Origin of the sequence: Chroogloeocystis siderophila 5.2 s.c.1 (genome assembly GCF_001904655.1) — a bacterium.
Taxonomy (GTDB): Bacteria; Cyanobacteriota; Cyanobacteriia; order Cyanobacteriales; family Chroococcidiopsidaceae; genus Chroogloeocystis; species Chroogloeocystis siderophila.
The window spans coordinates 173,015-261,638 of the sequence record NZ_MRCC01000008.1 but is presented as its reverse complement, the minus strand read 5'-3'; the positions used below and the strand labels follow the sequence as shown (position 1 = coordinate 261,638).

General features: G+C 43.1%; 66 protein-coding genes and 9 pseudogenes (1 of these 75 only partly in view). 39 read left to right on the top strand and 36 right to left on the bottom strand.

The window, feature by feature from the left end; all coding sequences use genetic code 11:
- Positions 1–235 precede the first annotated feature (235 nt).
- Both NIES1031_RS11980 and NIES1031_RS11975 read left to right on the top strand, forming a co-directional pair.
- Positions 236–1,009, top strand: a pseudogene (locus NIES1031_RS11980) (IS1 family transposase).
- Between the two features lie 118 nt (positions 1,010–1,127).
- The gene (locus NIES1031_RS11975; RefSeq protein WP_073549588.1) at positions 1,128–2,126 is read left to right on the top strand and encodes a glycosyltransferase family 2 protein; all 999 of its coding nucleotides are present in this window, start codon (positions 1,128–1,130) and stop codon (positions 2,124–2,126) included.
- Positions 2,127–2,641: 515 nt separating this feature from the next.
- Here the strand turns inward: NIES1031_RS11975 and NIES1031_RS24955 are convergent.
- Positions 2,642–2,947, bottom strand: coding sequence for a COG3415 family protein (locus NIES1031_RS24955; protein ID WP_218596779.1), 306 nt, complete (start codon positions 2,945–2,947; stop codon positions 2,642–2,644).
- 797 nt (positions 2,948–3,744) lie between these two features.
- On the opposite strand from NIES1031_RS24955, the gene NIES1031_RS11965 reads away from it, so the two are divergent.
- The 5 genes from NIES1031_RS11965 (at position 3,745) to NIES1031_RS11945 (ending at position 14,886) form a co-directional block, all read left to right on the top strand.
- Entirely contained in the window at positions 3,745–5,586 is a 1,842-nt protein-coding gene (locus NIES1031_RS11965) for a fatty acyl-AMP ligase (protein WP_073549587.1), read from the top strand.
- 233 nt (positions 5,587–5,819) lie between these two features.
- Positions 5,820–6,155: an acyl carrier protein gene (locus NIES1031_RS11960; RefSeq protein WP_084544323.1), complete on the top strand. Its 336-nt coding sequence runs from the start codon at positions 5,820–5,822 to the stop codon at positions 6,153–6,155.
- A 49-nt stretch (positions 6,156–6,204) separates the two neighbouring features.
- A complete protein-coding gene (locus NIES1031_RS11955; protein WP_073549586.1) occupies positions 6,205–7,605 on the top strand; it encodes a hypothetical protein in 1,401 nt (466 codons plus the stop codon).
- A gap of 72 nt (positions 7,606–7,677) precedes the next feature.
- Positions 7,678–13,581 carry a type I polyketide synthase gene (locus NIES1031_RS11950; protein ID WP_073549585.1) on the top strand — a complete coding sequence of 1,968 codons (5,904 nt, stop codon included), beginning with the start codon at positions 7,678–7,680 and terminating at the stop codon, positions 13,579–13,581.
- Between the two features lie 63 nt (positions 13,582–13,644).
- A complete protein-coding gene (locus tag NIES1031_RS11945; protein WP_073549584.1) occupies positions 13,645–14,886 on the top strand; it encodes a glycosyltransferase in 1,242 nt (413 codons plus the stop codon).
- A 30-nt stretch (positions 14,887–14,916) separates the two neighbouring features.
- Here the strand turns inward: NIES1031_RS11945 and NIES1031_RS26370 are convergent.
- From NIES1031_RS26370 to NIES1031_RS25640, 5 genes and pseudogenes are all read right to left on the bottom strand, one after another.
- Positions 14,917–15,161: pseudogene (locus NIES1031_RS26370) on the bottom strand (hypothetical protein); the annotation flags it as partial.
- A gap of 177 nt (positions 15,162–15,338) precedes the next feature.
- Positions 15,339–15,710, bottom strand: coding sequence for a transposase (locus tag NIES1031_RS26235; RefSeq protein WP_178378118.1), 372 nt, complete (start codon positions 15,708–15,710; stop codon positions 15,339–15,341).
- A gap of 340 nt (positions 15,711–16,050) precedes the next feature.
- Positions 16,051–16,926, bottom strand: a pseudogene (locus NIES1031_RS11935) (IS630 family transposase).
- A 189-nt stretch (positions 16,927–17,115) separates the two neighbouring features.
- Positions 17,116–17,664, bottom strand: coding sequence for an IS630 family transposase (locus tag NIES1031_RS25645; protein WP_236738808.1), 549 nt, complete (start codon positions 17,662–17,664; stop codon positions 17,116–17,118).
- Between the two features lie 32 nt (positions 17,665–17,696).
- On the bottom strand, positions 17,697–18,185 hold the full coding sequence (locus NIES1031_RS25640; protein ID WP_073549582.1) for a helix-turn-helix domain-containing protein: 489 nt from the start codon (positions 18,183–18,185) through the stop codon (positions 17,697–17,699).
- Positions 18,186–18,525: 340 nt separating this feature from the next.
- Between NIES1031_RS25640 and NIES1031_RS25635 the strand changes: the two are divergent.
- Positions 18,526–19,036, top strand: a pseudogene (locus NIES1031_RS25635) (IS4 family transposase); the annotation flags it as partial.
- Positions 19,037–19,732: 696 nt separating this feature from the next.
- Here the strand turns inward: NIES1031_RS25635 and NIES1031_RS11910 are convergent.
- Positions 19,733–20,626, bottom strand: coding sequence for a mechanosensitive ion channel family protein (locus NIES1031_RS11910; RefSeq protein ID WP_073549580.1), 894 nt, complete (start codon positions 20,624–20,626; stop codon positions 19,733–19,735).
- Between the two features lie 411 nt (positions 20,627–21,037).
- Here NIES1031_RS11910 and NIES1031_RS11905 point away from each other — a divergent pair, with 411 nt between their 5' ends.
- On the top strand, positions 21,038–22,462 hold the full coding sequence (locus NIES1031_RS11905) for a carotenoid oxygenase family protein (protein WP_073549579.1): 1,425 nt from the start codon (positions 21,038–21,040) through the stop codon (positions 22,460–22,462).
- Positions 22,463–22,752: 290 nt separating this feature from the next.
- On the opposite strand, the gene NIES1031_RS11900 is transcribed toward NIES1031_RS11905, so the two are convergent.
- Complete coding sequence (locus NIES1031_RS11900) at positions 22,753–23,229, bottom strand: hypothetical protein (RefSeq protein WP_073549578.1); 477 nt, start codon at positions 23,227–23,229, stop codon at positions 22,753–22,755.
- A gap of 319 nt (positions 23,230–23,548) precedes the next feature.
- Here NIES1031_RS11900 and hemJ point away from each other — a divergent pair, with 319 nt between their 5' ends.
- The 6 genes from hemJ to NIES1031_RS11870 all read left to right on the top strand — a co-directional run bounded on the left by hemJ (position 23,549) and on the right by NIES1031_RS11870 (position 29,267).
- On the top strand, positions 23,549–24,115 hold the full coding sequence (hemJ, locus tag NIES1031_RS11895; RefSeq protein WP_073549577.1) for a protoporphyrinogen oxidase HemJ: 567 nt from the start codon (positions 23,549–23,551) through the stop codon (positions 24,113–24,115).
- A gap of 39 nt (positions 24,116–24,154) precedes the next feature.
- On the top strand, positions 24,155–25,279 hold the full coding sequence (locus tag NIES1031_RS11890; protein WP_073549576.1) for a THUMP domain-containing class I SAM-dependent RNA methyltransferase: 1,125 nt from the start codon (positions 24,155–24,157) through the stop codon (positions 25,277–25,279).
- Between the two features lie 79 nt (positions 25,280–25,358).
- The gene (gene miaB, locus NIES1031_RS11885; RefSeq protein WP_073549575.1) at positions 25,359–26,720 is read left to right on the top strand and encodes a tRNA (N6-isopentenyl adenosine(37)-C2)-methylthiotransferase MiaB; all 1,362 of its coding nucleotides are present in this window, start codon (positions 25,359–25,361) and stop codon (positions 26,718–26,720) included.
- A 144-nt stretch (positions 26,721–26,864) separates the two neighbouring features.
- A complete protein-coding gene (locus NIES1031_RS24360) occupies positions 26,865–27,167 on the top strand; it encodes a hypothetical protein (RefSeq protein WP_015190211.1) in 303 nt (100 codons plus the stop codon).
- 56 nt (positions 27,168–27,223) lie between these two features.
- Positions 27,224–28,336: a D-alanine--D-alanine ligase family protein gene (locus NIES1031_RS11875; RefSeq protein WP_073549574.1), complete on the top strand. Its 1,113-nt coding sequence runs from the start codon at positions 27,224–27,226 to the stop codon at positions 28,334–28,336.
- Positions 28,337–28,529: 193 nt separating this feature from the next.
- Positions 28,530–29,267, top strand: a complete 738-nt coding sequence (locus tag NIES1031_RS11870; RefSeq protein ID WP_073549573.1) for a hypothetical protein — start codon at positions 28,530–28,532, stop codon at positions 29,265–29,267.
- Positions 29,268–29,305: 38 nt separating this feature from the next.
- On the opposite strand, the gene NIES1031_RS11865 is transcribed toward NIES1031_RS11870, so the two are convergent.
- From NIES1031_RS11865 to NIES1031_RS11850, 4 genes are all read right to left on the bottom strand, one after another.
- The gene (locus tag NIES1031_RS11865; protein ID WP_073549572.1) at positions 29,306–30,745 is read right to left on the bottom strand and encodes a hypothetical protein; all 1,440 of its coding nucleotides are present in this window, start codon (positions 30,743–30,745) and stop codon (positions 29,306–29,308) included.
- 314 nt (positions 30,746–31,059) lie between these two features.
- Positions 31,060–32,640 (bottom strand): hybrid sensor histidine kinase/response regulator, encoded by a 1,581-nt coding sequence (locus NIES1031_RS11860; protein ID WP_073549571.1) that lies wholly within the window; start codon positions 32,638–32,640, stop codon positions 31,060–31,062.
- A 34-nt stretch (positions 32,641–32,674) separates the two neighbouring features.
- Entirely contained in the window at positions 32,675–35,287 is a 2,613-nt protein-coding gene (locus NIES1031_RS11855) for a PAS domain S-box protein (protein WP_073549570.1), read from the bottom strand.
- Positions 35,288–35,798: 511 nt separating this feature from the next.
- On the bottom strand, positions 35,799–36,461 hold the full coding sequence (locus NIES1031_RS11850) for an HAD family hydrolase (RefSeq protein WP_073549569.1): 663 nt from the start codon (positions 36,459–36,461) through the stop codon (positions 35,799–35,801).
- A gap of 193 nt (positions 36,462–36,654) precedes the next feature.
- Here NIES1031_RS11850 and NIES1031_RS11845 point away from each other — a divergent pair, with 193 nt between their 5' ends.
- A complete protein-coding gene (locus tag NIES1031_RS11845) occupies positions 36,655–36,972 on the top strand; it encodes a hypothetical protein (protein WP_015190202.1) in 318 nt (105 codons plus the stop codon).
- 15 nt (positions 36,973–36,987) lie between these two features.
- Here NIES1031_RS11845 and NIES1031_RS11840 read toward each other — a convergent pair whose 3' ends face one another.
- Positions 36,988–37,215, bottom strand: a complete 228-nt coding sequence (locus NIES1031_RS11840) for a DUF5818 domain-containing protein (protein ID WP_073549568.1) — start codon at positions 37,213–37,215, stop codon at positions 36,988–36,990.
- Complete coding sequence (locus NIES1031_RS11835) at positions 37,212–38,978, bottom strand: S8 family peptidase (RefSeq protein ID WP_073549608.1); 1,767 nt, start codon at positions 38,976–38,978, stop codon at positions 37,212–37,214. The genes NIES1031_RS11840 and NIES1031_RS11835 overlap by 4 nt, the downstream gene beginning before the upstream one ends.
- 127 nt (positions 38,979–39,105) lie before the next feature.
- Between NIES1031_RS11835 and NIES1031_RS11830 the strand changes: the two genes are divergently transcribed.
- Positions 39,106–39,534, top strand: coding sequence for a hypothetical protein (locus NIES1031_RS11830; RefSeq protein WP_073549567.1), 429 nt, complete (start codon positions 39,106–39,108; stop codon positions 39,532–39,534).
- 187 nt (positions 39,535–39,721) lie between these two features.
- Positions 39,722–41,323 carry a hypothetical protein gene (locus NIES1031_RS11825; RefSeq protein WP_073549566.1) on the top strand — a complete coding sequence of 534 codons (1,602 nt, stop codon included), beginning with the start codon at positions 39,722–39,724 and terminating at the stop codon, positions 41,321–41,323.
- Here the strand turns inward: NIES1031_RS11825 and NIES1031_RS11820 are convergent.
- From NIES1031_RS11820 to NIES1031_RS11785, 8 genes are all read right to left on the bottom strand, one after another.
- Positions 41,303–43,576 (bottom strand): ATP-binding protein, encoded by a 2,274-nt coding sequence (locus tag NIES1031_RS11820; protein ID WP_073549565.1) that lies wholly within the window; start codon positions 43,574–43,576, stop codon positions 41,303–41,305. The genes NIES1031_RS11825 and NIES1031_RS11820 overlap by 21 nt on opposite strands.
- A gap of 75 nt (positions 43,577–43,651) precedes the next feature.
- Positions 43,652–45,997: a glycoside hydrolase family 31 protein gene (locus NIES1031_RS11815; protein ID WP_073549564.1), complete on the bottom strand. Its 2,346-nt coding sequence runs from the start codon at positions 45,995–45,997 to the stop codon at positions 43,652–43,654.
- Positions 45,998–46,146: 149 nt separating this feature from the next.
- Entirely contained in the window at positions 46,147–47,541 is a 1,395-nt protein-coding gene (locus tag NIES1031_RS11810; protein WP_073549563.1) for a ferredoxin:protochlorophyllide reductase (ATP-dependent) subunit N, read from the bottom strand.
- Between the two features lie 97 nt (positions 47,542–47,638).
- On the bottom strand, positions 47,639–48,184 hold the full coding sequence (locus NIES1031_RS24355; RefSeq protein WP_178378117.1) for a DUF5331 domain-containing protein: 546 nt from the start codon (positions 48,182–48,184) through the stop codon (positions 47,639–47,641).
- A gap of 267 nt (positions 48,185–48,451) precedes the next feature.
- Positions 48,452–49,318 carry a ferredoxin:protochlorophyllide reductase (ATP-dependent) iron-sulfur ATP-binding protein gene (gene bchL, locus NIES1031_RS11800; protein ID WP_073549562.1) on the bottom strand — a complete coding sequence of 289 codons (867 nt, stop codon included), beginning with the start codon at positions 49,316–49,318 and terminating at the stop codon, positions 48,452–48,454.
- 549 nt (positions 49,319–49,867) lie between these two features.
- A complete protein-coding gene (locus NIES1031_RS11795) occupies positions 49,868–50,272 on the bottom strand; it encodes an EAL domain-containing protein (protein ID WP_269086009.1) in 405 nt (134 codons plus the stop codon).
- Complete coding sequence (locus tag NIES1031_RS11790) at positions 50,268–50,609, bottom strand: GAF domain-containing protein (protein WP_084544321.1); 342 nt, start codon at positions 50,607–50,609, stop codon at positions 50,268–50,270. The genes NIES1031_RS11795 and NIES1031_RS11790 overlap by 5 nt, the downstream gene beginning before the upstream one ends.
- A gap of 208 nt (positions 50,610–50,817) precedes the next feature.
- Positions 50,818–51,081 (bottom strand): TIGR02450 family Trp-rich protein, encoded by a 264-nt coding sequence (locus NIES1031_RS11785; RefSeq protein ID WP_073549607.1) that lies wholly within the window; start codon positions 51,079–51,081, stop codon positions 50,818–50,820.
- A gap of 260 nt (positions 51,082–51,341) precedes the next feature.
- Between NIES1031_RS11785 and NIES1031_RS23295 the strand changes: the two are divergent.
- A pseudogene (locus NIES1031_RS23295) lies at positions 51,342–52,388 on the top strand (transposase); the annotation flags it as partial.
- 284 nt (positions 52,389–52,672) lie between these two features.
- Positions 52,673–53,092 (top strand): annotated as a pseudogene (locus NIES1031_RS11770) (Clp protease N-terminal domain-containing protein); the annotation flags it as partial.
- Positions 53,093–53,335: 243 nt separating this feature from the next.
- Here the strand turns inward: NIES1031_RS11770 and NIES1031_RS11765 are convergent.
- On the bottom strand, positions 53,336–54,013 hold the full coding sequence (locus NIES1031_RS11765; RefSeq protein ID WP_073549559.1) for a hypothetical protein: 678 nt from the start codon (positions 54,011–54,013) through the stop codon (positions 53,336–53,338).
- 1,004 nt (positions 54,014–55,017) lie between these two features.
- On the opposite strand from NIES1031_RS11765, the pseudogene NIES1031_RS23290 reads away from it, so the two are divergent.
- A pseudogene (locus tag NIES1031_RS23290) lies at positions 55,018–56,135 on the top strand (IS630 family transposase).
- Positions 56,136–56,532: 397 nt separating this feature from the next.
- Positions 56,533–59,151 carry an ATP-dependent chaperone ClpB gene (gene clpB / locus NIES1031_RS11750; RefSeq protein ID WP_073549557.1) on the top strand — a complete coding sequence of 873 codons (2,619 nt, stop codon included), beginning with the start codon at positions 56,533–56,535 and terminating at the stop codon, positions 59,149–59,151.
- Between the two features lie 160 nt (positions 59,152–59,311).
- On the opposite strand, the gene NIES1031_RS11745 is transcribed toward clpB, so the two are convergent.
- Complete coding sequence (locus NIES1031_RS11745) at positions 59,312–59,860, bottom strand: SRPBCC family protein (protein WP_073549556.1); 549 nt, start codon at positions 59,858–59,860, stop codon at positions 59,312–59,314.
- Positions 59,861–60,234: 374 nt separating this feature from the next.
- On the opposite strand from NIES1031_RS11745, the gene NIES1031_RS11740 reads away from it, so the two are divergent.
- The 3 genes and pseudogenes from NIES1031_RS11740 to NIES1031_RS23285 form a co-directional block, all read left to right on the top strand.
- Complete coding sequence (locus tag NIES1031_RS11740) at positions 60,235–60,420, top strand: hypothetical protein (RefSeq protein WP_073549555.1); 186 nt, start codon at positions 60,235–60,237, stop codon at positions 60,418–60,420.
- A gap of 224 nt (positions 60,421–60,644) precedes the next feature.
- Complete coding sequence (locus tag NIES1031_RS11735; protein ID WP_073549554.1) at positions 60,645–61,436, top strand: ChaB family protein; 792 nt, start codon at positions 60,645–60,647, stop codon at positions 61,434–61,436.
- A 364-nt stretch (positions 61,437–61,800) separates the two neighbouring features.
- Positions 61,801–62,061, top strand: a pseudogene (locus tag NIES1031_RS23285) (transposase); the annotation flags it as partial.
- Between the two features lie 20 nt (positions 62,062–62,081).
- Here the strand turns inward: NIES1031_RS23285 and NIES1031_RS11725 are convergent.
- A pseudogene (locus NIES1031_RS11725) lies at positions 62,082–62,495 on the bottom strand (DUF29 family protein).
- A 186-nt stretch (positions 62,496–62,681) separates the two neighbouring features.
- Here NIES1031_RS11725 and NIES1031_RS11720 point away from each other — a divergent pair.
- Positions 62,682–63,173, top strand: a complete 492-nt coding sequence (locus NIES1031_RS11720; RefSeq protein ID WP_073549552.1) for a DinB family protein — start codon at positions 62,682–62,684, stop codon at positions 63,171–63,173.
- A gap of 209 nt (positions 63,174–63,382) precedes the next feature.
- Here the strand turns inward: NIES1031_RS11720 and NIES1031_RS25625 are convergent, their stop codons facing one another.
- Both NIES1031_RS25625 and NIES1031_RS25620 read right to left on the bottom strand, forming a co-directional pair.
- A complete protein-coding gene (locus NIES1031_RS25625; RefSeq protein WP_236738806.1) occupies positions 63,383–63,667 on the bottom strand; it encodes a hypothetical protein in 285 nt (94 codons plus the stop codon).
- Positions 63,668–63,670: 3 nt separating this feature from the next.
- Positions 63,671–64,246, bottom strand: a complete 576-nt coding sequence (locus NIES1031_RS25620) for an MFS transporter (RefSeq protein WP_236738805.1) — start codon at positions 64,244–64,246, stop codon at positions 63,671–63,673.
- A gap of 196 nt (positions 64,247–64,442) precedes the next feature.
- Between NIES1031_RS25620 and NIES1031_RS11710 the strand changes: the two genes are divergently transcribed.
- Together NIES1031_RS11710 and NIES1031_RS11705 are read left to right on the top strand one after the other, a co-directional pair.
- Positions 64,443–64,838: a MerR family transcriptional regulator gene (locus tag NIES1031_RS11710; protein ID WP_073549551.1), complete on the top strand. Its 396-nt coding sequence runs from the start codon at positions 64,443–64,445 to the stop codon at positions 64,836–64,838.
- Between the two features lie 120 nt (positions 64,839–64,958).
- Positions 64,959–65,939, top strand: coding sequence for an aldo/keto reductase (locus NIES1031_RS11705; protein WP_073549550.1), 981 nt, complete (start codon positions 64,959–64,961; stop codon positions 65,937–65,939).
- Here the strand turns inward: NIES1031_RS11705 and trpA are convergent.
- The 3 genes from trpA to ndhL are packed head-to-tail and all read right to left on the bottom strand — an operon-like array spanning position 65,929 to position 67,351.
- A complete protein-coding gene (trpA, locus tag NIES1031_RS11700) occupies positions 65,929–66,726 on the bottom strand; it encodes a tryptophan synthase subunit alpha (RefSeq protein ID WP_073549549.1) in 798 nt (265 codons plus the stop codon). The genes NIES1031_RS11705 and trpA overlap by 11 nt on opposite strands.
- 43 nt (positions 66,727–66,769) lie before the next feature.
- Positions 66,770–67,096 (bottom strand): DUF3007 family protein, encoded by a 327-nt coding sequence (locus NIES1031_RS11695; protein WP_073549548.1) that lies wholly within the window; start codon positions 67,094–67,096, stop codon positions 66,770–66,772.
- A 3-nt stretch (positions 67,097–67,099) separates the two neighbouring features.
- Positions 67,100–67,351 carry an NAD(P)H-quinone oxidoreductase subunit L gene (gene ndhL, locus NIES1031_RS11690; protein ID WP_178378116.1) on the bottom strand — a complete coding sequence of 84 codons (252 nt, stop codon included), beginning with the start codon at positions 67,349–67,351 and terminating at the stop codon, positions 67,100–67,102.
- A gap of 977 nt (positions 67,352–68,328) precedes the next feature.
- Here ndhL and NIES1031_RS11685 point away from each other — a divergent pair.
- From NIES1031_RS11685 to coaBC, 6 genes are all read left to right on the top strand, one after another.
- Positions 68,329–68,646: a 2Fe-2S iron-sulfur cluster-binding protein gene (locus tag NIES1031_RS11685; protein WP_015190242.1), complete on the top strand. Its 318-nt coding sequence runs from the start codon at positions 68,329–68,331 to the stop codon at positions 68,644–68,646.
- Positions 68,647–69,420: 774 nt separating this feature from the next.
- The gene (locus NIES1031_RS24350) at positions 69,421–69,561 is read left to right on the top strand and encodes a hypothetical protein (protein WP_178378115.1); all 141 of its coding nucleotides are present in this window, start codon (positions 69,421–69,423) and stop codon (positions 69,559–69,561) included.
- A gap of 22 nt (positions 69,562–69,583) precedes the next feature.
- Complete coding sequence (locus NIES1031_RS11680; protein WP_143167760.1) at positions 69,584–69,826, top strand: hypothetical protein; 243 nt, start codon at positions 69,584–69,586, stop codon at positions 69,824–69,826.
- A 192-nt stretch (positions 69,827–70,018) separates the two neighbouring features.
- Positions 70,019–70,636, top strand: coding sequence for an alpha/beta hydrolase (locus tag NIES1031_RS11675; RefSeq protein ID WP_073549546.1), 618 nt, complete (start codon positions 70,019–70,021; stop codon positions 70,634–70,636).
- Between the two features lie 150 nt (positions 70,637–70,786).
- Positions 70,787–70,999: a protein IsiD gene (gene isiD / locus NIES1031_RS11670; RefSeq protein WP_073549604.1), complete on the top strand. Its 213-nt coding sequence runs from the start codon at positions 70,787–70,789 to the stop codon at positions 70,997–70,999.
- A gap of 62 nt (positions 71,000–71,061) precedes the next feature.
- Positions 71,062–72,261, top strand: coding sequence for a bifunctional phosphopantothenoylcysteine decarboxylase/phosphopantothenate--cysteine ligase CoaBC (gene coaBC / locus NIES1031_RS11665; RefSeq protein ID WP_073549545.1), 1,200 nt, complete (start codon positions 71,062–71,064; stop codon positions 72,259–72,261).
- 51 nt (positions 72,262–72,312) lie between these two features.
- On the opposite strand, the gene NIES1031_RS11660 is transcribed toward coaBC, so the two are convergent.
- Complete coding sequence (locus NIES1031_RS11660; RefSeq protein WP_084544319.1) at positions 72,313–74,040, bottom strand: DUF3352 domain-containing protein; 1,728 nt, start codon at positions 74,038–74,040, stop codon at positions 72,313–72,315.
- 267 nt (positions 74,041–74,307) lie between these two features.
- Between NIES1031_RS11660 and NIES1031_RS11655 the strand changes: the two genes are divergently transcribed.
- The 3 genes from NIES1031_RS11655 (at position 74,308) to NIES1031_RS11645 (ending at position 76,685) form a co-directional block, all read left to right on the top strand.
- The gene (locus NIES1031_RS11655) at positions 74,308–74,667 is read left to right on the top strand and encodes a rhodanese-like domain-containing protein (protein ID WP_073549544.1); all 360 of its coding nucleotides are present in this window, start codon (positions 74,308–74,310) and stop codon (positions 74,665–74,667) included.
- A 284-nt stretch (positions 74,668–74,951) separates the two neighbouring features.
- Positions 74,952–76,019, top strand: a complete 1,068-nt coding sequence (gene hrcA, locus NIES1031_RS11650; protein WP_073549543.1) for a heat-inducible transcriptional repressor HrcA — start codon at positions 74,952–74,954, stop codon at positions 76,017–76,019.
- Positions 76,020–76,025: 6 nt separating this feature from the next.
- Positions 76,026–76,685 carry a DUF2834 domain-containing protein gene (locus NIES1031_RS11645; RefSeq protein WP_073549542.1) on the top strand — a complete coding sequence of 220 codons (660 nt, stop codon included), beginning with the start codon at positions 76,026–76,028 and terminating at the stop codon, positions 76,683–76,685.
- On the opposite strand, the gene NIES1031_RS11640 is transcribed toward NIES1031_RS11645, so the two are convergent.
- A complete protein-coding gene (locus NIES1031_RS11640; RefSeq protein WP_073549541.1) occupies positions 76,682–77,608 on the bottom strand; it encodes a cobalamin-binding protein in 927 nt (308 codons plus the stop codon). The two genes, NIES1031_RS11645 and NIES1031_RS11640, sit on opposite strands and share 4 nt — an antisense overlap.
- A gap of 482 nt (positions 77,609–78,090) precedes the next feature.
- Here NIES1031_RS11640 and NIES1031_RS11635 point away from each other — a divergent pair, with 482 nt between their 5' ends.
- Positions 78,091–80,967 (top strand): ATP-binding protein, encoded by a 2,877-nt coding sequence (locus NIES1031_RS11635; RefSeq protein ID WP_084544318.1) that lies wholly within the window; start codon positions 78,091–78,093, stop codon positions 80,965–80,967.
- Between the two features lie 16 nt (positions 80,968–80,983).
- On the opposite strand, the gene NIES1031_RS11630 is transcribed toward NIES1031_RS11635, so the two are convergent.
- The 4 genes from NIES1031_RS11630 to NIES1031_RS24950 all read right to left on the bottom strand — a co-directional run bounded on the left by NIES1031_RS11630 (position 80,984) and on the right by NIES1031_RS24950 (position 87,527).
- The gene (locus NIES1031_RS11630; RefSeq protein ID WP_073549540.1) at positions 80,984–83,440 is read right to left on the bottom strand and encodes a glycosyltransferase family 39 protein; all 2,457 of its coding nucleotides are present in this window, start codon (positions 83,438–83,440) and stop codon (positions 80,984–80,986) included.
- Positions 83,433–83,879: a GNAT family N-acetyltransferase gene (locus NIES1031_RS11625; protein ID WP_073549539.1), complete on the bottom strand. Its 447-nt coding sequence runs from the start codon at positions 83,877–83,879 to the stop codon at positions 83,433–83,435. Before NIES1031_RS11625 ends, NIES1031_RS11630 begins: the two co-directional genes overlap by 8 nt.
- A 201-nt stretch (positions 83,880–84,080) precedes the next feature.
- Entirely contained in the window at positions 84,081–87,056 is a 2,976-nt protein-coding gene (pruA, locus tag NIES1031_RS11620; protein WP_073549602.1) for an L-glutamate gamma-semialdehyde dehydrogenase, read from the bottom strand.
- A 207-nt stretch (positions 87,057–87,263) separates the two neighbouring features.
- Positions 87,264–87,527: a hypothetical protein gene (locus NIES1031_RS24950; RefSeq protein ID WP_218596778.1), complete on the bottom strand. Its 264-nt coding sequence runs from the start codon at positions 87,525–87,527 to the stop codon at positions 87,264–87,266.
- A gap of 673 nt (positions 87,528–88,200) precedes the next feature.
- Here NIES1031_RS24950 and smc point away from each other — a divergent pair.
- On the top strand, positions 88,201–88,624 hold the 5' portion of the coding sequence (gene smc, locus NIES1031_RS11610; protein WP_073549537.1) for a chromosome segregation protein SMC. The gene runs 3,194 nt beyond the window's last position; the window shows 424 of its 3,618 coding nt (coding positions 1–424); the start codon lies at positions 88,201–88,203; its stop codon lies off the right edge, out of view.

Below are 88,624 nucleotides of genomic sequence, written 5' to 3'. Positions count from 1 at the left end.
TTACAACGACTTGCTGAACAACTGAATCAACAGCAGGAAAACGTTTAACAATTTAGGTAGTCCTGAATAGGTAAGGATATAAGGGTGAATCAACAGCAGGAAAACGTTTAACAATTTAGGTAGTCCTGAATAGGTAAGGATATAAGGGTGAATCAACAGCAGGAAAACGTTTAACAATTTAGGTAGTCCTGAATAGGTAAGGATATAAGGGTAGGTAGCTCCAAGCAAAATCATCATGTCGAAAAGTATTATCTCCTGTCCACGCTGTAGCTCTACTCGTGTAGTCAAAAACGGGTTCATCCATAACGGTAACCAGAATTTCAAGTGCAAAAGCTGCTCTAGACAATTTGTTCTAAATCCGAAGAACAAGGTGATTGAACAGGAAACTAAAGAATTAATAGACAAACTATTATTAAAAAAAATCCCTTTAGCTGGCATTGCTAGAGTTACTGGAGTATCAGAACGATGGTGACAAACTTACGTCAATAACTTATATGAAGCAGTGCCAAAAGAAGTAGAGGTCTGGCCGAAAAAGCGGAAACTTGCGTGTGGGGGTTTCCCCCGTTGAGCAAAGTTTTCAAGAAAAAAGGGGCGACTAACCATCCAGTGTGATGAAATGTGGTCTTTTGTACTCCACAAGAAGAACAAGCAGTGGATCTGGTTAGCATTAGATACAACAACACAAGAAGTTGTTGGTGTTTATGTTGGTGTGCGTAGCCGGAAAGGAGCAGCAGGTTTATGGCAATCTTTACCCGCCCTTTACCGACAGTGTGCAGTATCTTACACCGATTTTTGGTCTGCCTATGAGGAAATTTTTCCCAAGTCTAGGCATAGAGTAGTTAGCAAGAAGAGCGGTAAAACTAACTTAGTTGAACGCTTTAATTGTACTTTACGCCAACGAGTATCACGTCTAGTTCGAGAAACCTTATCTTTCTCTAAAAAGCTCGAAAACCATATTGGAGCCGTCTGGTATTTCATCCATCATTACAACGAACTCTTGCGTATTTAGAACTGCCATTTACACCTTTATCCTTACTTGTTCAGGACTACCACAATTTATTTGGAAATGCACTCTTACCCTTTATTTTATCCTACTTTTGTAGTATAACCTTTTGAAGCAAGTAGTAATGATAATAGCAGATTTTTCTCAAGACTCCATAGGATCAGATCCTGACGTATCAGTGATCATTCCCACCTATAATCGGATGGCGATGTTGGAAGAAGCATTAGCAAGTGTGCTTTCTCAACAATTTGATGGCATTATTGAAGTCATTGTCATCGATGATAATTCTCGTGATAGAACTTCAGAAATCATTCGCCAGAAGTATTCCTTTGTCCATCTAATTAGCCTCAAGCAAAATGTAGGAGCAGGCGCTGCGCGGAACCAAGCTTTATTAAAAGCTAGAGGCAAATACATTGCTTTTCTCGATTCTGACGATCTTTGGCAACCGAATCACTTAAAAAGTCAGATTACCGCTATAGAAGCCAATAGTAGATGTTTCGGCATCAGCGATCTGGTGATTTGGGACCTAGAACGAGATTGCAAACACCTTAAGCTGCAGCAACCTGATTTAAAGAAGTATAATTCTCCTATTCATCATTTGTTTGTCTCAACTTTTATTTATACTCTTTCTTCCGTTGTCATACCGCGACAAGCTTTAAATGAAGTAGGCTTGTTCGACGAAACTTTTAAACTAGGAAGTGAAGATTGTGACTTGTATATACGCTGCCTACTTTGTGGTTATAGTCCAGTTTATACAAAACTGATAACTGTAACTAAACGAAAGCATACCCAAGGTCAGATAACTGATACCAAGAATTTTAAACTTAAGAAAAAATATCGGTTCATACGCATTAGTAAGAATTATGCTCTAGCAAAAGAACGCTTTGAGATAGCCCCTATTCGGCAAATTTACGCAGAAGTTCATGCAGTTCTTGCTAGTCAGTACTTCGAAAATAATGATTTTTTTCATTGGTTTATTTCATTCATGGCTACAGTACACTACTCTTCTCTTAAATATGCTCTGCTTAGTACGGTAAGCAACATCAAGCATCGTAAGTATTGCCAGATAGCCACTAACCTAGTTAAGTTACCTAAAAAAAATAACTATAGCAATCCTAAATGATTTCTGAGAAAACACTATAGTGATGGAGTTTAGAAAAGCCAAACTTGTGACAATTGACTGATAACTCAAATAAAGCCTTAACGAACAAAAAAGAATGGCAGAAGAAATAAAATTCTCTAATCAGTCTTTTGGCTTGTAACCAAATATCCTCGACTGGTTTTTGCTGTGGAGCATTTGGGGCAAACTGTTCACAAGTTACTAACCATTTTTCCTGTTCAAGTTCCGCATTTAAAGAGTCTAAATAGTCTTTAATTTGCTGTGACCTGTGGTAACTTATGCCATCCCAAATAATTAAAGTTTTGCTTTTGGACGCTGCAAACGCAGATATTCTAAGAAATTCATTGTGTTTTCAGAATCACCTTTTGTAGCCCTAAAAGTTAGAAATTCCTTAGTTCTGTAGTCAATCCACTGAAGTATGTTTGCTTAAAACGGGTATTTTCAACTGGAATTGTGACTCGCTCACTGGTTTTACCCCACACATATCTACATATATCGCCCAGAGGAGATGACATTCGTCAACCATGAATACGACTAGTTCCCCCAATTCTATCTCGGCTCGTCGCGCTTCCAGCAATAAACAAATTATAGTAGCTTTGTTTGGACTCAAATGTAACCCCACACTTAGATGCAATGTGGTACTCTAGCTCATTAAAAGTCCATTTAGCTTTGGTTTGTAACCATTCAATCAACGACCGATGTTCTGGAACATCTAAAAACCCTCTGCTTCCTTTATGCGCTAACTTTAACCCCTCAACTCCATTTTGAAAGAGTGCTTTTTTCCATGTACTTATAAAGCCTGATAAAACATCCAATATTGGCATTATCTCTTTATGTTTGTATCCACATACCAGCATTTTGACTGCGAGCGCTCACATGATTTCACGTTTATCGTGGCTATTTTTGATAAAATCTTCTAATGATTGAATCCACATCTTTGCACCCTGCACATCTGTATTAAAAAATACTCTACCCTCTTTCAGTATTTTTTCACAAATGATTCCAGATTGCTATAGTTCATAATTAGCAATCTATAAAGTATGATTAATAGTATAGTTAGTAACCTCTATATCTTTAAAAAATAATTTTATTTACTGAACTGGAGTGAATAAAATTTTGAGAAAGAAAATAAGGCAAACTTTTAAGAAGATAATTTAAAAAACTTATCTTATGAGTGAATTTTCATTTTTCCAAAATACAGGGAATGAGATGACGGAAATGCAAAAGTACAAGTTCTATGTATAGGAAGTCACTTTTTTTCAGATTCTGGAACTATGTTCAGAAAAATACTGATTCAAGGGATAGTTGTAGTACTTTTTTGTATCATTTTTTACCAAAATAAAAAAATAAATTGTTGCAATTTTTAGGAAGATGTGAGAAATTGGACTCAACTAAAAAAAGCTGGTTTAAACTGCAAGCTAAATATATGAAAAGATACAAAAGACTATTTCTTGTTTAAAAAAATGTTTTGTCCGTTCGTGGAAATTGACTCAGTATTGGACTGAGAACTTGAAGCAGTTTTTACTTCTACAAAGTAAGTGACAAGGAACAGGTTAATAGGCTGTAATCTTTAAAGTTAAAAATTTTTAGTTTTATTTTTTAGTTGAAGGGTGTTGATAATATGACCGCTGATCACGATTATTCAAGCGAAATTAAAGATAAATTTTTATCCTTAGTGGATCTACTAGAGTATAGGGCGCGAAAGCATCCTGAGCGAAAAGCCTGTACCTTTTTGCAGGATGGGGAAATAGAAGTAGGTAGCCTAACTTACAAAGATTTAGATCAACAAGCACGGGTGATCGCAGCTAAGCTTCAGAATCTGGATACCATAGGCTCCCGTGCCTTGCTTCTCTACCCACCAGGATTGGAGTTCATTACTGCCTTCTTGGGGTGTTTATATGCTGGAATTGTGGCTGTTCCTGCTTATCCACCTCGGCGCAATCAAACTTTATCTAGGTTGCAGGCGATTGTGATGGATGCTCAGGCAACGTTAGCACTTACCAAGACTTCCTTAATCAGCAATATAGAGAGTTCCTTTGTCAAGGAACTGGAATTAACCAAATTGTGCTGGCTAGCCACAGATAGTATTGCTACTTATAACTTAGGCGGGGCGTGGCAGAAGCCGCAACTGACCAACAACACCTTAGCTTTTTTGCAGTACACATCTGGCTCTACGGGTACACCGAAAGGCGTTATGGTGAGCCATGGCAACCTTTTGCACAATTCAGCTCTAATCCATAAATGTTTTGCTCATACGCCCAATAGCAAAGGTGTAATCTGGTTGCCACCCTATCATGACATGGGGTTGATTGGCGGAGTGCTGCAGGCTCTTTTCGGCGGTTGCTCAGTTACACTAATGTCACCCGTAGACTTTCTTCAAAGACCCTATCGTTGGCTACGGGCAATTTCTCGTTACCAAGCTACTACCAGTGGTGGACCTAATTTTGCCTATGATCTGTGTGTGCGCAAGATTAAGCCAGAACAGATGGCTGATCTTGACCTAAGCAGCTGGGACGTAGCTTTCACAGGAGCCGAACCCGTACGTGCAGAAACACTAGAGCAGTTTGCAGCTAAGTTTGCAGCCTGTGGCTTCCGGAGGGAGGCTTTTCTGCCTTGCTACGGGTTAGCTGAAGCGACCTTGATTGTTTCCGGGACTCAGAAAACAGCTTTGCCGATTATCCATCGTGTTAGCGGGACAGAACTTGAGCAAAACCGAGTAGTAGCCTCTGCGGGGAAAGAAGGTACTCGAGCAATTGTCAGCTGTGGTCAGAGTTGGCTAAACCAGGAAATTGCGATCATTGACCCTGATTCATTAACTTTATGTCCTGCTAATACAGTGGGAGAAGTTTGGGTGTCAAGTCCGAGCATAGCTCAAGGCTATTGGAATCGACCGGAAGAAACAAAGCAAACTTTTCATGCATACCTAGCAGATAGATCTGCAGGGCCGTTTCTACGTACCGGAGACTTGGGATTTTTGCACAATGACGAATTATTCATTACTGGACGTATTAAAGACCTAATCATTATTCGGGGGCAAAACCATTATCCTCAAGACATTGAACTGACAGTAGACAAGAGCCATCCGGCTTTACAACCTTGTTGTGGGGCTGCATTCGCAGTGGAAGTAAAGGGTTCGGAGCGCTTAGTTATTGTTCAGGAGGTGAAGCGGAGTTACTTGCGTAAGTTAAATATGAACGAAATTATAGAGAATATCCGTCAAGCCGTAGCGGAGCAACACGGTATCCAGGTTTACGCAGCAGTACTTGTTAAAACTGGGAGCATTCCCAAGACTTCGAGTGGTAAGATTCAGCGCTATGCTTGTCGTTCTAAGTTTCTGACTGGAAATTTGGACGTCGTGGAAGATTGGAGTGAGAATCCTCAAAGCAAAGCAAAGTTTCTGCATCTACACACGGAGGTTGAATCAGTGTTACAGAAAGTACTAACTAGTAAACTGCAAAAGTAGCGGATTAGACTACTACCACTGCAAAATTAGCTTCAGTCATCATTTCCAAGTTTTGGTAGTCGTCAAAGTTTGTGTGACAGATTACCTAATACTTTTCGCCTACAAGAAATCGGCATGGTTAAAGGACGACAAAATTCTGTTACACCATCACTGTAGCCATTTCTCAGTCAGTAAGGACACTTACGTAACTGGGAGCCAAAGAGTATTAATTTAAGCTTTAAAGGATTTAAGCAATGGAAATTCAGAATCTGCAAGCAACAAAAACGCTTACAGTTTCAGACAGTATTCATACTACCAAAGAGAACGTACGTAAAATAGCGCCGACTGCGGCAGAAATTCAAGCATGGATAGTCTCATATCTAGCTGACCTACTTGAAATCAATCCTGATGAGATTGATACCACAATTCCTTTTGATCGTTATGGTTTGGATTCGGCTGTAGTAGTTGGTTTAACTGGCGATCTAGAGGCTTGGCTAGATAGTAAGGTTGATCCCACTCTGATATACGACTATCCTACTATTGAGGATTTGACTCGACATTTAGCTGAAGAGTTGGGCGCCAAAATGTAGGTACCGATGATAGAGCAACACTTGTACTCTTATCCTCCAACAGAAAGTTATGGTAGATACTACTAAACAATCGGCTGTAGCAGAGCAGGCAACTTCATCTGATATCAAGGTAAAGAAGCATATTAAACTGACAGAAATTACCTATCGGCGTAACTGTGATTCGGACTACACTGAGAAAATTGAGGCACTAGACAAGCAGTTTAACTACAGTAATGATAGTGACTATTATTGGAGTGAACCAGAGCTTTCACTCTTTTACGGTACTCCGCTTTACGAAGAAGCCTCCCTCTCGCAGAAGCTGGCTCTCAACCACCTCTATTGGGCAACACAATATAATCAGACTGCTGCTACTGAAGCTAATGCAGTACTTTACAATCAGGTGACAGCTGGCGTTTTTGGCAATATTGGTGGATACGAGACACTTTGCCAAGAGCTAGCTCTGGAAACAGAGCAGGAGCGACACCACATTCATGCGTTCCACATGATTGGTTACAAAACGAAAAGAGCTTTGTTAAGTCAATCCGCATTTAATGCTTCTGCCCAAGGTAAGTCATCTAAAAAAAATGATTTAGCAAGAGGATTGACATCTAAACGGTGCTCTCAAATTTTCACCTTTGACTGGCAAAGTTCTCCATTATCAATGGTTCAGGAGTATATCTTTCGCTTCGCTACTAATCAGGTATTACTAAAAAAACAGGCACACTGCTATTCCCAGTATCTGAAAGAATTGGAAGAGAAAGGTGAATCAATCCCTGCTCAAACAACCGGTTTGTTAGGGCAACTAGCACCTCGACCTTTGCTGCAGTTTTTTACTTTGAACTGTGGAAGTTCGCCTTTTTTAGCTTGCGTGTTCTACACCACCCGCTACATGGCGAATATGCTGATTAAGAACTACGAATACCGCTATTCTCACTACTACAGAGAATTAGAAAAGCAAGGTGAGTTTATTCCAGTTCCAGTAGCTGTCTCCCACTACCACCTCTTGGATGAATCTTTCCACACCACGACTTCCCAGTTAATTGCTCAAGATCTGTATAAAGACTTCCCAAAACCCACAGCCTATGAGCAGTTCCTAGCTAATTTGACAATCTATAGGGCACAAAGTGTAGTTCTGAAGGGTCTTTCTGGTGGGCTACCTGCCATATTCCGAAGTGATGCCTCGTTTATGCTCTCGTTTTACAAGTTGCTACAGTCTCCTGTATTTGATATGTCTGCCGAAGAAGCACTACAGTGGCTGAAACGGTGCTTGTGTCAGGAGCAAGAGGGTTTTCATGTGACTCTGAAGTATCACCATCGTCTCTTGACAGAACTCCGTCGGATGTTTGACCCTATCGATTACCTGTGGCCTGTCAATCGTGAACTGCGCCTAATGGCTGCAGGTGGTTCGATTCATCAGGCTATTCAACAAAATATCAAGGCGTTTGAGCAGTTCTCTAGGTCTGTTGCCTGAAGTTGGTTCTGATTATCACCAAGGTGAGTATCTGGCACCTTAGTAGAAACATCTGTAGTTAGAGGCTTTGAAGTGGAACCTATAGCAATTATCGGCATTGGCTGTCGTCTTCCTGGTGCTAAAAATCCTGAATCCTTCTGGCATCTCTTGCGTTACGGTGTGGATGCTATTACTGAGGTACCAAAGGAGCGGTGGGATGTTGATAAATTCTACAACCCACAACCAGCTACACCAGGAAAAATGAACACCCGCTGGGGTGGTTTTTTGGAGCAGGTGGATCGATTTGATCCAAGCTTTTTCGGGATCTCTCCCCGCGAAGCAGAGCGAATGGATCCTCAGCAAAGGTTGGTCTTAGAAGTAGGCTGGGAAGCTCTAGAAAATGCCGGAATAGCACCGGACAAGCTGAGTGGCAGCCAAACAGGGGTTTTTATAGGTGTTGGCAACTACGACTATGGTCGATTATTAGCTAAGGATTTAGCCCGTGTGAACGCCTATGATGGCAGTGGCAACACCCTTGGTATTATCGCCAATCGTCTCTCTTATATATTGAACCTGCGCGGACCAAGTGTAGCAATCGAAACTGCCTGCTCTTCGTCGTTGGTAGCGTTACATTTTGCCTGTCGGAGTTTACAAAGTACAGAGTCTAACCTGTGCCTGGTGGGTGGGGTCAGCTTGATGTTGTCTCCGGAGCCGACCATCACTTACTCCCACGCTCGAATGATGGCAGCTGATGGTCGCTGTAAGACCTTCGACGCTAGTGCAGATGGTTATGTTCGAGGAGAAGGATGCGGTATAGTCGTGCTCAAGCGTCTCTCGGATGCCCTGAGGGATGGAGACAACACTTTGGCGATTATCAGGGGTACGGCTGTTAACCAAGATGGGCTTAGCAATGGACTCACAGCCCCTAACGGACCTTCCCAACAGGCAGTTATCTACCAAGCTTTGAAAAATGCTGGAGTCTCACCAGCACAGGTTAGCTATGTTGAAGCTCATGGCACTGGCACGTCTTTAGGAGATCCCATCGAAGTTAAGTCTCTAAAAGCTGTGCTGATGCAGAATCGTAAACCAGACCAGCCCTGCTGGATTGCTTCAGTCAAGACTAATATTGGACATCTGGAAGCTGCTTCTGGAATAGCTGGTGTCATTAAGCTGGTGCTTTCGCTGCAACATCAGGAAATCCCACCGCACCTGCATCTAAAACAGCTGAATCCATATATCTCTTTGGCAGGGACAACTTTTTCTATTCCTACTGAGTGTCAACCTTGGTCAGCTGATACAGAGCGGCGCTTAGCTGGGGTAAGCGCATTTGGCTTTGGTGGTACGAATTGCCACGCGATCTTGGAAGAAGCACCTATTCCTTCTAAGGTAGATAATGAGATCGAACGCCCTGTTCACCTTCTTACTCTATCCGCAAAAGGTGAAAAGGCTTTGGGAGAACTAGCACAACGTTATGAAGATTTCTTAGCAACTAATCCTGAGGTGTCTTTAGCAGATCTTTGCTTTACTGCTAATACAGGGCGATCGCATTTTGACTATCGTCTTGCTATCGTAGCTAAATCTACTGTACAGTTGCGCGAGCAATTGGTTGCTTTTAGTTCTGCCCGTCCAACTACCAGACTGATGAGTGGCAAGATAAGTACCAAAAAACGCCCGAAGATAGCATTTTTATTTACGGGTCAAGGTTCTCAGTATGTAGGTATGGGACGTCAACTCTACGAAACTCAACCAAGCTTTCGCCAAACTCTCGACGATTGCGATCAAATTCTGCAGCCCTATTTGGGACAATCCCTACTGTCAGTTCTGTATCCCGCACCAGGGCTAAGCTCTCCCCTAAATGAAACAGTTTATACTCAACCAGCCTTATTTGTGCTGGAATATGCGCTGTTTCAATTATGGCAAGCTTGGGGCATACAACCCAAAGTTGTCATGGGTCATAGTGTGGGGGAGTACGTTGCTGCTTGTGCAGCAGGGGTATTTAGTCTCAAGGATGGTCTGAAATTGATTGCCGAACGCGCGCGTTTAATGCAGGCTCTGCCTCAAGATGGTGAAATGGTAGCTGTGTTTGCCAGCGAGGCACAAGTAGCCGCAGCCATTCAACCCTACGCCCAAGCTGTCGCGATTGCTGCCATTAATGGTCCACAGAGTATTGTTATTTCCGGACAGTGTCAGGCAGTTCAGGCAGTAGTAGCTAGCTTACAAGCTGCAGGCGTCAAGACGAAAAAGTTGCAAGTTTCTCATGCTTTTCATTCCCCCTTAATGGAGCCAATGTTGGCAGCTTTTGAGCGGGTTGCCGCAGATGTAACATACTCATCGCCAAACATAGAATTAATTTCTAACGTTACTGGGAAAATTGCGACAGAGGAACTCGCGACTCCAGAGTATTGGTGTCGTCATGTGCGGCAGCCAGTCAGATTTGCGGCAAGCATAGAGACTTTGTATCAGCAAGGATATAAAGTGTTTGTGGAAGTCGGACCAAAGCCGACCTTATTAGGGATGGCTCAATATTGTCTACCAGAAGAATTAGGGGATTGGCTTCCTAGCCTGTATCCAGGGCGAGAGGATTGGCAACAGATCCTCCAGGGTTTGGGGACACTACATGTACGTGGTGTGCCAGTAGACTGGGCTGGCTTTGACCAAGATTATTCCCGCCACCGTCTCCAACTACCAACGTATCCATTTCAACGACAGCGTTATTGGGCAGAAATTGCTGAAAATGAATACCCGAAAGGAGACATAGCCCAAGAACAAATCCAGAACTCGATTGTTAGCCTTCTAAACCAGGGGAATACTCAGCAGCTAATCGAACATTTAGAAACATCTGAAAAACTCTCAGAAGATGAGTTACAATTACTGCCCAAGCTGCTAGATGTATTAGGCAAGTATCACCAACAACAGCTAACACCAGCATCAATCAAGGATTGGATTTATGAGGTAGAATGGCAGGCTCAGCCAAGGCGATTGACGACAAGCCAAGAGAACGAGTTGCAAAAACCTGGTAGTTGGATAATCTTGGCTGATATGGGGGGTGTAGGACAAACCCTAGCCGAACTCTTGCATACACGTGGCTACAGATGTATTCTGGTTTATCCAGGAAGTGGATATCAGATTAAAGAAACCGGAACATGGATGATCAACCCTTCCAACCCAGCAGATTTTACACGCCTGTACCAAGAGGCTTCATCTACTCTTGACTTACCTTTACAGGGAGTTGTTCACCTGTGGAGTTTAGAAGCGGGAGTAACAGACGGATTGACCATTCCTGCTCTAGAACAAGCTCAGGCTTTAGGTGTTGGCAGCATCCTGTATTTACTGCAAGTTCTCGTCAAGCAAAATCAGTTAGTCTCGCCTCGCTTTTGGTTGGTGACTCGAGGTGCAGTGCCAGTTCAACCCTTGCCGCCCGCCGTAGCACAAGCTCCTTTGTGGGGATTGGGTAAAGTGATGGCGCTAGAACACCCAGAATATTTTGGCGGTCTACTCGATTTAGCACCGTTTGGAGAAATGCATGGTTTAGTCCCCGACTCGATTACGGCGGAATCAACAAAGCTACTAGCAGAAATTGAAGATTCACAAGGGGAAGATCATTTAGCCTTTCGAGATGAACAGCGTTATGTTGCTCGCCTGGTGCGGAAGCAATTACCATCTCAAAAAGTTTCGCTGCAGTCGAACAGCACCTACTTAATTACTGGCGGTCTGGGAGCCTTGGGGCTGAAAGTTGCTCAGTGGATGGTAGAACGGGGAGTTCGACAATTAGTACTAGCTGGGCGTAGTGAGGTTTCAAGTCGGGTCAAGGGAACTTTAGCTCAACTGGAACGGGCAGGAGCCAAGATTTTAGTTGTTCAAGCAGATGTCTCTGATGAGAAAGATGTCGCCAGAATGCTTGAAGTAATTCAAGCATCAATGCCACCTCTACAAGGCGTTGTTCACGCTGCTGGTGTTCTTGACGATGGAGTTCTGATCAAACAAGACTGGGAGCGCTTCACGCGAGTGATGAACCCAAAAGTTAAAGGGGCTTGGAATCTACATATATTGACTCAGAAGTTGCCGCTAGATTTCTTTGTTTTATTTTCCTCAGCCTCCTCGTTGCTAGGCTCACCTGGTCAAGGGAATTATGCAGCAGCCAATGCTTTTATGGATGTCCTAGCTCATTATCGCCTTTCACTAGGACTACCAGGATTAAGCATCAACTGGGGACCTTGGAACAGTACCGGAATGGCGGCTGGTCTGAGTAGCAGCCTGCTGGCTCGCTTGGCTAGCCAGGGAATAAGTACTCTTGCTCCAGAGCAAGGATTGCAGGTGCTAGAGCAAGTACTAGGACAGAACTTAGTGCAAATTGGTGTCTTGCCCTTCAAATGGTCGGTGTTTGCGCAGCAGTTAAGTTCAGGTAAACAACAGCCATTGCTCTCGGAATTAGTTGGCAAAACAGAGCCACAGGAAGTAGCCGAACGAGTGCCGGCACAACACGAGCTTTTACAAAGATTGCACGACGCCCCTGCAAGTAATTGCCAAGAGCTTGTGATTGCTTACCTTCAAAGTAAAGTTGTTCAGGTGCTAGGGCTTCCTATCTCTCAGCTAGATATACAGCAGTCTCTCCATGACTTGGGACTCGACTCATTAATGACTGTTGAACTGATCGGCTTGATTCGGGCTGAACTACACGTAGATTTGCCAGTGAGAGCGTTGATAGAAGATAGTAGTATTGCCAACATCGCAGCCCAATTGATTAACCAACTAATTACAGGAAGTTCTCAGGTAGATGTTGCTGTGAATGCTGTGGATCTAGATGCTGAAGCTGTCCTAGACTCAGCGATCTACCCTAACACTACATGCAATGAGTTAGTTATCGAACCATCTGTTATTCTTTTGACTGGTGCAACTGGTTTTCTAGGAGCCTTTTTACTTCAAGAACTCCTTGAGCAGACTCAAGCTGAGATATATTGTTTGGTTCGCTCACCCGATATTCAGTCAGCAAAGATCAGGCTGCAACAGAACCTGGAATCATATGGTCTCTGGAACGAGCATTTCAGATCCAGAATTATTCCAATCTTAGGTGATTTGTCTCAACCCCAATTGGGTCTTACTAATGAACAGTTTCAAAAGATAGCCAGCGAAGTTGATACTATTTATCACAATGGAGCTTTGCTGAATTATGTTTATCCTTACTCCAAATTTAAGTCTATTAATGTTTTAGGAACTCAAGAAATCCTAAGATTAGCAACTTTAGTCAAAGTTAAGCCAGTCCATCATATATCTAGTGTTGCTGTTTTTGAATCATCTGCATATCACGGAAAACTACTAACAGAATCAGATCCGATTGATCAAAGTGAGGGAATCTATCTAGGCTACTCTCAGAGTAAATGGGTATCTGAGAGGTTAGTTCTAATTGCGCGCGACCGAGGGCTTCCGGTTTGTGTATATAGGCTACCGTTAGTGTCTGGTCATAGCCAAACTGGTGTTTGGAACACAAATGGTTTTCTCTGTCGAATGATTAAAGGCTGTATCCAGATGGGGAGTATTATGACAGATCTAGACCTTATGTTAGATCTCTCTACTGTTGACTACAATAGCCGAGCAATTGTCCACTTATCAAGGCAAAAAGAGTCGCTAGGAAAAGCTTTTCACCTCCAAAATCCCCATCCTTTGCATTGGAGCAAGCTCGTTGATATTATCTGCGCTTGGGGCTATCCAATTGACCCAATTTCTTATGAGGCTTGGCAAGTAAAGCTAAGTAATGATAGGAAAAATCCTCTTTACCCTCTCCTGCCGTTCTTTTGTCAAAAATGGTCAAAAGAGCAGCGAACTTACATCGAGTTGAATCAGCAAGATAGAAGACCCCGCATTAGCTGCCAAGAGACACTCTCTGCACTTACAGGTACTTCCATTGTTTGTCATCCTCTAGATTCTAAATTGCTGGATACTTATTTTTCGTACTTTATTCGTAGTGGTTTTCTGAATGTTCCGCAGTTAAAGACATGGTAACCTGTCTAATCGCCAACTCTTGTTTACCTTAATTACTTAACATATTTATCAAGGCTAAAATTAATGAGTTCTGATAAAATCCATACCCTCGCTTTTCTTGTTACAGCCTTTCCTCCAGAAATTAGTGGTACTTCTCACTCAAACTGGGAGCGTGTCCAATGGTTGGCAAAGCAAGGGATGTATCGTGTGATTGTATTTGCACCCGATTGGCAACATAAAGAACTAAATTCCTCACTGGCACTATCGGATTTAGATGAGAAATTGATTATTGAACGTTATCCCTCAAAGCCTTGGCCTCCTTATCACCTAACTCATGTACCCAGGTTTCCGGTTGCGCGTCAAATCAACGAAAAGCTTGCCTTTTATAAGCCTAACCTGATTACTATGACGGACGTAGAACGCTTTTTCTTGTTAAGCACTTGGCAACTACCTGGCAGGCACTACGCCAAACAGCATCAGATTCCTTACCTCGCCGAATACCATACGGATGTTTACAATTTTTCAGCTGCTTATCCTGGCTGGCAGTGGTTGCGAGGTTTTGTTCGTACTTCCAACTTAACAAAGCACTTGTATCGCCCCTTTGACACAACAATATGCTTTAGTCAAGCCGCTAGCAAAAGCTGTCAAGATATGGGAATTTCTAATGTCCATACAATGCCGTATGCTATTGATATTTCCGCCTATAGTCCCAATCGTCGCAACCGCCAATGGTTAACACCTTGGCTTAGCGAGCACGAACAGGATCACAAGGTTTTACTCTTCTTAGGGCGTCTTGGCTTTGAAAAACGTGTTGATTTGCTCATTGAAGCATTTGCTAAATTAAAGTCCCAGCAACCCAATTGTTCTTTGATCATTGCTGGAGATGGTCCACTCAATGTTGTTAACCAATTGCAACGTCTTGCTGCACCAGTTCCTGATATCCATTTCACTGGTTTTCTTCTAGGAAAAACCAAGGCTAATTTACTGGCTTCTTGTGATGTCTTTTGCAGCCCTTCTCCTTATGAAACTTTCGGGCGGACTATCGTAGAAGCTATGGCTTCTGGAATTCCAGTCGTTACTGTCAATAGCGGTGCTGTCTCTGAATACTTACTTGATGGGATCAATGGCTATCTTGTTCCACCTGATGATGTTGAAGGATTAGCCCATGGGATTTACCAAGCACTATCAACTAATAATCTAGAGATTATTCACCGTGCTTTGCAAGATGTCCAGCAGTTCTCATTTGAGCAAGCTTGTCAAAATCTTCATCATTACTATCAGCAACTATTAACTATAAACAATAATTTGGTGGTCATGAGCAAGTAAGGATAGAGTAACGAATGATAGCTTTAAATACGCGCATAGTTCATTGTAATGATGGATAAAATACCAGGTAGCGCCAATGTGGTTTTTTAACTTTTTAGAGAAAGACAGAGTTTTTCTAGCCAGGGGTGAAACTCTTTGACGTATAATGTAACTGAAACGTCGCGTCCTCTCCTGTTTTTAAAAAGCAGGAGATTGTCGGCTAGTTCAATTAAGTTAGTTTTAGCGATTTTTTTACCAACTGCTCTATGTCTTAAGTTGGGAAAAATCTCATCATAATTTTTCGGGTTTAGAACAAATCGTGAGACAGGATGAGCATATGGTCGGTACCCCTGAGAGAGAACACCTGAAGGTTATGTTCTAGACTTGTGGAGCAAGTTTAGATGTCTAAACCAAATTCATAGCGATTGATGAATAGACCAAAGACCACATCATGTAACCAAATATAGCGTTTCTTAGTGTAGTGAGGTACAATAGCAGAAATAAGTAAACCAACCTCGGAGATCTTCTAGCGACACATTGTTAAAAGCTACTTCAATAGCTTTTGCTAAATTCGAATAGGTTCTAGCGCCAAGAAGACGCAGTATGTTTTTGATCTTCGACCAACAGCTCTCAATTGGAGAAAAGTCAGGCGAGTAGGGCGGTAAATAAATTAATCTGGCACCAGCAGCTGTGATTAGAGTCTCAATCTCTTCACCTAGATGGATAGAACAGTTATCCATAATTACACAGGCTCCTTGCCAAAGTTGAGAAACTAACTTTTGAGCAATAAAAGCTTCAAAGACGAGACCGTCGGTTGCCTCCAATAAGGCGATCTGTGTAATCACACCATCAAGCCCGATCGCCCCGATTCAAGAAACATTCTGTCCCCGTTGAGTGGGTCGTTTGTCGTGGGTTCATTCTCCCTTTGGGGTTCTGGCAAACAGACGAGTCATAGCCAAGTTAATCCCAGATTCATCGATAAAAATCATGTCCTTAGCCAGGATGCCTTGAATCATTTGCCAATACTCTGCGCGCTGTCTTTGGACGGGTTCGGTTTCCTTTTTGTTTGGTCTAAAGCATGAGTAGTTACAGCAATTGATTGCTAAAGTACAAGAGCTATACAATCAAAAACAAGCTGCGGCTGAAATCAAAAAAACTAGAATCATGTAGCTATGGACAGGACTATTAGGACACAGCATCTTTCAGAACTGATTCCATTGCTTGGCGTAAAGACTCAAAGTTGGATAAAATCTTGCGAATACGACTTTTCAGCCAAGCCCAACACTTTTCAATCCGATTGAAATCTGGCGAATAAGCAGGTAGATACAACAACCGACACCCGGCAGCCTCAACCAGTTGCGCAATCGGTCCCCCATGATGAAACGTGGCGTTATCCAAAATCAACACCTTGCCCGGCTGTAGTGTGGGCAGTAAACAATTTTCTAGCCAGGTTTCAAATACGACTCGATGACAAGAGCCGTCCACGGTAAAGGCAGCATTCAACTGGTGTTCACAGTCAGCAGCGATCATGTTGACTCGTCCCCGACGTCGCCCCGACTTGAGCGCTTCAAATCGCACTCCCGGTTCACACCAGCCGTATCCGTAATCTTCCCGTTCATCCATTCCTGATTCATCGATGTAGACCCGATCTGAGAAGCGAATCTTGGCTAGTTGTTCGAGGAACGCCGCTCGTTTGTGCTCATCCCGTTCTCGATAGCCATACGTCTTTTTTTCGACTCCAACCCAGCTTCTGTAACGCCCTGGAAATCGTGCGAACACTAATCTACTCTTCCCACAACTGCGCCATTTGCTCTTGGGTTTTGCCCCCATGCTGCTTGGCCAAGGAGGCAAACTTGTCCCAATCGGTGATTTTGCGGTTCGTTTGATGCGGACGAGTCGTCTTTGCGTGATCATCTCCAGTTTCTTCCTGTCGCTTCAGCCACAGATTGATCGTGTTGCGACTCAGTTGACACACTTGGGCGGCTCGCTCTTCTTCATGCCGTCTAATTGGATGGCGTTGAGCACCTTTTGTCGCAAGTCATAACTGTAGGCTCTTGCCATAAACGCACTCAGGTTTCTAGAGTGGTGGATACCTCTGAGTCTATGTCCTAATTGTCTTGGCGACTGCTATAATTGACGTTGCCTAGTGTCTTTCATTTAGGTGTCTATTGCTTTGGGTAAATCTTTTTCCCTCAACCAGGTGAGCCAGTCAAGTTAATTGTCGTCACTCGGTCTATTAATACCAATTCTCTAAATTCCGGCGACAGATAAAGCATCCAAGATGGAGTGGCGTGCGGTAATCGATGCAACGACTTGAGGAGTAAGTGCTTCCAGTCGTTCTCTCAACTGCTGACGCAACTCGTCAAGTGTGGTGGGTAAGCTCCAACGCAATCGCCGCTTGAGATATTGCCACACTTGCTCAATCGGGTTTAGCTCAGGACAATGAGGCGGTTGAAATAGCAGAATGATATTGCTTGGAACCTGTAAGCGCTTGGCTTTGTGAAAACTACCATTGTCCAACTGGATGATCAACAACTCATCCTTGAACTGCTGGGACACTAGATTCAGAAACGCTTGAAAGCAACTGGTATTTAAGTGAGAAAACTCAAAGAAGAAGTGCTCTCCTGTTTTGGGTTCAACAATACCGTAGAGATAGGTTGCCTGGAATTGCCATTGCACCTCTTTCATGGGCTTGACTCGTTTGGCTGTAATTTTACGTCCTCCCAGCGTTTTCAACCGCAGTCGAGTTTCATCACCACAGAAGAATCGTACCTTGCCACTCCAACTCAAAACACTCACTGCTACCTATACCAGCATGGTTAAGTTCGCACTCAAGTTTTTTTATATGCTTCCTTCTGCTGAAGAGACTGCTTTCCACTTACAGGTCGTGGCACTTTAGGCGATGCCTGCAATCGGTAATGCACCAGTTTGTGCACGGTTTTGTACTTCGCTGCGAGCCCCAAAGCGTTCTCCAACCAATCACAAATCGCTTTGTACCCATCAAATCCTTGCCGTTGCTGTAATCGTTTGAGCAAAGAGTCCTCTGCCCAGTCAGGAATCGCACGGGGACGACCCGAACGCGCTTTGCGTTTAAGCAACCCGTCGATGCCGCCTTCCCGGTAAGAGCGCAACCATTCTTGCAAGGTCCCCCGGTGCCGTCCTAGAAGAAGAGCAGCAGCTTGCACCGTCTCGGCTTGCTTGGTTTTGAGCAGGTACAACAGTTGAATTCGCTCTTTAGCCGATGCTGTTTTTTGCCCTCTCAGCAGTTGTTTGAAGTCTTCCTCGCTCTCTTCAATCTCTAGTTTGTACACCCCTGCCATATCCTACCCTTGAACACGCTACAAATCTTATCTCATCTGTCGCCTTACTTTGGAGAATTGGTATTATTTGTCGTTCAACACCCACCTGAACTAACAGTGTCTCCACGACGGCAATCAGATGGGGTGTGTCGAGGAGCATGACCAGTGACGTCAGCCGTTAGGCTTCTCGTAGGCGAGATTGAGACAGGTCAAAGCCATTAGCCACAAATTCAAGTTAAGGTTGCCAAACAATTATTAAAAGTCAGGATTGGTTAATGTAAAACTCATAGCAGTTAAGCTATAGAGGGATGACGTCGTGAGCCGGAGCAACCGTGACTATGCCAAAAAGAAACATCGCCCAGTGGTAGAAGATGAAGCAATTGCCTCGCAACTGGAAGCTATATTTACACCAGCGCTCACAAGACAAAAATACTATCGGCAACTGGGGTGAAGAGACAGAATTCTCAACCTACCGTTGATGGTAGCTGCGGTGCTACCTTGCTGTGGCAGGAGTGACGGAATGAACAAGGATGTTGGCCAGGGAAGGTTTTTTGCGGTGTAGTCCGTGGAGTGCTAGTCAACTAGAAATGTCTCAACGGTTGCTAACATTTTCTGCCGAATTATTTGAGAAAGTCTTTAAGAATTTGGCACTACATTTAAAAGCAGCTTGGTATTACAGAAATAGTCGAACTATACCTGAAAGTATTCAATTTGCTAGATCAAAGTTTGAGAAGATTTGGATAGCAGAGTGTTCGGTTTTAGGAGCAGTGTTTTGCAAGCTTGATAGCTTCGAAGAGGTTGCTCAAGCACAATTAGCAGGAAAGAGGGGAACTGTCATAGATTTAGTCACCCAATTACCTGTAGAGATTTGGTGCCATGAAAATTCTAATCTTTTACTAGATAGAGGATTTTATCACTTTAGCTTTTGGCTACAATCAGAAAGAATTTGGTTAACACTCTCAACATTCCACTGTGCGCCAGAGATTAAAAAGCTATTCAAGAGCCGAAATTGAGTTTAGTTTAAATAGTGTAGGATTTAAAATAGTTGGTGTTTACAATCAAGAAGGCGATTTTGTAAATCCAGAATACAATCGTCTTGTTTATTTTCTTTGCTGTAAATAAAAAGATTTTAACGTATTTGGTCTAGTAATGAGAGGCTTTGACGATCTTAGCCTGGCTTTAAACGCCGAATTTCTATGTATTTTTGTGCTTTTAGCGCTATTTTCTCTACTTCTCGGCACACAGTAGCTCTATCAATCGCCCAGCTATGGTGTTCCTCAAATCTCTTAGCTGCTTGTCCTAAGGATTCTTCTGCACCCAAATGTGTCAAAGCTCATTGCACTGCAACAGAGCGATCGCCATGTTCAATCCCTAGTTGCTCCTTAGCTGAAGCTGAACGCACACCTGTTCAGGTGTTTTTATTCCACAAGTAAGGAGATACCATATTGATAAACTACAAACGTTAGAAAAATATCTTATTTTAGCTAGATAGACGAAATCCTTCTGCATATTTTCAGAGTACCGCGTAGCGTCTGGACGCTTTGCTCTATAACGCTGCTGAAATAACACTAATCGATATGAGAATCAGCGCGATCTTCAACCGGATAGTGGTCATTAAATTGCTCTTGGTTGTAATAGTAAAGCATCCGAATTGGATAAGGAATATTAATTCCTGCTTGATCGCACGCTTGCTTTAGCGCAATAATCACCCGCGTTCTCGTTTGGCGTACTTGAATTTTTTGCGGCGCACTCCAGTAACGCACTACTAACTCAATCGCACTATCACCAAAGGCAACTGCATCAACTTCAGGTGATGGACTTGGCAAAACACCTTTGACTTGTTTAACAGTTTCAAGCAACAAATCAATCGCACTTGCTAAATCAGTGTTATAGTCAACACCTAACTCTAAATCAGTGCGACGATGTGGCATTGCCGTAAGTACCTGCACCGAACTTGTAAACACGATCGCATTGGGAATAAGTACGCGTTCTCCTTGATAAGTTCTAATTTGAGTCGAGCGAATCGTAATATCTTCTACGGTTCCTTCTGAACCATTAACTATTATTTGATCGCCTAATCTAAAAGGCTCATTTAAGAGTAGCAATACCCCTGCCAGAAAATTTTTGAAGATGTCTTGAAAAGCAAAACCAAATGCGACTGAACCTAAACCAAGTAAACCAATAATGTCTCCCAAGCGCAAATCGGGAAACGCAATGACACACGCAAGGAGAACACCCGCTACCCAAGTTGCAACATGAGTAATTTGTACAAGAAGCGATCGCAGCGATTGACTTTTAACTACTCGCTTTGTCGCTACATGAGTCATTCTCCGTGTGACATTGGCTGCATAACGCGTCAGGAAAAGGATAATAATTGCTGCTGCAAATGCTGGAATTGCTTCAATCGTATTCCCTAATAATTGTAATAAACTTGATTTGACTTCTTGGATCAAAGCATTCATAAACTAAATCTTAATTGGCAATTTTTATTGTTTAACATTTTTCAAATTACTTCCAATATTAACCGCAATTTCTTACTTACATAATTAAGCTTTCTTCTACTTCTCTATTTTTAGAATTCATAGTTATATTAAATTTGGTTGATTAGTGATGATCAAAATGGTGAAGGGTGACTAGTAACTAGTAACTAATCACAACGAAAGGTTACTTAACCGGAAATGATATTACTATATTGTTTTAGACTATCTAAATTAATAAATATAGCCTGGAAACATGATGTCAAATCTTCATAATTTATATCTGAGAGGAGAAGGTATGCAAAATTTATACAGGTAATTCTCAAGTAGCCACGAGCGAAAGAGCATTCTTGCTACCCTAGGGAAAGTCACCGCAGTATGCACACAAGCTAAAGAATGCACACAACAAGTAAACCAGCAACGCAAACTTGGGCAAAAGCGATCGCGCAACCTGCCGAAGAATTTTCGCTGACGACTTTACCCGTCCTCGCAGGCAAAATTCCTGCGAATTTACGTGGTACGCTGTATCGCAACGGTCCTGCACGACTCGAACGCGGTACAACGCACGTGGGACACTGGTTTGATGGCGATGGTGCGATTCTCGCAGTCGATTTTACTGACACTGAAGCTACAGCCTTATATCGCTATGTACAAACACAAGGTTATCAGGAGGAAGCCGCAGCAGGACAATTCCTCTATGGTAACTATGGCATGACGGCACCAGGACCAATCTGGAATCAATGGTTCAAACCAATCAAAAATGCCGCAAATACATCTGTTTTGGCACTTCCTGATAAACTGTTGGCGCTATGGGAAGGTGGTAATCCTTATGCGCTTGATTTGAAAACACTACAAACCTGGGGATGCGACGATTTAGGAAAATTAGAAAATAACTTACCCTATTCTGCTCACCCCAAAATTGATGCTCAAACAGGAGAGATCTTTAACTTTGGTGTTACTCCTGGCTTAAATGCAACGCTGAACCTTTATAAAAGCGATGCTACAGGCAGGATTTTGAAACACGCAACATTTGCCCTTAAAGGCGTTTCCCTCGTGCATGATTTCGTCTTAGCAGGTGAGTATCTTGTGTTTTTTATCCCGCCGGTGCGCCTCAATCCCTTACCGATTCTCATCGGATTGAATAACTTTAGTGATTCGCTAGAATGGCAACCGCAACTTGGTACAGAGTTTTTAGTATTTGATCGCAATCTCGCGCTTGTTTGTCGCGGTGAAACTAAAGCTTGGTATCAATGGCATTTTGCTAATGGTTACGTAGATGATCGCGGTCATATTATCGTTGATGTTGTCCGCTATGAAGATTTTCAAACAAATCAATATCTCAAAGAAGTCGCCACAGGAGAAACGCATACTGTTGCGAAAAGTGCGCTGTGGAAAATATGTCTCGATCCGCAACTTGGCAAAGTGAGAACAATGGAAAACATCTTAGATCGGCATTGTGAATTTCCGGTCATTCCTCCCCACGCCGTCGGAAAAGAACCACAGCAAATTTATCTTTCGGTACATCGCCCAGGTATTGATCCTCGAAAAGAAATGTTTGGGGCGATCGCGCGTTTTGACTATCAAACTCAAACATTAGCGATCGCCGATTGTGGTGAAAACCGCTACCCCACCGAACCAATTTATGCTCCGAATCCTGAAAATCCAAATCGAGGTTGGATCGTTACAATTGTCTACGATGGTAATACTGATAGTAGTGAAGTTTGGATATTGAGCGATCGCCTCACTGAACCTCCAATTTGTCGCCTAAGATTACCTAGCGTAGTTCCGATGGGGTTTCATGGTACGTGGAAACCGGCGTAAAATTGAATAAACCTCCTACGTGAAGAGAATCGCGAATAAATTAGCCAGCTGAATACAAAAAAGTCCACCGAAGTGGAATTAGCCATAAAAATCTTGTTTTAGTGCCCGAAGGGACACTTTGCTTAGATAGTCCTGACTTTAGTCGGAGGGCGTCTGTGATTCATGCAGGAGGTCTATTAGTTAGAAAGAGTCTCTATTATCCATTACCTGACAAATGTTACGTGTGACATTTAATTATGCCCACCTACTTAGTAAAATTAATGTTGTCATGAAACTCTACGTCGATGCAGTTACGACTTGATGGCGGCGGGAACTATACTATCAAGAAATGCTCTCCAGTTCTGTGGTTGCATGAAGTTTAAGTATTCTAACGCGAGGTCTGGCGGCAGAAATTCTAACATTAGTTTGTTTTCTACCCAGAACTCAATCACATGAAATGGACCGCGATTGTTCTGTCTAACTAACCAACCTTCGCGTGCGCCAATGTCTTCAATTTTTTCACGACTAACCGGAACTGAAATTGCTGCATGAACGGCGGTAAAGGGGCTAGATGAACTATTGTGTGAAAATGCTGCTTCTTGAACTCCAGGAATTAGTTCAGTTCCTGTAGGAAACAGTTCAATTGCTGTACCATACTCATCATCAGCAAGTACAATATAACTCCCTGGATGTGGTGGAAAAGGAAGTGACTGTCCGTTACAAACTTGCGCTAAGACGTCAGCAACATGAAGTGGATGATCAACTGCAATTGAAATATGATGAAGCATAAAAAAACAATCTCTAATAAAAATGTTGTAATTTTTAACTAATGAAGGATTGTGAAAGGGAGTGCGATCGCTGGCGTAAAATGCAGACTTTATCACTGACTGGTGTTATTTGTTCTACAAGTAGCAATACGTAGTTTACAGAAAATTACTGAAGTTTTTATTTTTCTTAACAAGATCTCTAAAGAATAATTGTTAATAGGATTTGAGTTGAGTGAGATTAAGAGTTTCAAAGAAAACTAAAATTTAGGGAGTTATCAGGTTTAAAGTTTGTGTTTGTACCCGAATCAAAAAGACCACATTTTAGCAAAGATTTAGGAATATGGCTTATTACTGGTTTAAAGCATTTCATCTTGTCGGTATTGTTGTTTGGTTTGCCGGATTGTTCTACTTAGTGCGCCTATTTATCTATCACGTTGAGGCGAATGAACAACCAGAACCCGCACAAACAATTCTGAAAAATCAGTACCAGTTGATGGAAAAACGGTTATATAACATCATAACTACACCAGGAATGCTGGTAACGGTAGCAATGGCGATCGGGTTAATCAGCACGGAACCGGAAGTTCTCAAACAAGGTTGGCTACATATTAAACTGCTATTTGTCGTTCTATTGATTGGCTACCATCACTATTGCAGTCGCTTAATGAAGCAATTAGCAAAAAATGAGTGTCGTTGGAGTAGTCAACAGCTACGTGCTTTGAATGAAGCACCTACAGTGTTTCTTGTCGCAATTGTGTTACTGGCGGTATTCAAAAACAATTTACCTACAGATATTACAGCGTGGGGTATTTTAGCGATGATTGTTGCAATGGCAGTCACGATTCAACTTTACGCCAGAAAGCGCAGACTTGATAAAGAAAAGCTCATGACACAACTGCAGGAGTAGCTGCTAAGATGGGCAAAAGCCCATCTTAGTTTCAAGAATGTGAATAGCTATTTTGCAACCGTGCAACGCGGACTAGAACCCGTTGCCGCCTCTGAGTTAGAACGTTTAGGGGCGAAAGAGATACGTCCTGACTTTACTGGGGTGCATTTTGTTGGCGATCGCGCACTGCTATACCGCGTGAATCTTTGGGCAAGAACAATTTTTAGAGTCCTCGTACCTATTCGCGAATTTGACTGCCCTAACTCAGATATTCTCTATCAAGAAATACAAAAAATTACTTGGGATGAGTACCTCAAGCCTGACAATACATTAGCAGTCACCTGCACAGGCGGCAATCAAAAACTCAACCACACGCACTTCACCGCATTACAGGTCAAAAATGCCATCGTAGACCAGCAGCGCCGCAAATCAGGTCAAAGATCGAGCGTTGATATTCAAAATCCTGACGTAGCGATTAACGTTCATATTCGTCAAAATCGCTGTACTGTCAGTTTAGATAGTTCCGGTACGAGTTTACATCGACGCGGCTATCGCCAAGCAATGGGTGCAGCACCCCTTAAGGAAACGCTTGCAGCGGCGCTTTTAGATATCGTTGAGTGGAATACCAATCTACCGTTTTTAGATCCGTTGTGCGGTTCAGGAACCTTACCCATCGAAGCGGCGTTAAAAGCTTTGAATATTGCGCCAGGTTTGTTTCGTCAAAAATTCAGTTTTCAAAACTTTCCTGATTTTGACTTTCAGTTATGGCAACAGCTACTCGCAGAAGCGCAAAAGAGTAAATTAGCAAAATTGCCTGCACCGATTTGGGGAAGCGATCGCGATCCGAATGTCCTCACGCAAGCACATAGCAATGCCCAACGCTGCGGTCTTGAACATCAAATTCTGTTTGCTCAAACAGAATTGTCTCACCTCGAAGCGCCAGCCGATTGCGGAGTTCTTATGTGTAACCCTCCTTATGGGGAACGTTTAGGAGATGTTCAAGAACTAGGTATACTTTATAAACTGCTTGGCGATGTGTTTAAACAACGCTTCAAAGGTTGGACAGCGTTTGTTCTGACAGGTAACAAAGAGTTAGCAAAAAAAGTTGGACTACGAGCATCGCGGCGCATTCCCATCTATAACGGTGCTTTAGCGTGTACGCTACTTAAGTATGAACTGTATTAAGATGAGTGTCGCCAAACATTACCAACAAAAAATCTATAATTGAAAGTTGGATGCTGTCTTCTATTTTGACTAGATCGCAATGACCACTTTTAACCGTCGCTACCACATCACTACTTTTGGTTGCCAGATGAACAAAGCCGACTCGGAACGGATGGCTGGCATTTTAGAAGACATGGGCTTTGAGTGGTCAGAAGATCCCAATCAGGCAGACTTGGTTCTTTACAACACTTGTACAATTCGAGATAACGCTGAGCAGAAGGTTTATTCTTACCTTGGTAGACAAGCAAAGCGCAAACACGAACACCCCGAATTAACTTTAGTCGTTGCTGGATGTGTTGCACAACAAGAAGGCGAGTCGCTACTGCGAAGAGTACCCGAACTCGATCTTGTCATGGGACCGCAACACGCTAATCGCTTACAAGACTTACTCGAACAAGTTTTTGCAGGGAATCAGATAGTCGCCACAGAACCGATTCACATTGTTGAAGATATTACAAAGCCGCGCCGTGACAGCACGGTGACTGCTTGGGTTAATGTTATTTATGGTTGTAATGAACGTTGTACCTATTGTGTAGTTCCAAATGTACGCGGCGTGGAACAATCGCGGACGCCCGAAGCAATTCGCGCAGAAATGGTAGAACTAGGAAGACAAGGTTTCAAAGAAGTCACGTTGCTAGGGCAAAATATTGATGCTTACGGACGCGATTTACCAGGTACGACACCAGAAGGACGCCATTTGCATACGTTAACCGACTTGTTGTATGACGTGCATGATGTACCAGGAATTGAACGTTTGCGGTTTGCGACGAGTCACCCACGTTATTTTACGGAACGTTTGATTCGTGCGTGTGCAGAATTACCCAAGGTGTGCGAACACTTCCACATTCCTTTTCAATCAGGCGATAACGAAGTTCTCAAACAAATGTCGCGGGGCTACACGCAAGAAAAATATCGGCGAATTATTGATACAATTCGGCGGTATATGCCTGATGCGTCGATTAGTGCAGATGCGATTGTGGGTTTCCCTGGAGAAACCGAAGCCCAGTTTGAAAATACGCTCAAACTTGTTGATGATATTGGTTTTGACCACTTGAATACCGCTGCGTATTCGCCGCGCCCAGGTACGCCAGCCGCTGTGTGGGAAAATCAACTGAGTGAAGAAGTGAAAAGCGATCGCCTACAACGGCTCAATCATCTTGTTGCAATTAAAGCATCCGAGCGTTCGCAGCGCTACCTCGGTCGAACTGAAGAAGTGCTAGTCGAAGATCAAAACCCCAAAGATCCTGCGCAAGTTATGGGGCGCACGCGTGGTAATCGCTTAACGTTCTTCCCTGGAAATATTGCGGAACTTAAAGGTAAGCTAGTACAGGTAAAAATTACCGAAATCCGCGCCTTTAGCTTAACGGGTGAAGTTGTTGTCCGCCAACCGGTCACAATTTAACCACAATAGCAATCATTTAGTTCAGGTCACGGGGAATGGGTAATCGGTAATTGTTGATGCTTACTTTCCAATGACCAATTACCAGTTACCAATGACCAACCTTAAAGCGATCGCACGTTGAAGTAAAGCGTAAGAGGTCATAGCATGAAAATTCGTTTTCACCAAGAACCTACACGAGGACGGCAAAATAAATGCTTAGTTTGTGGTTGTCTTTACCATCTCAAAACAGCAAGAGCATCAATATATAGCAACCAAGGCATTGAATACGGTGATATTTGCCCTGATTGTTTAGCATTAGGCGCGCAAGGCATTAAGTCGCGGCTACAAACGAATATTCAACGATTACGCGAATTTGCTGATGAACTAGAATCCTTATCGTGCGAGCCTGTACATTTACCTGGACTAGAAGCTGAATTTAGCGTCTATCGCAATCGCATGACATCTTGAGCCTTCCCTATGGTACGCTATTGCCCAATGAGGAGCGCCTAAAAGGGAATTAGCCGATGAATAAATTGCGAGTAGGATTGCTGTTTGGCGGTCGTTCGGGAGAACATGAAGTTTCAATTAGTTCCGCACGCGCGATCGCACAAGCACTCCTATCAGGTTCAAATCAACAAAAATACGAACTTTTGCCGTTTTATATTCAAAAGGATGGGCGCTGGCTTCCTGGAGACATCGCGCAACAAGTTCTCGCGTCTGGTACTCCCCTCCAACTTGATGAATCAAATGCGCAGCTACCGAGTGACAACTCAACATCGCTACCAATTCCCACCTCTTTCTGTCTACCCGTTTCCTCAGCTTCGTCGCCGTCGCAAGTTGCCGATGTCGATGTCTGGTTTCCGATACTGCACGGTCCAAATGGTGAAGACGGTACAGTCCAAGGTTTGTTGCAATTAATGCAGGTACCCTACGTAGGTTCTGGGGTATTAGGTTCCGCAATGGGCATGGATAAAATCGCGATGAAAATGGCATTTGCCCAAGCTGGATTACCGCAAGTCAAATACATGGCAATTAACCGCGCGCAAGTGTGGTCAAATCCTTGCGTGTTTCCTAAATTATGCGACCAGATCGAAGCAACGCTTGGTTATCCATGCTTTGTGAAACCCGCGAATTTAGGGTCTTCGGTCGGTATTGCCAAGGTGCGTTCGCGCAGTGAATTAGAAGCAGCGCTTGATAATGCCGCTAGCTACGATCGGCGGTTAATTGTTGAAGCAGGCGTTGTTGCTCGCGAACTAGAGTGTGCGGTTTTGGGCAACGATAACCCCAAAGCTTCGGTCGTCGGAGAAATTACCTTTGAGAGCGATTTCTACGACTATGAAACAAAGTATACTGCGGGTCGAGCAGCGTTGTCAATTCCTGCATCTGTACCAGAATCAGTCGCTGCGGCGATTCAAGAGATGTCGTTGCAAGCTTTTGCGGCTGTTGACGCGGCGGGTTTAGCACGAGTCGATTTCTTCTACGTTGAAGCCACAGGAGAAATTCTGATTAACGAAATCAATACATTACCAGGCTTTACAGCAACAAGTATGTATCCGCAAATGTGGGAAAAAAGTGGCGTTCCCTTCACAGAATTAGTCGATCACCTCATTCAATTGGCATTAGAAAGACATCGTTAGAGATTATGGCCTAGTAATTAATAAGAGTGGTAAGCGTAAGTCCTGTGCAACAAATCTCTTCCCTGCACCTTAAGCATCCTTGCTTTATAAAAACCTGACCTCTAACCTGTAGGTCTGCAAAGCGCGCCCTCTGATGTACAGATCTATTAGATAATGAAAAACAAAACAGGGTGTATGCCGCTGAGATTTAGCTATGGACGACAATCAGAGTACACAGCAGTCATCACAACAACGTAGTAATTTACAGTTGGCTCGTGCCAGACGCCGAGGATCAGCAAAATCATCTACCTTATTGAATTCGGTACTTGCCGTACTGTGTTCACCTTGGCTGCTTTGGCCTTTGCTGTGGTTAATTCTACTACTAGTTGCTACACTTTCGATTTTTAGTTTAACTTTTGCTGGTTTTGTCGATCGTCCAGAATCAGCACCGCTTGTTGTTCAAGTACCTGATGCGGTCATTACTGGTAGCGATCGCCTTGTCATCTGGGTAGTTGGTGCAATTGTTATCTGTGCAGCTGGCTACTGGGTTGTTTTCCGACAATTAAAAGGTTCATCACAGCCAAAAAGAAAGCATCAACGCCGTCAGCGAAGATCGCGTAACCGCAAGCAGCAACTACAAATGCTGCTTGCGCAACAGCCTTCTGCGGTTCCTCGTGTAAAACCACCTATTGTAATTGAACCAGAAATATCCCCAACACCTAAACCGCCTGTTGTCGAAGTCGCAGAACCTCACAGCTTTGAACCAACCGTTGTAGAGGTTTTAGATAGTAATGGTAGTCGTGAAGACCCAGTCATTACAATTTTGCCTCCAGAAGATGCTCAACAAGTCGATGTCGAAAAAGTCGCACTCGCAGAAATGATGGACATTCGTAAACGCCGTTCGCTATCTTCAATTTTGGGCAAAACTTACGATGAGGAAACAGAAGAGTGAATAGCTAATGTTAGCCTCAATGCTCATCTTACTACTCACTAACGACTCACCCTGCTGTCTTCTATAAGAAGGAGCGATCGCCAGTCGGTGATGGCTTTTTGATGCCATAGCCAATGACTCTCTAACTGCTGTAGTTGAAAGTTAATAGGATCTTCTGCTAAAACTTTTTCACGGAGCTTTACTGCTTCATTGATGAGTTTTGCTTGTTCGTTAGGCGGTCGATTTGGCACTGACTGCTGCAATACTAATGCAAGTCCAGCATAGGTTGTGAGGAGTTCGCTGTTATCTTGCGTAACTGACGGTTGATTAGCTAAATATAGTGCCTCAAACCACGCTTCATTAGCTTGACTCCAGTTGTCTTGTGCATAGTAGGCGAAGCCTAAAGCGTTGTAGTATTTTGTGTCAGGCTTTTGTTTGACCGCAGCTTCCCAATAACGACGTGCTTGCTCTATTTGTGAAGATTGCCATGCCAAGCGTCCACGCAGAAATAAAATTGTATCAGTATTAGCAGACGGCGGAACAACCTTCAGCGCCGTTTCAGCATTTTGTAACGCGTTGCGGTTGAGTAGTTCTTCCACTAGGGGTTGTGCAGCGATCACTTCTTTTCGATGCAACTGGGCTGTCGCGATCGCCGTTATTTCTTGTGTAGTCGCGGCTTGCCAATTACGCTTATTTAACCGATTCCACGCTGAGGATGTTAAAGAACTAGCAATTTGATTTGGTTGCTGATACTCCCACCATACGCTGGCGATCGCAACGATTGCCACCATGAAACTACCAATGACAAATGTCCTCCAGACACTTTCTGATTTGCCGCGCGGTGGTGGCGTAGTTTGAGTAGAAGCTGTAGATATGGAAGCTTGTTCTTCGTTTGGAGTTGTCGGCGGCGATGCTGCAAGTTGGCTCAATATATTCGCAACAACAGCTGAATCTTCGGCATACGCGGGATCGCTATCATCAATTTCGAGAAACGTATCATTCCATTCTTCCGCAAGCGATTCTTGCTGCATATCCTCGACGAGGAAAGCCAAATCGAGTTGTTCTAGATTTTCGGCTGCGTGTCTCCGGCTAATCTTCACAGCAATTCGCGGATTGGTAACTAAAAAGCGATCTGCTGTATAGAGAAGTTCCCACGGTAAATCTACTAAGCAACTCGCAGCAATTTCTATATGTAATGACAGTAGTGCTTGTTTTTGCTGAGCTAAATTTTGTGCTATGTTCCAACTTCCTGCAATTTTCCCTGTAAACAATGCAGCATAAAGTTGTTTTCCTAAAATAGCTAAGGTTGCATTTAAGTTATGGCGATCGCCTAGATATACAGCAGCTTCTTCAATCTGCGCTGCATAACTTAACCAACTCTCTACATCCCACGCTCTAACTTCCTTGGCAATTGGCACTGTAGGCGGTACTTGTTCAGTATGTACTCGGTAAAGATGATGTCCAACAGCAGTTACGCAGAGGTGGAATTCTAGCGTCACAGTGGCTCCTACTGCACGAAAAAAGGAAAAAAGTTCGCAACACAGGAAAATTTTGACTGTTTAATGATGGAACAGATGTTTTCTACCGCCCAATTAAGATTGCTAATTGTATGTTCCTGATTCTTTTTCACCTATTCCACAGATTTACTTTCTCAACGCAACTCTCTACTATTTGAGCTTAACTAACTTAGATGCATTTTTATCAACAAAGTTTCTCTGGCTATCTAAGTTGTCATAAATCCGCAACTTACGTTATAATATCTAGCCTATCGATTGACTTTCCCTAACATTAACAACGCATAACAAATTAAAAATTAATCTATTCTTAAGATTTCATGATTTCCAACTAAATTAGTCAACGTGACAGTAAATGTTGTCCAACCTTGATCGCTGGTTACATCAATCGTTCCCTGCAAGTGTTCAACAAGTTTTTGCACCAAAGCAAGCCCTAAACCTGTACCACCTTGTTGCCAGCGATCGCTTTGGGGAACGCGATAAAATTTTTCAAAGATTCGCGGTAATTGCTCTTGAGGAATTTCGGCTTGATTTTTAACACTGAAAATCGTTTTTACTCTAGATAAATCTGTGTTCCTTGCCGCATCTTCGGGCGATCGTGCATCATCTTGGCTGACACTTAAGATTATCTTCCCACCTGCTGGAGTATACTTACACGCATTATTTAATAGTTCTGCTAAAATTCGCTCGATGCTAGCCCGACCAGAAACCAATGGTATTAAATTAGGGCTAATAATATTCATTTGCAGGATTTGTTGACGTTGTTCGCTACGATGCACAAATGGCTCAATTATTTTTGCCAACCAATCGCTCAAATGAATTGCTTCAGCAAGTAGCGTTGGATAAGTTGCTAATTCGAGGCGTTGTAAATCAAGCAAATCATTAATTAGCTCAGTTTCCCGCGTGCACTCTGCTTGCAAAATTTCCAAGTACCGCCGGCTTTTTTCTATATTAGGTGCAAGAGATAGCATTTGAATTGCCATTTTCATATTAGCGATCGGAGTTCGTAATTCGTGCGAAACTGTACTTAAAAAATCATCTTTTAGCTGATTAAGTTTTTCTAGTTGAGCAACTAGCCTTTCTTGTTCGATTTGCTTTTGACGAGCTTCTTTTGCTTGCTTACGTTCTGTAATATCGCGAAATACTAATACTGCACCAGTGATATTTCCTTTATCATCGCGGATTGGTGCTGCACTATCATCAATGGGAATTTCTATTCCATTTTTGGTAATCAAAAGTGTTTCTTCGGCGATTCCAACTGTAATTCCTTGTTTTAAAGCTTGCACAATTGGACTGTCTACTTTTTGACCAGATATGCTATGCGTAATATTAAATATTTCTGTTGCATCTCTACCGTAGGCTTCCTCTTGCGTCCAACCTGTCAGCGATTCAGCTACAGGATTCATAAAAGTCACTATTCCGCAAGCATCGCTAGTAATCACAGCATCGCCAATACTTTTGAGAACTGTGGCTAACCACTGTTCGCTTTGTCGCAGCTTTTTTTCAATTTGATGCTTCGTTAGTGTAATTTCAATTGTTGTTTTTAATTCTTTCTCTTTAAAAGGTTTTAAAATATAACCAAACGGCTCTGTTGCCTTGGCGCGTTCTAATGTATTGTCATCAGCATTAGCGGTTAGGTAAACTATCGGAATATTCAAATCATCATAAATTACCTGCGCTACTTCAATTCCGTCAAGGTCTCCTTTCAAATGAATATCCATTAAAATGAGGTCAGGATTTTTTTCTATCGCTTTATTGATTGCGTCTTTTCCCGAAGAGACGACACCAACAACGGCGTATCCAAACTTAGTTAGCCGATTTTGTATATCTTTGGCAACAAGAAGCTCATCTTCTACAATCAGGATACTTGCCTTACTCATTAGGACTACTTATGAACTTTAATAACTTTGACGATCAAAACTTAATTTTAAACTCTGTACCATTATGACTCTGAATATCTAAACTACCTTCTAATTGTTGAGTTAAAGCAGCGACAATTTGTAAGCCCAAAGATTCTGTATTGTTTGGATCTATGTTTTTTGGTAATCCTACACCATCATCTCTAATACTAAGGTGATATCGATCATCTATTGCAGACAGCTTAATGTATATATTACCTTTTTTATTATTTGGGAAGGCGTGTTTTAAAGAATTAGAGATCAATTCATTAATAATTAAACCACACGGAATAGCAAGATCTAAACTCAAAAGAATGCGTTCAATATTAGAATGTAAAATAATTTGTTCGGAAGAAACATCATAAGAGCTAAACAAATTAGCTACTAAATTTTGAATATAATCTGCAAAATCAATCTTTGCTAAGTCTTGTGATTGATACAATTGTTCGTGAATTAGTGCCATTGAAGCTATACGATTTTCACCCGCTTTTAAAATTTCTAGCGTTTGTTGATCTTCAATGTATCCCGACTGTAGGCTGAGAAGGCTAGAAATGATCTGCAAATTATTTTTGACACGGTGATGAATTTCTTTGAGTAAAACTTCTTTTTCAACAAGCGAAGCTTGTATTTGGTCGGCAATTTGCTTTTGCTTTGTAATATCGCGGAGAATTCCACTAACGCGGATGACTTTACCCGCGATGTCATAACTCACTTTTCCTTGATTAGCCATCCAGTGAATCGAACCATCAGGATGAACTAAGCGAAATTCTGTGCTGTAGAGATTTCTATTCGCTGAAGTACATTGAAACCGAAGTTCTTGCAGCACGCGATCGCGATCTTCAGAATAGATTAAATTAAAAAACTCAGTCGCCGTATTTATTTTTGTTTTTGACGGCAATCTGATCGCGCTATGTGCATTGTTGGAGTAACTAATTTCATCGGTTAAAGTGTTCCAATCCCACGCTACCATATCAGCCGCACTCAGCGCAAAGCGCAAGCGCTCCTCACTCTGTCGTAGTGATTCTTCAACGCGTCGGCGCTCGTAAATTTCTGTTTTTAACTCTTCGTTTGCTTTTGCAAGTTGTGCCGTTCGATTTCTTACTCTCAGTTCTAATTCATCGTGCGCTTGTTGTAAAGCAAGTTCGGCGCGATCGCGTTCTTGTTGCGTTTGAGCATTCTTGATGATGATCGAAAGATACTGCGTGATAACAATCAACGTACCAATTTCATGATTACTCCACTTTCGCGGCTGCGCCGAATCAAAGCACAACAAACCGATTAATTGTTTCGAGTATTGCAATGGAACGTCAACAAACGCTTGAATACCATAGGTACGAAACAAAGCACAATTTTGCGTAGAAAAGCGCAGATCCTGCGCGATATCTTCTACCACAATCGGCACATTCATTTGTATCGCTTGGAGATAGTCTGGCATTGTCTGCAAATCAAACGTGACTCCCTGAAGTGATGGTATTCCTTCGGGTTCTAGCGAATGAATGACTGTCAAGGTGCCATTTTGATCAATTATCGAGTAAGCGACGCGTAGCGAAGGAAAACATTCGCTGATTTGTCTGACGGTACGTTTAATAATCTGTTCTACCGACATACCTAGCATCATCGCAGTTGAGATGCTATTAATCAGTTGCAGTCGAGTTTGACTATCTAATAAAGCTTCTTCAATTTGCTGGCGTTCAATAATTTCGCTGCACAGTTGCTCATTAGCGTTTTGTAACTCAAAGGTGCGGCTTTGGACTCTGAGTTCTAATTCTTCGTTAGCTTTTTGCAGAACCACTTCTACTTGATGGTGTTCGGTAAAATCGTGAATAACTTTGGCAAAACCACGCAAGCAACCATTATTATCGCGTAACGCGGTAATTACGCAATTTGCCCAAAACCACGTACCGTTACTCCGCAGGTGCCACGTTTGCGCTTCCGCACGTCCTTGCGCGATCGCTTGTTCGATCTCCTGTTGTGGTTTCCCACTCCTAATATCGTCAAGCGTGAATAAGGAAGAAAAATGTTTTCCTGAAATTTCTGCTTCTTTATACCCAAATAAGTTTTCTGCTCCCACATTCCAGCTAACGATGTTAGCATCGGCATCGAGCATAAATATTGCATATTCGCCGACACTTTCAACGAATAAACGAAAGCGTTCTTCGCTTTGTTGTAAAGTCTCTTGGTAGTGTAAAGCTTCTAACCTTCTCGTTTCGGCTTGTTGTTTGGCAGTATTTAATTCAGCAACGACATATGTTATTGCAGTTCCTTCAAAGATGAATAAGCCTAGACGAACACAAAAGCCTACAGTATCAACTAAGAAAGAATGAAACGGTGGGATGAGAAAATAATCGGCGCATAAAGCCGCTAAAACTGTCGCAAGTATTCCTGTGGACCTGCCGCCATACCAAGTACTAACAACGATCGCAAAGAAAAATAATAAGAAGGGACTTTCATTGTCAATGACTGGTGCAAGCAACAGTTTGACCAGTAGCGTGATGACTACAGTCGCCACCGCTACACTATAGCGACTCCATAGGAAATGCTTTCTTCTCCAACCATAAACAGCCATATAACTAGCTTTAGTCGCACGACTAACAATTCTTGTTAGCAGCAATTCGGTGCAGATATGCATCAACAGTCTGCTTGAGAATTGCTCCTAAGTTTTGTTTTATAAGTCTGATTTGCTGTGTATACTTATTCAGCCTATGATTGTTAATTAATAATAGTTTCCTCTTAATAATTATTTCATATTGTTTTATTAAGCATATCTACACAGTTTAATTATTTTGAGCGTAAATCTTCTGAAGTTATTTTGTTAGCTGCAATAATCTTATTTAAGATTTCAGTACGTTTTCGCTTGCCAAGAGAATATTTTTATGTTAGCTACTGTTTAAGGAATTCACGTCTTGTTGATAATGCGAATTCTTACGCACGATGATTAAGGTTGAATCAGCGATCACAACTGCGTTGCTCCACAAAGTATTGATTAAAGTTAGGCAACTTTTTATGTATTCAAGGCAATAGGTATTAATACATTGCGAGTACTTGCGCAGATCAAAACTTAGCCAACAGTAATAGATGACTACGCATCAGAGTAGATAATTAGCAATGACGAATGACCTATTACCCGTAATACTACTAGACTAGTGTTTACTCAAAAGCGACTCATCGTAGTGCGCAAGCAAATCCGCAGGGTGATCGTAAATCGCTTTAGCACCTTCGAGTTGCGGGTCTTCAAAACCTCCGCAACGCAGTGCGATCACGCTCACACCAGCTGCACTTGCTGCTTGAATGTCGTAGGGTGTATCTCCCAGCATCAATATAGCATCAGGTTGCATCTCTAACTTCCTTAAAGCAGCTTCGACAATATCCGGTTCTGGTTTAGAAGCTTCAGCATCACTCGATGTCGTTGCTTCATCAAGCAAGTCATCTACCTTTGCAGCTTTGAGTAACACTTCTAACTCTTGACTTGTTGCTGAACTCGCAATAATCAACTTTATCCCTTGCTGCTTCATCCGCTGAACTAATTCTCGCGCTCCTGGAGCAGCTTCTAGCTTGGGTCCATACTTTTCGATAATCAGTTCTTTACGCCGTTCAGAAATCTTTTTACCGTCGCCTTCTTCTTTATTCAACCCTGGGACCATTCTCGGTATGACTTGATCGCCACCCATTCCAATGAGCGGTCGGACTTGTTCAAATGATATGTGATATCCGTATTCTGTAAACGCATCAACCCACGATTGTGCATGAGCATCATTACTTAGCACCAGTGTGCCATCAACATCTAAAATTACTGCTTGCACCACGTAAAACTCTCCTCTTAGCAGTAGATAAGCATTATTTTTTAACTTACCTATTTCCTTAACGCGGTTGCATACCCTATTGTGGAGAATTGAGCAGTGCGCAATCTGCTACTTCAGACGTATACAATAAACAACTTAATTGCATTCTGTGCGACGTCTTTAACTAATAATTTCTGATCAACGAGGATAGATGATAATGGAGCGAGCAGTTATTAAATTTTCATCAGAAGATTGCGGAATTTGCCATAAAATGTCGTTTTACGATCAAAAAGTTAGTGAGGAATTAGGATTACAGTTTATTGATGTTAAGATGCAGGACACTGCGACGTATCGCAAGTATCGTAAGATTCTGTTAACGCAGTATCCCGACAAAGCAGAAATGGGATGGCCTACCTATCTTATCTGTGATTCCCCCGAAGGCGAATTTAAGATTTTAGGCGAAGTCAAAGGCGGTCATCCCAAGGGAGAATTTAGAAGTAAGTTGCAAGCCGTGTTAGATGCTACAACAGTTTAGCTAAAGTGCTAATTGCTAATCGCTAACAGGTTCAAACGATCGCACTTCAAGGACAGGTCCAATCATGGCAATTGTCATCACATCTTCGCGGATCTGTCCTGTAACTTTGACTTTTTTGCCTGGTTGCAGCAATTCTTTCGGGGCGTTATGAACTTCATAAGTTGTGCCGTCGTCTGCTGTTAGCGCCCACGCCCCAGCACCCATATCACTGCGTTGAATTGTTCCTGTAACAGTCGTACTCATGTCGATCGCTCCACTTTGACGGCTAATAGCGCGAGGCTGTAACACATTAAAGCATTAATGAACAGAAATACACGGGCGATCGCACCGCTACCCATGCCCCAAACCGCAGGTGAGACAACGGCATTCACACCTAGACACGCCGCAACACCTAACGCCGTACCAATCGCAAACCACTTCCAAACGGGTTTATTCAAGAGGAGGGCGACTAAGATAAACGGAATCAGGACGCTAGCGAATAAGGGATTTAAAATATTGTTACCCGCGATCATATTCCCCATTTCGGGAATTGAACTGCCCATAATGCGGAAGGGAACTTGCGGAAAATCAAAGATGTAGAATCCGCGTAAGAAGAATAACCCTGAACTTCCGGCAACTAAACCACCCAATAATGACCAACTCCAAGTAAACGGGAAGTATACGCGTAAAAACCAGGCGAGGAGATAAGAACCCAAAACCATCGCTAGTTTCGGCAGGAACGCCACCGCGCCGCCATCAATCCAAAAGCGCGGATTGAGATAGCCACTGTCACGCAACCACCGGAAGAAATCGCGAAAACTGATTTGTCCGCGTACCGCAAGTTTAACCGCCGCTGCCGCATCAAGTTGTCCCGCACCATAATGATTTAAAGTATCATTTTTGACGCGCATCGCGGATTTTTTCAAGACACTTCGCACTTGATCTGGTTCTTTGACGCCAGTTGCTTTGATCAAAGCCACAACACCAGCAACGTGAGGGGCTGCCATACTTGTTCCTTGAAAAGAAACAAACATTGCTTGTCCCTTAGAATTAATTGTTTCTTGCACAATCCCTCCTGCACCCGTACCCACACCACCAGGCGCAGAAATATCAACACCTGCACCAAAGTTAGAATACGGCGCTTTTTCACCCGCTGAATCGAGCGCGGCAACACCAATCACGTGAGGATAACGCGCCGGATACGAAGCTGAATTTTTGTTGGCATTACCCGCAGCCGCGACAACGACGACACCTTTACGATGCGCATAAGCGATCGCCTCTTTGAGTAAGTGACTGTCACCACCACCACCCAAACTCATATTAATGACATCTGCATTGTGGTCAGCCGCAAATTTAATCGCTTCGGCAATATCCGCAACAGTTCCACCGCCAAAAGCACTCAATACTTTTAATGGCATAATATTTGCTTCATAAGCAATCCCTGCAACGCCATAATTGTTATTCGTCGATTGGGCAATTGTCCCCGCGACGTGCGTTCCATGTCCGCTGTCATCTATCGCCGTTTCGCGGTTGTTCACGAAGTCATACCCGCGCACAAATTTGGTTTGCTTTAAGTCGGGAACTCGAGAAACACCCGTGTCAATGACCGCAACCGTCACACCATTACCTTTCGTTTCATCCCACGCTGACTCGACTTTAATAGAGCGTAAATTCCACTGTTTGTTATAGTCTGGATCGTTGGGAACTTCTAAAGCGTTGTAAATGTAGTTCGGTTCAATATATTCAGTTGACTTGGCAACAAAAGACCTGCGCAGTGCTTTGAGTGTTGCGCGATCTCCCTTGACAATGTACACATTATCTGGTTTAGAAAAGATACTATTTAATTGAGGGGCAAGGTTAAATTGTTGAGCGATCACCCTGAGTTGATTGTCAATTTGGGCTATCGGAATATCTTCCCGAAAGTCCAGCACAATTTCCTCAAATTCACCCTGACTTGCTAAGCCCTTGAAATTGAACAAGCCAAAGCATAGTCCAAGTAAAACCAAGCCTACTAGTAATTTTTTCATATCTTGCTTCGGCACTAGTTTTACGATCAACATAACGTATGTATCGGCGCTCTTGCCCTGATGTTGCAAGATAGTTACAGTGTGAGAGTCAATACGCTCATTAAGTATAAATACGAACACTTGAATTATGGAACGCGGAATTTTGTGGTTAGCACTGCTAGCTGTCTTTATTTGGTTAGCGTGGCAAGGGAAAAAAGAATATCAAAAAGTAGAAAACTATCGCGTGTGGGCTGAACAATTTGAACGGGCTAAGTACGATATCTATGCAGTTTTGGGTCAAAAAGGAACAAATATAACCTGGGGAAAACCAACTCAAAAAGGGCTTGTTGAACTTGAAACTTTTTCATTAAAAGACGTTCAATTAATTCAACTATTAGTTGATAGCCAAGCTGTCGATGTCAATAACTTACCTCGTAAAGGTCGCGACGTTGTTTTAGAATTTCTCCTACCATCTACACGAGTACGTATTCCCTTTACAGAAATTCCCCTAGCCGCGGAGTGGGGCAAATTTTTACAACAAGAATTACAACGCTTGCAATTGGAGCCAGGCGACTAAAAAACTTGTCAATGTATTAAGTAAAGAGGTCAGAGGTCAGGCTCATTGTACAAACCGAGAATTTGAAAAAAGCACTTCTCTGCTACCTCATGATAATAACTTAAATTAAAACCGTACTAGTCCACGCAGGTGGAGTTTGTTCATTTAGCGTTGACTTTAGTCGCCAGCGCTTTGGAAATTTAATGCTATGAAGAAATTTGTCACCTTATTAAGTGTCGTCTGGCTATTAAATGCTTGTACGTCGCTTTCACAATCAGCTAATAATACTAACTCCTGTCCACAATCTAAAGCAGCGGTTCAAGTAGAGCCAAACCCACAAACAGGCTACTTTGAATATTCCAATTATCAGATTCGGAACATTGTTAAAGATAATAATACAATAAACTTTCAAACAACAAAATATGATTTTGTATTTTGTCGCAGCAACAACAGTTGGACTGTGAAAGCAGGGACTTTACCGAATGAATTTCAACCGCCATCAAAGTACTCAGAAGCTGTAAAAGAAATCATTAATCCATCATTCAAATCTATTACAGTTGATGGCAGAACCTATCAATATCGCGTACGACTAGAACCAAATTACTCTTTGAGTGAAGGCGATCGCTTATCGCGCCCAGAGGTATCACCAGAAAACGACAAAGTTGTATTTGAATTAATAACTCCTGACAGTCCGCAACCGCAGCAAAAAGTCCTATATACCCTCAAAGATTTACAAGTGTCTGCTGTACAAAACGGATTTTCCAGTGTTGGTACACAACTGGGTATTCCTCGAATAACGGCGGCGGTAACTGATGGACAACATATTTGGTGGGCGATCGCATTTGAGCAAGGCGAAGGGAACAATGGTATGGCTACAATTGTCAGCTACCAACCGCAAACTAATCAATTTACGTTATTTCAGCCCCAGGAAATTGCCTCACAACAAATTACCGATCTCGTCGTGACAGGCGATGAAAATGCGCCTATATTATGGCTAGGAACCAAGATCAGTGGAGAAGGAAATCCGAATATTCCAGCCTATGGGCTAGTTGCTTATCGCCCAAATTTAGCAAATCCTCGTTCAGGGAATCTCAACGCCTACACTGTCCACAATAGCCCGCTTGTGGGAGCAATTCCGACGCAACTTGAAGTCGAAGGCGACACGCTGTGGGTATACACAGGAAACGGTGTTTGTCAAGTGCAATGGCAAGCTGCTGAGAATCGCGATCGCTGGTCGTGTTGGCGATTTGCGTTGATGGCGAAGCTTCCTTCAGAAGTCCCAATTTATCGCGGCTTGCTCGAAAAAACTCCGGCGGCGACGCTATCAAATACTCAAGGTGAAATTGAAGTTTTGTGGTCGCATCCCCTCGATTATCAAACGCGTCAAAGTCGCTATGAAGTTCGCTATCAGCCAGGGTTCACGGTGACGCTAAATGAAGGGGCAAAACCTGCACAATTTCCCCAGTGGATTCCACCAGGAAAACCGGCGATTGATTGGGTTGGTTCTGAATGGCATTGGCAAGGCGATCGCTTTGTCCGCGCCTGGGATGAAGTGGCGCAAAATGAATTTGGCGGTGGTCCTAGTGGAATTGCATCTAATACGAATGTAGAACCAAATCGTCCTAGCAATTTTAACGCTATACGCGGCGATCTAGAACTACTCGCAATTTCTGAAAATACGACGACACTAAAGCATTACTCTGGTTGGGTAGAAACAGACGTACTCAACCCTTATTTAACCGTTGTGCCGCAAGCAACAGGGCAAACACAACTCCATCCTTTGACCAAATTAAGCACTTCTGCCAACTAATTTGGCAACCGAAGCAACGAGTTGTCCTGGTTCAATCGGTTTTGTGGCATGAAGTTGAAATCCTGCGGCTAAAGCGCGTTGCCGATCTTCGTCTCTAGCGTAGGCAGTTAATGCGATCGCCGGTATGTTTTTGCCGCACTCTGGTGCTAATGCCCTAACTTTTTGAATCAGACTATAGCCGTCTTCTTGCGGCATTCCAATATCGCTCACAAGGACATCTGGCGGTGATTGTTTGATCGCATCGAGTGCTGCGTCTACTGAAGCAACTTCTTGCACACGTGCACCATATTCTTCTAATACAGTTGTCACATAATCGCGAATATCCGCTTCATCATCAACAACAAGAACGCGCAATCCTGCAAGTGGGTTTGCCGTATCTATCAGCGAAGATGATTTATGATTAATGTTGTCATTGACTAATTCTTGATTCTGGATACACCGCGGCAATTCAACGATAAACGTAGCGCCTTTTCCTTCGCCAGGGCTAGCGGCGTAAACATGACCTTGATGCAGTTCGACTAATTGCCGAACGATCGCAAGTCCCAAACCTAAGCCGCCATTACCTCGGCTACTTATGTTATCAGCTTGACGAAATCGATCAAATACAAATGGTAAGAAATCGGCACTGATACCTTTTCCTGTATCGCTCAGTGTGATTTGAACAACTGCACCAACTTGTTGTGCTCGCACAGTAACACGTCCACCATGCGGCGTAAATTTAATCGCGTTCGATAATAGATTCCAAATCACCTGTTGCAACCGCGCAAAATCTCCGGTGACAAAAATAGATAAGGAAGGGATCTCATGAACTAATTCAATTGATTTTGTATCGGCTGCAAGTTGTACCGTCTCGATTGCAGCCGTAATCACCGATAAAATATCAACTGTACAAATATTAAGATGAATTTTGCCGCGAATGATCCGCGACATATCAAGTAAATCTTCGAGTAATTGTAATTGTGCCTGACCGTTGCGTTCGATCGTTTCTAAGGCGCGCTCCATTGTAGTCGCATCAAACTGACGAGTCCGCAGTAATCTTGCCCAGCCTAGCATTGCATTCAGCGGCGATCGCAACTCGTGCGAGACTATTGCTAAAAATTCATCCTTGCTGCGATTCGCACTTTCAGCTTCAGCGCGTGCGGTTTGTTCGCTAGCAAGAAGTTCCGCGCGTTCTTTTTCCGCTTGCTTGCGCAGACTAATATCCCGCACCACAACTTGCGCTGCTGGTTTCCCACGGTAAGTAAAGGGAAAAGCCGCGACTTCGACATCGACGACACTACCATCTAAGCGCACAAACTTTTCCTCAATGAATGGCGCAGACTTCCCCGCCTGAAGATCCTGCATTCGTTCTTGTGCAATCGGTTGACTTTCTGAGTGAATAATATTTAAAACTGGTTGACCAATTAATTGCTCTACGTTCTCAGCACCAAGTAGCTTTACTGCTGCACTGTTAGCAAAGACAAGCTTACCTTCACATTGGACAAACAGTGTATCTGGCATTAATTCCACCAGCTTACGATATTTCTCTTCACTTTCTCGTAAGACTTCTAAATTACGTTGGCGTTCGGCAAGAATTGCTTGATGTTCTGCACGCGTTTGCCGTTCTTGTTTGACTTTAGTGGCATAATTCCGAAAAAACTCGCTTAATCTTGGCTCCTCGGCTATTAAATAACCAAGGTTATCCAAGACGCGTTTATCTGCTTCATACGAAACCTCAGGATTAGCTTCCATCCACACATGACAAGTTTTCACATAGGCAACAAACGCAACTAAGTGTTGATAATTACTTGCTCCCAAAATTTGGCGTAACTGGGCGCGATAGTTTTCTGCGGCTTCGCCTTCTAAAAAGATAAATATGGCACAAACAAGTAAACTTTCTTCTAGTTCTGAATTTGCCGGAGGTAAAATATCTAACTGCGTATGTGCGGCGAGTCGCTTTAAGTGCGATTCAATTTCTTCTACCTTCGGTGGTGGCGTATCCAATAGCTGCAAGACTTCCTCAGCCTTCATCCCCAACGGGCGTAAAGTACAGCTATGACACACCATACAGTAAGGAACGGTACAGAAGCGCGACAGGTAAGCACTCAGCTTTTCCTTAAAGACCGCAGATAAAGGATTATGGATATAAGCAGTAAGGGTTTGCTGCCATAAATTTTCCAACACTTGAGAGTTATGCAGTGCTGGACTAAAGAATGGCGGAAAAAAACCAAATTTATCCTCGATCTCTGCCTTAATTTGCTCGCTCGTGCGCATTCTCGATTTGTTGTACAATTCTTAATTTTAAATAAATTTGTTAATTCGCATCAAAAGTTCTTTTAATGCATATTTCTACTGAGGTGCTAAATTAAAAACCAACTGCCGTGCTGTACCATCATCACTAAATCGTTGTTCGCCAACTCCCACAAGCTCAACAATAACTTCGCGCTTCGGGAATAACCAATTTCCCTCACGCTGATTAATGCTCACAACTACGCGATTTTCTTCAGTATTTACACTGATATTTGTAGTTGCATAGCCATTATCTTGATAAGCAAACGTCTGCCCATCGTCTTCATAAAACGTAAATTCACCGTCACCCTGCCAAATACGTAACGTTAGCGGATCGAGCGATCGCTCATCGACATACTGCATCACAGGTTGCATCGGAATAATCGCACCCGCCTTTACATAAAGCGGCATTTTTTCTAGTGGGGCGTGCGCGAGGATGTGCGTTGATCCAGTATAAGATTCCCCACTCCACCAGTCGTACCATGTGCCTGCGGGTAAGTAAACCGCACGATGCTCAACGCCAGGACGATAAATCGGTGCAGCCATGAGTGAGGAACCGAGTAACACTTGATCGTGCAGCGCATATGTATGCGGATCGTTCGGAAAATCGTACAGTAGGGGACGTAATATCGGTGTGCCTGTCGTTGCTGCTTCCCAAAACAGTGTATAAATGTACGGTAATAATTGGTAACGCAGATTAAGATATTCGCGGCAAATCTTTTCAGTGCGATCGCCAAACGACCAAGGTTCGTGTTGTGCGGTGGTCAGCGCCGAGTGTCCGCGCATAAAAGGATATAGTATTCCTACCTGCATCCACCGCGCAAATAATTCTGCTGTCGCATTACTCGCAAATCCACCGACATCGCACCCGACAAACGCAACCCCCGATAGCCCCATATTGCAAAGCATCGGTAGTGACATTTCAAGATGATCCCACAATGAATGATTATCACCCATCCACACCGACGACCACCGCTGAATTCCTGCATACCCTGATCGCGTCAACACAAACGATCGCTCATTTGATCGCAGTTTCTCCAAACCTTCCGCACAAGAGCGCGCCATCATTAATCCATATAAATTATGCGCCTCCGCGTGCGTCGCGCGATCGTCTCCTTGTGGTGCATCCAACGGAAACCAAATCTTATCACCTTCATCCCCAAACGGGCGATCGCTAATTGCAGGTTCGTTCATATCGTTCCAAATTCCTGCAACGCCAATATCAGTTAAACTTTTGTGTAATTCTCCCCACCACTGGCGCACATCAGCACGCATAAAATCAGGAAATACCGCTTTATCGGGCCATACATAGCCGTGAAATAGCTGTCCATCAGCTTTGCGTACAAAATAATTGCCTGCGACTCCTTGGTCGAAGACGTGATAATCTGCTTCTGGTTCATACTTCACGCCAGGGTCAATAATCGTCACAGTTTTAAAGCCAGCTTCTGCGAGTTCTTGAATTAACTTCGCTGGATGCGGAAATCGCTTAGGACTCCAGGTAAACACGCGATATCCCCGCATATAGTCAATATCAAGATGAATCACATCACATGGAATGCGGCGATCGCGAAATTCTTGGGCAAGTTCGCGGACGATTGTTTCCGATTCGTAACTCCAGCGACATTGATGATAACCCAAAGCCCATTTGGGTGGTAAAGCCATGCGCCCTGTTAGCTGCGTGTAGGTATCGAGAATCTTTGCAGGTGTTGGACCATAAATAATGTAGTAATCTAACTCACCCGCGTGCGTTTCCATGCGCCAGATTCCTGACTGTTCAACACCAATATCAAAGCGACTCCAAAACGTTGTATTAAAAAAGATGCCATAGCCAACTTCCGGACGTAAAGCAATAAAAAACGGAATTGCTTGATACATTTCGTCCGTCAATGAGCCGTAATCCAAAGCGTCTGTTGTCCAATTCGTTTTGACTTCACTGCGTTTATCTAATAAGCCTGTACGTTCGCCAAACCCGTAAAAATGCTCGTCAGCCGCAATTTGCTTCCAAGCCGCCGTTGTTCCCAAGCGCCAACCGATTCCTGGTGCAGCATCAACAGCAAAAGAACGATTCGCCGTATCAAAGCAAGCGATTTGACCGTTTTCTCGTTGGACAACGACGCGCAATTGTTCCGTTTGAATTTCTACGGTAGTATCAGTTTCCTGAATCTCAAATGATGGAACTTGCCATGCCGCATCCTCCTTTGCCACTGCCCACGATCGCCTTGGTGTAAACTTTCCTGTAGGCGTAACCCGCACGCGAATTAAGTTGGGTGCGAGGACATTAACCGTTAAACACGACTCGCCACAATCAAAGCGGACACAATGTTGTTCTTGAGAGATGTTTTGTACTGCGCTGAGTGTTTCCCAAGGCTGTTCATCGATCGGTAGTTGTCCAAAATATTGCGGCATAAAGCATAAGGCGTTTTTTTCATCGGCAGCCAGTGTATGCCACCGAGGCTAAGAATGACAAGCGCATTTAGGTAGAGTCTCTCGTAATTCTTTTCAACTATCAATGAATCAGCCCTGGGGGATGCAAGGGGACTTAATACGCTAACGAGTCAAACCTTCGCTTCTTCCTTCACAAGCTTCTCCCAACCCAAATCTTTCAAATTATTATTACGACGCAGCGGGCGAGTTACCAATTCTAGAATGTCACGCGCGTTAGTAAAGCCGTGAATTTGTGCAAAAGTAAACTCAACTGACCACTTAGTATTAATTCCTCGTGCTTCTAAAGGATTAGCGTGCGCCATCCCAGTAATGACTAAATCAGGATGAAGTTCTTTAATGCGTTGAATTTGATTGTAGTTATCTGGCTTTTCGACAATTCTAGGTAACGCTACGCCCATTTCTTGGCAAGTCTTCTCTAAGAAAGCCAATTCCGCAGCTTGGTAGCGCTTATCCATGTAAGGAATACCAATTTCTGGCACTGTCATTCCACAGCGAATTAAAAAGCGCGCTAGCGAAATTTCCAGCAAATTATCGCCCATAAAGAACACCGACTTGCCACGAATTAATTGAAGATAGTCTTCCAAGCTTGCCCAAATTTGAGCTTCGCGTTCTTCTAATCCTTGCGGCGTGACACCAAATACTGAGCAAATCTTTTCAATCCAAGCACGGCTACCATCAGGACCAATTGGAAAAGGCGCACCAATCAGTTTACACTTGCGTCGCCGCATCAGTGTTGTGGCTGTTCGACTCAAAAAGGGATTAACACCCGCAACGTAGTAACCTTCTTCTAAAACAGGTAATTCCGTATAGCGTTTTGCAGGTAGCCACCCAGAAACTCTTATTCCCTGCTTTTTGAGTTCCAACGTTAATTGCGTAACAACCGGATCGGGAAGCGAACCAAATAAAACGAGTGGTGGATGATTGACGTACTCAGCTTCTTCTTGCGCAACGTCTTCTTTTTTCTTGCCAAAGTTGAGTAGTTTTTGAATCGCGTTGCGATCGCTTTTCTCCGCTTCCGGTGCTTTATCTGGACAGCGTACCGCCATTGCGGCGAGTACTGTATCTTCTCCTTGGGTAAACGCATAATCTAAACCATTCGCCCGCGCTACCACAATTGGAATTCCTATTTCAGATTCCAGCTTTGGCGCTAAACCTTCCAAGTCCATTTTGATGATTTCGGTGGTGCAAGTACCAATCCAGACAATCACACTAGGATTGCGATCGCGCTTAATTTGCTCACACAACCGCTTTAATTCGTCATAGTCATTCAACTGCGCTGAAATATCACCTTCTTCTAACTCCGCCATCGCATAACGGGGTTCGGCAAAAATCATCACCCCCATCGCATTTTGTAAAAAGTAGCCGCAGGTTTTTGTCCCAATCACCAAAAAGAAACTATCTTCGATCTTCTGGTACAACCACGCCACACAGCTAATCGGACAAAAAGTATGATAATTTCCAGTTTCACACTCAAAATTTAAAGCTTCAGTTTGAGCAACGCTCATAAACTCTCCTCTTATTTTTCTAATATCGGCGCGCGAAAACAATGTGCTATTAGCAATCAGCTATTAACCATTGACTATTAACAATGTCGTCAAATTATTAAAAGTTAGGAAATAAACGCGAAATTACATCACCATTACTACGCTGATTACTTTCAGGCATTTCTTCTGGGCTAGATTCTTCATAATAAGGACTGATCGTCTCCTCATATGGCATATCGCTTAACTGTGTCAGCGTTTGAATAACTGTGACACTCTCTGTAACACCTGCATTTTGCGGTGGTATCATCTTCGCGATTTCTGCATCCGACAAAGGTACTTCTTGACTTGGTTCAGCTGCGGGCTGTTCGGTAACTGGTATTGGGTTATTTTCTAGCGCTAAATTAGGGTCAAAATTTAACTCTAAAACCTCAATTAAGCTATCCACGTCTGGATTCAGCTTAGAAAACGGCAGCATTAACTGCGCTATCTGCGGTTCTAGCGCATTAACAACACCTAGGATGAGGTAAGATGCTGGTCGTTTGCCACCATCAGGAGTTGCGATAGACGCCGCATCCATGTACAAGTTAAGCCAAGAACGATTTGCCTGAAAGAAACGTAACCACTTTTGTCTTAAAGATATTTTCAAATCTTCAAAAAAAGCCATGATCTCTTTTCCTCATCCTGAGAACTAGCTTGATGATAGCGACTAGAAAGTAACAGTTAGCTGCTTACGATACCACTTCACTAATAAATAATGTAAATTACCAACCGCACCACCCTCTGTCTACGTCAGTTCCTACAACGAAAATCCCAAGCACACAGTTGCTTCTACTAGGTAGTTCCAAAGTCCCCCACGGGGGAGCCACTGCGCCCTTGGAGGTGTCCTCCGTTGAAGCAAGTGGCGTGGATTTAGGGGGCTATCTCCAGAATCTTAAACCATCATTAAATCTAGTTCCTCTTCTTGACTCGTCACCGGTGGTTTCACGGGATTGAGATAGAAGTCAGAAAGCAACGAGAACAACTCGCGATCTGGTGCATCATTCGGAACAACTCCCTCTGGACGGGCCAAGATCTGATCCGCAATATTTAAGTAGTAGTCACAAACATACTCCAGCGACGAATCAAATTCTGCCATCTCAAACAAAGTTTTGCCCTTGACGCGCGAAACGCGAATATCTTCAATTAAAGGTAGAACTTCCAATACCGGCATTGGTACTGATTCTACGTATTTATCAATCAAATCGCGCTTTGCTGTGCGGTTGCCAATCAAACCAGCTAAACGCAGGGGGTGCGTGCGGGCTTTTTCGCGAACCGAAGCCGCAATTCGGTTAGCTGCAAATAAAGCGTCAAAGCCATTATCGGTAACAATCATGCAGTAATCCGCATAGTTGAGTGGTGCAGCAAATCCACCACAAACCACGTCGCCTAAAACGTCGAATAAAATCACATCGTACTCATCAAATGCGTTGAGTTCCTTGAGTAGCTTGACGGTTTCACCAACGACATAACCACCACAGCCTGCACCTGCGGGAGGTCCTCCCGCTTCTACACAGTCTACACCACCGTAGCCTTTGTAAATCACATCTTCAGGCCAAACATCCTCGTAATGGTAGTCTTTTTCCTGAAGTGTATCGATAATTGTGGGAATCAAAAACCCTGTAAGCGTAAAAGTACTGTCGTGCTTCGGATCGCAGCCGATTTGCAAAACCTTTTTGCCGCGTTTAGCCAGCGCGACCGATATATTACAGCTTGTTGTGGATTTACCGATGCCACCTTTTCCGTAGACCGCAAGTTTCACGTTGAGTTGGCTCCTATCGTTGTGTCAATTCTGTGAGCTAGAGAAGAAAATTTAACTAGCTTGTTTGATCGCATTATTGTCCAACTTACACGCAAAAGAAAGAGGTCTTAAGAGTAAATATAGATTTAATTCAGCTTAATGACAATTATTTGACATCTTATGGCTAAAGATGCCAAATAATGCTTGCTCAGCTTTTAAAAGTTTTATTGAATCAATTTTGAGTATTGATTTTTATAAAAAGAGTTACAAAATACAAATTAAGTATTTCTTACCATATATTAGAAGCCATCAGACGCATCATAAAAAAAGCATGTGTCAGCAAACGGACAGTTTAAGGTGACACTGAAGCGTGCAATCATTGCCAGGAGGCGCTACAGGTTCAAAATGCTATAGTGTGTTATGACTATCTAAACCAGGAAACTGCGTACTTCTGTTGAGAAAACCAGGCGCGAATATCAGTAAAAGGCGATCGCCCAAGCCTTAAGTTAAAAATAATAAATTTTTAGTCAAAAGCCAAAAATCAACCTTAATTACCGATTACCAAACGATTTAGTTTTGCAGATCGCGACACTGAGTTGCTGTAAACTCCAATTTCTGCGCAAAGATATTATAGTGTTGCTGACAAAATTGAACTACAGCATCCGCAGCTAAAGGTTTACTGAACAAGTAACCTTGCATTCCGTCGCATTTAACTGCATGTAAAAACTTCAACTGTTCGTGGGTTTCGACACCTTCCGCAATGACATTTAACTCCAACCCATGTCCGAGCGCGACGATTGATTTAATAATCGCTGCATCTTTTTGATCCGTTGTGATATCGTTAACAAACTCGCGCGCCACCTTGAGCGTATGTAGCGGAAAACGCCGAAGTGTCGCCAGCGACGAGTAACCAGTTCCAAAGTCATCCATCGCAATCGAAACGCCCATATTCTGTAACTCTTGAAGGACGCTAATTGTGAATTTGACATCGGGCTATCACATCTACAATGACACGTTGACGGGTTTTTACAAACATCTCGCGTGCTTGAGGTGGTATATCATCCGCAGGGAAATGTAGCCCTAGTAGCGAAGGAAGCCGCCTACCATGAATTGATTCTGCAATAACTTCACCACTGCCATCAGGATGAAATCGATAGATTTTAACTCGTTCTGTATTGAGAAACGCACGTACTTCCTCAACCGTCGTTGTCAAAATCTCTTGCAATTCTAAAGATTTGCGAATACGACTGGTAATGCGATTTAGTACTCCTTCGTGAGTGCAAACACGATGTTTGCGTTGCGATCGCTTCATAGATACAGCACCCTCTCTGTTAGGATAAACTCTTACCCTATTTTTAAGAAAAATTAAGTTTTACTTTATACAATATCAGTAGGCGACAAATAAAAGCAATCTGAAGCTTCTATCTGAGAGACATATATTAAAAATGTCAATATCCTAGTAATATTTTGTAACTTACAAAACTAACAATTCAAAACCGCAATATTACGTAGGTCATTACTCAATACTCTCCCGTCGCAAGTTCGTTAAGTTCAGCAAGATCTTTTAAGGATTGCCAGCCAGCTTGCCACTGCGAGCGGTCTTTGAGTAATTTAGCATTCAGCCAAAATCGTACATTAGGGTCACACGCTGCAACCATCTCCGCGAATAGCCACTTACCCTCATTTTTGCGATTAACTACCACAAAATGACGCCAGCCATCGACTTTTTGCTGTGCAGTCCACTTTGAGCCAACTAAATAAGGAAACTTCTGCTTTTTAGCCACTAGAGGAGGGGTGAGGGGTGAGGGGTGAGGAAAAAATAGTCGAAACCTTTCTTTTATTCTGATTCTGCACCATGTAGAAAATAGACTATTGCAACCAGAAATTCTAGGATACCTTATTGAACGGGAATACCCACGCCCAAATGCGTAAACACCGATCCCAGCACAAGTTGGGTTCTTCTCAGAACTTGCACCAAGTCTCAAAAGATGGGAGAAAAGGGCGTGAAACAGATTAAACGCAAGAACGATGTCAACCATCAAGAGCCCACGCCCAAGGGTTAGTTTACACTCTGCTGGGTTTGATGCCGAGTCACTACCAACGAGATAGCCTGCAAGCAATATTGGGTTTATTTCTACAAGCGCAGGGGCATCCTCTGCCGCAGCAGTGTCAAGCGAAATCTGCCAGCGCCTTGAGTCGGTTTCTCAACGTCTATCCTTGGTCAACTCGTGGTTTGATTCGGGAAAGTCGCCGAATTGTCATCCAGCAAAGCTTATCCCAGCCAAGAGTAGGGCGCAGACCGACACTACAGGTAATTATCGCTCTCACCACAATCGAAAAACGCGGTAAGTTTAGCGGACTCAATGGACTGGTACGAGTGTATCATGGCAAGCGCGGATTACACTTAGTGGTAGCGTATTTAGTCGTGGGGCAGTGGCGTGTTCCTTGGAGTTTTCGCGTCTACCGCGGCAAAAACACACCTTCACCTGCACAATTAGGATTAAAGCTAGTGCGCGGCTTACCCAAAGTACTCACTAAACACTTTCAAGTTTTAATTCTCGTTGATACTGCTTTTGGCAGCATCGAGTTTTTAACGGCAATTCGCAAACTAAAATTTCCTGCCATTGCTGGAGTCCGGTATGACCGTCAGCTACAAGATGGGCGCAGCTTGAGACAATTACACAAACGAGGACAATAGGTGCGACTAGTGGGGTTAAAGTTTCCCGTAACAATCTCTTGGTACTATCTCAAACGCGATCATGGCAAGCTAGAAAAACGATTTGTTTTGTCTACCAAGGCACTTAAGAGTCATACCATTACTTGGTGGGGGAAGCGTAGGTGGCAGATAGAAGGTTGGTTCAAGAGTGCCAAACATCGTTTTGGGTTACATCGTTTTGGTCAGGCAACTTTAAAAGGTATTTATCGTTGGTTAGTACTATCGCTGATTGCTTATTTGTTGGCACACTGGGCGTACTTGTCTACTGCTTCACCAGATTTACCGGATTGGGGAGCGGCAGCAAAACTAGCACTTGAGGTTTTCCTACCACAATTGGTTGTACTACTTCTGCTGCTAGAAGTCCAACGCTTACAACCATTAGCAAAATTACAGGGTTTTGAAATTCAAGTCATCAGGTGCAAGATCTGAAGTTCTTTCTACAATGACTTGTAGGGATAGCAGTTAGCCTTTTTTACAATTTACCACTCTGTGCTCTCTGCGTCTCTGTGATTGAGAACTCACACTAGTACTCAGAGGGAATTCAGAATATGCAACCAACAAATCCAAATCAGTTTACCGAAAAAGCCTGGGAAGCGATCGCCCACACGCCAGATATCGTTAAGGAAGACTTCTGTTTTTTAGATGATAGTGAATAAGCTATGTATGAACGTTTTACGGAAGAAGCTTGTAGGGTGATTATGCTAGCTGAGGAAGAGGCACGCCGTTTAGGGCGGACTTGGATTGGAACTGAGCACATACTCCTAGCCCTGATTGGACAGGGAAGTGGCACTACTACCGAAGTATTAAACCAACTAGGTGTAAACCTTACCGAAACTCGGATAGAGGTTGAAAAGATTACTGGCTTTAGTCCTGGAGTTACAATCGATGAAATTTTTGAATTTACACCAAAAGTCATGCGTGTTCTAGAGCTATCTGCTAAAGAAGCTTTGCAACTTGGATGCAACTTCATTAGTACTGAGCACCTGTTGCTAGCTCTCATCCAAGAAAAAGAAAGCGTAGCAGTTAGAGTACTTAAAAGCTTAGGAATAGAGCTTTCGCAAGTCCGAGATCAAGTCCTTCACAAAGTGAAAGGATAATTCTCTATAGATAAGATAGACGCATGAGCAATGGTTAGGGTTTTGTTACAAGAACTTGTAGTAAAGCAATAGGGTTATTTGTTTTAAATAGTGATAGCCAGAACTACCCGTTTATAAACTAAGTACTAGAAATACGTCCAAATAGCTTTCATTCAACCATTTGGACGTTATTACGTTGCAATTGAGAGGATGATATCGCTTACCTGACGCCAATATCCCAAGAAACTACTTGTCTGATATGATGCTACCATATGGTAATTTCTTGGCAGGCGGATTCGACAGTGCTGGCACCGCTTCTGGCATACCTGGCTCTGGCTTAATGAGCTTTGGCTCATCCGGCAAGCTTGAGTCATTAAGAACTTTGCGGAAGTATCCTCCTGTCAATGCTGTTGTTGTGAGAGTTGGTCTCCCAGCACGCAGATCAAAGACATAAGCAATATACTTAGCTTTAATCCGCTCCTTCAAAGTAGGCTGACTTTCATTAGAGAAAGAAGGCACAAAGTCGGTAGTGTCGAAGTCCCCTTTAACTACTACGAGCATCATTGGTGGTTCTTCACCAATAAAGTTAACCTCACCAAGACCTATAGAAGGAAACTCAGCAAATGTGATCGGACGGGTAAAAACGGTTTTAATTGCTCCACTTCGGACAGTGAATTCGGAGGAGTTGGCAAGAGTATAGTTTATTGCAGCTTGCTGAACCTCTTGTGGCGAAGCATTCGTTAATGAGCGTGCCTGAAACAGAGAACTGAATCTTTTAATCTTCTCAAGACGCTCTGGAGAAAAAGAATTGTTGGGTTGATCGGGTTGAGACTGAGTCAAAGCACGCTCCAAGAAAAGTGAGCCAGCTACTACTACACTAAGACCTGTTGATAGTAATGCAAAGATTGCTAAAAGCCTTTTCATGATTTTATTTAGCTAATTAACTTAAAGTAATATATTAGGGACCTGTGACAAACCACTCGTAGTACGGAGCACCTAAAGCTGGGCTAATAGTTACACTTGTATTATTCCTAATTCTCCGAGTGTAGGTGTAGCCTCGTATAGAGCTAGTACCTCCTAAGCGGTACTCATTTATACTTGCACTTGAGAGTCTTCCCACGTTGGTTCCAGTGTAATTAGCTTCACCACCTGCAGCCACAGTAGTCATTGGACGACTTAGCGAAAGAAATTTATTATAAATAGTATAAATTCCGCTAGTTAGCCTTATTTGAGCCGCCCAAGAGCCTGAGCCAGAATTAATTGAAAAGACTATCAGGTCTGAGATTGATACTGGTATCTATAAATCTTGAACTTCCAGTTGAAGTTCTCCAATTTGCGCTTGGATGCCAAGTACAAAATCGCCCAGAAAAGCAATCTTGAATCGGACCAACAGTCATATAAACACCCGTTGAGTTATCATCAAATACTCCGGTGTAACCTCGTACAAATTCACCGCTACCTAGAAGTTTGTTAGGCGTTAAAAGCCTCGCACGTGCTCCACTATATCCTACTGTTTGACCACTGGTTGCTCCTCTGCCATTGTAGTATACGGCGAAACTCTTAGTTGCAGAAATAAAAGTAGCTGACAGTAACGCAGTTAGTATTATGGAAGGTTTGTAGATTCGCTTAACTAGACTGGATGTAGTGAAAAGAGATTTACAAGACATATTACATTCTTCTCATGAGTCGTACAAGAAAGAAGCATGGGACTGTTGTAAACATTGCAGCATCGCTGAATTAAGGAACAATTGAAGTTGGAAGAGGAACAGTCCTATAACTTGTAACAAGATAGCAGCAAGCAAATCGATTTCCACAATAGTTTTTGCTGTTTCTTGTAACCATCGAGCCGAGTTCTAGTAGTCTACCAAAGTCATTTTGACAGGTATTGTTCTAAGTAAGAAGATAGTCTAAACAACACTTCTCACATTATGGCAATTAAATATACTGTTAACCTGACTCAAGAAGAACATCAACAATTAGTGGATTTAACTAAGAAAGGTAAAAATTCTGCTCGTGTGTTAAAACGAGCGCAAATTTTGCTGTTGGCAGACCAAGGTTATCAGGATGAAGTGATCGCCTCGATGTTAATGGTAGGAGAATCAACAGTTCACCGCACACGCCAAAGATATGTGGAAGAAGGAGTAGAACTAGCTTTAAGTGAACGTCCGCGTAAAGGAAGAGAGAAAAAACTGAATCCACAAGCAGAAGCTTTCTTAATTGCAACAGCCTGTAGCAATCCACCATCTGGGCGCGAGAGTTGGACAATGCAATTGTTAGCCGCTCAATTAGTTAGCCTTGAATTAATGGACAGGATCTCGGACGAAACAGTACGTACGACACTGAAAAAAACAAAATCAAACCTTGGCTGAAACAAGAATGGTGCATTGGACAAATCAATGCCGAATATATCTATCGAATGGAAGACTTACTCTACCTCTATGCTGAATCTTTTAACGTCTTTGAGCCAGTAGTTTGTTTTGATGAAAGACCCTATCAATTAATAGCTGATATCATAGAACCCTTGCCTTGTGAAGCAGACTAACCACCGCGAATCGATTACCAATACTCCCGTGAAGGATCGTGTAATTTATTTGTCTTTTATGCTCCACACTATGGCTGGCGACACATAGAAGTTACCAGCTCAAGAACAAAACAAGAGTTTGCTCATCAGATGAAAGATTTAGTAGATGTTTATTTCCCAAGAGCATCTAAGATTCGGGTAGTTTTAGACAACTTAAATATTCATACTCCTGTGGCTTTGTATGAAACATTCCCACCCCAAGAAGCTAGAAGAATTTTAGATTCTTTAGAGTTCCATTACACTCCTAAACATGGTAGCTGGTTGAACCAGGTAGAAATTGAAATTTCCGTTCTCTCCTGTCAATGTTTGGAGCGCCGTATTCCCGCTATTAAGGCTTTACTTCCAGAGATTCAAGCTTGGGAAAAACAACGTAATCAACAAAAAGCTAAAATTGATTGGCGTTTTGTTGCTCAAGATGCCAGAGTTAAATTTCAACGCTTGTATCCTTCCTTAGACCTGTCATAATTTTCTTGGCAGACTACTAGCAAAAAAGTACAATCTGGGTTCGGAAAAGTATGTCTCTGTCTTATATAAGTTTCAGTGATTCCGAGGTTCCCCTTGTTGATTACTTTGCTAACTTGGAATCTCAACTACTCTAGCTAACTTTGCTGCTGTAGTTTTTTTGCCATTATGATGAGGAGTAGGGAAAAAGTTGTCGAAACCTTTTATCCAGAAATTCTAGGATACCTTATTGAACGGGAATACCCACGCCCAAATGCGTGAACACCGATCCAACAATCTTTAGCTTCTTTCTACAATGACCTGTAGGGATAGCAGTTAGCCAAACTTCTATAATTAATCGCTCTGTGCTCTCTGCGTCTCTGTGGTTGAATCACACCAGCACTCAGAGGGAATTCAGAATATGCAACCAACAAATCCAAATCAGTTTACCGAAAAAGCCTGGGAAGCGATCGCCCACACGCCAGATATCGTTAAAGCAGCACAACAGCAGCAGATCGAAAGCGAACACCTCATGAAAGCGTTGCTCGAACAAGATGGCTTAGCAAGTAGTATCTTAACTAAAGCTGGAGTTAACGTACAAAAAGTCCGCGATCGCGCCGAACAATTTATTCAACGTCAACCGAAAGTTTCCGGTAGTGGAAGTTCTGTATATTTAGGACGTAGCTTAGATACACTCCTTGACCGCGCCGAAAACTATCGTAAAGAATTAGCTGACGAATATATTTCAATTGAACATTTATTATTAGCTTACGCTAACGACGATCGCTTCGGTAAAAGCCTGTTTCAAGAATTCGGGTTAGACGAAGCAAAACTCAGGGGTATCATTAAACAAGTTCGAGGAAGTCAGAGAGTGACTGACCAAAATCCAGAAGGTAAATACGAATCACTAGAAAAATACGGGCGCGACCTCACCGAAGCCGCGCGTCAAGGTAAACTTGACCCAGTGATTGGGCGCGATGATGAAATCCGCCGCACAATTCAAATTCTTTCCCGCCGTACTAAAAATAACCCTGTCTTAATTGGCGAACCTGGTGTCGGTAAAACGGCGATCGCTGAAGGACTCGCGCAACGAATTGTTGCAGGTGATGTTCCGCAGTCGCTCAAAGACCGTAAACTCATTGCCTTAGATATGGGTGCATTAATCGCGGGTGCAAAGTTTCGCGGTGAATTTGAGGAACGTCTCAAAGCAGTCCTCAAAGAAGTTACCGAATCGCAAGGCAAGATTATTCTCTTCATCGATGAGATTCACACCGTTGTCGGTGCGGGTGCAACTCAAGGCGCAATGGACGCAGGAAACTTGCTTAAACCAATGCTCGCACGCGGTGAGTTACGGTGTATCGGTGCAACAACATTAGATGAATATCGCAAATACATCGAAAAAGACGCAGCGTTAGAACGCCGTTTCCAACAAGTTTATGTCGATCAACCTTCAGTAGAAGACACAATTTCAATTCTACGTGGACTCAAAGAACGGTATGAAGTCCACCACGGGGTAAAAATTTCTGATAGTGCGGTAGTTGCAGCTGCAACATTATCAAGTCGTTATATTAGCGATCGTTTCCTACCCGATAAAGCGATTGACTTGGTAGACGAAGCCGCTGCGCGGTTGAAAATGGAAATTACCTCTAAACCCGAAGAACTTGATGAGATTGATCGCAAAATTCTCCAACTCGAAATGGAGAAACTATCGCTGCAAAAAGAAAGCGATCCTGCTTCGCGCGAAAGATTAGAAAGACTCGAAAAAGAACTTGCGGATCTCAAAGAACAACAACGCGCCCTGAATGCGCAATGGCAATCGGAAAAAGATATCATCAATCAAATTCAGGCAATTAAAGAAGAAATCGACCGCGTTAACGTCGAAATTCAGCAAGCTGAACGCGACTACGACCTCAACAAAGCTGCGGAGTTAAAGTATGGTAAGCTAACAGACTTACATCGTCAGCTAGAAGAAGCCGAAACAAAACTCTCGCAAACTCAAACGACAGGTCAATCGCTGTTGCGCGAAGAAGTCACCGAAGCGGATATTGCAGAAATTATCTCGAAGTGGACAGGAATTCCAATTAGCAAGTTGGTGGAATCGGAAAAAGAGAAGCTGTTGCATTTAGAAGATGAACTTCACCGGCGCGTGATTGGACAAAATGAAGCAGTCACAGCCGTTGCTGATGCGATTGCGCGATCGCGTGCAGGATTAGCCGATCCCAATCGTCCAACGGCAAGTTTTATCTTCCTAGGTCCTACAGGCGTTGGTAAAACTGAACTAGCTAAAGCCCTTGCAGCATATTTATTCGATACCGAAGAAGCCATGGTACGAATTGATATGTCGGAATACATGGAGAAACACGCGGTTTCGCGCTTAATCGGTGCGCCTCCAGGTTACGTAGGTTACGACGAAGGCGGTCAGTTAACCGAAGCAATTCGCCGTCGTCCTTATGCTGTGGTTCTCTTCGATGAAATCGAAAAAGCCCACCCTGACGTGTTCAACGTCATGCTGCAAATTCTCGATGATGGACGTGTTACCGATGCGCAAGGTCATACAGTAGACTTCAAGAACACGATCATTATCATGACGAGTAACATAGGTTCGCAGTATATCTTAGATATTGCTGGCGATGACTCGCGTTATGAAGAGATGCGCAGTCGGGTGATGGATGCTATGCGTAATAGTTTCCGTCCAGAGTTTCTTAACCGCATTGATGAAATTATCATCTTCCATGCGCTGCAAAAACAAGAACTACGCCACATTGTACAACTGCAAGTTCAAAGACTCGAAAAGCGGCTGGCAGAGCGTAAGATGTCGCTGAAACTCTCTAATGCAGCCCTTGACTTTTTAGCTGAAGTAGGCTATGATCCTGTGTTTGGTGCAAGACCGCTAAAACGGGCGATTCAGCGCGAGTTAGAAACTCAAATTGCTAAGTCGATCTTGCGCGGTGAATTCAACGACGGTGACACTATCTATGTTGATGTCGAAAACGAACGTCTAGCATTCAAGCGTTTACCCGTTGAATTACTCACAATGTAGCTTGGCAAATGAATTCACGGTTAAAACAACAAAATCCACTTCCGTGGACTTACTGTTTAAAATTTTACCATTAGTATGCTTTCGCATACTTTGTTTAGGAAGCCCCGACTTTAGTCGAAGGGCTGTAACGATAAAGGTGGGGCAAAACCCACCTTTGGTTTTATCTACCACAGATCATTCGCCGCATTTGCCGCATATTTTCTGGTAGTTCTAGATGCATTGCTTGTTGAATGAACACTGTCGGTATTGGAAGGTTAGGTGTCGCTTGTACTGCATACGTTAACATTGTACCAACACCGCAATCTTGTAATTGCAATTCCGCAGTAAAATCGTTAAACGTCCCTTGCTCTAAACGAAACTGAATTCGCTGCTGTAGAACTTCAATGACGTAGAGATAAACCTCAACTTGCGCGGTAAAAAGAAAGAAGGCTTTTTTCGCAACTTGATATAAACGCTTAGTTTCGCCACGCTGTAAAACTTCGCTTTTAATCACATCAGGAAAGTATTGTACCCAGCGGGGATAATCAGTAATTTGCTGCCAAACGCTGTCGCGCTTTAATGGTAAGTACATCGAAGCCGTTACCGCGCCACCCCATGCAGAATGCGATCGCGTTTTTACTAAAATTTCACCTTGCAAAAGTGCTGTTTGCTGAACTTGACTCCAGGAACACGAAGACTCGACTAAATTGGATACAGAAAGTGTATTCATCTGACTTCAGCTACTCCTCAACACCTAACACATAATCTAAGTAGTTATACTTAGTTGATTCTCGTTTACAGCAGTTGCTCATACTGCCCAATTTACCTACAGAAATATAAAGAAATAGTAAAGACAGTGTAAAGGTTCAGAGAAATTACAGCTATTTGACTTATCTATAAATTTCAACTCTAATAAATCACACATTTCTCAATTTAGACACCAAAGAAAATGTTATAAAATATACGAATAATTCAGTGATATCAAGTAAAAGCTAGCACAGTAGCTCATTTTCACGATCGCTGCGTAAAGATACAAACAGTGAATAAAATTAACTCACAACTCAAAACTAAAAATTTTAAAGTAAGTATATTTAAGAGGAAAAAGTGAGTCGAACTCGTCGCCATCGTAACATTCGCGCTACACAATTATTTATCATCTTCGCAGGAGTCACAGTTCTTGTTTGGGTTCTACGAGGCTTGGGACTTTTAACATTTCTTCCTGGGGGAATCCTTTGGATATTAATTCTATTATCGGTCATCACTGGAATTTGGAGCCGATTTCAAAGATAATATTGTTTATTAGAAGTGTTCAGCCAATACATAATCTTTTATTAGCTTTAACTCTCACAAGCACGATATTTCTTTTTAAAAGAAAAGAGGTAATTAATCTTTCTTGTATAGAATTTTAAATAGATGTAGCACAAGGCACAGCAGAAGAATCAATCTTATGGACGAAGATGTTGAATACAGTCACTGGTATCCTTCGTGATTAGTTAAAAACACAAGGGAAAAACATGACTGCAACTGATACAAGTGTGACGCAGCCTAATGCTACTGAGTTTCGCAGCGTTTCGGCAATTTTTAAAGACCGCGAACAAATTGATGGTGTCATTCGCCGCTTGCTTGACCGAGGAATTTCGCGTGATGATATCTCAGTCATCGGAAAAAACTTCCACTCGGAAACTAAAATTGCTGGTTTTATTACTAAAAAAGATGTCATCCTTGGTGGATTGAAACAAGGAGCGATTTTTGGCTCGCTCTTCGGCTCAGCGTTAGCTTTATTAACAGGAGTAGGTGTATTATTCGTACCGTTTATTGGTACTTTAGTCGCCGCCGGACCATTAGGCGCGGCTTTGTTGGGTGCTGCGAGTGGTGCGATCGCAGGTAGCGCGGGTGCGGGTTTAGTATCTGCATTAGTTACATTAGGGATGCCAGAAGAAAAAGCCGCCGTCTATCAAACTCGCATCGAAGCCGGTGACTTTTTGGTAGCGGTAGAAGTCCCCGCCGACAAAACAGGTGAAATTCAATTACTGCTTGAAAGCGCGGGTGGTGAAGAAACGCACGTTAATGAAAAAGCCTTACCCCGCAGACGCACAGGACAAATTGAAAGTGCAGCAGACTTGTCGCCAGAAGTGCGATCGCACCTTTCGGAAGACGCGCAGCGCGCATTTATTGCCAATTACAACAAAGCGTTATCAGAAACAGGTGACGAAGAAAAAGCCGAACATCACGCTTGGGATGCAGTTTGCGAACAATACGAGCAAGATGAACACGGCATTTGGTCAAAAGCAAAATCAAGTATCTAACAACTCTTACTTTGCTATTTAACTAAAAGCCTCTGAAATAAATCAGGGGCTTTAGGTGTTTTTGCATCATAGCAGGAGTCAGGAAATTGCCGCTCGTGTGAGTGTCTCAGTCAGACGATTTCTAGTACAACTGTCTGCTCACTGTCCGTTTGCAACTGAAATTGCATTGATTAGTCAACGCTTGAGCACTGCTTAAGGTTATTTGTTCTCAACGGTACACTCGTGAATCAAATTTCTCACGCCTTGTCGGACGCAGTATATTCGACATCAATTTGTACTGCCGTCAAATAGTTCAACATGTACTCAATTAATTGCAAAGCCCTCTTGATTACGTTTCTTTTTTAATATTCAGCCAATTTTTTATTGGGCAAGAGTCATTCCCTTCTTTGCTTTCCCCGACGAGATTCGCCGTGCCATCTACACTACGAATGCTATCAAATCGCTCAACATGGTCCTCACAAAAGTGAGCAAGAATCATCGAGCTTTTCCCACCGATGAATCGGCTCTTAAAGTTATCTACCTGGCAATGCAAAACATTGCTCAAAAGTCGACGATGCCAATTTCAAATTGGAAGCCTGTTCTCAATCGTGTTGCAATTGAATTTGGTGATCGTCTTTCACTCTAATTTTGATCTTTGACACAAAACTATTGACATACTCCATGATGTAAGATTTCTACTTTATTCACCCGTTGCTCTAGTTCTTCCGGTTCATAGCGCCCTTCTTCCACCTCTAATGAAGCTTCATCAATTGCATTTCAATAAGCCTCCTCGAAGGTTTCAAGTAACTCCTCTGACGTAAGATAGTAACCTCTTGCCTTACGACGCTTGTTTTCTCGCTGAATTTCTCGTACAGAATTACGAAGTGAAACTTTCCAAGAACGAGTTGTCCGATTTTCTGCTTGTTGTTTAATTAGGTGTAACAACAGGATGACAGCATGACTCCGAATTGATTTAATAATGTCATTACGACCCATTTCTTCCAGTTCTTTAACGATCGCTAATGCCGCAGGAATGTCATCCTTAAGCAGCATTTCTTTAAGAGTCAGTAGTTCTTCCATAGCTTTAATTTTATTTTGAACCAATATGAATTGTAGATGCCCTACGACTAAAGTCGGGGCTATATAAACAAAGTGTGCTGCCTGCACACACTCTTAGTAAGAGTTTTAATTAGATTGTAAGTCCACGAAGGTGGACTTCGTTTGTCTAGTGGCGAATGAATTTGCCAATGTCTTAAAGGAGAATCTATGCTCACCCAGCATTTTCAATTATTAGCAAAATACAACACATTAGCAAATCGCAAACTATACGAAGCTTGCACTCAACTGAGTGATGATGAACGCAAACAAACTCGTCCAGCGTTTTTTAAAAGTATTCATGGAACGCTAAATCATATTATGGTAGGCGATCGCACCTGGTTAGGGCGGTTTGAGGGTAAAGCTATGCCATCAACTAATCTAGAGGCAATTCTCTACGATGACTTTGACGAATTGTGGCAAGTGCGACAAGCTGAAGACGAACGTATCGAAAACTTTGCTGCTGGTTTAACTGAGGAGTTTTTAAGTAGCTCAATTCAGTACACAAATAATTCTGGTAGAGTCTGTAACGATCCTGTTGATTTACTTGTCGCCCATTTTTTTAACCATCAAACACACCATCGAGGGCAAATTCATGACATGTTTAGCCAAACAACAATAGCCCCACCATCGCTAGATATGCATCGTATCATTCGACCTTGATATTGCATTCCTTCACGCTCTATTCCTCTTGCTCATCCCAAGCTTCTGCTGCCTTAATTTCTGCCAAATAAAGGTTGAGTGAGGTCATAGCCAAGAGACAATATCAAAATAGCAGTAGTCGTCAAGGTCAAGGGAATCTGGAAGATCATCATAATAAATCCTGCGATCGCAGCTATGTCAAGTCCTGGTGGGATGAGCCATCTACGTCCCTAGCGATCCACCGCTTTGCCAATCATTGGACTAAAAATCAAACCTGGAATGCCGTATCCAAAAATGGCTAGCCCGATTCTCGCCTCTCCCAAGTTGTAGCGCTGCAATAAGCATCCTAGCCAGGTGTAAACTCCTGAGTGAAAGATCGCATTCAAGAAAACATAGATGTAAGTCCGCTTTCCGTGCCAAGTTGACAGTACACTGCGATAGCCTGCGAAAACCTGACGAATCGAGTGTAGCGACTCAGCTTGTGGGGTATCAAACAGTGCTTCATAACGGTGCAAGCGCTAGAGAATAATTGCGGCTGCAACAGATGTACCAATAAATAATACCTGCCAGCCTATAAAGGGTTCAAGAATTGCTCCACCCGCAGAGCCGAAAGCCATACCTCCTTCCATATAAGCAAATACCATACCCAACATCTGTCCTCTTTCGCGAAAAGGAAACAAATCTCCAATTAAGGCAAACGTTAGTGGTATAACTCCACTAGCACCTAGTCCAGTTAAAAGTCGCCAGAGAACCATCTGTGAGGCAGATTGGGCTGTTGCAGTCATGGCTGTACAAATAATAATGAAGATGCAGACTGAAGCACGCATCACGGGCCAGCGCCCGAAACGATCTGAAAGAATTCCGTAAAAGAGGGCTGCTAGAGCATAAGCAAGCATATATGCTGGGACAATAAAGCCGATCTCTTGCTCTGGAACTTGAAAAATTTGTGCCAAACGAGGGATAAGTGGTGCGATCATATATCCCTGCAAAAAAATCAAGCCTGCTGCAAGAGAAAGCCATAAAAACAAGCGATGATGTTGCTTTAGCCTTTGTTTGCGGTTTGCCTCTTCTACATGAACTCTACGGTCAGCCATAATCTTTCTCTAAACTACGGGTTTTCTTTGGGCTTTGTTAGTTAGCCTGTTTTCTCTATAAACCTGCTATGCAATTTTTGCATAACCTGTATATTTTACAAGTCATCGTTATTTTGGTATTGCGCGTTACTGCGCTTTCAATTTTTTCTGAAAAAGGCTTGACTTAGAGCGCGCTCTAAGTTCTAAGGTGATATTCATGGACACGGACATTCGACAAGTTGCAGCGCGAACGGGTTTAAGTGTGCATACACTGCGCTATTACGAGCGTAATGGTCTACTTGAGCCAGTTAGTAGGGGAAGCAATGGACATCGCCGTTACTCAGCAGCAGATGTTGCTCGAATTGAGTTTTTGACTCGCTTACGGGCTACAGGAATGCCAATTCGTCAAATGCAGCAGTTTGCTACCTTGTTACGGGAAAAACCCGAAGCAATCGGCGATCGCCGCGCAATTTTAGAAGCGCATGAACTTGAGGTTCAAAGACGCATTGCCGAACTTCAGCAGAACCTAAAGGTGATTCAGTGGAAAATTCAACACTATCAGGAGTTAGAAGCACAGCAATCTAGTTCACCTAACTACTCAGCTAAAAGCTAATCACTTGAGACTGGCTTGCCAATTTTAGGGAAAGTTTTGATGTTATCCCCAAAATGGGAGATTTAGGGGGCGCTAAACAGAGACTCACTCACATTAATTGCAATAAATCTGAGAGACAACATGAAAACACGAAATCTTGGAACTCAAGGACTCACTGTGTCAGAACAGGGACTTGGATGCATGGGAATGTCGGAATTTTATGGTACGGGTGATGAAGCTGAAGCAATTTCTACAATTCACCGTGCTTTAGATCTTGGTGTCACCTTCCTTGATACTGCGGATATGTACGGTTCTGGTACGAACGAAAAACTTGTTGGTAAAGCAATTCGCGATCGCCGCGATTCAGTAGTTCTTGCAACCAAGTTCGGTATTATCCGTGGCGAAGATAGTAGTTTTCGCGGCGTTAATGGTAGTCCTGAATACGTTCATCAAGCGTGTGATGCATCATTACAACGTTTAGGATTAGACTACATTGATTTGTATTACCAGCACCGCGTCGATCCCAACGTACCCATCGAAGAAACTGTCGGCGCAATGGCAGAATTAGTTCAACAGGGTAAAGTTCGCTATCTTGGACTTTCAGAAGCCGCACCTGCAACAATTCGCCGTGCTCAAGCTACGCACCCCATTAGCGCTTTACAATCAGAATACTCGCTGTGGCAGCGCGAACCTGAAGACGAGATTTTACCTACCATCCGTGAATTAAAAATCGGGTTTGTTGCTTATAGTCCCCTCGGACGTGGATTTCTTTCAGGACAAATTACCAGCCCTGATGATTTTGCGCCTGATGACTTCCGCCGGAATCTACCTCGGTTCCAAGGTGAGAATTTTAATAAAAATCTGCAACTCGTGGAGCGAGTCAAGGAAATTGCTGCTGAAAAAGGCGTTACCCCAGGACAATTAGCACTTGCTTGGTTACTCGCCCAAGGAAACGATATTGTACCGATTCCTGGCACAAAACGGCAGAAATATCTAGAGGAAAACGTTGCCGCAGTTGATATTACACTTACATCACCTGAACTCCAACGTATTGCTGAAGTTGCCCCCAAAGGAGTTGCTGCAGGCGATCGCTATGCGGATATGAGTAGTGTCAATCGCTAATTGCTGCTTTTAAACTTTGGCAAAACTCCCCAATTGCTTGCAATCCTACTTGTGGGGTTTCATCTGCTAAGCGTTTCACAATCGCACTTCCAACAATCACGGCGTCTGCGCCCGATTCACGTACTTGTCGCGCTTGTTCGGGTGCAGAAATGCCAAAACCTACTCCAATGGGCTTGTCGGTGTACCTGCGTATTTGTTTGAGTAATTCAGGAACTCGCGCTTCCATTTGCGATCGCATTCCGGTAACGCCCGTTACACTAACTAAATAAATAAATCCTTGCGAAGCACGGGCGATCGCTTCAATACGTTCTGAGGAACTCGTAGGAGCCACTAATAATATTACCTCAATCCCCACCTCTTGCGCGGGTTTTAGCAGTTTCTCGGCTTCTTCTAGCGGCAAATCAGGGACAACTAAACCGGCGACCCCAGCATCCACAATTTGTTGTAAAAACGTCTTGATTCCCCGATTCAATATCGGGTTGTAATACGTAAATAAAATAATTGGCGATCGCAGTGTAGGACTAACCTGACACACGAGCTTCAAAATTTGTTCGAGGCGCGTTCCTTTTTGCAGCGCCCGACTTGCTGCGGCTTGAATCACAGGTCCATCTGCTAGCGGATCGGAGTACGGTACTCCGAGTTCAATCATATCTGCACCAGCAGCATCTAAAACCCGCAAAGCTTCAGCGGTTGTCTCCAAGTCTGGATCGCCAGCAGTCACAAAGGGAATTAGAGCACAAGCACCGCGTGATCGCAAGCGTTTGAAGCAATCAGAAATTGAGTTCATTTTTCAACGGTAGTGTCGGCGACCAAAGACAACATCCAATACTTTACACCTTCGAGGATGGATCGCGGGATGGGTTTTCTTGTTCAATCTCTGCTTGTAATTTGGCTAATTCTTCAGGTGTGAGTTCCTCTAACTGCTTTTGCAAAAATGCTTCTTCGTAATTTTGTCGTTGCTGGTGATACGTCATGTCTTGTCGCATGACTCTCGTGAGATAAGTTACTAACCATCCCACTAAACCACCGACTAACAAAGCTTGGCTCCACACGCCCGCTGTAAGGCTATCTACACCCACTACCTGCAAGATGACATAAACAACACCACCCGCAACAAATACGCCTAGCCCAATACCAATAACCGTAATTCTATTCATGGTTTAACTAGAAATTTGCCGACGCTGGGGGCGAAAATTCATAAACGGTGCAAGGAGTAATAACCCTGGAAAGAAAAAGAACACAAGGAAATACATAAAGCCCCGCTCAAACGATGTCGCGTTATACCAACGCAGTTTTAAGTACAACATTATGGCTAGAGGAACGATGAGCAAATATGCTCCCGCCAGTACAAGATACAGCAGCGCAATCGCGATCGGTTGGTTTTGGTTGAGATACTCTAGTAAGCTATCCATTGAACTCGCGTAAATCGTTTGTTTTTAGCTATTCTACCGCTTTTCTCTCTAGCTGCTGCGATGGGTTGTAGAAAGAACTTTACAGGCGATCGCCAATTTTTTTTGCTAAAGTTGTTGCATAGATTGCAATTTAATGGTGCAATAGACAAACGGGACGGTTGTTAACCCAACAACCTAAATCTCAAAAGGGGGCGTGGCGGAATGGTAGACGCTACGGACTTAAACAATTGAGCCTTGACAAAGAAACTTGTCAAGTGGATGCTCTCAAACTCAGGGAAACCTAAATCTAATACAGATATGGCAATCCTGAGCCAAGCCGAAAGAGGAAGCATGAAGCATGAAGATCTTAGGGAAAAGTAACTATTAAACCCTAAATCCTCGCTCCTAACCCCTCATTTCGGAAGGTGCAGAGACTCGACGGGAGCTACCCTAACGTTCAGCCGAGGGTAAAGAGAGAGTCCAATTCTCAAAGCCTAGTCAGGCAGTAGCGAAAGCTGCAAGAGAATGAAAATCCGTTGACCGTAAAAGGTCGTGAGAGTTCAAGTCTCTCTGCCCCCATACCAAAAACTGTAATCCAATTAGGTAAAACCCTCTCGATCAGAGGGTTTTATTTTGAAGTTAACTGATTTTATAGCAGAAGTCAGGGATCAGAGGTCTGAGGTCAGGGTTAATAGCTAGAAGAGGTAATGATCCTGAGCTTCTATCATGTCCTAGGCATCCCTGGAATGCTATATAGGGTAATTGGATAGGTCACGACAACTGAGTAAAAAAACTTATGAAATGAGAGCGCAATTCAATTAGTGGTTGATCGCTGGCTACGGTTCGCCTTCAGCCGTAATGTATCACAGCAGTTTTGGGGTAAAAACTGTAACTATCAGCAAGGCTCTGTAGAACAGATAAGCTTGCGATTATAGTTAGCCATCTCCAACACTAAATTACTAAATTCAGGTTGTCTTTATTTGCTTACCTTACGTACTATGAAAACTTATCGAATTGAACTTGTTAACCGCAACCACTTTGTTGTTGAAGTTGCAGAAAATCAGTACATTTTAGATGCAGTTGAAGCCGCAGGATTACGTTTACCTGTAGGTTGCCGTTATGGTGCATGTATTACCTGCGCTGCACATTTGGTTGCAGGAAAAGTTAATCAATCACAAGGGGTTGCCTTAAAGGCATCACATGAAGGAATGGGATATGTTTTATTGTGTGTTGCTTATCCACAATCTGATTGTAAGCTGGAAGTAGGTCTCGAATCGCAAGAGCAACTTTACGTTAATCCTTTTAAAGGTTGTTAGTATGCTATCACTTGCAGCTTTACTAATAAAGACACCAACTAAACAAAGTAAGACCTAAATAAAAACAATAATCATGATGATTAGACGACTATAGCTGAAGCTTCCTAATTTTGGGAAAGAGTAAACGACCTCAGCCTTCTACTCTGTAACCTACTGTATGTATTACAATCATTATTTTCTTCCTTACGAAAGTCTTTGAAAAGCGGCACCGAGGACAATTGTCCTCGGTGCTTCAACTACAACGCTATGTAGGTAAAAAAATACAATTACTATATTATCTTAAGTCCTAGCAAAACACAAGCAATATTTTGTTTTTCTGCAAATTATTTGAGTAGGATTTTCAAAGAAGTAAAAATTAAGCGAATTAATTTTGTTTTGTACGAATAACCACTTCAAATTAAGTTAAAGTTATATATGATTGCCTTTTGAAGAAACTTAATTATTATCAAAAGATACTTTATTCAGATGATGACTGAAGAATTCAGTTGAAATCAAGTAGTTTATACTTTCGATGTAGCCATTGGGTTGACTTTCAGAACAATAAATAAACAATGAATTTGGTTAGCCATTAATACGTTAAGTGTCTTCGTTGGCTCTCGTTCTGAGAAAGCAGCCAAAGTTCTTCACCAATATAGGGTAAGCTTATAAGCAGGTACTACTCAGTAAGTGACAATAAGTCGGGTGCCAATAATTAAATTCCTCCATCGTTACGATTTGTAACTGCATCGATTACAATCACAAATTAAGGGAATCTAATAGCTTTGGAATAAATTTTTGGATCTTGCGCAACTGTTCTTGCTGCAATTACAGAAGGCGAAAAATCTCATGGCAACATTAATTCATGCCGTACCGATTGTTTCTAGTCGGGCGCTTGGTTGGAAACCGCTGATTGCTGAAGAATTTCAGCAACCATGATGTACAAATTGAGCAAACGTTGATGATGTTACTACGTGCTGAACTCCACAAAAGCGGTGGTTGCGTAGGGCAACTTTATGTTGAGTCGCTGGCGAATCTGTTAACGGTGCATTTGCTGCGCGAATATTCGACGAGGCAACCGCGTGTGGCACATGACGGAGGTGGATTAGGCGATCGCAAATTAAATTACTGCAAATTGCAAATTTCCGAATACATCAACGCCCATCTCGCTCAAGATATCCAACTTGCGGATTTAGCACAATGAGTTGGAATGAGTCAATTTCACTTCAGTCGCATATTCAAACAATCAATGAAGCTTTCGCCGCATTGCAGTGTGGTTTTAATAGTCACAGTCATTTGAGCAAATAATTCCGCCAATTGACAGGGATGACACCAAAAGCTTACCGAGCAACTTAAATTTATATAGGATGATGTAGGATCTAAATACAAGGAGCAAATGGCTTTAGAAATTATTTCAGTTCCACCGACAACAGGAGAACCACCAAAAGGAATCATCGTAGTGTTACATGGTTGGGGAGCAAATTCTCAAGACCTAGCATCGTTATCACCACTATTAAACTTACCTGAATATCAGTTTCTGTTTCCAAATGCACCATTTGCGCATCCTTATGTATCTACCGGTAGGATGTGGTACAACTTAGCTCAAGAATATCAAGGTCAAGGATTAGCCGAAAGTCGTCAACTGCTGATAGCGTGGTTGCAGTCATTAGAAAGTAGCATTGGTCTTCCATTGTCACGCACAATTTTGAGTGGCTTTTCACAAGGTGCTGCAATGACTTTGGATGTGGGGCTAACTCTTCCGCTAGCTGGTTTGATTAGTTTGAGTGGCTATATGCATCCACTCACGAAACTTGATAGAACTTCTCCTCCAGTATTGTTAGTACATGGTCGTCAAGATTCAGTCGTACCGATACAAGCAGCTGTATCCGCGCAACAGAGTTTACGTTCTTTAGGTATTGCCGTGCAATATCATGAGTTTAATATGGCACACGAAATTCGACCTGAAGTCTTGCCAGTCATACGTAGTTTTGTTTTAGAAGTGATGTCACGCTAAAGCAAATATTAATTAATGCGAAATTTCAGCGATCCCGATTGATGTAATACATACCTCAGTAGATTAACTGAGTAAGATCAATAAAGTTGTTCAGGACTACTTAATTTTTCTACGGGTCGCCAATATTGCTCTAGGGAGGCATAAGCAATGATGAACACTTTGAGTTTGTCCAAGCAGGATATTGCTACCATGACCGCTACAGACGTTGAAAATTTAGCAGCACGTCTAGAGCAAGATAACTATACAAATATCTTTGACGGGTTACAAGATTGGCATTTGTTGCGGGCGATCGCGTTTCAGCGTCCTGAGTTAGTCGAACCGTACATTTATTTGTTGGACTTGGAGCCGTATGATGAGGCATGAGGGATGAGCCGCTTTTTCTTCTTTTGAACTCCTGCTGGGGATAAGTTCGCAATATTGCGATTATGGAGCAACCGCAACGGGTATTAATTGGGATTGGGGGGGGAATCGCAGCTTACAAGGTTTGTGAAGTGATTTCCACGCTGTTTAAAGCTGGAATGCAGGTGCGTGTGATTCTGACAGATTCAGCAAAGCAGTTTATTACGCCATTAACGGTTGCGACGCTTGCGCGTCACCCAGCGTACACCGATGCAGATTTTTGGCAACCGCATGAACGTCCACTGCATATTGAACTCGGTGAGTGGGGGGATGTTTTTTTGATTGCACCGCTGACGGCGAATACGCTTGCTAAGTTGAGCTACGGGATCGCGGACAATTTGTTGACAAATACAGTTTTGGCTTCCAAGTGTCCTGTCTTATTAGCACCAGCTATGAATACCGAAATGTGGCAACAAGTTGCCGTGCAACGCAATTGGCAACAGCTATTGACAGATACAAGGTTTCATGGATTAGCGCCTGGTTATGGTTTACTCGCGTGCGATCGCATCGGTGCAGGACGCATGGCAGAACCGGCGGAAATTGTCACTGGGGTGCAATCGTTACTGCATACGGGCGGCGAGCGCGACTTACTCGGTAAACGTGTCTTAATTAGCGCAGGGGGGACGCGCGAGTATTTGGACGCTGTGCGGTTTATTGGTAATCCCTCAACAGGGAAAATGGGGCTAGCTTTGGCGCAAGCAGCACTGCATCGCGGGGCGATTGTAACTTTAGTTCACGCACCGATTGAGGAGAGTGTCCCGCCAGGAATTCGCGCGATCGCGGTTGTCAATGCCGAACAAATGCAGCAAGCAATGCTTGAAAATTTTCCTGATGCGGATTTAACCGTGATGTCTGCTGCTGTAGCCGATGTTAAACCCGCTGCGTATAGTTCTGAAAAGTTACCGAAGCGATCGCTTCCTGAACAGTTACTCCTAGCACCCGTCCCCGATATTGTGGCAGAACTCGGACGCCGCAAACAACTGCACCAGCGCTTGATTGGTTTTGCTGCCCAAACCGGAGATATTATCACGCCCGCACGGCAAAAATTAGCGCAAAAGAAACTCGATGCGATCGTCGCCAACCCAATTGATAAAGCTGATGTTGGCTTTGGCAGTAACTTCAACGCTGCAATCTTTTTAGATTTCCACGGACGTCAAGTAGAAATTTCGCAATGTAGTAAATTACAACTTGCCCACCATTTGTTTGATTTTGTGCATGGACTGTAATTGAGAGCGTGAATCTAGTACCACCTATTACCAATTACCAACTAACTAACCTTAACTATTCAACCGAAAAAACACACCACCTTTGAGTAATCCTGGCTCACTACCGTAACTACTGACAGTCAGCGATCGCAAATTATCAAACAAGGGTTTGACGATAACTTCTACAAGCTTTAATACAGGTAACTGACGTTCTAATAGTTCTTGAGTCGCAATCCAATCAAGGTATACATAACCTGCATTTGGTTGTGGAATGGCTTCAATACTTGCTTGAAATTTCGCATCGTTGAGTAATGAACCATTTTGATACGCTTTGAGTGCAGCGTCGATAGCTTCTACCGAAGTCGCTAAAATTTCGTATTTATCCGTTGTTCCGTGTACGCCCAGAACTTTTGCTTTGATTGTGATGGCATCTTCAGCATCGTTTGCTTTCGCCAGCGGAGTTGTTGTTAACTGCGTCCAAGCAGCAATTTTTTGATCGGCGAGTGGTAGTGCTGTAATATCATAGCCGCGTTGTCGCGCCAGCGCATCTAAGTGCGAGATTCCTTCGGCGGTAGCTGCGGATTTTTCAGTTACAAAAACCCAATCCGCAGTCAATTTATCGGTGTGAGGTAAAAGTGCTAATGCGTACTCACCTTGTACCCAGCTAAAAATATCCTGCGCAAGATCAATACCCCAGCGCTGTTGCAGGTTTGCTAAAGGTTGGTTAATCAAACGCGAAATTGCATCGTAGCCAGAAGTTGATATGTGCGCAACTTGTGTCCACAGCTGGCTTAGTGCGGTATTGTTTAAGTTGCTCAAATCCGTCCCCGCGATCGCCAAGCCACTTGTTGCGGGAATGTACTGTAAAGCACCGACAGGTTCGGTTAATTCTGGTGTCGAAGCGACTTCTGGAGTCGATGCAGCAAGGAGAGTTGTTTCGGTTAATAATCCTTTACGATTTGCTTCTAGCGCAATGATTTGGCTTTCGTATTGCGCCGTTGATTCGATTCCTTGCCAAGAAACAACACTTGGTAGATTCAAAAACACCAAACCCAGCCGCCGAGGTGGTAACTGATTTAACGCTTGTTGGTAGCGACTTGATGTTGTGAGATTCAGATCGGGGGCTTGAACATTATTAATCGCATCTTTAATGACCATAGGATGATTGGCAAGTAGCACAAAGCGATCGCCAAGCACTGCACCTGAAAGTATTCGCTTGGTTAGCGGTTTTGGTATCTGTTCCGGCTGCGGGCGTGCTTTGTGATAGACGAGATTAACACCTTTGTAATCTTCAAATTCCAAATCGGTAGGCGCGATCGCCTGTTTGGAAAAGACAAGCTGTAGAAATTCACGGCTTTTTTCAACATCTTTAGTCGCCAGTGCCATGAGATACCCTGGTTGTTGACCATTGTAGGAGTCGCGGTCGTAGTCACTCGTTGTTACTGCGACTGTTATTTCATCTCCTAGCCAAGACTGGATATCGCGTCGGTAATCTAAGCCTGTGTTCGCGAGTAATGTGGTTTTAATTTGGTCAATTTCTTGGCGCGATCGCCGCCTTTGTTTCGGACGGGCTACGACCTGTCGCAACTTCTCTAAACGGTCGGGATTCACTAAAATAGAGACCATCACAGGTGCTTGCTTGGGCACAAAGATTGCTGCTTCAGGTGTTGCTTGCGTTCCACCTTGTAGCAACGTCAGCGGACTACCACGTACTAGCCAATAACAGCCACCGATACCCGTCAACAGCAGTACAACGACACTGACGGCTAAGAAATAAAAAAAAGAGCGTCGCTTGATCATGTTTTACCCCAGACCGCAACTAAGCGATACTTACTAAAAGGGACTAGGAGCGAGGAGTTAGGGTTTAGGGAAGATAAAAGTCTATATAAATTTCTATGAGACTTTCATACTTGCTCTTCATTTTTTTCCTCCCTGACTTCCAACCTCTGCTATAGAAAGCCAGTAATAATTCTAAAACTTAGTTTAATACGCTCAAAACCGGAAATTTTCCCACTTAAGGACTAGAAAATAATAGAAATATAATTGTGATGCTGTCGAGGATAACCCATGACATCCCAATTTCGTCAACCAATCGCGCAAATTAGCGTTGAAGCACTTGAGCAACGCTTGCATAATGAATCTGTATCGGCGTTACAGCTAATCGATGTCCGCGAACCTGAGGAGGTGGCGATCGCGGCGATCGCCGGTTTTGAGGTATTACCTCTCAGTCAATTTGCCTCCTGGGCGGATACCATACTTGTGCGGTTTGACCCTGATATTGAAACACTCGTGATGTGTCATCATGGCATTCGTTCGGCTCAGATGTGCCAATGGTTGCAGCAGCAAGGATTTACGAACGTGAAAAATATTGCTGGAGGCATTGATGCGTATTCATTGGCAGTGAATCCGGCGATTCCTCGGTATTGATATGATTAGCAGATTTGAGTAGGATAGAATACAATTTTTTGTTCGAATTGAGTAATACTAGGTATTAATTCTGACGAGCAATTGTAGCATCAGTACGATTCTGCTGTCTGCGACTGCATACACTGCCTAAGTAGTACTGAGCACCAAAGAAGTGAAATACACCTTATTAAGGATTTCCACTTGTAGGGAGATTTGTTATCTTATATTAATTAAATTAATAAATTGCTATCTGAAAGCTAACTTTTTTAAAAAACTCATTCAACATCTCCGTGTTTCAATCAGCTATGCAAGTGCAGCTTAATGCTCGGCAACAGCATATTCTCTGGGCAACAGTGCGCCACTACATTGCTACTGCCGAACCTGTTGGGTCCAAAGCATTGGTGGAAGAATATAACCTTGGTGTTAGCTCAGCAACAATTCGTAACACAATGGGTGTGTTGGAAAAAGTAGGACTACTTTACCAACCGCATATCTCTGCTGGTCGCGTCCCGTCAGATTCTGGTTACCGGATTTATGTTGACCAGCTCATATCACCATCAGAAATTTTAGCAAAGCAAGTCGAGCAGGTCTTTCACGAACGGCTCAAGTGGGAAGATTGGAGTATCGAAGCGTTGTTACAAGGCGCAGCGCAAATTCTCGCTACGGTCAGCGGCTGCATTACTCTAATTACAATGCCGCAAACGACTACAACGCAACTACGGCATTTGCAACTCGTGCAGCTAGAAACAGGAAAAGCAATGCTGATCGTTGTAACAGATTCTTACGAGACACATTCAGCAGTGATGGAACTTCCCGCGCCTCAAGATGCGCCGCTTGACGCAGAAGCTGTAGAACGCGAATTACAGATATTATCAAACTTTTTGAACACGCATTTGCGCGGGCGATCGCTCTCAGAAATTGCCAATTTAAATTGGAATCAATTAGACCGCGAATTTCAACGCTATGGTGATGTTCTCAAAAGCTTTTTGGGAGAATTAAGCCGCCGTAAACTTCCAGCAGGAACACAAATTATGATTCGAGGTGTTTCTGAGGTGTTGCGTCAACCTGAATTTGCCGAATTACAGCAGGTACAAACGATTATTCATTTACTTGAAGAAGAACAACATCAACTGTGGCCTTTGATTTTTGAGGAACGCGAAGGAGAATATGGCAAGCATCGCGTCAGTGTCCGCATTGGTTCAGAAAACCCGCTACAACCGATTCGGATGTGTACGCTGATTTCATCAACGTATCGGCGTGGGGAAGTTCCTGTCGGTAGTGTAGGTGTGTTAGGACCAACACGCATGGATTATGAAACCGCGATCGCAGTTGTTGAAGCTGCGGCTGATTATCTCTCTGAAGCTTTAAGTTAGTTAACTATGATGAGAAAACTTGGCTTTGGCGCACTTTGGCTAGGATTAGCAGTTTATGCCTTTTTCTTAGCACCACCAAATCAACCGAATACGTTTGAACTGATTAAAAATCTTTCTCTCGGCGAAATCGATGGCATTAACCCGTTGATTGTTGCGCTATTTTACATTATGGGTGTTTGGCCGATGATTTATAGTTGTCTGCTATTTTTTGATGGTCGGACGCAAAGAATTCCGGCTGCACCGTTTGCGGCGCTTTCGTTTGCGGTTGGTGCATTTGCGCTGTTGCCCTACTTGGCTTTACGCGAACCGAGTACAGCGTTTCCAGGACAAAAAAATGCTTTTCTCAAACTATTAGATTGGCGCTGGACGGGAATCGCCTTGACGATCGCCGCCGTTTTAATCGTTACCTATGGCTTAAGTAATGGCGATTGGGGAGACTTTATCAATCAGTGGCGCACAAGTCGCTTTATTCACGTCATGAGTTTAGATTTTTGTTTATTGTGCTTGTTGTTTCCTGCGTTGTTAGGCGATGATATGGTACGTCGCGGTTTGCAAAATTCGCAACTCTACTGGGTAGCAGCACTTCTACCGCTGTTTGGTCCATTAATCTATCTATGCGTGCGCCCGCCTTTAGCAGCGGCTTTGACTATGGAAGCAAACATCTAGTACAAGGGTTCCCAGCCAGTTCCTTTGTAGCCGTAATCAAAAATTTCTGGATGCACAATTTCTGCTAAAATCTCTAGAGAATCAACGAGGCGGGGTCCTGGACGATTGAAATAAGCGTTACCGTCTGTGATGTAAACTCTTTGATGCTGTACCGCATGAAGTTTTTTCCATTCGGGATGCTTTGTTAATGCGATCGCTTCAGTGCGGGTACGCTGTAAATCAAAACCACACAGCATAAAGATGATCGTCTTAGGGTTAGTCGCAACCAGCGTATCCCAAGTAATGATTGGCGAAGATTGACCACTGACACTTAAAACGGGTTGTCCTCCGGCTTGCGTCACAAGTTCAGGAATCCAGTTCGCCGCAGTCATCAGCGGATCTGTCCACTCAATACAAGCGACGGTGGGGAGTTCCTCAATCGACAGGTGTGTCGTTTTCTGCTGGCAAATTTTGACCCGCGCTTCGAGATCTTCGAGTAATTCTCGTGATCGCACTCCTAATGCATTTGCAACACGTTCAATATCGTGCCAAACATCTGATAAAGTATTCGGCTGCAACGAAATAATCTGCGGTTGACTCTGCGTCAGTTGTGCTACCGCTGCTTCTACATCTTCGAGACTCACGGCGCAAACATCGCATTGGTCTTGAGTAATAATGTGCGTTGGCTTCAGTGCTTCTAAAACATCTAGTTTAACTTCGTAAATGCTCAGCGCTGACTGTAGGATCTTATTGACGTTTTGGTGAATTTCTTGACTCGGCGCTGCTGAATTGAGTCGCGCTGCGGTGCATACGGGACGATCTTTGATTTCTGGAGGATAGTCACATTCGTGCGATCGCCCAACAATTGCATCTCCTAATCCTAGTGCAGCTACAATTTCAGTTGCACTTGGTATAAGAGAGACTATTCGTATTTGATCACTCATAGTTTCTTATCCCGCCACTTTTTACTACAAATAATTACTTTTTCTTGACTAAATTATCTTATTACTGTACGTAAGTTTTTGCTTTATCGTATTTAATATTTAGCTACTGAAAAGATTAATATATTCAATATAATTTGTTGCTGTTTTTCGATCAATCAGCCTTAAGGATTACTTCTTTTAAGTAGCGTTTTTTGATAAGAAAGCTTTTGGAGTATCGAAAAAATGGCAATCTCACCAAGACAATTTATTTACTTTAAGCTACTAAAGTTCTGCATTATACTAGCTGTGATTGTGTATCATTTTTTTGTCAAATCTACGGTTATATCTAGTGATCCATAGCACATTTATTTGCTCACATAAGTGATATCTTTAACCTGATCGTGAGCAACGTTTGCAATACGTGAAAAAAACCACAGCAGTTTATAAGAAGAATTGCACTTTCTAGTTTTGGTTTCTGATTGTCGATGTAAGCTTTGAAGTAGATGACTCCAGAACCGCTAAAAATTGTATTGATCGTAGATGCAACTAATCAGCATCAAATTCGAGCTTTTTTACAGCAACTCAATCATAACGAAATTGAGCTTCTATCTGTTGTCATCGAAGAAAGCGATTCATGCCTTGCGTTGCCTCAAGAAGTAGATATTATCGTACTTGTTGTGTCAACGCTTGATTCTCACGCGTTCACGTTAGTTAACCAAGTACGCCACGCTTACGCCCTCCCCCTGGTTGTCATCGGCAATACGCAAGATCAAACAATAATTTGCGAAGTCTTTCGTAGGGGAGTGCAAGAATACCTCAACCAAGATCAGGTTACTGCTAGCAGACTGTTGCAAACACTACAATCTGCCTATGCCCGCTGGCAGTGGTTTAAACAACATAACGCGGTGCTACAATGTTGCTGTAGTTCGGTAGATAAGCACGCGACGCTTAACAATACACTCGCTCAAAGCTTAAAAACACATTTCGCTGCGAATACTTTTAGCACTTTCCACCAAATTGTTGCCCAGGCAAATGATGCGATCGCGATTATCGATCTACAAGGCTATTACATCGAACAAAATCTGATGCATCGCCTGTTACTCGGCTACTCCGATGCTGAACTGGCTGGCAAAACGCCAGCAATTCACTTTGGCGATCAAGTCTTTAGGGCAATTTATCAAGAACTCGTTCAAAATGATTATTGTTACCGCGAGGTAATCAGTCGAACGAAAGATGGAAAGCTTTTACATGTCGAACTCAAAGCTTTCACAGTACGAGATTTCCAGAATCAACCGATTTGCTACGTTGGAATTAAAAAAGATATTACAGAACGCAAGCTAGTCTCGTCAATCCTTACACAGCGCGATCGCTTGTTGGAAGGCGTAGCAGCAGCGACAAATCAATTACTCACGACCAAAGATTTTACTGAGGCGATGTGTTTGGCGCTTGCTACTTTAGGTGAAGCCGTTAAGGTCAATCGAGTTTATATCTTTGAAAATCATATTCATCCGCATACGGGTGAACCGTTGATGAGTCAACGCTTTGAATGGACGGATAGTACAGTCACACCAGAGATCAATAATCCCAAATTACAAAATCTTGCTTACATGGATTTCTTTCCGCGTTGGTATCAGACTTTAGCTGCGGGTAAACTTGTGCGCGGACTTGTGAAAGATTTTCCCGAAAGTGAAAAGAAAATTCTTGAACCGCAAGATATTATTTCTATATTAATTGTGCCTATCTTTATTGAAGAAAAATTTTGGGGCTTCATCGGGTTTGATGAATGTCGCTATCAACGACAATGGACTGAAGCAGAAGAATCTATTTTAATTGCGGTAGCAGGAAGCATTGGTGGCGCGATTGTCCGCAGGCGCACCGAAGACGCACTCAGTAAAAGCGAAATTAGGAATCGCGCGCTTTTAGATGCAATACCAGATGTCATGTTTCGGATTAGCAAAGATGGCGATCTACTCGATTTTAACGGCTCAAGAAATTTTGATTTGTATGTGCCAGAAAGCGATTTGTTGGGGAAGAAATTGACCGATTTTTTACCGCAAACTGTGAGTAGAAAAATAATGTCAAGCATTAAGCAAGCGCTTACATGTAGAGAAATGCAACTGATTGAGTATCAACTCCCGATTAGCGGCAAAATTCACGATTACGAAGCGCGCATAGTAGTTTGTGGCGAAGATGAAGTCGTTAGTATTGTGCGCGACATTAGCGATCGCAAACGCGGAGAAATTGAACTACGCAAAAGCAAAGAAGCGATTGAATTTGTTAGTAAGGCTAAAAGTGAATTTTTAGCAACAATGAGTCATGAATTGCGGACACCTTTAAATGCAATTCTTGGTTTATCGCAAATTCTGCATCAAGAAATTTTTGGCGCGTTGAATGCCAAGCAGAAAGAATATATAAATTGCATCTATGGCAGTGGCGAACACCTACTGACCCTAATTAATGATATTCTCGATCTTTCTAAAGTCGAGGCGGGAAAAGAGGAACTAACACTTGCGTTGATTCAAGTGCATGAACTATGCGAGTCGTGCTTATCGATTGTAGGCGATCGCGCACTCAAAAAAGGCTTACAACTGATGCGTGAAATTGACCCGCAAGCAACTTGCTGTTTTGCTGATGAACGACGTGTCAAGCAAATGTTACTTAACTTATTAACAAATGCGATTAAGTTTACCCCAGCGGGGAAAGTCACGCTGCGAGTTCAAAAAGTTCCTCAAGGCATCACATTTACAGTTTCTGATACCGGAATTGGCATCGCCCCAGAACACATACAGCTTTTATTTCAACCGTTTAAACAGCTAGATAGTCGCTGCAATCGTCAATATGAAGGAACTGGATTAGGTTTAGCCTTGACACGCAAGTTAGCACGTCTGCATGGTGGAAATGTCACAGTCAAATCGACCTTGGGTAAAGGCAGCGACTTTACTCTCTTGTTACCCGATTATCCGCAATACGCACTACCTGCCGAAGATTGTAACAATGACCAAAATCAACAGGTTAGCAGTTTTTTCAACTATTCACCGCGAATTCTGATCGGCGATAATAATCATAATAGCTTGATTCTTGGTTATCTGAAGGCGATTGGTTATGAAGTCAAGCAAGTGAAAACACAGGACTTTTTGAGCCAAGTACGCGATTTCAAGCCGCGATTGATTTTACTCGACTCGCAGTTATCAGATTGTGTCATCATAACACTTGTACAGCACCTTCAACAAGATCCACAGTTGCAAACGATTCCTGTCGTCATTATGACTGAAACAATCGAAGCGTGCGATTGCTTCCTCGCGGCTGGTGTTAAAGAGTGTTTAAGTAAGCCGATTGGCATTGCGCAATTAGAATCGCTATTGATGCGTTATTTAAATTAAATTGGTAATTGGTGAATCAGAGACTTGATGAATTTTGCCAGCTTGTAAAATAGTTCCATGCTGAAAAGAATTGACCTTGTAGCAAAGCAGCAACACCGCTGAGTGCTTGAATTTCAGGTATGTTAGGATCGAGAAGGCGGGCGTTTTTGAGTGCGACTTCAGCCGCTGCGGCGTTCCAGTTGTAGAGATGAACAAATGCTAGATAAGCATAAGCGTATGGATTTTGCGCATCTAACTGCACTACCCTTTCTAAGGCGGCGATCGCCTCGTTTACCTGTCGCTGCAATACCCTAGATAACGCAAGAGTATAGGCAAATTCTAGATTTTGCGGTTCTTGCTGGAGGCGATACGTTAAAGCTTGTTGCGTTTGGATCAAATAATCTTGCGTCGGATCGTATTGATTAATACGGGCAATTTCCTCAAATACTAATTCGAGGGCGGGTAATCCTTGGGGTAAACTAGCAGCTAAGGTGCGAAACTGTGTGAGTAAATCGAGTTCTGGTGCTTGAGAAGGTTCGGTGTTGGCTTCAACAGTGACGCTGACAGGTGGAGATGCAATTGGATAAGTTTCACCTGTGTTGCGGTTGAGGTACGTTGCTTTTAAGGTGTAAGTTCCTGTAGCACCTGTTGGTGGTAGCATTGCCATACGTTCGATGACTTGAAATGTACCAGGGTTTTGCATGTTAGTTGAATGCAGATTTCCCATTCCAATTGCATGATCGTGTATCCAGCGGTTTGAACTCGCGTCTTCTTGGTACCAATCAAGTAATACTAAACCAGATTGCAACTCATCCCACGCGCCATTCCACTGATAAGTAACAGGAATCGGAACTCCTGGCTTTATTTGTGGCGGTACTGTCACTTGCGATAGTATGACATTCTCTGATTTTCCTGGTGCAACAATAACTTCTATTTCTGGCGTTCGGTCGCGATACAAATTTAGCGTACTATTATCAGGCAACGTCCAGCTTTGGATCGCGTCAAAATCAGGCGATCGCTCAACAATTTCTAAAATTGCGGGTTGCGCTTCAGGAACGGAACCTTGATCGCCAGTTTTCGTTAAGAACCAATCGAGTGATCGCGCGTCTTGTACAACTTGCTGCGATCGCACTCCCACTTGTCGTCCATAAACTTGAAAGTCGCGTAGCGCGCCGTAGTAATTTATATTATGTTGATTAATCTCTGGAGTAGACGGTAATACACCCAACGTTGAACGCAGATGTGGGGCTTGTTGAATGATCGCCTCGATCACTTCTTGGTGCGGTAAACGAGTACCAACAACAGCATAGTGTGCGGCTTTAGGGCTAAGAATCTGTGCAATGCTTCTCCCCACGCTTCCCACAGAAAAAATGTTGAACCACATCAACATGACTGCTAAACTCACACTACCCCAGCAGATATAATTGCCCCAACGTCCGCGCCAGAATGTTAAACCATAAGCCAGAAAGAGAGCAACAATTGGTAAATAAGGCAAAACGTAACGCTCATCTTTGTTAACATTAAGCGAACACAAAAAATACGCCCCCAGCCAAAATATCGCTAACCAAGCAAGCGAAGCACGATATTTTGGCAGACGTTGCCAATATAGAATTAACCCAACAATCGGAACTAAAAGTAATAGCCAAGAAACCTGATAGGGAAGAATTTCCCAATAATACGTCCAAGCCGCCAATGTATTTAATGGTGGATCGCCTTCGGCAATCGCCGAATCGATTGTGGCGCGTTTCCCACTAGTTAATACTGTGAGCCAATTGGTACGATACCAAGGCAGAGATATGATTACTGATAGCAACAATCCTCCGCCTAGCTGTAATACGCGTTGCCATTGACGCTTGTACAGCATTGCGATCACTACCCAAAGTATCGGGGTGAATAAGAAAAATAACGCGGTTTGTTTCGCTAAAATTGCTAACCCAAAGCAAATTCCGAAAGCCGCTGCGGATAGCCATTGTCTAACTCGTTTCGTACTTTTCACCCACAGCGTTAGACAGAAAAAACTCAAAATAACCGCAGCCGTAAGTGGATAATCGAGTAAGAAATCTAATCGGGCGCGATAAAAGCTAGGGAATAATTGACATAGCGCTGCTGCCCACAAACCGACTTCGACGTTGAATAGCAAAATGCCTAGTCCATACACAGAAGCGAGCAGAATTGCGCTAAATAATAAATTAACGAGTGTTGCTTGCTCGATGCCTCGACCAAAGATTTGCTGTATAATCGCGGCAACGGTGTAGATTAATGGCGGTATTTTAGAAGAAAGTTGCCAAAAGCTTGACCACCACTCGCCACTCAATATTTGCATTTGTTGTAACGCTTGCCAGTAGTTTAAGGAACCCGTCAGGTAATCAGCTTGATCCCAAGCAGGAACCGAATTATCTAATGCAAACCATACGCGATCGCTTATCGCCCCCACTAGCCAAATGAGTGCTAGTATTAGCAGTCCGCGCCAGAAATTGTGTTTGAGCCTAATCACACTCGTTGCTTGTTAATTTTCTCCTCATTTTGACATGGGGAATCCCCGCTTCATCAAATGTTTCTCCTTCTTGAACAAAGCCGAGTTGTTGATACAATGCTTTGACGTATTCTTGTGCATGAATCACGGCTTCTTGCATTTTCTGGGCGATCGCGCGTTCTATGGCTTTTTGCATTAATTGCTTGCCAATGCCTTGCCCTCTTGCGGTTGATAACACTGCCAATCTTTCGATCTTTGCCGTCTTTGTATCTAAATATCTAATCCGCGCCGTTCCTACAGGCTGCGCATTCCGATACGCAATCAATTGCTCGGCAGTGTCGTCTTTACCATCAAATTCTAATGCCGTATCGACTCCTTGTTCTTCCTGAAATACCACGCGCCGGATTTCTTGAATACTCTGCCATTCTTGCAGTTCGGCAGTTTTTATCACGATGCTCATTAGTTATGCTGAATTTAAGGGTACAAAAACGTCGAGTTTTTGAGAGTAGGCTCGACATTGCTCTGTTAATTCAGTATAATATTTTTCATAATGGGAATATAAATTATATTTTTATTTTTGCATAGATTTCCATTATAAATATTGTATCAGAGTCATTGATAAATTACAATAACTCCCCCAAAATAGTGAATTTTTATTCATCTAATCTGCCCCTTCAATTGGTGCAAAGCCCTGACGTTGAATATTTTCAGTAATCGTGCGGGGTTCGAGAAATTGCAGTAGATAATCAGGTCCTCCGGCTTTGGAACCGACACCGGAGAGTTTAAAGCCACCAAAAGGTTGTCTAGCGACAATTGCACCTGTAATCGTGCGGTTGATATACAAGTTACCGACTGCAAATTCCTGCTGTGCGATTTCAATATGCGAAGGAGTCCGCGAGTAGATTCCCCCCGTCAGAGCGTAGTTTGTACCGTTCGCAACGCTAATCGCCTCAGCGAAATCTTTGACGCGAATCACAGCGACAACAGGACCAAAGATTTCTTCTTGAGCAATTGTGGCGGTGGGTGAAACTTCACTAAAGACAACAGGACCAATAAAGTATCCTGTTTCTGGTGCCGAAAGTTCTACCGCGACTTCCGCTTCTGCGCGTCCTTTGGCGATATATTCTTTGATTCGTGCTTGGGCTGTTGCATCGATTACAGGACCTACTTGCGTACTGGGTAACTCGGCTGCACCAATATTGAGCGATCGCGTTGCTTCAACGACGCGTTGAATGAAAGTTTCATAAATCGGTTCAAGCACAATAACGCGCGAACACGCCGAACATTTTTGCCCGCTGTAACCAAACGCAGATTGCACAACTCCTGCAACAGCTTGGTCTAAATCGGCGCTTTCATCGACAATAATCGCGTTTTTCCCACCCATTTCGGCAATTACACGTTTCAAATGCTTTTGTCCAGGTTTTAAGATTGCTGCATCTGCATAAATGCGACAACCGACTTCTTGCGAACCTGTAAACGCGATGATGTGCGTATCAGGGTGATTGACAAAGTAAGCACCAACTTGCGAACCTCGACCAGGAACGTATTGAAATACGCCTTTAGGAATGCCTGCGGCGACGAGAATTTCGGCTATTTTAGCAGCAATGACAGAAGATGTTTCAGCGGGTTTGAGTAAAGTACAGTTTCCTGCAACTAAAGCTGCTACCGTCATTCCGGTTGCGATCGCGAGTGGAAAGTTCCAGGGCGAAATTACAACAGCAATTCCTCGTGGTTGGTAGTGATAGCGGTTATTCTCTCCAGGGATATCGTAGTTGACACCTTGTTCTAGCCGTTCCATTTCCACCGCATAGTAACGGCAAAAGTCGATAGCTTCGGAAACTTCTGCATCGGCTTCGCGTACAGGTTTGCCTACTTCTAAAACAATCCAGCACGATAATTCCGCGCGGCGTTGTTCCATCAAATCCGCAGCTTTGCGCAGGATATTGGCGCGATCGCTTACCGGTGTCCGTTTCCACGCTGGAAATGCCGTTTTAGCGGCTTGCATCGCTTGTTCGGCTTGTTCTACCGAGAGTAAACTTACTTTACCGATAATTTCACTAGGGTTAGAAGGATTGAGCGAATCAATGCTTTCTTGAGTATTGACGTACTCGCCATCGATTAACGGCAGGTAAGTTTTACCGAGTTGCTGGCGTACTGTGGCAAAAGCTTGTTGCGATCGCTCTCTTTGTGCCATTTTAGAAAAATCCACATCGGCGGCGTTGGGGAAAGTGTGGGGCGTGGGGCGTGGGGCGTGGGGCGTGGGGTTAAAGGCTACTGGAGGGGCGATCAGTTCTTCTACGGGGCGTTCTTCCATATTTTGACGCAGGAAAGAACTATTCGCGGTATTTTCGAGCAAGCGGCGAATTAGATACGCCATTCCTGGAAGCAATTCACCGTAAGGACAATAAACTCTGACGCGATAGCCGCGATCAACAAGGGCTTTGGCAAGTTTATCTCCCATACCGTAGAGAACTTGCATTTCAAAGCGACGGCGGGGGATATTTAAAGTTTCCGCTATAGCGATTGCATGAGCTTGCGATCGCACGTTATGACTGCCGATTGCTGAATATATATATTCGTGATTTTCGAGTAATATTTGCGTTAAATTCTCAAAATTGACATCCGTTGCAGCTTTATCGTTGAATACCGGCTGTTCCCAATCTTTTTGCGCTGCTTTAATCGTTTCTTGATCCCAATATGCACCTTTTACCAAGCGTACCGTTAGCGGATAACCACGTTGTTTTACCCAAGTAATTAAATCGCGGACATCTTGTTCGCTGTCACGCAAATAAGCTTGTATGGTGATACCAATATCAGTCCGAGGGCGAAACTCCTCTTCGAGTAGTATATTTTTGAGGATCGCGAGCGTAATATCTTTATACGCGTACTGTTCCATATCAAAATGAACTGCTACGCCTAATTCCGCCGCCCGACGCAGTAGAATCCGAATGCGCGAACTGACTTTTGCTTCACTACCTTGCGCATCGAGTGGATCGAACTGCGAGTAAAACGCGGTTAGTTTGACGGAAACTTGAACTTTTGATATCGGTTGATTATCCGCTTGGTCGATTTGCGCTACAGTAGACCACTTTTGAGCAGCTTCTGCTAGCTGTTCCATTAATTCTAAGTAGCGATCAAGATAATACTGCGCCTCAACTTCAGTTATTACCGCTTCACCGAGAATATCGATCGTGAATGCCATTTTTTCTTTACGCAGGCGCTCAATCGTTTTGAGGACTTGTTTAATATTTTCTCCAGCAATATACTTATGTGCTAGCGCCTCTACTGCGGTGGATACGGTTGTCGCCGCAACTTGTCCTGGCATAGAATCGGGCGAAGCAAAGTTGAGCAGTCCCTTGAGTGCGGCTGGGAGTTCGACTGCGGGATCTCCTAGGTACTCTTGTAAGTGCGCGGCAATTTCGGATTTGGTGTGTAAGGCGGGTAAGCAGTCGATGAAGCGAAATAACTGCACGCGCAATCCAGGATTACTCATCGCCCAAGCTAGCAGCTTATCATCCCAGCGCATTTGGTCGCGTAGCCCAGCAAAGAACGAGCGATCGCGTGTCGCGGCTAGAAGTTGTCGGGCGATTTCCTGCGTTTTAGCTTCGTAATTGCTTTTTTCTACTTGTAATACCACTGGTAATAAACTCCTAGTTCCGACTGTCGCGTCGAAAATCCTCGATAACTTTATTTTCGCTTTTTCAGGCACTCCTGTGCCGTTAATTATCGTTAACTCGCACAAAATCCTAAAAATGGCGATTATAGGTCAACCTATCGCTTAACTCGCTTTTGGAGTGTACTGAATTTTACAGATAGCTTTTAATACTTGTACTAACTGAAGCGATCACTCAGCGTCGAGTAAATTTAACTCTGGTAAAAGTTGATATGTAGGTTGATTACCTTGCTGAAGATGGATAAATTGATAACGAAGTCCATTTGTTGTTAAACCCCACACTGATTTTTGATTATCCAAGCTTTTGTATGCGTAAGTTAGTAGTTGAGGTAAACCTTCTAGCGCTTCAACACTACTATTCTTTGCTTCAACGACTAGTATCCAAAATGGAGGACTTATTTTTCGTACTGTATTACTAACAGCTAAAATATCCATCCTTCCCTTGATCAGAGTATCTTCGTCTTCAACTAAAATATCTGCAATGTTTTCCTCTAATGTGATTTTGATACTAGGCTGATAAAATCCTGATAGCCATAATAGGGGAGAAAGAAATAAAAATTTTATTTGTCCTTCAGAAATTTTTGCTTCTGCATAATAGCTGTCAAAATTCTGACGGATTTTGTCGATTTCTTGTTGTTCTTGGTTAGTTAAGGGTTCTAATGATAATAACTCAGTAAAAGAACCATGAGGTTGGCGTTCGAGTTTAAAAACTTGATGAACTTCTTTTAAACAAAGGTTTCTAGCATCAATGTATGTTGATTTTTGGCAAAAGGGTTTAATGGTATTTTTAGGAGGTGTGTTTTTTATATGGTTATATGGTAACGAACCACTCCAGACATAGAGGAGGACACATGAAAGGTGCGGGGCTGAACCCCGTTGAGCAAAGTATCCGTGAACGCTGAGAAAAGAGACTGGGAGAGATTTTCGTAAACAATTGGGAATTGCTAGAGTTGCGATCGCTTCTAGAAGAGGATGTAGTGGACAGGAGAGTTGATCAAATATGACAAGTGTGGACTAAATCATTTTCTTTTTTGTGAATCCGTGCTAACCTGCTACGGCATTGCTACTCTGATACACTTGTACTTCAACGCCTAGCTAGCCAGCGCCTATGGTTCATATCAAGCGCCTGGAATTATCAAACTTTAAATCTTTTGGTGGCACAACACAAATACCGCTGCTACCAGGGTTTACTGTTGTTTCTGGACCAAATGGTTCGGGTAAATCAAATATTTTAGATGCGTTGTTATTCGGCTTAGGGCTTGCGAGTTCTAAGGGTATGCGTGCGGAACGTCTTCCCGATTTAGTGAACCACACGCAGGCGACGCGCGGACGTACTGTTGAAGCGAGTGTGACGGTGACGTTTGATTTGGAGGGTTTAGAACAGAGAGATCAGGAGTCAGAGGTCGGAGGTCAGGAAAATGAAATAAGATTAGAAAGGGAGGATGGCGGTGAAGTAACACCGGAAGAATTAAGTGTGACGCGGAAGTTGCGCGTGACTCCGCAGGGAACTTATACATCGACTTATTACATTA

What these genes read in the sequence shown, in the direction of transcription:
- NIES1031_RS11975 (WP_073549588.1), top strand. Translation starts at nt 1,128, where the DNA reads ATGATAATAGCAGATTTTTCTCAAGACTCCATAGGATCAGATCCTGAC.
- NIES1031_RS24955 (WP_218596779.1), bottom strand. Translation starts at nt 2,947, where the DNA reads ATGCCAATATTGGATGTTTTATCAGGCTTTATAAGTACATGGAAAAAA.
- NIES1031_RS11965 (WP_073549587.1), top strand. Translation starts at nt 3,745, where the DNA reads ATGACCGCTGATCACGATTATTCAAGCGAAATTAAAGATAAATTTTTA.
- NIES1031_RS11960 (WP_084544323.1), top strand. Translation starts at nt 5,820, where the DNA reads ATGGAAATTCAGAATCTGCAAGCAACAAAAACGCTTACAGTTTCAGAC.
- NIES1031_RS11955 (WP_073549586.1), top strand. Translation starts at nt 6,205, where the DNA reads ATGGTAGATACTACTAAACAATCGGCTGTAGCAGAGCAGGCAACTTCA.
- NIES1031_RS11945 (WP_073549584.1), top strand. Translation starts at nt 13,645, where the DNA reads ATGAGTTCTGATAAAATCCATACCCTCGCTTTTCTTGTTACAGCCTTT.
- NIES1031_RS25640 (WP_073549582.1), bottom strand. Translation starts at nt 18,185, where the DNA reads ATGGCAGGGGTGTACAAACTAGAGATTGAAGAGAGCGAGGAAGACTTC.
- NIES1031_RS11910 (WP_073549580.1), bottom strand. Translation starts at nt 20,626, where the DNA reads ATGAATGCTTTGATCCAAGAAGTCAAATCAAGTTTATTACAATTATTA.
- NIES1031_RS11905 (WP_073549579.1), top strand. Translation starts at nt 21,038, where the DNA reads ATGCACACAACAAGTAAACCAGCAACGCAAACTTGGGCAAAAGCGATC.
- NIES1031_RS11900 (WP_073549578.1), bottom strand. Translation starts at nt 23,229, where the DNA reads ATGCTTCATCATATTTCAATTGCAGTTGATCATCCACTTCATGTTGCT.
- hemJ (WP_073549577.1), top strand. Translation starts at nt 23,549, where the DNA reads ATGGCTTATTACTGGTTTAAAGCATTTCATCTTGTCGGTATTGTTGTT.
- miaB (WP_073549575.1), top strand. Translation starts at nt 25,359, where the DNA reads ATGACCACTTTTAACCGTCGCTACCACATCACTACTTTTGGTTGCCAG.
- NIES1031_RS24360 (WP_015190211.1), top strand. Translation starts at nt 26,865, where the DNA reads ATGAAAATTCGTTTTCACCAAGAACCTACACGAGGACGGCAAAATAAA.
- NIES1031_RS11875 (WP_073549574.1), top strand. Translation starts at nt 27,224, where the DNA reads ATGAATAAATTGCGAGTAGGATTGCTGTTTGGCGGTCGTTCGGGAGAA.
- NIES1031_RS11870 (WP_073549573.1), top strand. Translation starts at nt 28,530, where the DNA reads ATGGACGACAATCAGAGTACACAGCAGTCATCACAACAACGTAGTAAT.
- NIES1031_RS11860 (WP_073549571.1), bottom strand. Translation starts at nt 32,640, where the DNA reads ATGAGTAAGGCAAGTATCCTGATTGTAGAAGATGAGCTTCTTGTTGCC.
- NIES1031_RS11855 (WP_073549570.1), bottom strand. Translation starts at nt 35,287, where the DNA reads ATGCATATCTGCACCGAATTGCTGCTAACAAGAATTGTTAGTCGTGCG.
- NIES1031_RS11845 (WP_015190202.1), top strand. Translation starts at nt 36,655, where the DNA reads ATGGAGCGAGCAGTTATTAAATTTTCATCAGAAGATTGCGGAATTTGC.
- NIES1031_RS11840 (WP_073549568.1), bottom strand. Translation starts at nt 37,215, where the DNA reads ATGAGTACGACTGTTACAGGAACAATTCAACGCAGTGATATGGGTGCT.
- NIES1031_RS11835 (WP_073549608.1), bottom strand. Translation starts at nt 38,978, where the DNA reads ATGAAAAAATTACTAGTAGGCTTGGTTTTACTTGGACTATGCTTTGGC.
- NIES1031_RS11830 (WP_073549567.1), top strand. Translation starts at nt 39,106, where the DNA reads ATGGAACGCGGAATTTTGTGGTTAGCACTGCTAGCTGTCTTTATTTGG.
- NIES1031_RS11825 (WP_073549566.1), top strand. Translation starts at nt 39,722, where the DNA reads ATGAAGAAATTTGTCACCTTATTAAGTGTCGTCTGGCTATTAAATGCT.
- NIES1031_RS11820 (WP_073549565.1), bottom strand. Translation starts at nt 43,576, where the DNA reads ATGCGCACGAGCGAGCAAATTAAGGCAGAGATCGAGGATAAATTTGGT.
- NIES1031_RS11815 (WP_073549564.1), bottom strand. Translation starts at nt 45,997, where the DNA reads ATGCCGCAATATTTTGGACAACTACCGATCGATGAACAGCCTTGGGAA.
- NIES1031_RS11810 (WP_073549563.1), bottom strand. Translation starts at nt 47,541, where the DNA reads ATGAGCGTTGCTCAAACTGAAGCTTTAAATTTTGAGTGTGAAACTGGA.
- NIES1031_RS24355 (WP_178378117.1), bottom strand. Translation starts at nt 48,184, where the DNA reads ATGGCTTTTTTTGAAGATTTGAAAATATCTTTAAGACAAAAGTGGTTA.
- NIES1031_RS11790 (WP_084544321.1), bottom strand. Translation starts at nt 50,609, where the DNA reads ATGAAGCGATCGCAACGCAAACATCGTGTTTGCACTCACGAAGGAGTA.
- NIES1031_RS11765 (WP_073549559.1), bottom strand. Translation starts at nt 54,013, where the DNA reads ATGAAAAGGCTTTTAGCAATCTTTGCATTACTATCAACAGGTCTTAGT.
- clpB (WP_073549557.1), top strand. Translation starts at nt 56,533, where the DNA reads ATGCAACCAACAAATCCAAATCAGTTTACCGAAAAAGCCTGGGAAGCG.
- NIES1031_RS11745 (WP_073549556.1), bottom strand. Translation starts at nt 59,860, where the DNA reads ATGAATACACTTTCTGTATCCAATTTAGTCGAGTCTTCGTGTTCCTGG.
- NIES1031_RS11735 (WP_073549554.1), top strand. Translation starts at nt 60,645, where the DNA reads ATGACTGCAACTGATACAAGTGTGACGCAGCCTAATGCTACTGAGTTT.
- NIES1031_RS11720 (WP_073549552.1), top strand. Translation starts at nt 62,682, where the DNA reads ATGCTCACCCAGCATTTTCAATTATTAGCAAAATACAACACATTAGCA.
- NIES1031_RS25620 (WP_236738805.1), bottom strand. Translation starts at nt 64,246, where the DNA reads ATGGCTGACCGTAGAGTTCATGTAGAAGAGGCAAACCGCAAACAAAGG.
- NIES1031_RS11710 (WP_073549551.1), top strand. Translation starts at nt 64,443, where the DNA reads ATGGACACGGACATTCGACAAGTTGCAGCGCGAACGGGTTTAAGTGTG.
- NIES1031_RS11705 (WP_073549550.1), top strand. Translation starts at nt 64,959, where the DNA reads ATGAAAACACGAAATCTTGGAACTCAAGGACTCACTGTGTCAGAACAG.
- trpA (WP_073549549.1), bottom strand. Translation starts at nt 66,726, where the DNA reads ATGAACTCAATTTCTGATTGCTTCAAACGCTTGCGATCACGCGGTGCT.
- NIES1031_RS11695 (WP_073549548.1), bottom strand. Translation starts at nt 67,096, where the DNA reads ATGAATAGAATTACGGTTATTGGTATTGGGCTAGGCGTATTTGTTGCG.
- ndhL (WP_178378116.1), bottom strand. Translation starts at nt 67,351, where the DNA reads ATGGATAGCTTACTAGAGTATCTCAACCAAAACCAACCGATCGCGATT.
- NIES1031_RS11685 (WP_015190242.1), top strand. Translation starts at nt 68,329, where the DNA reads ATGAAAACTTATCGAATTGAACTTGTTAACCGCAACCACTTTGTTGTT.
- NIES1031_RS11680 (WP_143167760.1), top strand. Translation starts at nt 69,584, where the DNA reads ATGATGTTACTACGTGCTGAACTCCACAAAAGCGGTGGTTGCGTAGGG.
- NIES1031_RS11675 (WP_073549546.1), top strand. Translation starts at nt 70,019, where the DNA reads ATGGCTTTAGAAATTATTTCAGTTCCACCGACAACAGGAGAACCACCA.
- isiD (WP_073549604.1), top strand. Translation starts at nt 70,787, where the DNA reads ATGAACACTTTGAGTTTGTCCAAGCAGGATATTGCTACCATGACCGCT.
- coaBC (WP_073549545.1), top strand. Translation starts at nt 71,062, where the DNA reads ATGGAGCAACCGCAACGGGTATTAATTGGGATTGGGGGGGGAATCGCA.
- NIES1031_RS11660 (WP_084544319.1), bottom strand. Translation starts at nt 74,040, where the DNA reads ATGATCAAGCGACGCTCTTTTTTTTATTTCTTAGCCGTCAGTGTCGTT.
- NIES1031_RS11655 (WP_073549544.1), top strand. Translation starts at nt 74,308, where the DNA reads ATGACATCCCAATTTCGTCAACCAATCGCGCAAATTAGCGTTGAAGCA.
- hrcA (WP_073549543.1), top strand. Translation starts at nt 74,952, where the DNA reads ATGCAAGTGCAGCTTAATGCTCGGCAACAGCATATTCTCTGGGCAACA.
- NIES1031_RS11645 (WP_073549542.1), top strand. Translation starts at nt 76,026, where the DNA reads ATGATGAGAAAACTTGGCTTTGGCGCACTTTGGCTAGGATTAGCAGTT.
- NIES1031_RS11640 (WP_073549541.1), bottom strand. Translation starts at nt 77,608, where the DNA reads ATGAGTGATCAAATACGAATAGTCTCTCTTATACCAAGTGCAACTGAA.
- NIES1031_RS11635 (WP_084544318.1), top strand. Translation starts at nt 78,091, where the DNA reads ATGACTCCAGAACCGCTAAAAATTGTATTGATCGTAGATGCAACTAAT.
- NIES1031_RS11625 (WP_073549539.1), bottom strand. Translation starts at nt 83,879, where the DNA reads ATGAGCATCGTGATAAAAACTGCCGAACTGCAAGAATGGCAGAGTATT.
- NIES1031_RS24950 (WP_218596778.1), bottom strand. Translation starts at nt 87,527, where the DNA reads ATGGATATTTTAGCTGTTAGTAATACAGTACGAAAAATAAGTCCTCCA.